Origin of the sequence: Chroococcidiopsis sp. [FACHB-1243] (genome assembly GCF_014696895.1) — a bacterium.
Taxonomy (GTDB): domain Bacteria; phylum Cyanobacteriota; class Cyanobacteriia; order Cyanobacteriales; family Chroococcidiopsidaceae; genus Chroococcidiopsis.
In genome coordinates this window covers 57672-173014 of the sequence record NZ_JACJQX010000006.1, presented here as the reverse complement: position 1 = coordinate 173014, position 115343 = coordinate 57672, and the positions used below count along the sequence as shown (strand labels likewise).

Below are 115343 nucleotides of genomic sequence, written 5' to 3'. Positions count from 1 at the left end.
ACCTTGCCCAACAACACCTACAAGCACAACTCAAGGCAAAAACCGCCCGCCGCGAGTACTTGGGTATTATTTACGGTGCGCCGCGATCGCCCAATGGCACTGTAGATTTGCCCATCGGTCGCCACCTTACCGACCGCAAGAAAATGGCGATCGTCCCTGTAGAAAAGGGAGGACGGGCAGCGATCACCCACTGGCAAGTTAAAGAACGCTTAGGAAACTATACTTTAGTTCATTTTCAATTAGAAACTGGGCGCACTCATCAAATTCGCGTCCATAGCGCCCATATCGGTCATCCCATCGTGGGCGATCCGATTTATGGGTCTGGGCGTTCTGTTGGTGTAAATCTTTCTGGGCAAGCCTTACACGCTTGGCGACTCACGCTACAACACCCAGTAACTGGAGAGGCGATCGAGGTGACAGCAGCACCTCCAGCAGAATTTAACACGCTTTTGGAAGTCTTACGGCGGAGAATGGTGGCTTCTCGTTAGGCAAAAACATAATTTATGCATTGATTGCAGGGGCGTACAGCTGTACGCCCCTACAGATATGTTTTCTCGCGATCGCCATCTCTCATGAGAGTGAAAAAACTGAAAAATATTTCTACGATTTCTTAACTTTTATTTACAAAATGCAACAATTTTGAGCTGGACACCGATAAGTATTAATACTCTCAAAGTTAAATAAGACAAGGCATTACTCTGTAAAATTGTCTAGCCAAATTACATAAAGTTTTGACAGAAACAATTAAGTTGTGTAACTTGATTTTCATTTCGGATAACTGAAAGCTATTTGAGCAAATCAATTTGTTAGCTTTCCATGCATTTTTACACAGTTTAATATTATTTAACCAATTGGCGATCGAGCGCATTGTATAAAAAACTTACGAGGAATTCATAGCAAATAAAACTTTCGCTTCTAGCGATATTTCTCAGAAAACTTTATAGCCAAGTAGCGATATTTATCGTATTAGCTTATTGTTGGCGTAGAGAAATATTGTGGCTGAGACAAAGTTTTATTTGTGCTTTCCTGCGCGATAACACCAATAGAAATAGAAGCAAGAAAATTTAGGAGAATTGAAAACATGCTTGACGCTTTTTCTCGCGTAGTCGAACAAGCCGATCGCAAGGGTTCTTACCTGAGTGGTGATGAACTGAACGGACTTCAGGCGATGGTATCTGATAGCAACAAGCGTTTAGATGTAGTTAATCGTTTGACGAGCAACGCTTCTACAATTGTGGCGAATTCCTATCGCGCATTAGTAGCCGAAAGACCAGAAGTATTTAACCCTGGTGGTGCTTGTTTCCATAATCGCAATCAAGCTGCTTGCATCCGCGATTTAGGCTTTATTTTACGCTACGTTACCTACTCCATTTTAGCTGGAGATGCTAGCGTCATGGACGATCGCTGCTTGAACGGACTGCGGGAAACCTACCAAGCTTTAGGTACTCCTGGTGATGCAGTCGCTTCGGGAATTAAAAAGATGAAAGATGCGGCAATTTCAATTGCCAATGACCCCAAAGGTATTACTCGCGGCGATTGCAGCCAATTAATGTCTGAAGTATCTGGCTACTTCGATCGCGCTGCTGGTGCAGTTGCTTAATTTATCAGGAGCCAGGAGCCAGGAGTCAGGAGTCAGAAGAAAAGAAGAATTCAGAATCTACAATTAATTCTTTTCACGACTCACGGCTCACGACTCATCACTCATTACTTACTAATTAATTTGGAGAGAATTCACAAATGAAGACACCTTTAACTGAAGCGATCGCTGCTGCTGATGCTCGTGGTTCGTATGTTAGTAATACCGAAATGCAAGCAATTTTCGGTCGTTTCAATCGCGCTCAAGCTGGTATAGAAGCAGCCAAAGCTTTTGCTAATAATGGGAAAAAATGGGCAGAAGCAGCTGCCAATCACGTTTATCAAAAGTTTCCCTACACGACTCAAATGCAGGGTTCTCAATACGCTTCCACTCCCGAAGGTAAATCAAAGTGCGTGCGCGATATCGATCACTATCTTCGCACCATTAGCTATTGCTGCGTTGTCGGTGGTACTGGTCCCCTAGATGAATATGTTGTCGCTGGATTGAAAGAATTCAACAGCGCCCTCGGTTTGTCTCCTAGTTGGTATATTGCTGCACTAGAATTCGTCCGTGACAATCATGGTTTGTCTGGCGATCCTGCTGGCGAAGCTAATACTTATCTCAACTACGCGATCAACGCTTTGAGCTAAAACAACATCAACATAAATTTTTGCCTAATTGGTAATGGGTAATAGGTAATGGGTAATGGAATGTTTCCAATTCTCAACACCAATTATCAATTACCAATTAATTGTTAGTAATCAGCAAAAGCAAGGGAATAAAAGATGAGTGGAACAGTTATAGCTCAGTTCGTCAATGATGCGATCGCCGATGGAAAAGTCGAGCTGCGGCAAAATTGGACTGAAGACGATTTACAAAGAGTCTTTCGGGCTGCTTACGAGCAAGTTTTCGGGCGACAAGGAGTCTATGCTAGCCAAAGGTTTGCTAGCGCTGAATCGCTGTTGCGCAATGGCAAAACGACAGTGCGGCAATTCGTGCGAACTTTAGCAAAATCTGAGTTTTACAGAGAATGCTTTTTCCACAATAATTCTCAGGGGCGTTTTATCGAATTAAACTACAAGCATTTATTGGGACGCGCACCCTACGACCAATCAGAAATTGCCTACCACACAGATTTGTATGCCTCAAAAGGCTTGGATGCAGATATTGATTCTTACATAGATAGTCCCGAATACGATGCAGCTTTTGGCGATTGGGTTGTACCTTTCCATCGCGGGTTTCAATCTCAACTCGGTCAAAAGACTGTAGGCTTTCCTCGGATGTTTGCTTTGTATCGCGGTGCGGCTAGTAGCGATAACTCGCAATACGGGCGGCGTAATGCTCGCTTGAGAACCCAAATATCTCGCAATCAAACTAACTGGATTACACCACCTTCATCGCCCTCTGGCTTGTCTTTTGGCTCCAGATCGGCTGGAACGTTGGGAGTTTCTCCCGCTCAAGGTGACAGTCGGATGTTTGTCATTGAAGCCATAGCAGGTACAGTTGGCAGTAGAGTACCCGTGCGCCGTAGCGTACAAGTATACAATGTACCGTTTGAACGGCTGTCAGCCACTTACCAGGAAATTCATAAAACTGGTGGCAAGATCGTCAGAATTACGCCTGTGTAGATTTGGAAAATAACAGTAGGGGCGCACGGCTGTGCGCCCCTACTATTTAAGATTTAATCCGAATGAACAAACCAATTTTGACCCCAGAAGCCGCGATCGCAGCTTTGGCAGGAGAAGATAATCAAATTCGCTACTATGCTGCTTGGTGGTTGGGAAAGCATCAAGTACAGTCGGCTTGTGCGGCGCTGTGTGAAGCACTATTTGACGATCGCTATCGGTTGGAAACAGGGGGATATCCCTTGCGTCGTCAGGCAGCTAGAGCATTAGGACAATTGAAAAATTCTCAAGCCGTGCCAGCTCTAATTGAAGCACTAAGCTGTCAGGAAGATCTACAACTGCGAGAAGCAGTCATTCAAGCTTTAGCTGCTATTGGCGATCGACGTGCAATTAACCCTTTGCTCGATTTGTTACATTCTCAACAGCAGCCAGATGAGGCTTTAATTGAAGCTTTGGGAACCTTGCAAGTATGGTCGGCTCGTCCGCAGATCGAGCCTTGTCTACAGCATCCCTCAGAACGGGTGCAGTGTGCGGCAGCGCGGTATATGTATTTATTAACCCGCAAATCGCACTACATAGAACGTATTATCAAAACTCTCAACCACGACAATGTTTATTTACGCTGGGCAGCAATTTTCGATTTGGGTGCGATCGCTCAAAGTCAAGAGGTTATCCAGGCAATTATTGCGGCTAGGGTTCCCAACAATTTGAAGCTGTTGAATTTAAAGCAGATTCTAGAAGCTAGGTTAAACGCTGATGTGGGAGATACAATCCCGTCTGATTCTGGGTTGCTGTTCAATGCGATCGATGATTTGTTAATTCAACTGTAGGGGCGGGTTTTGACCCAAAATTTTCAGCTAAAGTTGTCATTTATCGGCTAAACCCGCCCGTACAAATGTAGAAGCGGGTTTTGACCAAAGATTTGTAGCTAAAGTTGTCGATTTATTTATTAAAACCGCCCGTACACCATGTCAGAAGCGAGCAGTCAACAATAATGCATTCGTAGGGGCGGGTTCACCAAATAACTCTGACTCCGACAAAGATTTTAGGTGAACCCGCCCGTACAAAAATTAAAATGACTCAATTTGATGTTGGTCAACCCGAATGTGCTTCCGTGCAAGTCAGCGATTCATTAGAAAAGCTTATCGAACAGTTACGTACTAGCTCGACTCCAGCAGAGGCGATCGCCGCTTATCGTACCCCCGATGCGATTCCCCCTCTCATCGAGGCATTAAGCCATCATCATCCAGGTGTAAGAGCAGTTGCTACCTCTCAACTCATTCAGTTGGCTTCTCTGTCGTTAGAAGCCCTAATTTCCACCTACTACACGGCTACAGACCAAGGGGTACAAGCACACATCATTCAAGCTTTAGCTCAAATTGGTGATTGTCAAGCGATCGCTATTTTAGAAGAAGTCGTCGGGGTATCCGTAGCAAACCACTGTCAGGGAAATGTCCGGCGCATTGCTGCTAGAGGGTTGGGAAAAATTGGGAGTACGGCGATCGATGCTCAGATAATTCACCGTGCTGTAGATAAGCTGAGTTGGGCATTGGTATCACCCGAAGATTGGGCGCTGCGTTACGCTGCTGCCTTATCCTTAGCAGAAATAGGTACGCAGGAGGCGATCGCTGTCTTGCAACAAGCCTTAACTCAAGAATCAGACCGTGTAGTTCAAATCCGCATCCGCATGGCTCTGGCGGGGGGCTAGAAGAGAGCTAAGGCAGCTGAGGGAGCAATTATAAGTCACAAGCCTCTCGCCTCTTGCCTCTTTTCATGCACCACTCTCTTGTCAACTACCAACTACCCATTACCCAGATTTTCGTAATTATCGGTAATATTTATCAGCAAACTATTCATATTTATTTACATTTATTTCATAACTATAAAGATTTAAAAACTCTGTATTTGCTCTTTTTACTTACATCAAGAAAATATTAAGAAAATATAAAAACATATTTATACCAAGCAATAAGTATAAATACTACTAAGTTTTTTAAAGAAAATCACAAAAATTAACCGTGAAATCTCTTATATGTAAAGGATTTGGAGCTTTTATTGACGGAATCACGTTAAGCTTAACAATTCGTAATAAATAATGCACTTATGGCGTTGTATAAACATAACCTGGAGGGATCGATAACAGACAGAAGTTCAGCAAAACTCAGGAAAAAAACAAGTTGGATATTTTCTCATAAAAGTAGAAGTTTTTCTCATAATTCTGACGACAACATAACAATCGTTGGTAGAGGAAATAAAAACCAGCTTAACCGAGGACGCGGCTCGTGTTTGTTGTGATTCATTCCAAACTTGATAAAACACCGCCAATTTTAATCAAAAAACTGCGCTCAACTTTCGCAAGTAGGAGAAATTAGTTCATGTTAGACGCATTTGCAAAGGTTGTTGCTCAAGCTGACTCCAGAGGCGAGTTCCTGAGCACCGAGCAATTTGACGCTCTTTCCGGTCTAGTAAGAGATGGCAACAAGCGCCTGGATACCGTAAACCGCATCACCAGCAACGCTTCCACCATCGTTACAAACGCTGCTCGCGCTTTGTTTGAAGAGCAACCCCAGTTGATCGCTCCTGGTGGTAATGCTTACACCAACCGTCGCATGGCTGCTTGCTTGCGCGACATGGAAATCATTCTGCGCTACGTAACCTACGCTGTAATGGCAGGTGATGCAAGCGTACTCGACGATCGCTGCTTGAACGGACTGCGCGAAACCTACCAAGCTTTGGGAACTCCTGGTTCTTCCGTAGCTGTAGGCGTTCAAAAGATGAAGGAAGCTGCTGTCAAGATTGCTAACGATCCCAACGGTATCACCCAAGGCGATTGCAGCCAGTTGATGTCTGAAGTTGCTAGCTACTTCGATCGCGCTGCTGCTGCTGTTGCTTAGATAAGTTGTTAGCAATTAGCAATGACTAGCTAAAAGCTGACTGCTCGTACCTGACCTAAATTAACCAACTGCAATAATAGAGATTGTCAAACAATGAAAACACCGATTACTGAAGCAATTGGCGCTGCCGATACCCAAGGGCGTTTCTTAAGCAACACCGAGCTACAAGCAATCAACGGTCGTTTCGATCGCGCTGCTGCTAGCATGGAAGCTGCTCGCGCTCTGACCAGCAAAGCTCAACAACTCGTTGACGGTGCTGCTCAAGCTGTATACAGCAAGTTTCCTTACACCACCCAAATGCAAGGACCTCAGTACGCTGCTGACTCACGCGGTAAATCCAAGTGCGCTCGCGATGTCGGTCACTACCTGCGGATGGTTACATACTGCTTAGTAGCTGGTGGTACAGGTCCAATGGATGAGTACCTAATCGCTGGTTTAGACGAAATCAACCGTTCCTTTGATTTGTCTCCTAGCTGGTACGTTGAAGCTCTCAAGCACATCAAATCCAACCACGGTCTGTCTGGACAAGCTGCTAACGAAGCTAACACCTACCTCGACTACGCCATCAACGCTCTAAGCTAGAGAGCGTCAAGCTTGCCCAGAGAGGGGTGCAAGTGCTGGATCGAGAGAACTAGCAGTTGCACCTAGCTCTGGGCATTGTTTTTCGCATTTGTTCAGAAAACCAATAGTCAGCAAACCCACTTTAAGATTAGTTGCTTCGGGAGAGCGGTGTATGAGCGTTTTACCAGCAGATATTTTAGCAGCAGCAGGACGGCTGGGGATTTCTGCATTTGATGCCTCATCCAGAGTCGAACTACGACCAGATTGGACAGAGGACGAATTGCAATCGGTCATCCGAGCCGTGTATCGTCAAGTTTTAGGTAACGATTACGTGATGAAGGCAGAACGCCCGACCTCAGCTGAATCTTTACTACGGCAAGGAAACTTTACTGTCAAAGATTTTGTCCGCGCTGTTGCCAAGTCAGATTTATACAAAAACAAGTTTTTCTATCCCAATTCCAACCAACGCTTTGTCGAACTCAATTTTAAGCATTTGTTGGGTCGCCCTCCTTACGATGAGGCAGAACTAGCCTATCATACAGAGCTTTGTGAAGATGTGGGATACGATGCCGAGATCGACTCTTACTTAGATAGCGTTGAGTACGACAACAACTTTGGTAACAACGTCGTACCGTACTATCGTGGATTTTCCGTCGAACCAGGATCGAGAACAGTAGGCTTTAGCCGGATGTTCCGCCTCTATCGCGGTTACGCTACAAGCGATCGCGGTTCGATTGGAGGCAAATCCCCCCGCCTCATGGGAGAAATTGGTCGCAACCAATCTTCGACCATCGTTCAACCGTCTAGCGGTACGCGCTGGAATTTTGGTGCGGCAATTCCTAAAGATTCAGCTCCCAAAAAAGCGATCGGCGGGACGCAAGAAGCAAGCGGACGAGTCTACCGGATCGAAGTCACGGGACTATTGCAACCAGGTTATCCTAAAGTGCGCCGGAGCAGCACTGCGATTATGGTTCCCTACGAGCGGTTATCGCAGAAGCTACAGGAAATCACCAAAAAGGGTGGCAGAATCGTCAGCGTGAATCCAGCTTAGTCGTCACTGGTCATTCGTCATTCGTCATTCGTTCCAACAATCAACTAATGACAAATGACAAATGACAAACAACATATTTAATTAGCGCCTCTTAAACTATGTTTGGTCAAACCTCACTTGGCAGTGGTAGGCTCAGTAACGCCGAAAATCGCATATTTCGCTATGAAGTTGAGGGGATGCGTCAGACTTACGAATCTGACCAATTGAGCTATCCCATTCGCAGTAGTGGTAGTTTTGTGGTTACGGTTCCCTACAACCGCATGAATGAAGAAATGCAGCGGATTCACCGCATGGGGGGCAGAATCGTGAGCATTGCACCCGTAACTTTTGATGGCGACGGTAAAGCTAAAAGCGATGCTACCGCAGCTCATCAAAATGTCAAAGCCGAAGGCAAAAGCAAGGCGACAAAAGCCGATAAATAAAGATCGGAGATCTGCACTTAACTGAATAGCTTACGGTTATAGGAGATATAGAAGCAATGTTCGGTCAAACAACTGTTGGTGCAAACGGAGTTTCCTCCGCCTCTAGCCGGATGTTTCGTTATGAAGTCGTAGGCTTGCGGCAAAACAACGAAACTGACAAAAATAATTACGAGATCCGTCGTAGCGGTAGCATCTTCGTCACCGTTCCTTACAGCCGGATGAATGAAGAAATGCAGCGAATTACTCGCTTGGGTGGCAAAATCATCAAGATCGAACCACTATCGACTGTGAAGTAGGCATAGGTTTGACGCAATGGAGTCTAGGGCGGAAGAACTAGAGGTAGCAGCAACAGGATTAACGGTGGAACAAGCGATCGCCAACTTGCGATCGCCAGATCTGAGCTTGCGTTATTACGCAGCTTGGTGGTTGGGCAAATTTCGCGTTCGAGAACCAGCCGCCGTTGATGCTTTGATCGCTGCTTTAGAAGATGAAGCCGACCGGACGGAATTAGGCGGTTATCCCCTGCGCCGTAATGCAGCAAGAGCCTTGGGCAAGCTGAGCGATCGGCGAGCAGTCCCAGGGCTTATTTGCTGTTTGGACTGCGACGATTTCTACGTCAGAGAAGCCGCAGCCCAATCTTTAGCAATGTTAGGCGATCCATCTGCTATCCCCGCTTTAGTGCAACTGTTAGATGGCGGCGTTAATGCTGCCGTTGACGTACCAGGTAGACCCCATCTCACCCAGCCCTACGATAGCGTTCTCGAAGCTTTGGGAGCGCTACAAGCCAAAGCAGCCATCCCTCTGATTCAGCCATTTACAGAGCATCCGAGTCCCAAAATCCAATATGCGGCACTGCGGGCAATGTATCAGTTGACTCAAGAAGATAGCTACGGACAGCGCTTAGTAGCTGGGTTGAACAGCGACGACCTGAAATTGCGACGGGTCGTTTTATCAGATCTAGGGGCAATTGGTTACGTCGGTGCAGCCGCAGCGATCGCCTCCTGTAGGGCGGAAAATAGCTTCAAACTCCTCTCCCTCAAAGGACTCCTAGAGTCGCAACTGCAAACCCAGCCTACTCAACTTTCCGATCCAGCCATCCATTTGATGAGTCTGATGGATTCGCTGTTGTAAAGGATGAACGATGAAGGGTGAAGGATGATAAAACGTAATGTTCTTCCCTACTCCCTACTCCCTACTTCCTACTCCCTCACAATGACCAACTCGACCCAAAACCTCATTCAAGCCGTAGATCGGGCAGATTCGCCCGAAAGCTTGGTGGCGGCGGTGCGATCGCTGGCAGCAGCAAAAGATGAGGCGGGGATTGCAACTTTAATTGCCGTACTGGGTTACAACAATCCAGTTGCCGCAGTAGCAGCGGTAGAGGGGTTAACGCAATTGGGTGCGAAAGCAGTACAGCCATTAATTGATAAATTGGATGGCTATAACTACGGGGCGCGGGCTTATAGCATTCGCGCTATTGCTGCGATCGCCGACCCTCTTGCTTTAGAAGTATTGGCGACAGCAGCAGCGACAGACTTTGCTCCCAGCGTCCGCAGGGCAGCAGCCAAAGGTCTGGGCAATATGCGTTGGCAAGCGATCGCCACTCCAGCCGAGCGCACGGCAGCACAACACCAAGCCCTAGAAACCTTACTCTCAGTCTCTCAAGACTCCGACTGGTCGATTCGTTACGCGGCTGTGGTGGGCTTGCATGGTTTGCTACAACTATCAGACCTACAAGCAAAAATTCAGCCTCATTTAATGCAAATTATTGAGTCCGATCCCGATTCAGCAGTCCGCGCCCGCGCCCAACTCGCGCTCGGCGTTTCCGCAGATCGGTACGGGCGGGTTTAACCGCAGAATTATTTGTTCTAGTACAGCTTGTTCAAAAAAATCGCTCCTACGACAACCAACAACTGTCAACTGATAACTGAAAAATGTCAATACCATTACTTGAAGTCAAACCCTCCAGCCAAAATCAGCGGGTTGAGGGTTACGAAGTTCCTAGCGAAGATACGCCGATTGGCTATCGCTTAACAGATACTTCCTCGGCATCGGATATCGATGAAATTGTCTGGGCAGGTTATCGCCAAATCTTCAGCGAACACCTGATTATTGAAAGCTATCGCCAGCCTTTTCTCGAATCACAACTCCGTAACCGCGCTATCACCGCGCGGGATTTTATTCGCGGTCTGGGTAAATCGGATGTCTACCGCGAGTTAGTTGGAGAAACCAATTCTAACTATCGCTTAGTGGATATCTCCTTTAAGCGGTTTTTGGGACGCGCTACTTATAACCAAAAAGAGCAAATCGCTTGGTCAATTGTCATCGCTACCAAAGGCTTAAACGGCTTTATCGATGCGATCGTCGATAGCGAAGAGTACCGCGAAAACTTCGGCAACGATATCATTCCCTATCAACGCCGTCGTTATAAAGGTCGTCCCTTTAACTTGGTAAACCCCCGTTACAACGGCGATTGGCGCGATCGCGAAAGCATCCGCAACTTGCAAGGTCGTGGCTTCTACAGCGCCCGCAAGACTGGGGATGTTACTAAAGAAGTGGTGCGTCAGGCAATTCCCTCTAACTTCATGGCAATGGCTGGCAGTATCTTTATACCAGAAGTCAACTATCAGCGATCGCGCGATCGGGTTCTCTCTCAAATTTCAACAATGGAGATCCCCGATACAACACGCAAAGACACATTGCCCCAAACTACAATCAAACCTACCAAAGTCGCTCTACCCTACGACTACATTCCCTCCGATCCAAGGAATTAAAAAGGGTAATGGGTAATAGGTGAAAACAAATAATTACCAATTACCAATTACCAATTACCAACTACCAACTACCAAATTATCCTTTATGTCAATACCTCTCCTTGAATACAAACCCAGTTCGCAAAATCAGCGGGTGGCTGGTTACGAAGTTCCAAGTGAAGATACCCCTTGGATTTATCGCTTGGAAGATTGTATCGACCCCAGCGATAATCAAGAATTGATTTGGGCTGCGTATCGCCAAGTTTTTAGCGAACACGAAATTCTCAAGTTCTATCGCCAAAAACAGCTAGAATCTCAACTGAAGAATCGCGCTATCACCGTGCGGGACTTTATTCGCGGTTTAGCTAAGTCAGAATCGTTCCGCCGTTTGGTGGTAGAAACAAACTCGAACTATCGACTCGTAGATATTGCCCTAAAGCGGTTGCTAGGACGCGCATCTTACAACAAAGACGAAGAAATTGCTTGGTCGATTAAAATTGCTACCCTCGGTTGGGGTGGTTTTGTCGATGCACTAATTGATAGCGAAGAGTACCAGCAGAATTTTGGCGATACTACCGTACCCTACCAGCGGCGACGGTTTAAAGACAGACCGTTTAACTTGGTAACACCACGTTACGCCGACTACTGGCGCGATAAAGAGGAAACCGAACGCTATAAATCAGGTGCGATTAGCAACTTCTTTGATATGGCGCGATCGCTGAATATTAGAACCGTAACACCCCAGCCAGTCAGCACGGCTAATATAAGCATTCCTGATACGTCACGGAAGGAAAAATCAACAACGCCAGTTTCCATCAATCCTTCAGCAAGTTTTCCCGTGCGGCTGTAATTGTGAAAGTTTAATAGTAGGAAAATCTAACAGCCACAGATTGACTTACTCACGAACCAACATTCTGCCTACCCTACGTGGGATAATAAGCTAGAAAGCTCTACGTATATAGGCTTTGCTTGTTTCAAAAGCTTTCTAATTCATGGAAAGCGATCGATAAATTCAGTTTGAATTTATCTGTTTTCATATCGTGCGATTAACCTAGACGGGAGAATCCCTCATGGCACTGCCGTTACTCAATTACAAACCAACTACGCAAAATCATAGAGTCCGCAGCTTTGGCATTGCGGATCAAAACGAAGACACTCCATACATCTATCGTGTGGAAGATGCTAATTCTCCAACAGAGATTCAAGAGTTAATCTGGGCTGCTTACCGTCAGGTATTTAGCGAACACGAAACTCTTAGAATCAACCGCCAAATTCAACTAGAATCGCAGTTGAAGAATCGTGCAATTACCGTGCGCGACTTCATTCGCGGCTTAGCTAAGTCGGAAAGATTCTACGAAATGGTAGTTTCAGTTAATAATAACTATCGGCTTGTAGATATTTGCCTCAAGCGTTTCTTAGGTCGTTCCTCTTACAATAAAGAAGAACAAATTGCTTGGTCAATTGTCATCGGTACGAAAGGATTCTACGGTTTAGTAAATGCTTTGCTAGACAGCGATGAATACACCGATGCATTTGGGGATTACATCGTTCCTTTCCAGCGCAAGCGGATGGAAGGTAGACCCTTCAATCTCGTTACCCCTCGTTACGGTGACGATTTCCGCGAAACTGCTGGTACAGTCAAAACAGACTGGCGCTTTACCCTGGATCAGTTCTACAGCCGCAAGTCGAAAGAACGACAACTACGGGAAGGCGATCCTCGCAAGTATGCTGATATGGCAGCATCGATTAATAACAAAGGTAATTACGCTCAGCGCGTTTCTGCCTTTGACCTTGACTATCTAAGTCTAGTACCATCCCGTGGTAGAAAATAGAGTTGATTAAATTTCAGCTTTTATTTTTGATTTAATTCACTGGGTCTAGTTTCCACGCTGATTCTACTTATAACTAACGGTTTTGCTGTAAGTGATGAGTTGAGTCAAGTGGCGATTAGATCCAGTAATTTTTTGTCCTCGATCTTTAGTCATCTGTCATTGGTAAGATATTTCATAGTTAACTTGCATGTTTGGGCGGGCAAAGATGCTCAATTCAGAAAAGCTAAAATGGAGAACCATTTTACAATTGAAGAAAGAATTCAGTATTTAATTAGTAAGTTGCGGAGGAAAACAAAGCCGATACAGCGAGATAGTGCTTTGCAAGTGTTGGCTGATGCTTTCCAACAAGTTGAAACAATTTCTGACATTTCTACTAAAACATATTATTTGAATCAGTTAGCGATCGCGTGTCTAGAAATAAAATTAACAGATAAGTGTTTGGAAATTTTAAGTCAAGCCTTAGAAGCTACTCAAACAATCTCCAATTGCTCTACAAAAGTAACTGAACTTAGTAAGATAGGTAGTATGTATGTCAAGCTCGGCATAGAAGATCGAGGATTAGAATTATTAGATCGAGCTTTACAACTTGCCATGACATTAGATAATCTTAACGGAAGAGATGGCGCTTTTTGCAAGTTAGCTTTTGCTTGTGAAGAAATTGGATATCATGCTCTAGCAATTGAAATTGCTAAGCTAGTAGAACAGAAATAACGAGCAACAGAGTTACCTTCGCATAATTTCTAACTCTTCTCTTACAGAAAGCGGCTGATATCCCAAATGAAAAGCTTTAGAACTATTTAAAGAAACATCAGCAGGTCGAGGTGCAGCCATTTTTACATCTTGCTGACGAGACGATTTTAATCCAATCGTAGGAAGTTGAAACACTTCTACCAATAACCGACCAAAATCATAACGCGATAGCCGCTCTTTTCCACCTAAATGAATCATACCTTGAACCTGCTTTTCTAACACCATCAACAACCCTTTAGCTGCTGTTATACCACTAGCAGGGGTACGGAATTCATCCGTAAATAATGCTAACTCTTTTCCATCTTGTAGAGTTTGCATAAAAGGCTGCATAAAACTAGTAGCTGTTGGCGTTGCCATGCCAAACATTAAAGGCATTCGACAAATTGTCGCTAGGGGATAGCGTGCTAAAATTCCCCCTTCAGCTTGAACTTTTTGTTCTCCATAAGCATTTACGGGAGATACCGGATCTGTTTCCCGATAAGGCGCATTTAAACCATCAAAAACTAAGTCAGTAGAAGTAAAAACATAGGGAATGCCGTAATCTGCACACAACCCAGCAATATTCAAAGAAGTTGTAACATTGATCGCGTATGACTCTTCTGCATGAGTTTGGCAATAATTGGGACTTGACTGCGCCGCAGTATGAATTACTGCTGAGGGTTGAATTTGTTGAAATAAATGCTTGAGTGCTTGAAAATCCCGCAAATCGATTTTAAGCATCGTCACGCCTGGAATTTCTATTTCATGGGAAAAGTACGTACCATATATATCCCATTGCTGTTTTGCCAACTGACATAAGTGCCAACCTAAAAAACCACTTGCGCCTGTAACTAGAAGTTTTTTCATGCGATCGCTCTTCTATACATGTAAGTTCCTACAGATGACCGAATTTATTGACAAGCAAGAATATCTAAACGTATAATTAGGGATTGTCTGTCTAATTCCGGCTCGGATCAGGTAGACCGAACACAAAAGCTGAACTGCTCTTAAATTCGAGCAAGCAGCTACCTGTACGGCACAATCATCACAATCTCATGACCTACGCAATTATTGAAACTGGCGGGAAGCAACTGAGGGTAGAACCAGGGCGTTTTTATGATATCGAACTCCTGGCTGCCGAACCTGATGCAACAGTGACTATTGAAAAAGTTTTGTTGGTGCAGCACGATGGCAATGTTACAGTCGGGCAACCGCTGATTAACGGCGCAACCGTAGAAGGAACGGTGGTGCGCCACCTGCGGGGACGCAAAGTCTTGGTGTACAAGATGAAACCCAAGAAAAAGACGCGCAAGAAGCGGGGACATCGCCAAGAAATCACCAGACTGATGATTGACTCGATTAACCTCAACGGTTCCAAGCTGACAGCTCAAGCAGAGGATACGACTGAGACTTCAGCTAGTCAAGCACCTGCTGAAACCGCAGAGGAAACTGCATCAGAATAAGATCAGGGCGCGATCGCCATATTCTCAAACCTTGGGTAGATCGCGCTTGGCTCGCAATAATGAAGTAGAGATAGAAAAAATAGCGCAGAGGACACAATGGCTCATAAAAAAGGAACAGGTAGTACTCGCAACGGTCGCGACTCGAATGCCCAACGGTTAGGTGTTAAGCGTTTCGGCGGTCAAGTTGTGCGGGCAGGTAATATTTTAGTAAGGCAACGGGGAACGAAGTTTCACCCTGGTAACAATGTTGGCATCGGTAGCGATGATACATTGTTTGCCCTGATTGATGGCGTGGTGACTTTTGAAAGAAAGGGTAAAAGCCGCAAGAAGGTGAGCGTATATGCTCCTGCAACTGCGGCTGAACCTGTAGCAGCTATGGCGTAGATATATTAGGGGCGAATCGAATTCGCATCTACACAGGTAAAGTCCGCCTGCGCGGACTAAGAGTTATTAAGGCTACTGGCTACGTGCAGTAGCCTTATTTAGTAGCAATGTGTTTCAGCTCAATTGGTCAAAAAACTCGGTCAAATTAATTCCACCGAACAAAAAGCTGTTTTGGATACCCTTGCCGAAATGTTTGCAGAGTAAAAATGACTATCAATTGCTACCAGCAACTCGCTCAAGCATTAGAAAAAGGAGCAGTCGTACTAGCAACCGCGATCGCCATTAAAGGCTCGGTTCCCAGAGAAGTAGGAGCCAAGATGATTATCTGTGCTGACGGTCGTACCTACAATACCATCGGTGGAGGTGCGGGTGAGGCAAAAGTCATTCACCAAGCCATGACAGTGCTGGAAACAGGTGAAAAGCAACTAGTAGAGATCGATCTGACTGGTGCAATACAACGGCAAACTCAAGGAATTTGCGGCGGAATCATGCAAATTTGGTTGGAAAGGTGGTCGGGTCAAGAGGCGATCGCTCTTGTCGATCGAATTCTCAGTTTACTCCAGTCAGGGCAGACAGCTACTCTTGTCACTCCTTTTACCCTTGACAAATCGCCATATTTATTATCAGAAAATAATTTAATTGCCGCCGAAGAAGCTTTTATTGAAACTCTACAACCGCCACCAACTTTACTAATTGTCGGGGCGGGACACGTAGGAGAACAATTAGCAAAAGTCGCTCATACAATTGGATTTCAAGTTATTATTCAAGACGATCGCCCAGAGTGGGCAAATAGAGAACGCTATCCCCAAGCAACCGCGATTTATAACCAAGCGATCGCCTCAGTTGTGGCACAACTATCAACTCATACACAACTTTATGCAGCACTGGTAACGCGGGGTTTTCAGTACGATTTAGCAGCTTTAAAAGTTTTGTTAGCTCGAAATCCTGAGTGTAAATATATTGGTACGATCGGCAGTGAAAAGCGGGTACGTCAGGTGATTCAAGCACTAGAAACAGAGGGTATTGCTGCAAATAAATTGCGATCGCTCTATGCACCGATAGGTTTAGATATTGGGGCGCTGACACCAGAAGAAATTGCTGTAAGTGTCTGCGCCGAATTAATTTTAGTACGTCGAGGTGGTACGGGTCGCCCTTTATCGCAGTTAAGCTAAGCTTGGGCGAATATAATTCGCCTGATGCTAAATTTAGCGCCTTCATTATCAGATAGTGTTACTTCGACATCAGATTAAGTTTCATGTAAAATTTGCCGTTTCTAATTGCTTCACCTGCCTTACCAGCCTGCTGAATACTCATTTCATTTTTAGAGTTCGCAATCAGATTAGCACGCAGCGGAAAAGGGCGATCGAGCTGCATCATCAATCGTCCATCACCTTTGGATTCAAGCGATTTTAGAGTTACAGTAGCTCCATTTGGTATCCCTGGTAAAGTTAATTTTTGTGGGTTAGCGTGCTGCTCAAACCATAAATTTAGAGTTACTATATTATCTTTTAGATTGACTAACTCATATGTTATTGTTTGCTGAACGCTCATTCCCAAAAGAGCAGGTTTAGTTGTGACGCGCCATTTGGCTCCGATACCAATAGCTTCTTGAGGTAAAGGTGAAGACATTTGGTTGGTAGAGTTTGACATCTGTTCTGAGAATTGTTGTAAGTTTGCATCTGACTTCTGAGATGACGCAAATTTAGCAGTTTGAATTTGTCCGCGATTATCAATTATGAAAGATCCACTCGTGCCAACCATCTTTTTCATTTGCGATCGCATTGCTTCCAATACCTGCGATGGCAAGCTGCTAGAATTCATCACATTTACATTAGAGTAAGACGATTTAAAGTGAATGTTACCGTTAGGTTCGACTTTTGTTACTACTGTATCTATAGCAACTGTTATCGGTGGTAGATCGACTTTCGGCATTGTTTGACCTGCCATAGATACATCTGTATCCATTTGAAAGGTCATAGTAGATGTTTGTTTTGCATTTACCTGTGGACGAAAGCGTAGTTCTTGTCGTGGTTCATTTCCTGCTTCTAATAGTTCTACTTGAGGCTTTGCCGTAGCAGCTGCTATTTGAGTTTTTGCTTGTTGCTTAACTAGGGATAGGGTTTCTGCATTTACCGTTAATCCCGAAGCAGTAACTAGACAACAAATAGAACTGTATAATAATAGTTTTTTCATATGTTTTTGGTTAATTGATAATTGGTAATTGATGGTCGTGTGTCACGCACCACTCTCTACAAAAATATATGCTTTATGAAGATATATTTCCAACAGTGAAAATACAGATTTAAATATCTGGTATTCTCACGGAAGCAAATTTAGCGCGATCGCACGGATTATCGAAATAATTACCGTTTGCGTATCTATGGTTTTCTATTTATGAAAAAGAACTCTATTACTTGGTTTCCTGCTACAGGTGCTTGGATGAGTGCAATTCTACTAACACTGTTGATGGGAGTCGTCACGCTAATTATTAAACAAACTAGCATTCCCTTAATTCGATTTATTGGCGAACATTTATCTACTAAGATGAGTTGGTGTTTGTCCGTTTTATCTTTGCTCGCACCAATTCTAATTATTGCCTTCATCCATCATTGGCTCCACCTCTTATTAGATCGCTTTTTCCCCGATACTCAATCTGCTACATCAGAGGAGAGCGATAGCTTTTTTCCTGATTTAATGAGTTGGTGGGAAGGGCTATTTGCTTGGTTAGCGATCGCAGTATCTACAATCTTGGCTATAGCAATTATTATTGCAATATTTCCCTACGATTCTTCAGAAAATTCTCTAATTAAATACTTGTTGATGTTGTCTGCTTGGGACGATCCGAAACATTTATTTTCAGCACCAGTTATCGGGCGGACTATTATCGCCGCTTACCTATATCATTTTGAATATCTCGTTCGCTGTCGCGTCCAGGCTGAAGTCACTTCCAGCCGTTGGTAATGCTATTGTTCTAATTTCCAATTAACTCTACCGCATCTCTGCCATCCAAATCTTGCAAAAATACCTTGACTTGTTCGTCTTTTGCCGTGGGTAGCTGTTTGCCGATAAAATCTGGATGAATTGGCAATTCACGATGACCGCGATCGACAAGTACCGCTAACCAAATCGATTCTGGTCTACCATACTCGTTCACAGCATTAAGGGCGGCGCGAATCGTCCGCCCTTTGTAAATGACATCATCTACTAATAAGACTATTTTGCCAGTTAAATCTAGCGGAATGTCACTCTTAGCTGGTGTTCGTACTCCGATTTTGTCTAAATCGTCCCGATAGAAAGTAATATCTAACGCCCCCACATGAACAGAAACACCTTCTAGCATTTCAATTTGGCTGGCTAAGATTTGCGCCAAGGGAACGCCTTTAGTGTGGATGCCTAAAATAACCAACTGGGAAAGGTCGCGACATCTTTCCACAATTTGGGAAGCAAGGCGGTTAACTGTTCGCCGGAGTTCATCGGCTGAGAGTATCTCAACGACTTTTGGAGACATATTGGGGACAAGGGGAACGAGGGAAAATTCGGAATTACTGCTGACCCATGTACGGGCGGGTTTTGGGCGCAGATTTATTGTTTTAGCGATCGATTTTTTGCTAAACCCGCCCCTACGAAAATTGATAACTGATAACTGTTACTTGGGTACTCCTGCGGTTAAGATTTCGTGTCCGTTTTCGGTGACGAGGACATCATCTTCAATCCGAATGCCGATTCCTTCCCAACGCGGATCGATCGCGGGTTGTCCTTCGGCGGGTTGAGTCTGCGGTACGATGTAAAGTCCTGGTTCTACTGTCAGTACTTGTCCTGGTTGTAAAATTTGGGGGGAGTCACCATGTTGATAAACACCGACATCGTGAACGTCTAACCCTAGCCAATGTCCGGTACGGTGCATGTAGAAGAGTTTGTATTTTTCTTCTTTGATTAAATCGTCGATTTGCCCTTGCAGGATGCCGAGTTCGACTAGACCTTCGGTGAGGACGCGGACGGCGGTATCGTGAAAGGCGCTGTAGGGATTGCCTGGTTGAACTTGGGCGATCGCTTGTTTTTGTGCTTCTAGTACAATGTCGTACAAGGCTTTCTGTTCGCCTGTAAACTTGCCATTCACGGGAAAGGTACGGGTAATATCGGAGTTGTAATAACCGTAGGCGCAGGCTGCATCAATTAATAGCAAGTCGCCATCCTGCATCTGGCGCGTATTTTCGATGTAGTGCAGAATGCAAGCATTGTCTCCCGAAGCCACAATTGAAGGATAGGCTACACCCGTCCCACCCCGCAAGCGAAAGATTCGTTCCATTTCCGCTTGAATTTCGTACTCGTAACGTCCTGGGCTAGCGATTTCTTGGGCGTAATTGTGTGCCTCAACAGAAATAGCAGCAGCTTGTCGCATCAATTCTAATTCTGCTTGACTTTTTACTAGTCTCATGCTGTGTAAAATTACGCCAGCATCTTCAATTGCAATCGGTCCCGTACCGCGTTTGGGATAAGTTGCCATGAGGCGCTGCCAGTGGTACAGAACTTTTTCGTTAAAATTGCGATCGCGTCCCAGACGATAATAGATTTTGTCCGCTTTTTCTAAATACTGCGGCAGCTTTTCATCAAGTTCGGCAATCGGATAAGCTTCGTCTGCCCCATAGATTTCTTTTGCCCCTTCTACGCCGCAACGATAGCCCGTCCAGACTTCTTTTTCTCTTTCTTTGGGGCGGACAAATAAAATAAAGCGGTATTCGGCATGGTGGGGTGCTAAGACAGCCACGGCTTCTGGTTCGTCAAACCCTGTCAAATAAAAGAAGTCGCTATCTTGGCGAAAGTTATATTCTACATCGTTGTGCATGACTGCCATTGGCGCACTGCGAAAAATTGCCGTGCCGTTGCCAATCTTAGCCATTAACTGTTCGCGACGCTGGCTGTACTCTGCTTGCATAGCTGCTCGATCTGTAGGCTTTTATCAGTATTGTAGATGGAACAGCTATTTTCAGTTATCAGGGAGCAGTGACCAGTTAATTCTGACTCCTGACTTCTAATTTTTGACTTTTAACTTTTGACTTTTGACTTACTATCCAGCATATCCCTGGATGTTTTCTGGTTCAAACGATCGCAGTATCCGTGTTGCCTGTCGGGTGAGTTCTTCTGTACCTTCTATGACGATAAGATACTTGCCTGCGTTCAGGCGGTTGCGATATGGTAAGGCGTCACCACTACCTACAGATAAACCTACGCCGCCACCAACGAAATACGCGCCTAATCCGCCGGAAACTGCGCCTAAGACACCTGCAATTAGATGGTTGCCGATCGCGCCTATTGCAGGGATAATTTCAATATCCGTGAGTAAGTTGAAGAGATAGCCTGCGGCAAAGCCAAAGGGTACGAGCCAGGTTACTAGTCTACTTGCCCCTTTACGGGCTTGTTCGTTGGGGTTGATGAAGCCGAATTCGTCTGCACTTTTGTAGCCTTGACCGAGGATGCTAATTTGCTCTTTGGGTAGTCCTTCTTTTTCAAGTGCTGTATAAGCTGCTTCTGCTTGAATGCGGTTTGGTAAGACTGCTACTAGATAATTCATGGTTTTAAAGAAAATGTCGCGCAAAGACGAGCCAGTGCGTTGCGGGGGTGGCGCTATCGCGGACTTCGTCGCCCCCCGTTGTAGCAACTGGCGTGCAAAGGCGCTAAGGGTTGCCTGGGATTTTTGTAGGGATTAGGAAGGTTTTTTAAGAGAGAATATGTTAGTGAAAGTCAATAATAGGTTGGAGAAGTAGCATAATTGCACCTACAATTACAAAGGACAGAGTTGTCCAAAAAAAGATTCTCATATTGTTTTCCTAATTTATTTAGATATTATCTAGCTGAACAAATATAAATAGAGATGACATCTTTCTATAGAGCCACTTCCGAAATGTATGTGTCAGACTTTAGATAGAAGCGATCGCGCTTTGGCATAGTCATAAAAGATAATAAAAAAGATGCGAAATTTCGCATCTCTAGAAGGAATGTAATTTAACATAACTTTCAGCGATCGCAACACTAACGCTGATTCCATCACTCCCTTTTCGATCTATTGCCCCCCTTTTTAAGGGGGGTTGGGGGGATCTTCTACGCCGGAGTCTGAAAAAAATGATAACCCTTTGGCAATCTATCGACTACTATTAGGCGTTTGAACTTTGCGATTTTGGCTGCGTTCTAGAATTTGACGCGCATCAGGACTGGGATTATAGTTATATCCCATAGATGACGATCGCTCTGAATCGTCGATAATTTGAGGAGTCAACAACACGATGACTTCTTGACGCTGATTCTGTTTATTCGTGCTTCTAAACAATGCGCCAAGAATTGGAATATCTCCTAGAATTGGAACCTTATCGACGCTGGTTCGGTCTGACTCTTGAATGATACCTGACAAGATTAACGTTTGATTATCTCGGAGGCGAATTAGCCCAGAAGTCAGCGATCGCTCGTTAATTAAAGCAATCAAATTACCAGTTGGATCTTCATATTGATCTTGTACTGCTCTGACTGTAGGAGCTACAGATAGGGCAACAAAACCATTGTCATCAACTCGTTCGATCTTAATTCCAACGGTCAAACCAACTCGCTCTTTTTGAATTGTCGTGGTATCTTGACCGAGACCACCCGTACCCTGACTAATGGTTCTGGTGACATTACCCACCACTTCTTGAGTTAAGTTGACAGCAGCTTGCTGTCCCTCTTGAACGATCAGAGTAGGATCGGTCAAAACCTTAGCATTGCCACTTGTAATTTGAGCTTGCAAACGAGATAGAAATTGTCTGGCAAACCCTGGAGGAGACCCATTGAAGCTAGTTCCAGATGCAGGGTTTCTCGTGCCAAAGTTGATGATTCCACCAATACCGCGACTGTTTTGAAAGAAAGTATCGCCCAGCCCAAACGAAAAGCTGGTATTAATGTCCTCAGTTGCTAAGAGGTTAATATCAGCAATCTTGACGTTAATTGCAACCTGGCGACGGCGAGAGTCGAGTTGGATTAATTGGGCGCTAGCAACCTGAACTTGCTTGGGAGAACCAATCAGCGTGACGGAGTTAGTCCGCTCGTCACCGACGACTTCTAATCCCCGTAGTAGGGGTGTAGAATCTTGAAAATCGATCCGTTGAGTTTCAATCCGCGTCTCTGTACTCGTTTGGGTTTGGGTTGCGGGAGCTTGTCCACCACCTACAGGCACGGCTTGAACGCTGGTAATCGTGCGTTCGCGACTGACGGCACTTTCTGCACCCATCGCGACTAAAAAGTTAAGTGCTACGCCTACCGTGACTTGATTCAACCTATAGCTGCGCGTGACTAAATTACGAGCATCATTAGGCAGTCTGGGACCAACAAAAATCGTGCGTCCTTCCCGATTGGCTTGCAAGCCTGTAATCCGCAGTACGTGATTGAAAACATCCTGCACGGACTCGTCTTGAATATCTAGAGTGACTCTGGGTCCCTCAGCCCCCGCTGCTCCAGGCGCAGTCGGAGCTGGTTGACCTTGTTGCCCTTGAGGTGTGGCTGTCGTGTAAGCTAAGTTGAGACCAGCAGCACGGGCGAGTAAGGAAAGGACTTCGCGCACGGGAGCATCCCGCAAGACTAGGCGCGGGACTCTTTCTTGACTGCCAAGTTCGATCAGAGCCGGAGAAGAATCGGTGTTGGAAATTGCCATATCTCCCACGGGTGGGGCAACTGCTCTAGGCAAGAATGGCGGTTGGGCTTGATTCCCGCGCATTGCTGAGGGTGGTACTGGCTTTCCGTCAACCGTAATTTCTGGATTGGGAAAAAGGGGTTTTTGAACTGTTACTGATTGCCCTGGTTTAAATGTCGTACCAGTTGTTGGAGCGGGATTTGCTTGGGCAATTTTTTCTGGTGTAGGTGTTCCTGATGCCGATTTTTCTGGCGTAGAGCTAACGCTAAATGTTACACCTTGACCATTACGTTGCATTTGACCGTTGGGAGCATTGGTAGTACCAGTGACCATCAGCCGGATGCTATTAGAGTCGAGTCGGGTAACAACTACTGAATCAATGCCTGAAGCTGGCTTTGCTTGACGGAAATCTTGTCCTTCGGGTAAGTTCAACTGAGCGTTACTAATATCTGCAACTAGAGTTTTACCCTGCTGGCTGGTTAAGACTTGGGGACGAGCCGTAGTGGAAGTCTCCAAAACCACATTTAAGCCGTTGTTTGTTGGATCTAGCTTGACTGCTGTTACCTTTGCAGGTTTTGCCCATACTGGCGGCGCTGCGACGAGTGCGACTGCTACCCCGATAAATAGTATGTTACTACCTTGAAGCTGTTTCACAGTTCTGTTTCTACTTTGAGTAAAGTTTAGGTATTCTACGCGCATTGCAGGCGATCGCTATAAATTTGAAAGCGAGTAAACGCAAATTCGCCTGACAATTTACAGAAATAGATTGAGTTATAACAGTTATCAGTTATCAGTTATCGATTTCATTCCTTAGATGAAAGAACTATTTTTTCAGAACTGGAAAGCGCTTTTGTAGGATAAATTCCTCACTATGCACTTGATAACTGTTTGCTGAATTAAGGAGATAATTTTACCTGAGAAACTCCACAAGCAAGCTAACTTTATTTCGGCATTTTTCCCAAGCGAAATTTTACTTATAAATCTTTGACTTCATCTTGAGTATTATCTCTAATTTCAGTAAATGTACGGTAATTTTGTTACATAATGATATCTACAAAATTAGATAATTTAGATTGCGATCGTAACCCCATATCTGATATCTAATTCCAAATAGCGATCGCAATACCCGTACGGGACAGATTTAGTAGCGTTCTCGAATTTATCCCGAGATTTCACTGGAAAACCAGCCCCTATCGAAAATTCAAAATTATGAAATCTACAAATTCCGACAACTTGAATACAATATCTATAAGGGCGGGTCGATCAATTTTTTCAGTTAGGTACAGAGATTATTGATAAATCCGCCCATAAGAACTGACCGATCTTTAATTCCGAATTCCGAATTCGGAATTTATTTCTTCGCTTCAGCTGCCTTAGCCGCCGCCGCTGCTGCCGCTGCTGCTTCCTCTGGAGATACGGGAATCAGTGCCTGTAATTTAAAGGAAGTATCGATATTGGGCGCACCGCCAGCACGTTTTCCATCCTTATCGGTAGCAGCTACCATTGTTGATTGATAGTCTCTCACGATTAATAATGGTTGCAATCGTTCAATACTTCGGAAAATCTCTTGAGTTTGGTCAAATGTTCCAGAGATATTAATATCAACTATTCGACGTTTGAGTTTGCCGTTGACATCAGAGCCAAGCGAACCATCAGAGATCGTTTCGGCTGATTGATTGGCGGGAGTAAATTTTTTCAATTTAGCAGTAGCGTTTTGCTTGCCATTAACCGACTGTACGAGTCGATTGAGATCGATTAGTAGCGTATCGAGCGTACTTTCATTAGCAAATAAAGTTAAAACATCTGCTTTTTGCTGTTTTGCTTTCGCTAATTCTGTTTCTACTTGCTGCTTCTGTGCCATGCTAGCGGATTTTTGCTGCACCAAGTTTTGCTTTTCATTTTGTTTTGCTGTTAGCTCGTCATGCTTTTGCATTGCTGGCGTGACGAACGAAGTAAACAAGTACCCCCCTAAACCAAGACCAACAACTGCTAGCAGCGCTCCGCTAATCGTTGGAGTTAGAGTCACGCCAAAAACAGTAGGGTAGGACGGTGCAGCCTCAAGATCTTCTTCTACAGAAATAAATTCTTCACTAATAGTCATGGTTGAATGACTCCTTTTTGTTGCAGGGTGCGAATCCGAGTCACCAGTCCTAACGTCCCTTTACGCTCTAACTCTTGAAGCAGATCGGCGGCTGGGACATTACTTAAGTTAGATTGAATTGTATATCTCACAAGTGACGGTGGTTTTACGGCTGATTTTTCATTCGATGCCGCAGCCTCGGCTAGTTCTGCTGAAATAATTCGCGTGTCAGTCGCTTGGAAGAACGCTGACTGTTTCAGAGTTAATAGGAAATCGTTCACGTCGCTAAACGATCGCGCTTTGCCAGTAATTTCAATTCCACCCGCTGGGTTCGCAGATGGTGGTGGAGCCGCATTACCCGCTGCCGCAGGCGGTGGTGGTGCGCCAGATGAGGCGATCGCCGGAATTTGCTTGATCGATTCAATTTGCACCGATCTGGGAATGCGATCGCGCAAGTCTTGTAACATTGCCGACCAAGGGCGAATTTGGTTAAAAACAGTGGCTAATGCTTTCGTATCCGTTTGCAACACGCTAGTTTCAGCTTGAATCTTTTTCAATTCAGTCTCTTGCAAGCCCAAGCGGTTCAACTCTGCGTCTAACGCCGCTAGTTTGTTTTCCATCTGGGTGTTTTGCGTTTGTAATAACAGCCACCAAGCCCCAACTACCACTGGAATTACAGCCGCTACAGCCGCTCCGATAAATAGAGGTGTTTGACCAACCGCTGACATCCGCGTTTTGCTTCCACCAGCCGAAAACCCTGACTTTTGGGGGGTGCGGTCTTTCAGAAAATTGACATCTAAACTATACATTGCCCCATGCACCTCTAAGTCCTAAACCGATCGCCGTTCCCAATCCCGGTCTTTGCATTGGAGTAATTTTCTCCTCGTCTACATCTAAAGACAGTGCTGCTACTGGATCGATTGGCGCTGTGGGAATGTTTAACTTTTGTTGGAAAAATTCACTCAAGTTGCCCAAACCACCGCCAGGTCCGCACAAAAGCACCTGTACCATTTCCAAATTCTCACTTTGACTGAGGTAAAAATCAATCGAGCGACGCAATTCGTCTGCTAATTCGGCTAAAACCCGCATCACTGCCAAAGTGCCAGAATCTACATCTGGCATGTCTTCTGGTTCGTCATCATCATCTCCACTAGTCAGTGGCAGATTGAATGACTCCAACATTTGAGTATCCCTAGATGCAGGTAAATTCATCGATCTCAGTAGAGCGCTCTGCATTTGATACGTCCCAATCGGAATAGTACGGGAAAATTGCGGCACTCCATCAACAATAATGGCAATTTCTGTATTATCAAATTGAACATCGACCAGCGCTACGCCTTCATTCGAGCTATATGCCCGTAATTGCTCTCGAATCGTGCGAATTAAAGCAAAACTGTTAATTTCTATGACATTAACTTTTAACCCTGCATGTTGGAAGGTATCCATATAGGTATCTGTAACTTGCTTGCGAGTCGCCACCAGCAATACTTGTACCTTCTCAATTCCATCTTCATCAACGAAGTAGCCTAGCTTTTGATAGTCAACGTCAGCTTCTTCGCGCGGGTAAGGTAAGTACAAACCAGCTTCATGATTTAGTACCATTTCCCTCAGTTCTTGGTCATTTAGCTCCGCTGGCAAAGGAATTAGCCGCACGATCGACTCTCGCCCAGGCACGGCTGTCGCTACCCATTGGACTTTGATTTTAGTGTCAGTTAGTGCCTTTTGAATTAATTCTGCCAGGGCTGGAGGGTCGGCAATTTGACCATCTTGAAACAGCCCTTCTGGAACCGGGGTAGAGGAAAAAGCTGTCAGTTTGTAACCCTGTCGCTGCTTTTTCAGTTGAGCTATATTAATTCGTTCAGGAGCTAGTTCAATGCCAACTCCACATCCACGCTTTGTCAGTAAACTTTTGAGACGGTCAATCACTGTTTTACTACTTGTCTATGAAGTAAAGAATTAGTCTAGCTGAAAGACTTGATACTCATTACAGCTACTCAATTTAACCTAGAATCACCAAGCTTGTTCAATGAATACATACGATCTTAAAAATGTCAATGACCAAAAGACTTGCAAATAGGCTGCGATCGCCAAAGTTAATAATTCTTACCTTATTAGGTTTTGTTCTGAGTTGGGTAGTCAGTTGCGGTAGTGGTAACGTCGCTACTCAAGCACCTCAATCTAACTCTAACAGCCAAGAAATTGAGTTTTGGACGATGCAGTTGCAACCGGAATTCACCGATTTTTTCAACCAGAAAATTCAAGCTTTTGAAAAAGAAAATCCTGGGATAAAAGTCAACTGGGTAGACGTGCCTTGGTCGGCAATGGAGAGCAAAATTTTAACATCCGTCGCAGCAAAAACAGCTCCAGATGTCGTTAACTTAAATCCAGATTTTGCTTCTGTGTTAGCTGGTCGCAATGCTTGGCTGACATTGGATAATAAAATTTCGCCCGAGGTACGTTCCACTTATTTACCTAACATTTGGCAGGCAAGTACGCTCGACGGCAAAAGTTTCGGCATTCCCTGGTATCTCACCACGCGAGTTACGATTTATAACAGCGATTTACTCAAACAAGCAGGTGTTGCCAAGCCGCCAGCAACTTATGCGGAATTAGCGCAGGTGGCGAAGCAAATTAAAGAAAAAACAGGTAAGTATGCCTTTTTTGCCACATTTGTCCCAGAAGATTCATCGGAAGTGCTGCAATCTTTCGTTCAAATGGGGGTAACTTTGGTAGATGACCAAGCTAAAGCAGCATTTAATACACCCGCAGGTAAAGCTGCTTTTCAGTACTGGGTAGATTTGTATAAACAAGAACTCTTACCCCAAGAATCCTTAACCCAAGGACATCGCCACGGAATTGAGATGTATCAAGCAGGAGAGACGGCTTTATTAGGGACGGGAGCAGAATTTCTCAAAACAATTTCAACTAATGCGCCAGAAATTGCCAAAGTTTCTGCTGTTGCACCAGAAATTACCGGAACCACAGGTAAAAAGAATGTTGCCGTCATGAATCTCGTGATTCCCAAAGATAGCGATCGCCCCGACGCAGCAATAAAGTTTGCTTTATTTGTGACCAACAGCGATAATCAACTCGCCTTTGCCAAAGCCGCCAACGTCCTCCCTTCAGCAATTCCTGCCTTAGCTGATAGCTATTTCAAATCCGTGCCTACAGGCGATAAATCTGAAATGGATCGGGCGCGGGTGGTTAGCGCTAGCCAGTTAAAACAAGCAGAAGTGCTAATTCCCGCGATGCAAAATATCAACGTCCTCAAACGCGCCATTTACGAAAACCTTCAAGCTGCCATGCTGGGAGAAAAAACAGTCGATGTGGCGATCGCGGATGCTGCGAAAGAATGGGATGCTAAGGCTGGAAAATAACGGATTGTAGGGGCGCGCAGCTGTGCGCCCCTACCCAGCAAGGCGTAAAAAATATCCAACCAAATACAACGAACCACATAGAATCATTAAATTTGATGATTTTGTCGCCGCTTCTAATCCAGCAAAGAGATCTGGATAAGTGTGACACGTAGCTAGTTGAGGACATTCACCTGCTAGCTTTGCTAGTGTTTCAGGATCGGCAGTACTATGGTCTGGAACAGGGACGAGATGTAACTCATCCTTGGGGCGCAATAAGGCGCGAAAAATATCTGCATGGTCTTTAGTAGATAGCATCCCCATCACCCAACAAACAGGTTGTTCTAGGGTATCGACATATTGACGTAAAGCTTGCGCCGCCGCTGGATTGTGCGCCCCATCAATCAGGAGTCTACGTCCTTGCCAAGTCGTCCATTGCAAACGCCCCAACCATTTTGCTTTTCCCATCCCATTTGCGATCGCCTCAGCCGAAATTTTCCACCCTTGCTGCTGCAATATTTGTAAAGCTGCAATTGCCAAAGCTGAATTCATCAGTTGGATGTCTCCTAACAAAGGCAAAGGATATTTGATGTAGTTGGTAGTTGGTAGTTGGTGCATCTTCAATTCCGAATTCCGAATTCCGAATTCCGAATTCCGAAATTCTGCCCAACCTGGTTCAATCTGACGCGAGGGTAGGGGAAAGACAACGGGACATCCAAGTTCTTCGATCCGCGATCGCACGACGGTTTCTGCTTCTGGTGGTAATTGTCCGATGACTGCGGGACAGTTGGGTTTGAGAATTCCTGCTTTTTCTCGGGCAATATCTGCTACGGTTGGTCCTAGCTGCTGCCAGTGTTCGCGACTGATGGAAGTAATCACCGTCACTAAGGGGCGATCGCAAACGTTGGTAGCATCTAATCTTCCCCCTAAACCAACTTCTATGACTGCAATATCTACTTGGACTTGGGCAAAGTACAACCAAGCCGCAGCAGTAATAATTTCAAATTGAGTTGGGGTTTCCTCGTCTGGCGGAATTGCTTGCTGGACTTGTAGCAATATTTGCTGTAGCGTTTCTGGTGCGATCGGTTGTTCGTCTAAACAAATACGTTCCGTCCAATCTACTAAATGAGGCGAAGTATAGCGCCCGACTCGATAGCCTGCTTCTTTGAGGACGGCAGAAAGGTAAGCGCAGACAGATCCTTTGCCGTTCGTCCCTGCTACGTGAATGACTGGAACTTGCTGTTGAGGATTGCCCAAATTAGCCAGCAGTTTTTGAATTCGTTCTAAACCGAGATGTACGCCGAAGCGTTGATATGGTTTCAGAATAGAGTTAATGTTTTTGTCGGTCATTTGTCATTGGTCATTTGTCGTTAGTTAATTGCAGCCATTCTCCCTTGTCCCCCTTGTCCTCCGACTCCCGACTCCCGATTCCCGACTCCCGAATTCATCCACTTTTTGACAGATGCAGTTCCTATTTCGGTAAGTAAGGTGGTTATTAGTTACGATTTTGAATTTCGGAGGGTAAATCTATGACTGCTACTGGAAGTGAAAGAGCAATGAGCAATTTAGAATATGATTTGCTCACAGCGTTACATCATAAGGCTGAAGCTGTCAAAGCATATGAAACATACATCAATGACGCTCAGTCAATGGATTCTCAACCTTGTGTAGAGTTGTTCCAAAAATTACGCGAACAAGATAGACAGCAAGCGCAAGAGATCCGGCAACATTTGCAAGAAGTGATGCAAAAAGGCAAGATGTAGAATAGTCATTTGTCATTTGTCATTGGTCAAAAAGTTGTGTGTAAAACGCTTTTGACTTCTGACTTTTGACTTCTGACTTCGCTAGTTGCTTAATGCATCAGACAGATAATCAGCAGCAGCTTCGACTATGGCGATCGCAGTTTCGTAATCTAAGCGGGTTGGTCCTAAGACTCCCACGCTGCCCACGGGAACTGTACCGCGTCGATAGGTAGATGAAATCAGGGTACAACCACGAATAGGTTCGAGCGTATTTTCCGAGCCGATCCGAATTGTAACTCGCCGCCTGGAGTTGGAATCTAATTCTGGTTCCTCAAAAATAAAAGGTAGCAGCTGCTGCTGTTCTTCTTCTAATAAATGTAGAATTGTTTGAACTTGCTGCAATTCAGCAAACTCAGGTTGACGCAAGACTTCGGATACACCTCGGATAGTAATTTGCGTGCTAGTTGGGAGTGGCTGAGTCCGCCGACAAATATCTGCAAATACAGTTTTTAAGCGATCGCCATATTGTTGAAATTCGCAGTCTAATTGATTCCAGTCAAGTGATGCTAATTCATACAGCGATCGCCCGCGCAGTTGGCTATTGAGGAAGTTGGAGAGTATTTGTAGCTCTCTTTCTATAACTTCTGGTTCTGATTCTAAGACTATTTCCGCTTCTGAAGTTGGCAAATCTAACAAGACTGATTGGGTTTCATAAGTATCTGTCACCACGATCAACATTATCCGCCCTGACTCGATTTGAATCAGTTGAATGTGGCGTAACCGTGCCATGTTAGCGCTGGGCATGGTAATTAAAGTAATGCAACCACTTACCTTAGCTAGAATCTGCGCTGCACCTCTTAATAAAGCTTCCAAGCTCCAATCTTCCCACTTTAATTGCTCTTGGAGTAGCTGTTCTACCTGTCGTCCCCAGACATCGGAAGGAGTTATGAGGCGATCGACATAAATCCGATAGCCAGAGTCAGAGGGAATTCTTCCCGCCGAGGTGTGAGGTTGATAAAGTAAACCAGCTTTTTCTAGCACTCCCATCGCGTTACGAATGGTTGCAGAACTCACGCCGAGGTTATATTCTTCCAATAAAGCTTTGGAACCCACGGGTTCGGCAGTGGCAATGTAATGTCGTACCGTTGCCCAAAGTATATGCTGTTGGCGATCGTTTAGCTGCACTTGCATAGGTGAAATGAGAATAGTGAGATGAGAAGCGAATTTAAGAAATGTAAATGCAATCTGTAGATTTTTTTAATTTTTAGTTATTCAAGATAGCAAAAAAGATAGACCGTGTTAAATAAATACAAAGTTATATTTCGATTGTGCCTCAACTCCTACACGGTTTTAGCTATTTCTCAGGTAAAGATACCCTGAGTCTACATAAAACTTACTGTCTGTCAATATATACATGTTAAATCTTATGACCTACATCCGGCAGAGTTAAAACTACCTAGACAAATTCGACCGGAGCAATCCTCTGTGTAGCTTCGGCAACCCTAAATTTAATATAGACTGTACTTTTGCTTAAAATTAAAAATTGTTTGGTAGCAATTATTACTGAACGCTGTTGGGGATGGGGAACGGGGAACAGTGAGTCGTTAAGGGTTGTTGGTCACTGGTCACTGGTCACTGATAACTGTCCTAGTATCTAGGAATAGATGGATCGATCGCAGCAGAGTAAGCATCAATTCCCCCTGCTAAATTTCTAAGATTTGTAAAACCTTGACGGCTCAACCACTGACACATTTGAGCCGAACGAATACCGTGGTGGCACATGACTATGGTTTTTGCTTGAGGATCGAAGCGTGTGGGGATAGAATCAGCCCAATCAGCAAATTGGCTCAAGGGTAGAACTTCAAACCCGTCAATATAAGCGATCGCGACTTCATCCGGTTCGCGCACGTCGATCAATTGCAATTGCTCTCTAGCATCAGAACTTAACATCTGAGCCAGTTCTTCTACACTAATTTGGTTAAAAGGATTCATAATGAGGGGCTGTGGGTTAGGGACGGTGACCAGTGACCAGTGACCAGTGACCAATGACGATTAGCAAGACAGTTGTAAATTATCATGAAGCGAAGCTTATTTTTTTCTGCCATAGCAACTGCTGTGGTAGTGCTGCTACTAATTGGCGTTGGCGGTTTTTATTGGATTAATGCCCAAAGTCCTCTCAGCTTACTACGAGGTGGTACGACAAATACACCAGCAGCAGCGATATTTGTGCCTAAGCAAGCACCTGCAATGGTATCTTTGCTAGTCAATCCAGAAAAACTAGAGTCTTTGCGGCAATTGGCAGCGCGTCCGAGCGATCGCAGGCAGTCGCGTCAAGAACTAGAACGCTTTAAGTCTAGTTTACTAGCTAGTAGCAGTCTCGACTATCGCCAAGATATTCAACCTTGGTTGGGGGAAGAAGTTACTTTGGCTTTGACGAGTCCAGATATCGATCGTGATGCGACAAATGGCAATCAGCCAGGATATTTAATGGTATTAACTAGCAGAAATTCGGTTAAAAGTAGAGAATTTTTACAATTATTATTTTCCCAACGGGCGATCGCAGGTAGAGATTTAGTTTCAGAAACTTATCAAGGTGTTAATATTTTCTCCGATCGCAATCGGGTAAATGTAGGGGCGCACAGCCGTGCGCCCCTACAAGAACAAATCTCTCTTGTCGGCGCAGCAGTGGGCGATCGCTTTATTTTATTTGCCAATCATCCTAAAGTATTGCGAGAAGCAATTAATAACGTCCAAGCACCCGATCTGAGTTTGAATGATTCTGCTCAATATCAACACGCATTAAGTTTATTACCTACTGAGCGAATTGGCGTAATCTTTCTCAATTTGCCTCAAGTGACAACTTTGTTGGGGAAAGAACCGCAAGAACAAATTTATGACAGTCAAATTATTGCCTTAAAATTGAATCCACAAGGAATTGTCGCAGAAACCTCAATAACTGCTAATCAGACAGAACTCGCTCCTGCTGGTAAAATGCTGTCTGAACCCGTGCAAGCATTACAATATTTACCTACAACAACCAATTTAGCGATCGCGGGTTTAGATTTGAGCCATTTACAAAATACTAACTTAAATCAATTATGGAGACAAATTACAACTGTCCTATCTGGTTCTAGTAATGATGCAATTTCGCGCTCGATCGCTCAACCTTTAGCTAAATTACAAGATAGTTGGGGTATAGATATTTCGCAAGATATTTTTAGCTGGGTGCAAGGGGAATATGCTTTAGGAATGCTGCCCCAAAAAGATGCTAGTACGAGTGCTGATTGGATTTTTATTGCCGAGAAGTCTGAAGGGACAGATTTAGCGATCGATCGCTTCAATACAATTGCTGAAAATCGAGGTTTGAGCATTACACCTCTATTTTCAAACGAGCAAAAAATCTATGCTTGGATGCAGGTAAATCCAGTTCCATCTAGTCCATCCGAGCTAGGCGATCGCTCGTTACTCACTCTTAAAGCTAAAGTCCAAGGCGTTTATACTACCATAGATAAATACGAAATTTTCACTTCTTCAGTTGCAGCAATGGAGGCAGCTTTAAAAGCAGCAAAAACCAACTCTTTATTGAAAAGTTCTCAGTTTCAATCTGCCATAAAAGCTATTCCTCAGCCAAATCAGGGTTATCTATATTTGAATTTACCTAGAAGTAGAGAAATTTTAGAGCGGCAATTACCATTAGTTAAACTATTAGAAGTGGCAGCAAAACCGTTTTTTGACAAAACACAATCGATTACTGTAAGTAGTTATGGCGATCGCACTGATGTGCTTCAGGGTAGTATTGTTTTGCGCTTAGGCTCGAATTAATGTCTTATCTTGTTTGCAGCAAGGAATTATTGAGGCAAAAGAACTATGCAGATTCCTACTTGGCACTACAATGACTTACAACAAGTTGGGGTTGATTTTAAAGATTAGGCAGGGGTTGCAGCTTTCGATCGCAATCAAACTTCTTCTACAGTAGCAGCAGAGCGATCGCTTGTGGCGCAATTAGGTATTTCTCGCGGACATACAGTTATCGATTTGGGTGCGGGTTTCGTCTCAAATTTGACTTGGCGATAAAGTGCAGTTATGGGTAAAGATAAACCCACACTTGTCAAAGCGATCGTATCTTCTGTTGCGTAAGGATAAAGCACCCACAAACCTTGTTCGTTGCGCCGAAAACACTCTACACCAATTTGTTCGGAATCGATTAAAACATATTCCTGCAAAGTTTCCAACTGACGATATCGAGCAAACTTACCACCGCGATCGTATGCTTCTGTAGAAGGGGAAAGCACTTCAACAATTAAACAAGGGTGTTGAACGATTGAATTAAATTCCCGATCTCTCAGATCGCAGGTAACGACAACATCGGGATAACAATAACTATTAGCAGTAGCAACTTGTACTTTCACATCTGAAATGTACACCTCACAATCACTTTGAACTAGATGACTATCTAAAGTAGTGACTAAGTTTAAAGCAATACGATTATGGGGTTTTGTTCCCCCAGCCATGGCAAAAACTTCGCCGTCGATATACTCGTGGCGCAGTTGTTGCATAGGTTCCCATTCTAAATACTCTTGCGGTGACATCAATCGTAATTGTGGACTAGTAATCATAAGCTTTACTCCGTTAATCAGTTACCCATTACCCATTACCCATTACCGAAATGCTGTTTCACCACATCTAATCGCGAACAGTTCCAGTAATCGATATGGGAATCAATTAATCCTTGGGGATTGAGGTGTAACTCACTCCAGCCAGGAATCGCAATGCGAGGTTTCCAGGGGAGGGGAGTATTCCAACTCAACGTCCATTCTGTCTTGATAGTGTCCCCTTCCTGGCGAATGTCATGCAAATCCATCTTGACTGCAATAAACCAGGTGTTGATGAAATTAATCATCAGTTTGTATCGCTCGACACCGCGAAAACGGTTGAGGGGCTCTTGAAAAAAGACATCTGAAGCATAGATGCTATATGTCTGGTTGTCTGGGAATCTTTGGTAATCTTGCCGGAGGATTTGAATAATATCCATTATGGTTCTACTTCCAACCACAACCTTTCTAACTGATATTTCCATGCTGCCATGACTTGCTCCCGCGACTCCGCTCCTTGTTGTAAGTCGCCTAGCAATCCCTCGTCGTACATTCTGCTCAGATTTTGCAGGGTAGCTTCTAGAGATTGTCCTTGCTGCTTTTGCGCTGTGACGATTTGCCGTAGTTTCGTTTCTACCAACTGGTTAAATACATTTGTTAACCCCGCTTGATTTAAGGAAATTAAGCGCGCGATCGCCTCGGTAAAATCTGCCGTACTCAAACTTTCACGACTGTGCTGAAAGACTCCCCACACGACTCCTTGATGTAAGGCGTAGCGCACTTCCTGAGTTTCGTCAAAGTTAGCTTCGAGTAACTGTTCCAAAAACGGTTGAGCTGCCTGCGCCGATAAAATTGGTAATAATACTCGCAGCCAAGAGCGATCGTCTGATAGCAGTACTAACAGGCGAAATTCCGGTGTTTCGATTTGCCAGGAACCAGGAGCGATCGCTTGTACGGGTGCAGAATGAAATAAATCTGTTAGGGTGTTGGCAATTTCTTCGGGTGTCATGAATTGCTAATACTATCGTCCTTATACGAGTAGTTTAGCTAATCAGTTGTCAGTGTAGAGACGTTACATGTAACGTCTCTACAAAGTTGTCAGTCCATTTCCGATTTCCACTCGTTTATACAGCCTGGATCTGTGACGGTGATTTTTGAGCGATGCCAGCACGTTGACTCAGTTCTTCAGTCACAAAGCTAGGAACTTTTACTGTTGCCTGTAAAGCCATGCAGCAGTCTCGTACAGATAATAAAAATCTCTTCATCGCCACGCAATCGGGAACGGTGTCTACTCGCGCCAAAAACTTGCGCCAGTTGTTTTCATTGTCGCAGCATAATTCTACGAGATATTGGCTAGCTAGATATTCTGCTAACAGATCGTGAGTAAAGCGCACTTTATCTTGTGCCTTACCGATCGCTTGCAGCAAACCGAGATTCTGCTCTAAATGTTCTAGGTAAATTTTAGCGGTATCGTATCCTGCGATCGCCCCAATCTCACTGAGTAATTGTTCGCGTTTGACTGCGGCTGGCTGAAATGTCTGTTTGATACATTCCCAGGCGATCGCTTTGGCATATTTTTGCACGCTATTTGCTTCTAACAACGGCACATCAGTAGGTTTGCTTGCAGAATTAGATTGAGCGAGTGCCTGCTGCTGCATCTGAGGGTCGAGCGTTTGGGTAGCAAACCAAGCATTCAGCACTCTGGGATGATAGTGGAAAAAACCAACTAAAACTAACCAGTTAATTGGCAATTTCATTCTGCCAGAAAAACCTGGTAACCCAATGCTAGAGTATCGTTGTAATGCATTGTTAATACCTAAAATCCACAGCGGACGCTGCCAGAGGAGTAGCGACCAAAATGATGTCAGCGTAGCGATATATACTATGCCAATTGGTAGCCATCGATACTGTGAGAGCAATTTCAGCGCGATCTCGCTCCCGTTGGGGTAGCGATGCGATTTGAGTACTTGCGATGACTGACGTAAGAGCGCTACCTCTGCTTCTGGAAATAACTCTTGACTGGTTTCAATAATTTTCAGCGCCGTTTCCAATTCGCGAATGTCTTGTTCTAATTGGAGATGGGAAAGCGTTGTGGCTTTTTGCTGCCAGCCAGTTGCAATTTTAGCCCAAGCATAGATAGCGTTCGATCGCACCGTGCGATCGGGATCGCGGAGCGTCTGGCTCAGTGCGGGAACGGCACTTTCTGCTGCTGCTCCCATGCTACCAATTGCAGATACGACCATCGATCGCACCGATCTATCTTCATCTTGTAGTGCGACTGTGAGCGCGGGGACGGCACTTTCTGCTGCTACTCCCATACTACCAAGCGCGTATGCTGCACTAGAACGTACTACGGGACTTTTATCTGCTAAAGCTGTAACGCTCAAAGCCGGAATTGCCGAGTGCGCCGCTGCTCCCAGACTTCCCAAAGCGGCAACCGCATTAATTCTAATGCTTTCGTCCTTTTGCTGTAATTCTTGACTCAATGCTTTTACTGCGCGATCGCCACACTTTTTCAGCGCTGCTACAGTGAATATCCATTCGTTAGTGTTGCCCAGCTTGGTTATATAAGAATTAATTTCCCGATCGGAACATGCTTCTGCTCTGACTATATCGATTGAAAGGAGATTGAAACAAAAGCAAAAACTAGATACAGGTAACCACAGAATTATTAATTGCAACTTGCGGCTTTTCTTCATACATTATTTCGGTAAATCTGCTAGCACTCATCCTATAAATTGCCGATTGGCTGTTGGTTGTTGAGCTAGCTTTTACTAGTAGTGCGCGCATCAAGACTGTAACGTTTTTTCTCTGACAACTGCATATTATATAAACGATCTTGATAGCGTTGTAAATTATTATACAGCCAATTCACTTTTAGTAAAGACTTTTTTAATGGAAGAACTTCTCTGAACGCAACACTCATCAAAAAGAGGCTAGAGGCAAGTTGCCAATCGAACTGCAAATTTTGAGCAGCTATAAATGCTACACTTTCCCCTATACGGACAGAGAAGATTTGAGAGCTAGCCGCAATTATCTGGAGTATAAAACCTATCAATCGCTCTTGAGTTCTGTGGTTTTCGCTCCTTTCAACTTCTGATTTTCTTGAGAAGAATTTAAGGTTTTTTTAGCTAAGGTGCGAATTTGTGGTTTCAGAGCATCTGGAGCCGCTGCTTCTGCTTGCTCAAATAACTGAGCCGCACCTTGACTATCTTTATGAATTTGACGCAGCACGGCTTTGCGTACTAAAGCTTTAAGGTTATTGTTTTGTCTTGCCAAAATTTGGTCGTAAGTTTTTTCCGCACCAGCAGCATTACCTGTTAGCTCGTATTGCTCTGCTAAACGCAAACGCAAATCTATATTATCGGGATTGTTTTGTACTAGTTGTTCTAACGAAGCGATCGCTTTATCTAGTTTTCCAGCTTGTTGTAAAGCTTCAACATCGTACAATGCTTCACCCGTGCGAATCTGTGAAGTAGACCGTTGGTAACCGAGTAGGGAGAGTAGGGCTATTCCAACTAAACCAATGCCGAGGAACCACCCGAGTTTCGACCCCATTTTCTCTCTAACAGAGGAGTGGCGATCGCTTTGATTACTCAGTTTGCGGTTAGAATCGAATAAAGATTGCATCACTCCGTTAGGGTTCTTCGAGCGAGCGTTGGCATCGCCAGGAATAATGCGATGAATTAATCCCAAAAGCTGATTCTCTGCACTGGAGCTATGTATTTTATTTAGCTCCCATACTAACCAAAGAAAAGCGATAGCTGTTCCTTTGGGTTTGAGAGTTACTGTGTTGTTTTCTCGGACTAGAGGTATAGAGGAATGAAAAATCTCGTAGCGCGCTTTGACGGTGTTGAGATGAGCGATCAAAGGTTCTAATTTATTTTTTATGACTTTTTGAGTTGCTGCATTAGATTCTAATAGATCGTACTTAGTCAGCACTATAGCTAATGGATAATCTAATCCATTGAGATAAACCAAGCTCGTCAATGCCATGACTTGCTCGAAGATATTTTCCAATACTTGAATGTAAGCATCGCTGTGCCTGAGAGCGTAGGCATCAATAAACACGCAGCAGCCATGCGAGTTAAACACGAGTTCGCGAAAATCAGAGTTGTGAACGTCGCAGATTTCGCCAGGGATATCATTCCAGCGGAAATGGCATACTGTTTTTTCACCCCAAAAGCTTTGTCGTTTTAGGTTAAAGCTGAAGTTGACGACTTTCATCGTCGGTGGTGGATACTGATCCGTCTGGTCTATATATTTAAGAATTTTATCTACATTTTCCTTTACCTGGTTGTCTTGGCATTCAAACCATAATTTGTGCGGTTGCTTTTTGGAACTTTCAGTCTGTAGCTCCGTATAGCTACCGACGAGGAAAACCGTTTTTCCTACGCCTCTTTGCCCAATGCTTAAAAGATTAAATGTTTTATTTGTTGGTAAGTTTTGAGGTAACACGGTTAGATGCTGCTTGCGAAGTTTCACTGACATAGTTTTTTTGGCTCTATAGTTTTTGTAACATTAGCTTAAGTGCTAGGTGAGATTGATTAGCAGCAGCATACCACTAAGTTATTATTCCTGAAAGTTAAATACCATACATCACTATTCACTGCATCGCTAGCAAATAACTCCAAGGATTACACTTGATTTTGCTGCGACAACAGAATAAATATAATTGCGGTCAATATAGCTGCAATTCTGACGCTACTCCTAAAAATGCACATTTAGACTCTAAAGAGATTGCATATAGCGCGTTCTAGTTGAACGAGGCGTGCAACTCCGTGAAGTTCGCAGCCGTGTGTCTCTATAATGTCTTGCATTTGAATAAAACAGTTGTTGGCGGTTATTAGGCTGACAAACCCTCTCTTTCGAGCATAGTGGCAAGCGATCGGCCAGTCCACTGTTTTAAAGAAAAAACTTAGAGTCTTCATTGAGCATTAGAGGCAGGCTAGACAATTCGTAAAAGCCAATATATTTAGATCAAAAAAGATTATCCGGTCGAAGAAATTTCCAGATGTAAAAAAATAGATTTTTTTCACTTTTGCGAGTATTTAGAAGGTAAAATCTCAGCGTAGGCGCAAGGGGGCAAAACCGGCTTGCTCCACGAGTTGCTGTCCTTCTTCAGAAAACAATAAATTCGTGTAGGCAATCCCAGCGCGTTCGTCAACGCTGCCATCTCGCTTGACGATGATGTAAAGGCGACGAGTTAAGGGGTAAGTCCCGTTAGCAAAAGCTGTAGTATTAGCGACATTTTTGCGCTGGAGGTCGAAAGGAGAAACAAAGCCACCGTTACTTGCAGCCAGTGGCAAGGGAGAGATGGTTGCTAAAGAAATAGGATCTATGCTCTGCTGGCGAACTGCTTCTGAGGCAGTAGCGTAGCTGATTCCGCCTGGAGTTTTGGCGACGGTACGGATAGCATCGGTTGTCGTGTTAACTAATCGCACGTTGGAGCCAAAATTTTCTTCTGCCAGAACTTTTTCTTGCAGAAAATTAGCAGTACCGCTGACTTGAGGATCGCGGCTAATGGGTACGATCGGTAAATCCGAGCCACCGAGTTGTTTCCAGTTAACGATCTTCCCAGTGAAAATATCTTTAACTTGGGACAGCGTTAACCCAGAAACGGCAACTTGAGGATTGGCATATAGAGCAATGCCATCAATCGCAACGGGAATTTGTTCTAAAGTAAAACCGAGTTGTTGGGCTCGTCTTAATTCTGCCGCTCGAATCGGGCGAGAAGATTGTGCGAAGCTGAGTTTACCTATTAGCAACATTTGGATGCCTACGGTAGAGCCATGTCTATTTTTATAAGGATCGGTGTAGAGTAGTTCAAATTGTGGCTGAGCTTGGGCAATCGTTGCGACAGTTGTGGGCGATCGCAGTGGCGCAAAAGTGGTAGAGCCACCATATCGAAACGTACCCGAAGGGACGTTAGGAACTGCTGCCAAGGCTTTGTAGTTTCGATCGCGCTTGACTTGCGATGCTACGTAGACTCGCGAATCGGTATTAGACATACCCGAATGCATCAGACCGTATAGCGAAAACCCGAGCGCTACCGCACTTGCTAAAATGCCAACTTTGAGCCAAAGTTGAGAGTTTTTATAACCCCAAGTCAGGCGTTCGGCGTTATTATCAACTGTTTGTCCTAATACCAACGGCTTCAAATCGACTGGGGAGAAGTTATTTCCTGCTAATGCCAAGCGACCGGAGTTAGAATTTGCTGACATAGAGTGGCGATCGCGGCTGGCAGTCGATTTTTTTTTGTATTTAGATAATAAATTTGTCGAACCCTTCTGAATCAAACTTTCTGACTCTCGATCTTTTCCTAATGTTTGTTTGTAGAACTGATACAACGGTAACTTGGGTTTTGACTGACTCTTAGAGGCGATCGGATCGACTGCAATAGTCGCAACATCTGCTGTAAGAACATGCCCCGGTTCAAGCTCTAAGCCATCAATTGCATAACTAGTATAAATAGAGAGATGCGCCATTTGCTGCTCGTAAGTTCTTTCGGGGAAATCGACGGCACTTTCCTGTGCGTCAATCGGCACAAATAGCTCCAACAAATTTCCTTGGCGCAAGTCTGTATAGCTTTGCTGTCGCAGGTACAGAGGAGTTGACACCCCTGCTTTTGCTGGTGGGTAGTCCCACAAATTTGATAAAACCTTGGTTTTTGTATGTGCGCGAGGCTGGTGTCGATCTAAGATTGTTACTGGTCCTCGCTCCAAACAAGTAAATATATTTGCTAGTTGAAAATCAAACAGTGGTTCTGAAATGTAATAACAAATAAAATATGGTACGTTGCCGCGTCCTAGCTCGTCCACGCCATCGTTGTATAACCAGCCAAACAAAGTTTGCTCTGAGTCGATTTGATATATGTAAGCCGCACGATATTTGGGTTCTGGAGGATTGTAAGAATCCCAATGTTGGGAAACTACATGTTGCAAGAAAGCTTGCTGAATTTCTGGCGAAACCTGCGGACTGCAAACAGTTTTGAATCCTTTGCCTGCAAAGCTGGTATAAACAAGTTGACCGAGAAGTAAGTACATATGTCTAAAATTAAAAAGCTAAATGCGGCTACCTATGTTGAAAAGTATTGCAAAAATTTAAAAATGACCTCAAGATGCTAAATGTGAAAGTTTTTTCGGCGGCAGTTTTCAGAGTATTAGCCAAGCGAGCGCACAATGAGTCAAATTCCTTTCCATTTTGCCGAGCAGTATTCCACCCGTAGACGTACCACTACCTCTAGATGTATACAATTTAATAATTTTAGCAGTATAACAATTCACGACTCTAGAGATAATTATCCGCCATCTTGCCGCAATAATCCAGACCCAGGGACTAAGCTTTCCAAACATCGCCTTTGGTGGCAAAAAAGCAGTTTTAGAACCAAGCTCGTAGCGTTAATTATTGCTGTTGGGATTTTGCCAGTTTTGACTGACAAAAGCCTTGCGCAAGCTGACGATCGCCTAGTCCCACAGTTTAATGCCCAAGCTGAAGCCCGCGTGGACAATCCAGACCTGGCTGATTCTCCCACTCAGCTGCCAGTGACTCTTTTAATCGAAACTGTTGTCGCATCGCTGCTACTAATTGGTTTGTTGACTGCTTTTTTTGCGAATCGAGCTATGCGTCCAGCAAAATCTGCTGTCGATGCAGGTGAAAAGCCAAAATTAGAACCGGATGACTCTTACTCTCCGCTAGCAATTCTCAATAGTGCAGCATTGGAAAAGGTTGATGTTAGCCATCAACAAATTGCCACGATTGAGTCAGCTAAAATAGCGACCGAAATTTCGCTCAAGTTTCGACAAGCACAATATCTCAATGAGTTGTTAAAAACCGCTACAAAAGAAATACGTCGCGCTCTCAGCGCCGATCGAGTTTTTGTGTATCAATTTAATCCTGACTGGAGTGGTAATGTTGTCGCTGAATCTGTTTTACCTGGCTTACCTTCCTGCTTAAAGATTAAAATTACCGACACATATTTTTCTGAATCGAACGAGGGCGTAGAAAAGTATATCAATGGTCGAATTTGCGTAACTCACGATATTTATGGGGGAGAACTGACCGATTGCCATATTAAATTGTTAGAACAGTTTGCGATCAAAGCGCAGATGGTAGCGCCGATTACTAAAAACGGTCAACTATTTGGTTTATTGATTGTTAATCAATGTTCCGAACCTAGGCTTTGGTTGCCTCATGAAGTTGAGTTATTCTCTCATTTGGCAAAACAGGTAGGAGTAGCATCCGAACAAGTTACATTTTTAGAAAAGCAGGAAGCCGATGCCGAACGTGCCGATTTACTCACAGAAATTACTTTGCGAATTCAGCAAGCTCAATTTTTAGAAGAGTTACTGAAAACTGCTGTGAAAGAAGTCAGGCGTGCGATCAAAACCGATCGCGTAGTCGTTTACGGTCTAGATTCTAGTAATTGGGATGGCATTGTCGTGGCAGAGTCTGTTGCCCCAGGCTGGCCCCAAACTTTAAGAGTGAGAATTGACGATCCTTGCATGAGAGAAAAGTATGCCGAAATCTACAAGCAAGGTCATGTCACAGTCATTGATGATATTTACCAAGCGGGACGAGTTGAAGACTGCTATCGCCGATTATTAGAGCAGTTTGCAGTTAAAGCTAATTTGGTAGCACCAATCTTGAAAAACAATGAGTTACTGGGATTATTAATTGCCCATCACTGTTCCGAACCGAGAAATTGGCAACAGGAAGAAATTGACTTATTTGTTCAGTTAGCGACGCAAATAGGATTTGCGATCGATCGAGTCAGCCTGATGGAAGAAATGGAAACAGACGAGGAGTAGGCAGTTATCAGGGAGCAGGGAAGAAGGGACAAGGGGGACAAGGGAGCGGTCAACCATCAACCAACAACCAACAATTACCCATTACCCATTACCAACAACCATCACTAGTCTTTAATTTATCGATCGCCGCGATGAGTTCTGCTGGTTGGTGGATGAGAAAATCGGGCTGATATTGTTCCAGGGCTGCGGCGGAGTTGAAACCCCAACTAACGGCGATCGCAGTGACTTTACTTCTTTTTGCTGCTTCTATGTCTCTGGTTTCATCTCCGATATAGACGCTCTCTGACGGTGCAATCTTCTCTTGCTTCAAAATCTTTTTGATGACTCTACTTTTACTGAAGAGAGCGGCTTCTGTATAAATAAAATCAAATAAATAATCCATATCATTGAGTTCCAAAAAAGCAAAAATATTATCTTTAGAGTTAGAACTCAGGATGCCGACTTTATCAACTCGTTTTCTCAATTCCACTAAAGTTTCTTTAATCTCGGGAAAAGGTTGAATTTTAGAAATTTCTGCATTCAGCTCTGATTTGACTTTAGCAACTAACAGGGGAAATTTGAGAATTGAAATTCCTGATTGTTTGATAATTTGACGCGAACTCAGGTTTTTAATCTGAGCGATTTCTGCGGTGCTGATGGGTTTATGTCCGAATTCTACAGCTAAGCGATTAGTAATACCGACAATGGAGTAAAGTGTATCGGCAATAGTACCGTCAAAATCAAAAAATATCACCTTAATGGTCATTACAGTGAATCGGAATAAACAATCGTAGCCGACGATTCAAGATTAGCACGGGCGTTCCTTCTCAGCATTTCGGGTTTGACCCGCCGCAAGGCTGAACCTGTAAAGCGCCGATCCCACTCGCCGTCTTCTATTGTTGCTAGTTCTGTGAGTTTTGGTGCGAGATTGCGTGCATAAGGATGAAATTCGTTAATGTCTGTCGTGCGAGCAAAACGCTGGTTCCAAGGACAAACATCTTGACAAATATCGCAACCAGCTACCCAACCATCAAGACGGGAAGCGATCGCTTCAGGTAACTGTTCGGCACGATTTTCGATTGTATGATAAGCAATGCAGCGATTGGCATCGACGACAAAAGGCTGCGTAATTGCTTGTGTGGGACATGCCTCTATGCAGCGAGTACAATTACCGCAATGTTGCGTATGGGTTCTATCTGGGGTCAAAACTAAGTCAGTCAGCACTTCACCCAAAAATACCCAAGAACCATATTCTCGTGTAATCACATTACCATTTTTAGCAATCCAACCGATACCTGCCTGTTGCGCCCACGCTTTATCCTGAATTGGACCCGTATCAGCATAGAACCGCGTTTGGATATCTGCTGCTTGCGATCGCAACCACTGACTCAAGGCTTTGAGCTTTTTATGCAATACCTTGTGATAATCTCTACCCCAGCCATAACGAGAAATTTTTGCATTTGTTGGATCTGTAGAATGCTGGTGAGGAGTGTAATAGTTGAGCGCCACGCAAATTAGCGATCGCACTTCTGGCATGACTAAACGAATATCCTCCCGCTTGGGGTTTGCCATCCATGCCATATCTGCTTGATATCCCAGTTGCAACCAAGCTTGCAACCTCTGCCGCTCTGTAGTTCCTACTGCTTCCACTGCGGCAATGCCGACTTTGTGAAACCCTATTTCTAAGGCTTTTTGTTTGATTTGGTCGCTGGTTAAGTTAGTCATTTGTGATTGGCGAGTGGCTGGGGGCTAATTTGATATCCGGTTACTCGTTATATGTCATTCGGATAGTACACCCAAATGAGTGATGACGAGTTACAAATGAAAAATTCTAGAATCCTTCTATAGGGGCAGGTTTTGACCTGCTCTTATATGCGATCGTGAGCGTTAAGCGCAAGCTGTTTTTGTCGAGAGGGATGAATGAATCGCATGGAAGCATCAACGCGATCGCCGCAGGATACGGTACAACAAATAGCAGGAATTACAGAATCTACCATTATTCGTTACTTTGACACTTTAAACACAGAAAATTATCAAGCCTGTGCAAATTTATTCGCTACAGATGGAGTGATGTATCCTCCTTTTGAAGCAGGAATTTTGGGACGAGAGGCGATCGCTTCCTTCTTGCAGCGGGAAGCTCAGGGGATGAAGTTGGAGCCAGAGCGAGGAATTTCCCAGGTTGTGGAAGGCGATTTAGAGGTGCAAGTCGTGGGGAAAGTGCAAACCCCTCTGTTTGGCGTGAACGTTTCTTGGTTCTTTTTACTCAATTCTCAGCAAGAAATTGCTGCCACCAAAATCAAACTCTTAGCCTCACCGCAGGAGTTGTTGAGTTTGAAGCGATAGGAAAGGAACAGTTATCAGTGACTGCAAAGAGTCTAACCACTAATCACTAGCCACCAGCCACTCGCCACTAACCACTATCTGAAAAGATTTTGCTAGGAGTTGGCGACCCATTTCGATATCTTTAGGGCTGCATTGCCAGTCTGGATATGCAGTCATTAGCAGACTCTCTAAAGTTTCATAATCGAATAAGTGCCATATAGCAGCACCATTTACCTTTGCTGAGATGGCATAGCAGTTAGAACTGATGCAGTAAACAGTACAAGCACTGGCTGCCCGTGCTACAGACATTTGTTCCCCTACTTGCAAGGCTCTAAATTGCCGAATTGCTTGCTTGAACTCGTCAAAAGAGGAGACTGTTAGCCCTGGAATTGCGACGATCGCGCTGCGATCGCCATTAACAGCAATCCAGTAGTGACGGCTAGGATCGATTGCTTCCAACCAGGGTAGTTCATCATCAAGACAGTAGCGCGGAGACAAAGCAAATAACTGTGTCATGGGTAAATCTGGGTTCTGAATCTTACGCCCAATTTCAAGCGATCGCATAGCTTGCCGTTAGGTTAGAAACTTAGCACTTGCCTCTTTTGACCTTGCGATGCAACTCTTTACCCCACTATTAGACATTCACTACCGACTGATAAACCTAACTTAACAAAATTTATAGTAATACTTACTATAAGTTGAGCTTTTGTAAATATTTCTCTGTAGAGACGCGATATATCGCGTCTCTACAAAAACCTAGCCAACCAATCCAGATCTGAGGGCGCGGACTGCGGCTTGGGTGCGGTCATCGGCGCAGAGTTTGTTCAGGATGTTGCGGACGTGGGTTTTTACCGTACCAACGGTAATGTATAGTTTTTCCGCAATTACAGCATTACTACAACCTTCTACAATTAGTTGCAATACCTCTAATTCTCTTTCGGTGAGGGGGTAAGCAGCTAACATTTGGTCGTAGTCTTCATCAGCTGCATGGATAGCAACAGTTTTGTTGTCTTTGTCTTCTTTACTAACTTCAGCGACTACAGCAGCAGGAACTTCGGCAGGTGCGGGTTTGACTTGCTGTAAAACAATGCGGGCGATCGCGGGATCGATCCAAGCATTGCCGCTGTGGGTGACGCGCAATGCTTCTAGTAAGTTATCGAAACTAATATCCTTCATGCAATAAGAATCAGCCCCCGCCGCAAAAGCAGCTAACACTGCTTCTCGATTGTCTCGCAAAGTCAAGATCAAAACTTTGGTAGTAAATCCTTCTCCCTCGCTTGCGGCTGCCTTAATCTCCCTAGTTAGTTCAATGCCATCTTTATCAGGTAAACCGATATCCACGATCGCAATATCGGGATGGACTGTCTGCAATAACTGCAAACCCTCGCTAGCGTTGGCAGCTTCGCCTACCACTTCAAGTTCTTGCCGCTGTTGTAGTGCTGTTCTGATCCCGACGCGAGTGAGGTCGTGGTCTTCAATTAAAGCAACGCGAATTTTACTCATGTTTTTTACATTGTTCATTTGTCATTGGTCATTTGTCATTGGTCTGGTACTAAATGACAGATGATGCTTTGGCTGCATGTCCTACAACTGAAAGTCAAGTGGGATTCAAAGCGAGGTAGATCGCAGCCCTTACTCACTGCTCTAGCCATTCCATAAACTCTTGTAAGAGTGCTATATCAAGTAAGTTTTTAACTCTAGCTTTGTTCAACAATTCAATCTTAGTACTTTTATTTACATTGCCATCCTCATCAGCTTTCATGCTCCATCATTGCCTAGACAATCTTTTGCTATCCTGCAAAAACCTCTACTTATGGCTTTAATACTTTTACCCTGTTTTTTTCATCCCCCTCAAGAGAGAACTTTTGGCTTTTCTGTATGTTTTAATTTTTTTAAACTTGAGGTATTCTAGCTTAAACTTATAATAAAACTTAATTCGATAATAGTTGTAAATTTTTTGGCATAAAAGACGACAATTGTTATTAAAAACTGCCGGAAAGACTTATACAAAAAGAGTTCATGGAAATTCTAATATTTAGATTTTACCCTTCCATCCCACTCTAGTAAGTTAATAGTTTAACTGCGATACTGGTTGAATAAATTTGATGAATCGAACAGTGTCATAAAATTTTCTCTAGCATAAAAATAAAGTTGCTAATACAGTCAAAAACTAAATGAGCCAAATAGAAACAGTTCCTGGGGAACTTTGGCAGACCATCCATCCTGAAGATCGCGATCGCTATTACCAGCAACGGCAACAAGCGATCGCTCGTCAGCAGGCTTACACTGTCTCCTACAGAGTTTTGGCAGCAGATGGAAACTATTATTGGTGGCAAGAACAAGTTATCCCAGTAGCGAGTGACGTACCGGATCGGCAAGTCACTTGTATCGCTCGAACCGAAGTAAACTTGACTGAGCCGGAATCGGCAAAGACACCAGTAAAAACAGCACAACTAGAAGCCGTACAACAGAGATTTCAAGATTTAGTCAACGGGCTAGAAGACACGATTGCTTGGGAATACGATCCAGCAACCGTACGATTTACCTTCGTCAGTCAAAGTGCAGTAGGAATTTTAGGCTACCCGGTGGAACAGTGGTTAGAGCAGCCGAACTTTTGGCAGAATCTCATTCACCCTGAAGATCGGGCAAATATAGTACATTTTTACCACCAGGAAAAGCGAGAGCGCGATTGTAGTTTGGAATACCGTTGCATAGCCGCAGATGGACGTGTGGTGTGGCTGCGCGATCGCCTGCACTTTGCCCGCGATCGCGAGGGGAAATTTAAACTGCGGGGATTGATGTTGGATATCACCGCAGCCAAGCAAGCAGAAGCAGAATTGCGGGAAAGCGAAGCTCGATTTCGCACGATGGCAGACGGCGCACCCGTGATGATCTGGATGGCTGGGACTGACAGTTTGTGGGAGTTTGCCAATCAGTCTTGGTTGAATTTTACCGGACGCAGCTTAAAACAGGAATTGGGAGAAGGTTGGATTGAAGCAGTACACCCTCAAGATGTCTCTCGTTGCATGGAAACTTATTTATCAGCTTTTCACAGTCGGCAAGAGTTCGCGCAAGAATTTCGCCTGCGACGGGCGGATGGTAAGTACCGTTGGATCTTTGAAAAAGGCAGTCCTCGGTTTACCCCCGACGGGAGTTTTGCTGGATATATTGGCTGCTGTTTGGATATTAGCGATCGCAAAGTTTCGGAAGACGCACTCAAAACGCGGGCAGAGGAATTAACTTATCTCACAACCGTGCTAGCGCAAACTAACGTGACGTTAGAAAAGCGCAATCAAGAATTAGATCAGTTTGCTTACGTTGCTTCTCACGATCTCAAAGCACCATTGAGAGCGATCGCCAATTTATCAGAATGGATTGAAGAAGATCTATCAGATAAACTGACAGCAGACACGCGCCACCAAATGAACTTACTACGGGGGCGCGTCCATCGCATGGAAGCCTTAATTAACGGATTGCTGCAATATTCCCGCATCGGACGGATGGATACGCCAAAAATTGAAGTTTCTGTAGGAGATTTGTTGGCAGAGGTCGTTGACTCCCTCTCGCCACCTGAAACGTTCTCAATTGAAATTGCACCCATGCCGACAATCGTGACTGAAAAATTGCCTTTACAACAAGTCTTTACTAACTTAATTAGCAACGCCATTAAATACCACCCCAGACAGGATGGCAAAGTCAGTATTTCCGTGCAAGAGTATGCCTCAAATTATGAATTTGTCGTAGCCGATGACGGAGACGGAATTGCGCCCGAGTACCACGACAAGGTATTTGGTATCTTCCAAACTCTGTTGCCCCGTGACACAATCGAAAGCACGGGAATCGGCTTAGCGATCGTCAAAAAAATTGTCGAACAACAAGGAGGTACTATTCGGCTAAAATCACAGCCAGGACAAGGAGCAGCTTTTTATTTTACTTGGACAAGGTGATTGGTAATTGGTAATTGGTAATTACTCCCCCTCTCCCCCTCTGCTCCCTGCTCCCTCAAAAATACTACAAACGATTGAGGCATATAGGCTTCGATTTTAGTCAAGATGGAATATATAAAACTTCATAATGAAAGGCAAAATGATTCATATTCTGCTTGTCGAGGATGACGAAGTGGATGTCATGAACGTAAAAAGGGCGTTTAAGAAAAATAACATTACCAATTCACTCTATACGGCTAGTGATGGGATAGAAGCATTGTCAATTTTGCGAGGAAGTGAAGGCGCATCGCCAATCCCGCAAGAGCGGCGATTAATTTTATTAGATTTAAACATGCCCAGAATGAATGGAATTGAATTTTTACGAGAATTGCGAGGTGATGCCAATCTCAAGCAGATCCCTGTCGTTATGTTGACGACATCTAACGAAGACAGAGATAAAGTTGAGGCTTACAACCTGAATGTCGCTGGATATATTCTCAAACCAGTCACGTTTGATAACTTTGTCCAAGTCATGGCAACGCTGAATAATTATTGGACTTTAAGTGAAATGCCTTAAGTGAAGGGAGCAGGGTATATACCACTTCCGATTCCCGATTTTTATGGAAGAACCAGTCAAAATTTTAGTTGTAGATGATGATGAAGTCGATCGCATGGCAGTGAGGCGAGCGTTAGTCACTGCTGGGGTGAAGATGGATTTGTCAGAAGCAAATGGCTGTGCTGAAGCGATCGCCCAGTTGCAACAGCAGCAGTTTGACTGCGTATTTTTAGATTATCGCTTGCCTGATGGCGATGGCTTGAGTTTAGTGCAACAAATTCGCTCTTTGGGCTTTACCGTTCCTTTGGTGGTATTGACAGGGCAAGGAGATGAGCAAATCGCCGTCCAGTTAATGAAAGCGGGGGCATATGACTATTTATCGAAATCTAAACTATCGGTAGAGGGACTAAGCCAGACACTCCGCAATGCTATCCGCCTGCATAAAGTAGAAATGGCAGCTCAAGAGGCAAACAATAAATTAAGAGAGAGCGAGGAACGCTATCGATTAGTACTAGAAGCTGCTAATGATGGGGTGTGGGATTGGTACTGTACTACCGATGAAGTTTATTGCAACGATAGGTTATTAGAAATTATTGGGGTCGAGCGGGCAGAATTTACTCACACCCCCACAGCGCTATTAGATTTAATTCATCCAGAAGATTTACCCGAGATCAAAACCGTAGTTAAAAATCACCTGCTGCACGGACAAAAATGCGAAGCTGAGTTTCGGATTCTGCACTCCTCTGGGGAATATCGTCATTGCGTGGCTAGGGGAAAAGCTCAAAGAGATTCTCAAGGCTGCCCGTATCGAATGTCGGGAATCGTGAGCGACATCACGGAGAGTAGAAGGCTGGATGCTGCGCTTAAAGCTAGCGAATCTCGGTTTCAGCGCTTGGCGGAGACAAATATCGTAGGTGTGATATTAACCAAATTGAGTGGGGAAATTCTGGAGGCGAATCAAGCTTTTCTACAAATGGTGGGTTACACTCAGCAGGACTTAAAAGCGGGAAAGTTGCACTGGCAGAAAATGACACCACCAGAATATGCCGAGCAAAATCGACTTGTCATCGAACAACTGCGTACGGCTGGTAGTTTTAATTATTATGAAAAAGAGTATATCCGTAAAGACGGAACGCGAGTGCCAGTACTATTGGGTGCGGCAGTTGTAGAACAGTTACCCGACACGGCAATTTGCTTTACTGTCGATTTGAGCGATCGCAAACGCTCGGAAGCTGAAATTATCAACCTCAACCGAAATTTGGCGCGACGAGTCAACGAGTTGGAAACGCTGCTCGACGTGATTCCCCTGGGAATTGCGATCGCCCAAGATCCAAAATGCCAGTATATTCGCGTCAACACAGCGATGGCAAAGCTAATGGGGCTATCATCAACTGCTAATGCTTCTAAAAGCGCGCCATTAGAAGAACGACCGACATACAAAGTCTTCCGTCAAAGTCAAGAAATTCCTGCTTCCGAGTTACCCATGCAACAAGCGGCAAGCAGCGGTAGACCAGTGTTAGATGTAGAGTTAGACTTAGTAATAAAAGAAGGTACGCCCCCAGTCAAATTACTTGGCAACGCCGCACCTTTATTTGACGAACAAGGTCAATGCCGAGGCAGTATAGGAGCGTTTGTCGATATTACGGAGCGCAAACGGATTGAAGAACAAGAACGATTTTTAGTTGAAGCTAGCAACATTCTGGCTGCTTCTCTGGACTATCAAACTATTTTGCATAATCTAGCTCAATCGATCGTACCGCAGCTAGCAGATTGGTGTAGCATTCACATTCTCGAAGCAGACGGCTCGATCCGGCAAGTGAGCGTGGCTCATTCCGCATTATCTCAGGTACGGTGGCTAGAAGCTTTAGCTTGTCACTATCCTGTTAGTCCAAATAGCACGTTGGGCGTAGCCCAGGTTATCCATACCGGGGAGTCAGTTTTATACCCAGAGATTGACGATCGCTTACTCCAAAATCTCGCCCGCGATCGCGCTCATTTACAAAGTTTACGCCAAATTCAGATGAAATCGGCGCTGTGCGTCCCAATTCAAGCGCGCGGTAGGACGCTTGGAGCAATTAGTTTTGTGGCAGCTGAGTCACAGCGAGTCTATACTCATGCCGACTTGATATTTGCCGAGGATCTCGGTCGTCGAGCTGGGTTAGCAGTAGACAACGGGCGGCTTTACCAAGAAGCTAATGAAATTGGTGAAAATCTGCGTCAGGCGATCGTAATTTTAGGCGAACAGCAACAACAACTGCGCGTTTTGCAGCGAATTGGCAACCTGCTCAACCAACGCTTAACCGACGTATCCGAGCTACTACACGTTATCGTCGGAGCTGTCTGTGATGGAATTCCCGATGCAGATTTTGCCGCGATCGCTACTTACAATTCTGCGACTGACGAATTAGAAACTTCTGCCACAGCAGGTATTGGCAAGGAAAGATTGCTCTTAACCGAAATTTTCGATCCCGATTTGGGAGTCTTGAGGCAAGTATTTGAGACTGGGGAAGCGCAGTTGATTAGAGGGAGCAGGGAGCAGGGACGAGCTGGGAGCAGGGAAGGGGGACAAGGGGGACAAGGAGAATTTAATTCGGAATTTGGAATTCCAAATTCCGAATTCTCTTTGGCTCCTAGTTCTTTGTATGCAGTGCCGATTGCTTCTGTGAATGGAGAGCGTTTGGGTGTACTGGTGGTGGGAAATTGGCAAAATCTTGATGCCTTCGACCCCGAAGACCAAAATTTAATGGCAGCGGTAGGAGAACAGGCGGCGATCGCGATCGGGAATGCTCGCTTAATCCAGGCTTTAGAGGAACGGGAAGAACGCCTAGCTGCTCAAAATTTGACTTTAGCCCAGCAAAATCGAGAACTGGAGTTAACCAGACAACGGATCGAGCAGCAAAATCTCCAGTTGATCGAAGCAGCGCGGCTGAAATCTCAGTTTCTCGCCACCATGTCTCACGAACTACGCACGCCCTTGAATGCCGTGATTGGTTTTGCTCAAGTTTTATTACGCCAGCGTTCTGCGGCTCTGTCTGGAACTCAATCTGGCATGATCGATCGCATTTTGAGCAATGGTAAACATCTCCTTGCCTTAATCAATGATATTCTCGATCTATCTAAAATTGAATCAGGTCGGCTAGAACTACAGCTAGAATTAATTAGCTTAGATCGTTTAGTCTTATCAACTATTGATGAACTTAGACCTCTAGCAGAGCAGAAGCAGTTACCTATACATGTCGATTTGCAAACAGAAAATGTGACAATTGTTAATGATAGTAATCGTCTGCGTCAAATATTAGTCAACTTACTTTCTAATGCAATTAAATTTACTGAATCTGGTTGTATAGAAATCAAAACTTGCGAACTTTCAAATACGCAATTTAGGCTGAGTGTCAAGGATACTGGTATTGGCATTGCTGCATCGGAACTAGATCATATTTTTGAAGAATTTCGTCAAGTCGATCAAACAACAACCCGTAAACATGGTGGAACTGGCTTAGGTTTAGCAATTACCAAATCGCTAGTCCACATGATGCAAGGCAAAATTTCAGTTGAAAGTCAATTAGGTAAAGGTTCGACATTTAACGTTGAGTTACCGAAGACAGTGACTGGTGAGTAGGAAGCAGGGGACAAAATTCAAAATTCAAAATTCAAAATTCAAAATTGATTCACGCACCACGCACCACTTATTCCAGACTCCCGACTCCCAACTCTCTAAAGAATGAAGCTATTAGTTCAATATTCTGTTAGCGTGAACTTAGTTCGATCGCTCCCTTGTCCCCCTTGTCCCCCTTGTCACTCTTCCCTCTTCCCTGCTCCCTAATTAACCAATGCCTGGACACGACATAATTGTAATCGGTGCTTCTGCTGGTGGGGTAGAAGCTCTGTCTCAATTGCTGAGCCATTTACCGTCGGATATTCCAGCGGCAATTTTTGTCGTGCTGCACGTTCCCTCTGAAAGTCACAGTATTCTCCCGAAAATTCTCAATCGGGCGATCGCTAAGCGTCAGCAACAATCTTCACTCAAGGCATTACATCCTGAAGATGGCGAGCCGATCGAATATGGCAAAATTTATGTCGCACCACCCGATCGCCACTTGCTCGTCAAACGCGGCTCGATTACTGTAGCTCGCGGTTCCAAAGAAAACGGTCATCGCCCTGCGGTAGACCCGCTGTTTCGCTCGGCAGCACGGGCATACGGACAACGGGTTGTGGGTGTGGTCTTGTCGGGGACGCTAGATGACGGCACAGCAGGACTAATGGCGGTGAAGCAACGAGACGGCGTGGCGATCGTCCAAGACCCTGAAGAGGCAATGTATTCGGGAATGCCCCGCAGTGCAATTGAAAATGTAGAAGTCGATCGCATTTTACCTGTAGTAAATATAGCAGCCTCGATCGCAGAGCTAGCTCGCCAGCCTGTAGCAACAGAAACAACAGGTGTATCTGATGATATGGAAATGGAGGCTGACATGGCAGAACTAGAGTTAAATGCGATGCAGAACCCCGATCGCCCTGGCAGACCCTCCCCATATGGTTGTCCAGATTGCGGTGGCGTGCTGTGGGAACTGGATGAAGGCAAGCTCGTCCGATTCCGCTGTCGCACGGGTCACGCTTACTCTACAGATAGTTTGCTTGCCGCTCAGTCAGAGTCATTGGAAGACGCACTGTGGAACGCACTGCGGGCATTAGAAGAAAAAGCTGCCCTGACAGAGCGATTGGGAAACCGCGCCCGCGATCGCCAGCAAACTTATTCTGCTAAACGGTTTGGAGAACAAGCGCGAACCGCACATCACCAGGCGACTTTAGTGCGCCAACTGATCTTGAGAAACGGAAGTAATGGCAGCGACACATCTACAGCGAATGGACAGGTGGTAGGATCGCAGAGTAGTGCAGCCGCAGGAGGTACTCCTGAAGCAGAAATGAAACATCCTGCCGTGGAAGACTCCTCCTCTCTGCCTCAGAAAGTTGTAGCGATCTGTGCCTCTGCTGGAGGATTGAATGCTCTGAGCCAAGTTCTATCGGCATTACCAACAGAATTTCCAGCTGCTATTACTGTAGTTCAGCACGTCAGCCCTCACTACCCTAGCATGATGGCAGATATTCTCAGCCGTCGCACAAAAATGCCCGTCGTACAAGTCCAAGCGGGAGATAATTTGCGATCGGGAGCAGTTTATATTGCGCCGCCAGACCATCACCTACTGGTCAATGCAGATGGTAGCCTGTCGTTGACTCATTCAGAACTCGTACATTTTGTCCGTCCTTCAGCAGATTTACTCTTTGAATCGGTAGCCGCTAGTTTTAAACAGCAGGCGATCGCAGTTGTCTTGACGGGTACGGGTAGCGATGGTGCAATGGGAGTCAGGGCAATTGTAGAAATGGGCGGGACTGTAATTGTTCAAGACTACAAAACTGCTGAATTTGGGGGAATGCCAGAAGCAGCCATTAATACTGGCGTTGTCGATCTGGTTTTACCGCTAAACGAGATTGCCCCTACCTTGGTAAAACTAGTTGCAGTTGAGGTGAAGGGATGAGGGATGAGGAATGACGGATGAGGCTAATGCTGAGTTTGAAGCATTAATTAACTACATTAAACGCAATCGCGGATTTGATTTTACAGGTTACAAGCGTTCTAGTTTGATGCGGCGAGTGCGCAAACGAATGCAGGCACTCGACCTTGAGAACTTCAGCGATTACATGGATCGCCTAGAGGTAGCGCCAGAGGAATTCGTCCTTTTGTTCAACACAATTTTGATCAATGTCACGTCCTTTTTTCGCGATCGCGCTACCTGGGACTACGTGACGACAGAAATTGTGCCTCGAATTACTGCCCGCAAGGAACCTACAGAACCAATTCGGATTTGGAGTGCTGGCTGTGCTTCGGGACAAGAGGCTTACACTTTAGCAATGGTGATGGCTGAAGCAGTGGGAGTCGAGCAGTTGCGTCAGCGCGTCAAAATTTATGCGACAGATGTGGATGAAGAAGCGCTCAACCAAGCCCGCCACGCTACTTTCAACGAACGAGAGGTGAGTTCCGTTCCGCCGGAAATGTTAGAGCTTTACTTTGAGGGTTCCAACGGTGTTTATACTTTTCGTAAAGACCTCCGCCGTTCGGTAATTTTCGGTCGTCATGACTTGTTACAAGATGCACCTATTTCCCGCATTGACTTGTTGTTATGTCGCAACACGTTGATGTATTTCAATGCTGAAGCTCAATCGAGAATTATTGCCCGCTTTCACTTTGCTTTAAATGATGCTGGCTTCTTATTTTTAGGTAAAGCAGAAATGTTACTCAGTCACGGCGATTCTTTCACGCCAGTCGATTTGAAGCGACGAATTTTCATTAAAGTCCCTAAAGGAAATATGCGCGATCGCTTGTTGCTTATGGGTAACAATCACGTCGATGACGAAGCAAATTATTTAGCTAGCCACGTCCGCATTCGAGATACAGCATTCGACCTCAATTCCACCGCTCAGATCGCGATCGATGTCAATGGACTACTCACATTAGCTAACGAACGCGCCCGCAACTTATTTAACATTCACCCTAGAGATTTGGGTCGTCCGCTGCAAGACCTGGAAATTTCTTACCGCCCTCTAGAACTGCGTTCTCGGATCGAGCAAGCCTATGCCGAACGGCGTGCTATCAGCCAAACAGAGGTAGAGTGGATTTCTGCCTCTGGAGAGACTTTGTATTTTGACGTACAAATATCGCTCCTGCAAGACATTAACGGGAGAATGCTGGGATGCAGCATTGTCTTTATCGATGTCAGTCGCTCTCGGCGGTTGCAAGAGGAACTAGAACATTCCAATCAAGAATTGGAAATGGCTTATGAGGAATTACAGTCAACCAATGAAGAATTAGAGACAACCAACGAAGAGTTGCAATCTTCTAATGAAGAACTGGAGACAACGAACGAGGAACTGCAATCGACTAATGAAGAACTGCAATCTTCCAACGAAGAATTGCAGACAATTAATGAAGAACTGCGATTGCGCAGCGAGGAACTGAATCAAGTCAACGCCTTTCTAGAGTCGATCCTCACTAGTCTGCGCGGTGGAGTGGTAGTCGTGAATCGCGAACTGCAAGTCCAAGTTTGGAATAATAAAGCTGAAGATCTATGGGGCTTGCGCAGTAACGAAGTTGAAGGACAACATTTTTTAAACCTCGATATCGGTCTACCAGTCGGGCAGATGCGACAGCAAATTCGCTCTTGCCTAGCGGGAGAATCTCGCTCTATTGAAGTGTTTCTAGATGCAATCAATCGGCGCGGTAAGGCGATCCAATGTAAAGTCACTCTCACCCCTTTAATGGATTATCGGCAAGGAATTCACGGGGTCATCATGTTGATGGAAGAACAAGGGTCAGTGACCAGTGACTCCTCGATAACTGATAACTGACAACTGATAACTGTTTATCGCTCTTTCATCACTTCAGTGAGAATAAATTCTGGAACCCGCTCTACAGAGGGATTTCTTCTAAAATGCTCCAAATGAAGTCAGATATTAGAAAGTCAAGCCTGAAAGCCATATGGGATAAGCAATCTCAATTTAGAGTTAGATTTTTTCTTGATTAGAGTGATTGAAGAGGGTTATAGCGATTCTCGTTATGATGCGATACATTCGTAGGGGCGCACAGCTGTGCGCCCCTACAGATCTTGTATTTCATCGAATTGAAAAAGGCTATAAATAAAGCTTTTGACTGAGTTATTCTCTTCCTTTCAGTAGGTTTGAGAGAATCACTTTATTAGCTATTTTTTTAGTGAATAGCAGTATAAAAGTGAAAAGAAAATAATGTTAGCTAGCGTACATGCATTCCTTAACTTATATTAATGTTATTGCTGAAATATTGCATTTGCCTCAAAACCTTCGCGTTAAAAATAATACCTGATTTCACCAATTCAAGCCAGTCGATTAGTTAAAAATACCAAAAAACAGCAATTTTGACAGAATTTTTTTAAAAACCATGTGTATATTATTGCCCGCTGTTTTATTTCACACCACCGTTAATCTCAAGTCAAAGCACTACCTTGTTTCTACCCTTAGAGGGATAGGTTTAGCTCAAAGGTCGATCGCCATACAATATATGGTCAACCCGCTGCTGCAATCTCGATTGGTGGAGGTGTAAAATGGACGCGAGGCTATTTAATCAAAAAATAGAAACCACATATAAACAGGCAGCCCAACTATACAAGCGCACTAAAGTAGCATCGCCAGAGCAACGGGCAGAATTGCTAGAACAATCGCTAGAAGAATTAAGGATAACTCTAGAGGAATTGCACGTAGCAGAAGAAGAAATATTAGCCCAAAATCAAGAATTGGCGATCGCTCAGAATCAAATTGAGATCGAGCGCCAGCGTTATCTAGACTTATTCGAGTTTGCTCCCGATGGCTACATTGTGACAGATGCAACGGGAAAAATTCGCGAAGCTAACCGCGCTGCTGCTAAGCTACTCAACGTGCCACAGCAATTCTTAGTCGGTAAACCTCTGATTAGCTACGTTCCCTACGACCAACGGCAAGTTTTTCGCACTCAGTTGCAAAAAATGTCTCAAATGCAACAGATGCAAGAATGGGAGTTGACAATTTGTCCGCGCCATGCTGTAGCTTTTGATGCTGCCGTGACGGTATCAAGCATGTACAATGCAAGTGGTATTCCTATGGGATGGCGGTGGCTGATCCGAGATATCACTGCCCGCAAACAGGCGGAAGCAACGATTCGCACCATTCAACTGCAAAACTTGCAATTACAAGAAGCCGCAAAGCTGAGAGCGCATTTTTTGGCAATTATGTCTCACGAGCTACGCAGTCCCTTAAATGCGATCGTCGGGTTTTCTCAGTTATTACTGCGTCAGACTCAAAGTGCCTTGCCTCAAACCCAAGAAAATATGGTGTCGCGTATCCTTAGTAGTGGAAGGCATTTGTTAGTTTTAATTGAAGATATTCTCGACTTTTCCAAAGTTGAAGCTGGCAAGCTGTCTTTAAAATTAGAGCGTTTAAATCTCGTCGATCTAGTTATAGCAACGACAGAAGAAATGCGCTGTTTAGCCGAACAGAAACAGCTTGATTTCCAGAGTTCTATCGCTATAGAATCCCCCATAATTAGCAATGACAGCGTTCGCCTGCGGCAAATCTTACTCAATTTGCTCTCAAATGCCATCAAGTTTACTGAAATTGGTAAGGTGGAAATTAGAGTGTGGGAATTAGGTTCAGACCGAATTGCGATCGCGGTAGAAGATACGGGAATTGGTATTGCTCCAGAAGACTTGCAATCTATTTTTCAACCATTCCGCCAAGGGAACCAAACTCTAACTCGCCAGCATGGAGGTACGGGACTGGGATTAGCAATTACAGATTCCTTAATCAAGATGATGGGAGGCAAAATTTCGGTTGAAAGTAAATTAGGTGAAGGCGCGACATTTTACGTCGAGTTACCGCGTCAGGTTGGACAGCAATAGACATCGGTTAAAATGCACAGTTTTTGGAGATCCCCCAACCCCCTTCAAAGGGGGGCTAGGGGGGATCGAGATCTTCAACTTCAAACGCAGAACTCCTACCGACTCTTGTACGGGCGGGTTTCCAAACCCGCCCCTACGATTCCCGACTCCCTTAATTAACAGAACTCAACTCTTTACCCACAACAGCCTCCGGCGTATCAGCTTCAGAAGGTGGTACGACTTGCCAGAATTTAGGCAAATATTCCGACCAATTCGCTAGAATAGCTTGTGCTTTTGCAGAGTTTGTGCGTTCGGCGTGCGTTTTAATCAGCTGGCGTAACTGTTGTTCTCCCGCAGGCGAACTGACTTGTTGCAGCTTGACGATTTCGTGGTTGACTAACTCAGAGAAATTCCCCTCTTCGTCAAGGAAGTAAGCTAATCCACCCGTCATCCCCGCACCGACGTTTCTGCCAACTTTGCCCAAGACGACAATCGTACCACCAGTCATGTACTCGCAACAGTGATCGCCCGCACCCTCAATAACTGCAACGCCTTTGGAGTTACGGACTGCAAAACGCTCGCCTGCGATTCCGTTAGCAAAAAGCACTCCACCCGTCGCCCCATACAAGCAGGTGTTACCGACGATAACATTATCAGCCGCTGCATAGTTAGCTTCTGGAGGAGGCGTGATGACAATTTCGCCACCATGCATCCCTTTACCTACGTAGTCGTTGGCTTCCCCGACGAGTTTCAAAGTCATTCCCGATAAGTTGAATGCACCAAAACTCTGTCCGATCGCACCTGTAAAGTTGAGGTCGAGTTGTCCTTCAAAACCATCATCGCCGTAAAGAGAGGCGATCGCCCCTGCAATTCTCGCGCCTACGGTACGGTCGGTATTAACGACATTGTAGGTTTTACTCACGGCAGATTGATTTTGAATTGCGGCTTGGATTTCTGGATCGGCAAGAATCTCGTCATCCAGTACGTGTCCGTTGCTGTGGACGCTTTCGTGTGACAGCCAAGCACGATCGCTTTTCGTATCGGGTAATTTGGTAATGCAATCGAGGTTGAGAGTTTGTGTCTTCGTCAACCGCACCTCTTCCCTAACTTTTAGCAAATCGGCGCGACCGACAATTTCATCGAGAGAACGATATCCCAACCGTGCCAATAAGCTGCGCGTCTCTTCCGCGATAAATAAGAAGAAGTTGACAACGTGTTCTGGAATCCCTGGGAAACGCTGGCGCAAGTCTTCCCGTTGAGAAGCCACACCCACAGGGCAATTGTTGGTATGGCAGATTCTTGCCATGATACAACCCTCGGCAATCATAGCGATCGAACCGAAGCCGAATTCCTCTGCTCCCATCAACGCACCCATTAGCACATCCCAACCACTCTTAATTCCGCCATCAACGCGCAAGATGACGCGATCGCGCAGACTATTTTGCATCAGCGATCGATGCACCTCCGTCAGTCCCAATTCCCACGGCGTACCCGCGTGTTTGATCGAACTTAAGGGGGATGCGCCCGTACCGCCATCGTGACCGGAAATTTGAATGATATCAGCGTTAGCTTTAGCTACCCCCGCCGCGATCGTTCCAATCCCGATTTCTGCGACTAATTTCACTGAAACTTGGGCTTTGGGATTGATCTGGTGCAAGTCAAAAATTAGCTGCGCCAAATCTTCAATCGAATAGATATCGTGGTGGGGTGGCGGCGAAATTAAAGTGACTCCTGGCTTAGAACGGCGCAGCAGGGCAATGTAGGGGCTGACTTTTTTGCCTGGGAGTTGTCCGCCTTCGCCTGGTTTTGCCCCTTGAGCGATTTTAATTTCGATCTGCTTGGCGTTCATCAGGTATTCTGGTGTCACGCCAAATCGACCGGAAGCAACTTGTTTGATGGCGCTGGATGCTGTGTCGCCATTTTTCAAACCCTTGAGATGAGGTAGCAGCGAGGAACGTCCTTCGCTCACATCTTCTAGAACCTTAAACCGAACTGGATCTTCTCCGCCTTCACCAGAGTTAGATTTACCACCAATCCGGTTCATGGCGATCGCCAAGACTTCGTGCGCTTCCCTTGACAAAGCACCCAAAGACATGCCACCCGTACAGAAGCGCTTGACAATAGCGCTAGCTGGTTCCACTTCCTCAACTGAAATGGGACTGCGATCGGATTGGAAGTCGAGTAAGTCCCGCAAAGCAGTTAACGGACGGTTTTGCAGGTGTTTTTTGTAAATGTTGTAATGATCCTGATTCTCTGGACTAGCAACAGCTTTGTGCAAAGCCTTCGCCAGTTCGGGGCTATTCATGTGATATTCGCCCCCTGGACGGTACTGGACGAAACCGAAGTTTTCCAGCTTCTTCACCGTCACTTCTGGGAAAGCGCGAGTATGGAAGGATAGGACTTCGCTTGCCAATTCCTCAACGCTCAAACCGCCCAAACGCGATGTCGTGCCGTAAAATCCAATAGCGAGTAAATCGTGTCCGATGCCAATCGCCTCAAAGATTTGCGCTCCTTGGTAGCTCGATAGCAGCGAAATTCCCATCTTGGATAGAATCTTCAGAATCCCTGCTTCGACAGCTTTTTGGTAGTTAGCTAAGGCTTGCTGTAATGTCAGACTAGACATTTTACCCCGCTCCATCATCTGCTGGGTCTTTGGGTCGCCATGCCAACTTTCCACTGCGGCTAAGGTGAGATAAGGACATACAGCAGATGCACCGTAACCAATCAGACAGGCAAAGTGATGGGTACTCCAACATTGTGCCGTATCGACGACTAGCGAGGCTTTCATCCTTAGTCCAGCCTTAATCAGGTGGTGGTGTACTGCTCCTATTGCCAGCAAGGGTGGAATATAGCTAGTTTCAGCGCTAATTGGATTGGGCGTGCGATCGCTCAGAATTAAAATTTGCTTGCCAGCTTTGACAGATGCAACTGCATCAGCTTGTAACTTTTCTACAGCTTTTGCCAGTCCTGCGGGTCCTGTAGTAATGTCGTACTGCGTCGAAAGCGTGGCGCACTCAAAACCAGATTGAGTAATTGCCTCCAAATCTGCCTGCTGTAATACGGGAGAATTTAACAGCAAGCGTCGGGCATCTTCCGCTTGCGGGTCGAGCAAGTTACCACGAGCGCCCAATTCTACTTTTAACGACATTACCAAGCTTTCCCGCAACGGATCGATCGCGGGGTTAGTCACTTGGGCGAACCGCTGTTTGAAGTAATCGTACAGCAGATGCGGCTTTCCTGAGAGGATGGCTAAGGGGATATCATCACCCATACAAAATGTCGGTTCTTTCCCTTCCGCCGCCATCGGCTGAATTGTCATTTCTACATCTTCGCTGCTGAAACCGAAGGCGATTTGGTGGCGCAGGAGAGTTTGTCTATCTGAGTAGGGGCTAGAGGCTAGAGGCTGGAGGCTAGGGGAAGAACCGTTACCATTTTCCCGACTCCCGACTCCCGACTTCCGACTCCCCAATTCCACGCGATATTGTTTCAGCCACTCACCATATGGATGTGCTTTGGCGACGCGCTGTTTGATTTCCCAGTTTTTGAGGATACTACCTTCGTTTAAGTCTAGAGCAATGGTGTGTCCTGGTCCGAGTCTGCCTTTTTCAAGAATTTCGCTTTCCTTCAGGTCTACAACTCCAGCTTCAGAAGCAACCACCAGCATTCCATCTTTAGTCACGACATATCGCGCCGGACGTAAGCCGTTGCGGTCTAGTGTAGCTCCTACAGTTTTACCATCGCTGAATACGAGTAAGGCGGGACCATCCCAAGCTTCTTGGATACCGCTGAAGTATTCGTAAAAGTCTACAATTTCAGGATATTGTGCTAGTTCTGGTTGATTTTGGTAAGCTTCGGGAACCATCAACATCAAGGCTTCCGAGGGGCTGCGACCGGAACGCACCAGCAATTCAAATACGTTGTCTAAGGTAGCAGAATCGCTGTTATCGAGCTGTACGATTGGATTGAGGGCATCCAAATTACCTTGCCATACAGGGTGGTTTAAGTCAGCTTGTCTCGCCCGCATCCAGTTGATATTACCCAGCAGCGTATTAATTTCGCCGTTATGTCCCAACAAGCGCATCGGTTGGGCAAGGGGCCATTTGGGTAAGGTATTGGTGCTGAAGCGGCGGTGATAAACGCAAAAAGCACTTTGATAAGCAGGGTTAGTTAAGTCTTGGTAGAATTCACCCAATACCTCAGCGCGTACCATACCTTTATAAACGATGGTGCGGCAGGAGAAGGAACAGATATAACAGTGTTCCGACCATTGAAGTTGAGTTTGTTGCGCGATCGCCTTACCGATGCGACGGCGGGTAATATAGAGTTGACGTTCCAGTCCTTCACCTGTTAGCTCGGAACTGACAATTATTTGCTCGATTTGCGGTTGGTTTTCCCGTGCTTGAACGCCCAAAATCTCCGGCTTCACGGGGACGACTCGCCAACCCAAGACTGTTAGTCCAGCAGCAGTAGCAACTTGTTCGATGACTTCTCTAACAGTTTGGGCTTGTTGTGGTTCTTGGGGTAAAAATACCATTCCAATTCCCGTGTTTTCCTGCGGTGGAATGGCAATATTTGGCTGTTTCATCCAAGCATGAAACAGTTCCCACGGGATAGCACTTAAAATACCCGACCCATCGCCGGAGTCGTTATCGGCGCTGCACCCACCTCGATGTTCCAAGCACCCCAATGCTTTGAGTGCTGCACTCACAATACCGTGGCTGGGAATATTTTGCTGTTGAGCAATCAGTCCGACTCCACACGCATCTCTTTCTTCTACTAGCCATCTGGGTTCCACGTAGGAATTCACTGATTCAATAGTATTTGTATTATGTAGATCTCGATTCATACGGTTGCCATCCATAGACTAGTCCTAAAATGATGTTTTTATTGGTAATGGGTAATGGGTAATTGGTAGTTGGTAATGGATAATTGGTAGTTGGATGTTTTAGCCCGACTCCTGACTCACGTACGGGCGGGTTTCCAAACTCGCCCCTACAACTCGCTCATTCTCGTCCGTGCTGTTGCCAATGCTTTTCGTACTTGCTCGAATCCCGTACCTCCGTAACTATTACGGGCAGCAACGACTTGATGGGGTGCGATCGCCTGGTATATATCAGTATCAAATGCTGGATGCAATTCTTGCCATTCTACTAAAGTTAAATCCTTTAAAAGTTTGCCTGCGGCGATACAGGTTTTGACGACCTTACCTACCAAGTTATAAGCTTCCCGAAATGGTACGCCTTTTGTAGCTAAATAATCGGCGACATCTGTAGCATTAGAAAAGTCTTCTGCTACTGCTTGGGCGAGGCGTGGAGTCCGAAACTCCAATCCTTCAGCAAACAAAATTGTCATTGCTTCCAGACATGCACTAACGGTACGAACGGCATCAAATAACGCTTCTTTATCTTCTTGTAAATCCTTATTGTAAGCTAAAGGTAAACCTTTCATCAGTACCAATAATGCCTGTAAATGTCCGCAAACTCTCCCAGTTTTACCCCGGACTAATTCCGGCACGTCAGGGTTTTTCTTTTGCGGCATGATACTAGAACCAGTCGCGCAGCTATCTTTGAGTTTGACAAAACTAAATTCTTCTGATGCCCACAAAATCACTTCTTCAGATAGTCGGGACAAATGCACCATAATTATGCTTGCTGCTGCTAAGAATTCTATGGCAAAATCGCGATCGCTCACTCCATCTAAACTGTTAGCATAAACTCCATCAAATTCTAATAATTTCGCCGTGTAATGGCGATCGATAGGGAAAGTAGTTCCAGCTAACGCACCGCTACCCAAAGGAGAAATATTCACTCGCTTATAGACATCACCAAGTCTTTCTTTATCCCGTTGCAGCATCTCGAAATATGCTAGCAAATGATGGGCTAAACTTAGAGGCTGGGCGCGTTGTAAGTGCGTGTAGCCAGGAATCAGCGTTTCAATATTCTGTTCGGCTAAATCGAGCAAAACCGTTTGCAGTTGCTCAATTTGAGCTTGAATTTCTTGAATTTGGTGACGCAGGTAAAGGCGAATGTCCGTACCGACTTGATCGTTTCGCGATCGCGCTGTATGCAGTTTTTTACCGGCATCGCCAACAATTTCTGTCAAGCGTCGTTCGACGGCAAAATGCACGTCCTCTGCTTCAATTCCAGGCGTAAACTGTCCGTTACGATATTCTTGGCGAATTTGTTCTAAACCCGATACCAGTTGTTGCGCTTCCTCTGGGGTAATAATACCTGTATGCGCCAGCATTTGAGCATGAGCAATCGAACCTGTCAGGTCGTATTCAATCAGTTCGATGTCAAAGCCAATGCTAGCGTTAAAACAGGCGATCGCGGGATGCAAAGCCGTTTCAAATCGCTGACTCCAAGTTTGGTTGGTTGCTGGTGATTTCGGGAGGTGCGTATTCAACTTTCCTTGACCCTGTGTTACCTAAGTGTGAAGATATATTGCGACGTGTTGAAATTACTTTCGACTCTAAAAAAAAGCTGTGAATATTTTGTGAATAACCCTAATGTTGTAAGTTCTGGATTGTAGATTGTAGAAAGATGATTAATCAGCAATGTTCGTTGCCTCTTTTAGGACATAATTAACGCTAAAAAACAGTATTATAAAATACATTTTTCTACAAGCAAGCTGGAAAACTGAAAATTCGGTTTGTAGTTCTTCATAAATATATTTTGCAGCTAGTACCTGAAACTGTGTGCTTTATCACAGGTAACTCACAACTGTAGAGACGTTAAAGAAAATGTCTCTACAGTTGTGATTACTCGCCGATCGCTGGATACTGGTCGAACCGCTGCATTAATTCCAGTAATTCTTCTCGGCTGGGTTGTCTCCCATCCTTTGTTAATTCAGCCATTCCCTCAAAATATTGTTCTCTGGCATCGGCAGGACAGAACATAATCAATAACTTCGATCGCGTTTGTCCTGGGTTAGAAAAACCGTGTGCGGTATTTTCCGGTACGAGCATCATCGATCCTGGTGCAGCCGTCACTTTGCGTCGATCTAGTATCAGTTCGACTTCGCCTTCCACGACATAAAATATTTCGGTCAGTTGCTTGTGGATATGAGGACTTGCACCTTCGGTTCCAGGCTCCATAACAAACTCAAATAAGCCAAAGTGACCGTGGGTATCTTTACCTGTAACTTTAAAGGTACAGGTACTCGTGCGGATATTAACCGATCGCCCTTCTCCAGGCTGCAAAATAATTGGTAATGACATCTTTCAGTAAGTCAACAGTTAAAGGTCAAAATTTATGCATTTGTAGGGGCGAGTCGATCTGAAATCTCGGTCGGAGTCACAGATGTTTAGTAAACCCGCCTGTACAAAAGTCAAAAAAAGGAAAGTTAGGGCAATACTGCCACAGCATCAATTTCAAATAACATCCAATCGAGTGCTAATCTTGGGACTGGAATCAGCGTGCTAGCAGGTTTACGATCGCCTTGCCACATTGCATTGCGTTCGATTGAGATCGATCTTTGTTTTTCCGCATCATGTGCGACTGAAAGCAAGGTAATTTTTACTACTTGCTCAGGAGTTGTTCCAGCCGCAGCCAAAGCTGTACGAAGATTTGAGAATGCCTGTTTGAGCTGTGTAGCAAAATCATCCGAGACGGGATTACCATGTTCGTCCTCACCAAATTGACCTGCAATGTAAACTAAAGTTGCTCCAGCAGGTACAACTGTAATGTGAGCAAAACCGTAGCCAGATGGATCGCTCAATCTAGTTGGGTTGATACGTTGAATTTCTCTATTCATCCTTTTGACTCCGAATAACAGATGGAATACATATGGTTCGTAGGGGCGCACAGCTGTGCGCCCCTACCATCTGAATTGCGCTCGCCAGCAATCCTATTTGGCAAAATCTTTTGAAACTACGTAAATCATGCAATACGAAACCCGTACTTGCCTTCACTTTCTAAAGATATTTCGTTATAAACTAGAGTCTAAAAGACAAAGCTAACTTTGTAAAGGCTTGTCTTTATTTTCTGCCTTCTGCCCTTATTCCCATGAAAACCGAGTCATCAAATCAAAACATTCGCACAAGACGAGCGATCGTCAAGCTGCTGAAACAAGAGGGGGCAATGGATGCGGCGGCGCTTGCCTCTCATTTTGGCATCTCAGCAATGGCAGTGCGTCAACATTTATATGCATTACAAAAAGAGCAACTAGTCACCTATCAGGAAGAACAACGGGCGATGGGTCGTCCGGCGAAGTTGTGGCAACTCACACCCGCAGCAGACCGCTTCTTCCCTCATGGATATGCCGAGTTAACGTTGAGTCTAATCGATTCAGTCACAGAAGCTTTTGGATCGGAGGGATTAGAACGGTTGCTAGAAATTAGAACTCGCCAACAAATTGAAGCATATCGAGAGCAGATTCGTACCACTAGCAGTATTCAGCAGCGGCTAGAAGCCCTAGCGAGTATACGTACCGACGAGGGGTACATGGCAAACGTTGAATCTCTCTCAGATGGCTCATTTCTATTAATTGAAAACCACTGCCCGATCTGCGCCGCTGCCACAGCTTGCACGGGACTGTGCAGCCAAGAACTAGAAGTCTTTCAATCGACTCTAGGTGAAGACGTGGCGATCGCCCGTACCGAACATCTAATCGCAGGCGGACGGCGTTGTGTATATCGAGTTAGCACGTCCGCATTGTAGAGACGTTACATATAGAGACGTTACATGTAACGTCTCTACATTTTGAGCGCAAAAATCTTCTCTACCACATCAGCCACAACTTTATCGGGTGTGGAAGCACCAGAGGTAATACCTACGGTAATTTTGCCACTAGGCAACCAATTTTCTGTAGCTGTAATCTCGCCACTGAGTAAGCGATGCTCGATCTGATTCGCTGTACCGATCCGGTTGGCACTGTCGATATGATAAGAGGGAATTTGATGCTCGATCGCGATTTCTTGTAAATGAGTCGTGTTAGAAGAGTTGAAACCACCAATGACGACCATCAGATCTAACTTTTCTTCAACTAATTGAAACATCGCGTCTTGCCGTTCTTGGGTAGCATCGCAGATGGTGTTAAAGCTGATAAAGTGCTGGTTTAGCATATCGGGACCGTACTTTCGCATCATCGTGCGCTCGAATAGTTTACCGATTTGCTCGGTTTCGCTTTTGAGCATGGTGGTTTGGTTGGCAATCCCAACTTTTTCAAGATCTGTATCGGGGTTAAATCCTGCCGAACAAGCACGGCTGAATTTTGCCATAAATTCGTCGCGATTACCACCATTAAGGATGTAATCGCAGACGTATTCGGCTTGTGCCATATTCAACACGATTAAATATTTATTCGCAAAAGAACTAGTGGCAATGGTTTCTTCGTGGTTGTACTTGCCGTGAATAATCGAGGTATACTCGCTTTTCTTATGCTTTTCGACAGTATTCCAGACTTTAGAAACCCAGGGACAAGTCGTATCGACAATCGTGCAATTTTTCTCTTTGAGTAGCTGCATTTCCTGTACGCTAGCCCCAAAAGCAGGTAGAATTGCCACATCGCCTGATTCTACGACTGTAAAATCTTTAATTCCGCCGTCAACTGGAATAAAGCCCACTTGCATTTCCTGCAACCGCTGATTAACAGAGGGGTTGTGGATAATTTCGTTGGTAATCCAGATCCGCTGCGTGGGGAAATGTTGGCGCGTCTCGTATGCCATTGCTACAGCTCGTTCTACCCCCCAGCAAAAACCAAATGCCTCTGCTAAGCGAATTGTTACGTCACCTTGTTGCAGAGTATAGCCGTTATCTCGGATTTGCTGCACCAGATTGCTTTGATATTCCGACTGCAACATCCCAGAAACTTCAGCTTCATGACCGAATCCTTTACGATGGTAGTTTTCCGAGTGTTGGAGCGATCGTTTAAAAGCTTTCGTATCCATGCAGTGTTTCCCCATAAGCGTCTCTCTTCTCGATCGTAAGCTGTTTGGCTACCTTTCTCAAAGTGCGATCGCTCTAATGTACCAATCGGACTGCTACATCAACTCATCGTAATTACCGCGTTGTTTATCGTCTAATTTATCGCATCCGTGTAGAAGAGAATTTACCCACGCTCTTTGTGAAGTTTATTACTAGTTTAAAGCGGATGAAAATCTGAAGACTCCATTATAGCACCTGACATGCTAATAGATTTGGACTGTCTATACATTACTAGAAAAGTTAGTTTAGTAAAATTTGGGTATAATATGATACTGTAGGGCAAAAGTTATAGCGTTACAAAGTTGTAAAAACAAGTCCGTAATTACTACGAACTACTGGGGATTGCAGTCAAAATCTCCAAATTAGTTGGGGTAAATACTAATTCTGTTCTGAGATGAAGTTTATCGCGAGATCGCAGTGAGGAAAATTCTAGTAATTGATAATGATGCATATTCTCTACTATTAATTTCTGACTTTCTCGCCTTGAATAACTTTCAGGTTTTGACCGCAGATAATAGTCGCTCGGGCTTACAATTAGGCAGAGAACAACAGCCAAACTTAATTATTTGCGAACTGGAGCTGCCAGAACAAAATGGATACGAAATTTTAAGACAGTTGCGTGATGAACCGATTACAGCTAGTATACCTATTTGGTTTCTTTCATTTGAAGCAGATATGGCAACTCGTCGCCGTGCTTTACAACAAGGGGCTGACGGTTACTTTCATAAACCAGTAAACTTAAACGAATTGCTCCTGGCAATTAACAATTTCTTTAGTGGGTAATTGGTAGTTGGTAGTTGGTGGTTGGCTATTGCTTCCCTGCTTCTTTGCTCCCTGCTTCTTTGCTCCCTGCTTCTTTGCTCCCTGCTCCCCATGATCTGGAATCGCCATCACATTTTGTCTCTAGAAGATTTTACGCCGGAAGAATACAACACGGTGTTGCAGACCGCTGCAAGTTTTCGAGAGGTGCTGACGCGGCGGACGAAGAAAGTCCCAACCTTACAAGGACAGGTAGTCACGAATTTATTTTTTGAATCTTCGACTCGTACCCGCAGCAGTTTTGAATTAGCAGCCAAACGTTTATCGGCAGATACGCTAAACTTTACCGCCTCTACCTCTTCTTTAACGAAGGGGGAAACAATATTAGACACGGCAAAAACCTACTTGGCAATGGGAACCGATATGATGGTGATCCGCCATCGAGAAGCGGGAGTTCCTCAAGCGATCGCAGCGGAAATGGATCGCTTGGGTGTCCGCGTCGGAGTCTTAAATGCTGGGGACGGACAGCACGAACATCCTTCTCAAGCTTTACTCGATCTATTTACAATTTGCACTCTGCTCGATCCCGATCGCCCGCGCTTGGAACTGTTACAGGGGAAAAAAATTGCGATCGTCGGGGATATCCTTCATTCACGGGTAGCGCGATCGAATATCTGGAGCTTAACCGCTAGCGGGGCAGAAGTCCACCTCGCCGCACCACCGACATTATTACCGCAGCTGTTTGGGGAGTTTGTCGAGAATTTGGGAGTCGGTAGGGGCGGGTTTTCAAACCCGCCCGTACAGGAATCGGGAGTCGGTAGGGGCGGGTTTTCAAACCCGCCCGTACAGGAATCGGGAGTCGGGGACAAGGGGGACAAGGAAGCAGTCACCAATTACCAATTACCAACTCGCAAGCTATTCCTTCATTGGCAAATCGAACCTGCATTACAAGATGCAGATTTTGTGATGACGCTGCGGTTGCAAAGGGAACGCATGACGCAGCACCTCTTACCCAGTATTAGAGAGTACCATCAGTTATTTGGGATTACGCGCGATCGCCTACAATTTTGTAAACCTGATGTCAAAGTTTTACACCCAGGTCCAGTTAATCGTGGTGTAGAAATTAGTTCCGATCTGATGGACGATCCTCAATTTAGTCTCATTTCTCAACAAGTGACGAGTGGGGTAGCGGTGCGGATGGCGCTGTTGTATCTCATGGGTGGTGGTAAGGTTTAGATCCCTACAATTCTTGAGTTGCGGCGGCGAGTTTAGTTAAAGATTCTGCCATTGCCATCGATCGCTCTGAAGTCTTGCTAGCAATATTTGCTGCTTCTAAAATTGCTTGGCTGGCAGAGGTTGAAGCTTGGGTTCGATCGGCTGCAACTTGGGAAACCCGTTCAAAAAGTGAGATCATCTCGGCGCTGAAGACAGCAATTTGATTGAGTCTTTGCTGCGTTTCTTCTATGACTTGACGTTTGACGATCGCCTGTTCTGTCCCCTCAATCGCGATCGCGGCTTCCCTGGTATCTGCCTGAACGTTTGCCACCAGAAGTTTCATTTGGGTAAATTCTGTCTCTAACTGCCCAATTGAAGCAAGCAATTTCTCTGCTATAGGAGCAAACTCTGAATTGTCTCCGTTGGTAGTGCGTGAGACAGCAAATTTAATATTCATCGCTTGCAACTGAAGTTGATACATCACCTGACCAATAATCTCAATTGCTTGCGGTAATTTTTGGGTCGAGCGATCGAGTCGATCTAGCTTTTGAGCCACTTCAAAAATTGCTGTTTGGGTAGCCACAATAGTATTGATAGTTCGCTCGACGATCTGTTCGCCAGTTTCTATTATGGGTTTGGCTGGCTGAATTTGGCGTTCTGCTTCTTGGACGGTAGCAACGATTTTTTCCGTGACTTGAGCGACAGCCTGGACGCGATCGTAGGCAAGTGTAACCGAATCCATTTGGGCGATCGCTTCTTGGGAAAGAGTTTTGACAGAGGTTTGGCTACTTCGCAGCATTTCTGATATCTGACGCTGAAGTCCCTCTTTTTGCTGGCGTTCCTCTTGAGATGTCGCTGTAGCTGTTTGATAGGCTCGATCGATTTGGTTGAGCAACCTAGCATGGTCGAGGGCAAATCCGACTTGAGTAGCTAATTGGGTAAATAGATCGATTTCCCATTGTTGCCAATGGCGCGGCTTGGCACACTCATGAGCGATTAACAGACCAAACAAGCGATCGTCCTTCAAAATCGGGGCAACTAAATTCGCTCTGACGGCAAATGGTTCGAGCTGTTGCAAATAGCATTCACTCAAATCCGCAGCATAGATATCATCGATCGCGTTTACCCTTCCCTGTTGATACTTATCTACATAACCATGTGCAAAACAGGGGTCTTGAATTTGCGCCCAAATAGCCTTGGGAAATCCTGGTAAAACCGATTCGGCGATGACCGTACCGTACCAGTCAGCGTCAAAACCATACACCAGTACGCGATCTGTTTTTATCGCTTTGCGGGCTTCTTCAACGGTAGTTTTGAGAATGTCTTCTTCGTTGAGCGAGGCTCGAATTCGGCGCGTTACCTGGGCGAGTAATTGGCTGCGAGAACCCTCAGCATCGATACGTTGTAGCAACCTAGCATGGTCGAGGGCAAATCCAACTTGAGCGGCTAACTGGGTGAATAAATCGATCTCCCATTGCTGCCAATGACGGGTTCTAGCACATTCGTGGGCAATCAATAAGCCAAATAAGCGATCGTCTTTCAGTATGGGGGCGACTAAATTCGCCTTGACTGCAAATGGTTCGAGTTGCTGTAGATAGCACTCGCTTAAATTAGCAGCATAGATATCTTCGATCGCGTTTATCCTACCCTGCTGATATTTATCTACATAATCTTCAGCAAAGCACGGGTCTTGAATTTGCGCCCACAAAGCTTTGGGAAACCCTGGTACAACTGATTCAGCGATGACCGTACCGTACCAATTGAAGTCAAAGCCATAAACGATGACTCGATCTGTTTTCATCGCTTTACGGACTTCTTCGACGGTAGTTTTAAGAATATCCTCTTCGTTGAGCGAGGCTCGAATGCGGCGGGTAATATCAATCGATAGCTTGGCTTGCTTGGCTTTCGTATCTATTTGTTCGAGCAAATCAGCGTGTTTGAGGGCAAATCCGACTTGTGCCGCTATATGAGCAATTAAATCGATCTCCGAGTGCTGCCAGGAGCGTGACTGCTTACACTGATTGGCGATTAATAAGCCATATAGTTGATTGTCTTTGATAATTGGCGCGCTCAATTGTGACGCGATCGCAAATCGCTCTAGTAGTCCAATTCGAGCATCAGATAAATTCGCTTGATAGATATTATCGATCGCCTGGACGCGACCGTGACGATATAACTCAATGTTTTCCCCTTGGAAAAAGTTAGTATCGATTGTCGCCCACAGCATTTTAGGATAGCTCGATGCTACTGATTCTTCTACAAAGGTTCCATCCCAGTCGAGTGAATTCGGAATTCGGAATTCGGAATTCGGAATTCGGAGTTCGGAATTTTTTTGGTCGCGATCGAACCGAAAAATTACGATCCGATCGGCTTTGAAGGCTTTGCGGACTTCTTCTACAGTCGTTCTAAGGACATCTGCTTCCGATAGCGATTCCCCGATCTGGTGCGCGATCTTCATCAAGATTCTGGCACGTTCGGCTTCAGCTTCTTGCTGCCATAACAGTTTAGGTAATTGCTGTTCGATCGCGCTGATATTTGACTCTAAAGCAACTAATTCGTCTCGACCAGCAACGCGATCGCGAGCATTGAGATCTTCTTGACTCAATCTATTGACTAATTTATTAGAAACTGATGTAGCATCTATTACTGGACGAATGGCGCGATGTACTAAAAAAATTGCGATCGCCGCCGCCCAAGCTGCGATTAATCCAGTTTCCAGTACTTGTGATTGTAGTTGCCGTTGCAGGGCATTTTCTGTTGTAGTTAACTCAGTAGCATTTTGCTGTCTAGCTTGAGTAACTTGTTTGTGAATTGCCTGAGTTCCCAAGTAATTCGTCGTCCCAACTACCAATGCTGGAAGGGCGCTAGCAACAACAGCCGCGATCGTTGCTTTCAATTTCAAATTCCACGATCGCATCTGCTGAATTGGTCGCAGCGTGTTACTTTTCTTCAAGTCTCCTTGATGAGAGTCTGTACCTAGAGTGGTACTAGAATTTGCCTTACCGTTTTTGGACTGGGGAAAGGGATCTTGAGTCTTAGGCATATTCTTTAGGTTGTCATTTGTCATTTGTCATTTGTCCTTTGCAAAAATCTTATTTTGACTTTTGCACGGGCGGGTTTTGTCAAAAAAATCTTTGTCATTGATAGAGAAATCTGCTAAACCCGCCCCTACCAATTCTTGACTTTTGACTTTTGACTTGATTAAAAATAGCCTATCGCTTCAATCGGTCGCTGGTTATCAATATGGTTGTCGATTCTTTATTTGTTTGTTGGTAATTCTTTAGGTTAAACGACCGTCTTCCATTTCAATTATGCGATCGGCAATATCGAGAATTCGGTTATCGTGAGTCACCATCAAAATAGTACATCCTTGTTCTTTAGCTAAAGATTGCATGAGTTCGACGACATCGCGTCCCGATTGCTTGTCCAATGCGGCTGTAGGTTCGTCTGCTAGGACGATTTTTGGATGGTTTACTAAAGCACGAGCGATCGCAACTCGTTGTTTTTGTCCTCCAGAAAGATTGTCTGGATAGTAATCAATTCGATCACCTAACCCTACAGTTTGTAATATAGTTGTCGATCTAGCCTCAGCAGATGATGGAGATAGCTCGCGGTTTAATTCCACTGACATTTGTACGTTTTGCTTTGCTGTTAAAAATCCTAATAAATTGTGAGCTTGAAAGATATAACCAATCTGCCGACGAAACTTGACTAGTTGTTTTTCAGTTGTACCAAAAAGTTCTGTTCCTAAAATTTTTAAACTGCCTTCTTGCACGGAACGCAAACAACCAATTAAAGTTAGTAATGTCGTCTTACCCGATCCTGATGCTCCAGTTACAAGGGTAATTTCTCCAGTGTTAATTTCTAAATTAATATCAAATAATATCTGCTTTCTCAGCGCCCCTTTACCGTAGTAGTGATTGAGATTATGGATAGCGATCGCAGGTTCTTTTTTCATTGGGTTAGAAAATATCTGCTGGATCGGCAGAACGTAGTTTACGCACCGCAATAAAACCAGAAATAAAACACATGAGAACCGTTAATAGAAATACCATGACTGCTCGACTAGCAGTCATAAAAATTGGTAGCAAAGTTGCGTTTCTAGCTAAATTGTATTGTAAGATAGCAAAAGCGAACCCAGGTACGTAACCTAAGCTAGCTAAAATTAAAGCTTCTTGAAAAACGACTAACAATAAATAGGTTTGCGTATACCCCATTGCTTTCAAAGTAGCATATTCAGATAAATGGTCTGAAACTTCGCTGTAAAGAATTTGATAAACAATTACAGTTCCAACAATGAACCCCATAATTGTTCCGAGGGTAAAGATAAAGCCAATCGGAGTACTACGCGCCCAGTAATCTTTTTCGTAATCGACAAATTCTTGTTTAGAAAAAACTTTGACATCATCGGGTAAATATTGCCTCAATTTTTCTAAAGCTACTTCAGAGTTTGCCGCTGGCTTTAATTTAATAACACCTATATCAATTAAGCCATATTTTCGATCTTTGAATAAGCGCAGAAAATTTTGGTCGCTCGTAATTAAATTACCATCAGAACCAAAAGACGCTCCTAATTCAGCTATTCCTCCTACCTTAATCCGTCGTCCGCCTACCTCGGCTGTAATCTTTTTCCCTTGCTCGAACTCAGAAGCGATCGCGCCAAACTCCGGTCGAGAACCGCGATCGAAGAGGACGACATCGGGCAATTTAATTTTTTCTATATTTTGTTGTACCCCTGGTAAATTGAAAACTTTATCTCTGGGATTAGTTCCAATAACTAAAACCTCAGCTAGCGCTCTAGTCTCGGGGTTTTTCCATTCAGTTAAACCTAAATATATAGGATGTACGGATGCAACTTCCGAAAGTGCTAAAGTTTGATATAAGCGTCTTTGAGAGAAGCTTTCTAAAAAATTGATGGCGTTAGATTGAGGGTTGATTAAGACAATTTCGCCATCTAAACTAGAATGCAAACGCACGTTACTATCAAATAAAGCTTGCTGAAAAGCCAGTTGCATAAACATGAGAATATCAGCAAAAGCAATTCCAGCTAGGGCGACGATAAGACGAGGTTTTTCCCTAGTCAATTGCAACCAAGCTAACGGAATTTTGCGTTTAATAAAGTTTGTCATTTTTGATTGGTCATTGGTCATTGGTCATTGGTTATTTGTTAAGAGGCGAGGGGCAAGAGGCGTTTGACTTACGACTTCTCTCCCTTATCTCCCTTGTCCCCCTTGTCTCCCTTGTCTCCCTTGTCTCCCTTGTCCCCCCTACTCCCTGCTCCCTACTCCCTGCTCCCTCAAATATTAATTTTGACAATAACTTTGGCGTAGGTAAGACCGGAAACTCGTTGGCTGGCTTCTGGGGGTAGACCGACTTTGATTTCTACAACTCTGGCATCGACATCGGCGGCGGGATCGCTGTCGAGTGCGTCTTGCTTACCGATCTGCCTACCAACGTCAATGACTGTGCCTCTCAGTTCACCAGCGAAGGCGAGATTCTCGCTACTAATCGCGGCTTTTTGACCAAGGCGAATTTTGCCAATGTCTTCTTCTAAGACTTCGGCAATGGCGATCATTTGCTCGGTGCGCCCCATTTCGGCAATGCCTGCGGAACCGATTTTTTCTCCGGCGCGAGTGTGAATTTTGAGAATTTCGCCGCCAGTTGGCGCGCGCACGTAGGCGAGTGCCAAGTCTGCTTGAGCTTGTTTCATCGCCGCGATCGCCCTGTCAACTTCAGATTGCGCCAGTTGTACGTCCACTGGACGAACTTCTTGAATCTTATTTAAAGTCGCTTTTGCTGCTTCAATTTGCCTTTGCAACGTCGCCATCGTCTGTTGGCGAGTCGATTGAGTTTCGTTTAATTGTTCGGTAGCAGATTTAGCATTCAAACTGCGGCGATCGAGTTCTTGAGAGGAGATCGCACCGTTTTGGTACAACTGCTGGTAGCGTTGCAAGTCGATCGCAGCGTTGCGTTGCTCGGCTTCTAGGCGGGCGATCGCAGCTCGTAAGATTTGCTGTTGTCCGGCGAGTTCGGCTTGGAGGCGGGCGATCGTTGCTTGCTGTGCCTCAATTTCTCCGGTTTGCGCCCCGGCTTTGACTTTGGCTAAATTTGCTTGAGAGACTTTGACATCTTCCTTGGCTTTGGCTAAAGCTGCTAAAGCGCGATCGCGGCTGTCCAAAATGGCTACAACATCACCATTACGGACTCTTTCACCCTCTCTTACCATCAACTGAAGGACTCTCGCGCCTTCCAAAGCAAAGGAAGAACTAGGAGCAGATAATTGAACCACATCCCCGCGCGGCTCTAAACGTCCCAAGGCGCTAACAGCATTTATCTTTGGGGGTTTTTGAGTTACGGGTACAGGTGCGGGGGTTTGACTCTGCTGAAATTTACTCAGCGCCAAAGCTCCCGTTGCTATTCCCAAAATTAGAGCTAAGGCGATCCGCCACCAACCCTTGGGTTTCGCACCTGACTCCTCCTCGAACTGAGTTTTCTTTTCCCTAACGGTTGACATGATGGATCGATTGTTACGCTCGGATATTGTTTTCCCGCGCCACAAAGCTAAGATGAAGCAGGCTGCGATCGCTTCTGTCTTATCGTAGGGAATGTCTGACTACAGTAACTATGCAAATTTTTCTACCTTATTTGATATTTTTTTCGCTGTTGCGGATGAATGCAGATAAATCCAGAGCCAATTACCAATTACCAATTACCCGTTAAGTGATTAGAACCAGAAAACAATTTGCTCAACACTGGCTTAAGAGCGAGAAAGCTTTGGATCGGATCGTACAGGCGGCGGAGATTCAACAAAGCGATCGCATTTTAGAAATTGGTCCTGGTACAGGTGTTTTAACTCGGCGGCTTTTACCCCTCGCCTCATCTGTAGTAGCGGTAGAAATCGACCGCGATCTCTGTCAGTTGCTAACACAAAAATTAAAAAGAGTAGAGAATTTTTTACTATTGCAAGGTGACTTCCTAAATTTGGATTTAGCTACTTTATTAGCTCCACTACCAAATTTTCAAAAGCCAAATAAAGTTGTTGCTAATATTCCATATAACATTACTGGTCCAATTCTAGAAAAACTCCTGGGTACAATTGCCGAACCTAACCCAGAGCCATATGAATCAATTGTATTGTTGGTTCAAAAAGAAGTGGCAGATAGACTATATGCTAAACCTGAATCGAAAGCATTTGGGGCTTTGTCTGTCAGAGTGCAGTATTTAGCAGCCTGCGAACAGATTTGTATTGTCCCAGCAGGAGCTTTTCAACCACCACCAAAAGTAGATTCTGCCGTGGTACGGTTGCGTCCGCGAACATTGTCAACTGTAGCCAAAGATCCGAAGCAATTGGAAGCTTTAGTCAAAATCGGTTTTAGTGCCAAGCGGAAAATGTTACGAAATAATCTAAAAGCAATAGTCGATAGCGATCGCCTCAACCATTTACTGCAAGAATTGAATATAAACCCCCAAGCTCGCGCTGAGGATTTAAGCGTGACTCAATGGGTAAATTTGAGTAATGGGTTAGGTGATGGGTAATTGGTAATGGGTAATTGGTAATGGGTAATTGCTCTCCCCCAGCTCTCTTACTCTGCTCCCTGCTCCCTACTCCCTGCTCCCTAATAACTGATAAGTGAATGCGTTCCTATTCTCTGATTGCTCCGGCAAAAATAAATTTGTATCTGGAAATCTTAGGCGATCGCCCAGATGGATATCACGAATTGGTCATGATCCTACAAAGTATCGATCTGGCTGACAAAATCGATCTGCGGGCAATTAGTACCGATACAATCCGCGTTCACTGCGATAATGCCCAAGTTCCAGCAGATAAAAGCAATCTCGCTTATCGCGCCGCCGAACTGATGGCGAAACAATTTCCAGAAAGTTTTGCTCAATATGGCGGGGTAGAAATTACGATTCACAAAAAGATCCCAATTGCGGCTGGTTTAGCAGGAGGATCTAGCAATGCTGCTGCCGTTTTGGTCGGCATAGATTTATTGTGGAAACTGGGACTCACGCAATCGGAATTGCAGGAACTCGCAGCCCAAATTGGTTCTGACGTACCTTTTTGTATTGCAGGCGGAACAGCGATCGCCACAGGACGAGGAGAACAGCTTTCTCCTCTCCCCAGTCTCGATAATTTCTACGTCGTTCTCGGTAAACACCGTAGTTTGGCAGTCTCTACAGTTTGGGCGTATTCAACCTATCGCGCCACCTTCGGTCATACCTACACGAGAAATATTCAAAACTTAGAATCTCGCGCTCAAGCCGTCCACTCAGGCTCGATAGTGAAAGCGATTATTCATGAAGATGGAGCAGAAATTGCTCAAAAACTGCACAACGATTTAGAAAAAGTCGTGTTACCAGAATACCCAAAAGTTTCGCAACTGCGACAAGCATTTCAAGACAGCGGCGCTAATGGTGCGATGATGTCTGGTTCTGGTTCCACAGTATTTGCTCTATGTACTTCTTTAGATCAAGCTCAGCAGGTACACCAGCAAGTCCGCCAAACCATCCCCGATCCCGACCTAGACTTATGGATTGCCCGAATGTGTAGTGGGGGAATTCAAGTCAGTTAATAGGGAGCAGGGAGTAGGGAGCAGGGAGCAGGGAAGAAGGGGACAGGGGGGACAAGGGGGACAAGGGAGCGGTCAACCAACTACCAATTACCAATTACCAACTACCAACTACCAATGTCAGACGATCGAACCACACAAACGCCAGAACCCACTCCCTTACGCTGTCTGAGTGGGGCAGTTATTTCGGCAGGAATTGCTTTTGCAGCCTATTCTCTCACAGCCGCGATCGCTCAAACGTTTGCCCGCAAACCAATTCATTCTGATAATTTTACTGTCGTTAATATTGCTGCTGCCGTTCGTACTCTGGTTGTAGGAATCATGGCACTAGGTACGGGTATATTCGGTATTGTCGCTATAGGTCTAGTTGCACTTGCGATTCAACTTTCGATTCAAAAACTGACGAAAAAAGAAGAGTAGGGGCGCACAGATGTGCGCCCCTACAAGATGCTACTTATCTCATGTGCGTCTTTGCTCTTAGCCCCCTTTATAAGGGGGTTGGGGGATCGCAGCACTGCGCCACTCACGGAAAGATCCCCCTGGCTCCCCCCTTAAAAAGGGGTGAACAAAAGAAAGATGCCGCGTTACTTCCGAAAAAGCCGCATAGCATGATAGCAAACTTTTTCGCGCAGACGATAAACATCTTTAGTCGTTAAATTTAACTGAGAAGCGATCGCTTGCTGCGATTGTCCTTGGAGGTATAAATTTAACCACTCTACGGCTAAACGTCCTAACTTTTGCTCTAAGTATTTCGATAGCTGCTGTTTAACTTCATCTCGCTGCTGCTGTTGTTCGACTGCTTCTTGTTGCTCGCGATCTTGCTCGATTGCTTGGGCATCTAACAAGCTGAAGCTGCGATCGCTGTCTTCTGTGGGAATTTGGGCAAAGACAATCCGAATCTCTCCATTTTTTGGAACTTGGGTGACTCCTCCTGGCGAGAGGCGGCGCATGTAATTGATCAAGCGATAGACGATCAGCGGTTGATTGCGAACTGGTCGCAAGCAGTACTCTTCAATCGTCGTAAATAGTAAGGCATGTCGTAGGCAAATATTGTCCGTACATTTAGCGATCGCTGTCATTTGTTGTTGTAAGTAGCAATCGCGTTGCAGTAAATCTTGCAAAAATTCTTGTAATACTTCCGTCACCTGACGGCGGCGATCGCGGCTAAGATCTACCATCATCCGAATCTTATTTTGCAGCACGGCTAGACTACCCAAGCGTGTCACGAGACGACGATAGCCTTGTTCTGGCGCTTGTCCCAAATAACGATTCTGCAAAATCCGATAGCGGTATGCCATCCCTTGCTGGATCAGTCGGATTTGTTCTGCGTCAAGCTGGTCGAATTGCTCAAAATGGTTTCCTATTAGCCAGTAAACAATACTATCTCTAGTAGCTACACGGCGATCGGGATAGTCGAATGCCAATTGCCAGTGCCAAGCTTGCAATATATTTTCAAATGTAGCGTTTTGGCTAGCTGTAAATTTTGATTCTAAAGGTAATGTGACAACCTGCATTTGCGACTCCTTACTTTACTCAATACTGCTGGGTCAATCGTGCTTAGTTGGACGAATAGCGCGATCGCAGCAGTTGTATTCTGGTTTTTACCCCTATCGGGAGCGCAACACTTGCAGTCTTGTCGTTCCTAGCAATCCTCCCAAGGGTGGTCTGTTAACAGTGACCAGTGACCGTTTATCATTGCTTGAAACTTTTGGTAACTGCTTCAAGGTTGATGTGACCATGAATACAGATTAAAATACGGCTTCGATTTTGCCAGCATGAAAAAGTCAGAAATAGACAGCACTTCGCCAAACGACGCTAAATCGCTCCCTAGTTGACTAGTGAGGAAAGGTCTGAAAAAGTCATAATCAGTAGAGACGTTACATGTAACGTCTCTACGTAGCTCTCATTCATCCACTTGACCGAGGCGGCGCAGGTCGATAATGTCGCTCATTTTGCGGATTTGGTTGAAGATATGTTCGAGTTGATGGCGATCGCGAATATCTAAGCCTAATTCAATGATTGCTGGCTGACCGTTGGCTGTTTTGACGGAAGCGTGGCGGACGTTGATGCTTTGGTCGCTCAGGCGCGATAGTATGTCTTTTAATACACCGACGCGATCGATCGCTTCAATTTGGACGTTTACTTGGTAAGTCTGCGGACGGGGATTGCGATCGCCGTTAGCGTTCCAACTGACGGGAACGAGGCGATCGTAAGGGATATTATCGACGTTCTGACAACCTTGACGGTGGATCGAGATCCCGCGTTGAGAACGGGTGGTTACGACACCAATAATGGATTCTCCTGGAATGGGGCTGCAACACTTTGCCAGGTGATAAAGCAATCCTTCTACACCTGCGATCGGCGATTCGCTAGCGCGAGATTTGGGTGCAACTGCTGCTTCGCGGCTTGATTTTGCACTTGCAGGTGTTAAACTAAGCGGAATTTCTGGTTCGGCAGGAATGAGTTGCTGCCCTTTCACAATTTCGCGCCAGCGGTTGAGGACGAGATTTAGCGTCACTTCGCCGTAACCCAAGGCAGCGAGTAAGTCTTCGACGCTGTGATAGTTGCAGCGTTCGGCTACAGCTTGCATCGGTTCTGACTTGAGCAAGGCTTCAAAACCTGTTTTCCCTAATTCTTTTTCTAACAATTCTCGTCCACGGGCGACGTTTTCTTCCCGCCGCGATCGCTTGTACCATTGGCGAATTCGGTTTTTCGCTGCGGAAGTTCTGACAAAATTCAGCCAATCTAAGCTGGGATGGCTGTTTTTCTGGGTTAAAATGTCTACAATATCGCCATTTTTTAAGGCTGTATCCAGCGTTACCATTCTGCCGTTAACTTTCGCCCCCGCACAGTGATTTCCCACCTCTGTGTGAATCCGGTAAGCGAAATCTATTGCTGTCGAGCCAGGGGTGAGAGGCACAACATCACCCTTGGGAGTGAAGACATAAACTTCGTCTTCAAATAAATTATCTTTGATACTCTCTAAGTACTCTTGAGCATCTTTGAGGTCGTTCTGCCACTCCAAGAGTTGGCGCAACCAGGTGAATTTCTCATCTACAGGTGTCAGCTTGGTATGGCTAGAACCTCCCGTTTCCTTATACTTCCAGTGCGCGGCAATCCCATACTCGGCAATGTGGTGCATATCAATCGTGCGGATTTGCACTTCGAGAGGACGACCTGTAAATCCGACTACTGTAGTGTGTAGAGACTGGTAGCGATTGGGTTTGGGTAAGCCGATATAGTCTTTAAACCGACCGGGAATCGGTCTAAAAGCGTCGTGTACCACGGCTAAAGCGCGGTAGCATTCTTCGTTAGTTTTGACGATGATCCGAATGGCAGCTAGATCGTAGATTTCGTGGAATTCTTTTTGCTGCCGCTGCATTTTTTGGTAGATCCCATATAGATGCTTGGGACGACCGCTAATATCGATACATTGAATGTGTGACTGCGACATTCCCTGCTGCAAAACTGCAATCACCCGGGTCAGCCTTGCTTCTCGGTCTGTGCGCTTCTCCGCTACTAAGTCTTGAATTTGACGATATGCGTCTGGTTCGAGGTATTTAAAGGTTAAATCTTCTAATTCCCATTTAAATGTTCCGATACCTAGCCGATTTGCCAGTGGAGCAAAAATTTCTCTTGTTTCTAAAGCGATGCGACGGCGTTTTTCATCGGGTAAGTGTTCCAAAGTTCGCATATTGTGCAGACGATCTGCAAGTTTCACGACAATGACGCGAATATCTTGCGCCATCGCCAAAAACATGCGTCGAAAATTCTCGGCTTGCCGTTCCGTTTTACTCGAAAAAGTTTCGGAAAACTTAGATAGTTTTGTAACACCTTCTACTAAATGCTTGACTTCTGCGCCAAATTGTTGCTCTATGTCCTCTAGGGTTACATCCGTATCTTCTACTACGTCGTGAAGAAATCCGGCTGAAATCATCGCGCTACCACCTCCCAGATCTCTGAGCAAACCCGCTACAGCTACGGGGTGACAAATGTAAGGTTCTCCTGACTTGCGGTATTGCCCTTGATGCAGTTGGTAAGCAAAGTTAAAAGCACGACAAATTAGCTGATTATCTGTCGCAGTAGTTTGTGTTTCTAATTCCGAATTCTCTACAAGGCAGGTTTGCAACCAGTCAGGTATAGTACATTCGTAGGAATTACAAACAGTGGTGGCAGTAGCAGTCAGGGTGTTCATGGGGGCGGCTTCAAACACTCTTTAATTTTGGGGGATGAGTAAGCGTAGCATAAACTACAATCTTGTGGCTGAAATTATTGCCGAAGTGTATATATGGCAATAGATCTATTAAATCGTGGGATTGAGAAAATATTTTGCCAAATCGCACGTAATAAAACAAATTTCAAAGCGGTTGAATTTCAAGCTGGTTCAATCTCGAACTGGTTTAATCTCAAATTTATTCGCTCAGGTAGATTAATGGACTTTATGCTTTGAAACATAATTCTTTACACTAATAATATCTTATTAATCCGCTCCATGTTGCCAGATCTTTATTATCAGTGCTATCAAAAGCTGAGGGAACTGCTAAAGGGAATACAACAAGCAGCGATCGCACCAGAGGTGAAACCTCCCAGACTGCGCCAGGATGTATTAGCAGCACAACAATACTTTCAGCAACAGATTGCCAGTTTAGATAGTCAAGATATCGATCCAGCGGTAGAGTCGAGAGTGCGATCGCTGCAAACGGAAATTAGCAAACAATTCAACTTACTCAGTATGGATGTGACATTTTTGCAAGCCGCCAGACAACCTCAGACCTTACAAACCCGTCAGCAGCAGATTACCCAACGCCTTCAGATGCTACTGAGTTATTGCGAGGCGATTTTGGGAGTATAGATGCAAATTGGCAAATTTAAGCTCTAGGTGCGTACGCGATCGCAAATACACCAAGGAATGCGATCGCCGCCCCAACTAAATCGAATTTATTTAGGATGGGGTAGGGTAGTTTAGGGCAGCAGCAAAAACGTGAGTGGCTATAAGTTTACCTGGTTCGATCGGTTCTGCCTTTGGTATCCTCCAGGCTGGCTGATCCTATTTAACCGTCACTGGCAACACTATCACGCCGATCCTGATGGTTGGAATTGGTTGGAATATGGATTATTTCTACTTCCAGGTGGATTTTACATTGCCTTGTTACTACGGTGGTTGCGCTTAGGTTGTCGATTTCCACGTCAACAAGCGGTGCAATTCGAGCGCAACTATCAACAAGCTTTTCGCGATGAAGTCTTAGCGCCAATTGCCAAATATTACTACCGTGGCGAACTGAGACAAATCGAAAACTTGCCAGAAAAAACAGAATCGGCGATCGTGGCGATGAACCATGCTGGAATGTCTTTTCCTTGGGATTTTATCGTCCTAGCTTATCTACTAGATACGGCACGGGAATGGAACGTCAAACCTTTAGCTGGAGTTTCCTTATTCGATCATCCTTGGATGATTTGGTGGCTACCCCCTGGATGGTCGCAAGTTTTAGGCGGCGTGAGAGCAGAAAAAGAGGAATTTGAGACAGCGATCGCCCAAAAAACTGTATTATTGTACGCACCCGAAGGACTGCGGGGACCTAGTAAAGGCTGGCAGCAAAGGTATCAATTGGCAAGTTTCGATCCGAGTTTTATTCGTTTGAGCGATCGCCACCAAATCCCAATTCTGCCAGTTGTTTGTCTTGGCAATGAATTTTTACATCCATTTGCCATTAATTTGAATTTGCAGCACATTGGTAAGATATTTGGCTTACCTTTCTTACCTCTATCACCTTTAATGCCTTTATTCGCATTATTTCCCTCTATGGGAGTATGGGCAATGCGATCGCGTTTGCGTTACTTTATCCAACCTGTATATCAAGTAGATCTCAAAGATCGTACCTCTCGTCGCGAGAGAGTTGCCGTATATCAAGAAGCTCAAGCATTCAGAGATAAGTTGCAAAATGCGATTAATTGTATATTAAGCAGCAGTGATGACAAGTGAAGATTCGAGCTTTTCTACCTTTTGCCTGTTTATACTAAGTTAACTGACGGGAGAAGAGTAACTGTGTGAAACATCCCAAAACCAAAGCTCGTGATTTTACCTGGCAAACCACGTTTTCGGTACTGATGTATCTATTCATGTACCTGCCAATATTCGTTCTTGCTTTCTATAGCTTCAATACTTCTCCCTACAGTGCTGGCTGGCAAGGGTTCACGCTCAAATGGTATCAACAGTTGTTTCAAGATAGTCGCATTCTGACAGCACTTCAAAATAGTCTGATTGTGGCTTTATGCGCTGTCGTTATTTCGGCTGTTTTGGGAACTCTGATGGCAGTAGGTTTAGGACGATATCGATTTCCTGGGAAGACGATCTATCGCGGTATTTCATACTTACCAATGATTGTTCCCGATATCGCGATCGCCGTAGCTACCCTCGTCTTTCTGGCTACGTTTGCCATTCCGTTAAGCTTGTGGACGATTGTAGCCGCTCATATAGTCTTTTGCCTTGCCTACGTGGGAATTGTGGTGACAGCGCGACTGGCAAAGTTAGACCCCCATCTAGAAGAAGCCGCGCTCGACCTCGGTGCTACACCATTGCAAGCTTTTGTCAAGGTTTTGTTACCGCAGTTAATGCCTGGAATTGTTGCCGGTTGTTTGCTGGCTTTTGTTCTGAGTCTAGATGATTTTCTCATCTCCAGTTTTACAACTGGAAGCGGCATCAATACTTTACCAATGGAAATTTTTAGTCGCATTCGCACGGGAGTCAAACCCGATATTAATGCCTTGAGCGTCATCCTAATTATTGTTTCTGGATGCGTTGCTTTCTTGGCAGAATATATTCGCGATCGCGGTGAGAAAGAGAATTCGTAAGAAAGTCAAAAGTCAAAAGTCAAAATTTAGGTACAAGCTCTAGAGGAGTGATTTTTATTCAAGGTTTTCAGAGTTTCTACTCATTTCTATAATCGCAGATATTTGCGATACAGCGACGATGGGAGCGGTAACTGCGCGTAAGATCCGTTTACCCAAGGAGACGGGTTGAAATCCTGCCGCGATCGCCTTTTCGACTTCGTTTGTCGTCCAGCCGCCTTCTGCACCTGTAGCAATGACAAGAGATCCCCCCAACCCCCCTTGTAAAGGGGGGCTAGAGTTGCCTTGTAAAGGGGGGCTAGAATTTTCTTGTAAAGGGGGGTGAGAACTGTCTAATTCCCCTGGCAAAGCGGGGAGAGAATCCTGCAACCCCCCTTTTGAAGGGGGGCTAGGGGGGATCGATTGCAAACTTGTAAATAAATGAGGAGCATTCCCCCGCGCTACACAGATATACTTGCGATCGCCTGTCACCGACAACAATCCCGTACTAAACGGGACGGGATCTAAAATCGTCGGTACAATTTGTCTTTCCGATTGTTCCGCCGCCTCAATTGCAATTCGCCGCCAACGCTCTAGTTTTTGCGGGCTGGGATGGAGTAAAGTGCGATCGCTGGTTACTGGAGCAAAACAATTGACTCCTAACTCAGTACAAGCGCGTACCACTTCATCAAATCCATTTCCTTTAGGTAGCGCCACCATCAGAGTTATCTCTACAGGTAACTCAGTTTGCACCGGCATTTGTTCTAGAATTTGTGCTGTTGTCTCTGCTAATACCGCTAACCACCATTGACCTTTGCCATCCATTGCAATAAAGCGATCGCCCTGACGCAGCCGCAAGACTCGCATGAGATAATGCTGTTGCTGCGAGGTGAGGGTAATTTGCTGCTGTTGCAGTTGTGTGGGAGCAATGACGATTCGTTGCAGTTGAGACATGAATTAGCTTTACAGTTTGACAGAATACTCGATCCCATCATCCATTGGCAGCGCCACCGAGATAAAGCCATTGGCAGGGTTACGCACGTACTCTAAATATGGTGCCATTTGCTCTGGAGCAATGTCCAAATCGTCCGCTAGAATGACCGCACCCGATCGCAGGTTGTTCGATACTAGCTGTAAAACATCTAAATAAAGGTTATTCCAACCATCTAAAAAGAGTAAATCGATCGTGCCACCAGGATCGCGTAATGTTTCCAACGCATCGCCAGCTCGAATTTCTACAAACGGTAATAGTCCTGCTGCGGCAATGTTTTCAGTTGCTTGCATCACTTTACTGCTTTCCATTTCCGAACCGATAACTAACCCGCCATTGCGATCGCGCATAGCTGCTGCTAAATAAATTGTGGAAACACCATAAGATGTCCCGAATTCTACAATCCGTTGAGCGGAAATAGACCGAGCAACTCCATAGAGAAATCTACCAACATCAGGTGCAATGGGCAACAGTGCCTCGCGAAATGTGGCTGTATTCTGCGCGGGACTAGCAGATTTCCAATCGTAACCGCTACTGAGAACTTGTCGAATAATTGAATTATCGTTACGATCGGCTAGATCGTGCAATCGTTCTAGGACTGCCCGTACCTCTGGAAGCTGTAATGTAGAGCCAGCAAGAATTGATGTCATATATTCTCCTACAGACCAATGAATTACGCATCAGAACCTTATTGGTTGTTCCTCAGATTGGTAGAAAGAAGGCTAAACATTAGCTAGCTAACTTTCTTTGCCTTCTAGGAGTCACTAAACGCAGTACCATAACCCCGATTAACAAGACAACGAATGGTGAATAAATCAGTGGTAAATTGGCAATTTTGAAGCTGAATTCAACTGTAAAAGCTAGCCAGAAGAAGTGCATCCCTGTAGTATGTAAAACTTTCCATCTTCTCTGTCCCAATAAAGCAGCTGGGCGATCGAAAGATGTTATCGTCATGGCAATCAGAAAGACATAGCCTAGTATGGCGAGCGCTGTGAAAGACTCGAACTTAGGCGCAGCTCCAGCAGTGACATACCATAAACCAAAAATTGCGATCGCGTGATATGTATGGGACACTGCCATTGATACCCCGAAATAACGGCGATTTTTCAGCAGCCAGACTGAAAGAGGGGTAGAGCGCATTCGATGCAGTGCCGAAGCGACAAAAGCGCAGAGAAACAGAAGGCAAGAAGTACGAGCAGTGGCTCTAATTGCCATCCGCATCCCTTGTTCGTCTAATCCATTGACCAGCCAGATGGTAGCAACCATCGTACCAACTACCAGCGCCGACCAACCGACAATACCCCATTTTTGTAATGGGAGTTTAGTATCTGTCATAGTTTACGACTCCAACTGAGGATACCAATTGGTAGTTAATTTAGCGATCGCCTTTAGGTGCTGTCTTGTCTTTTGTTCCGAAAAATGTTCTATTCTTCCAAAAACTTTCCCCGTAATACTAATTCTTTCTGAATACGCTGCTAGAAGATCCACCCAACCCCCTTAAAAAGGGGGACTACGACGCTCAGTTGATTGCAAAGATAAACAAGGCGATGACAATCCGGGCAGGGCTTTTCACTCTCTTAAAAAGGGGGGCTACGACGCTCAGTTGATTGCAAAGATAAACAGAATTGTTATAAAGAGCTTTTTAACTTTTAACTTTTAACTTTTGACTTTTGACTTATCTCTGCTTGTCTCGATAAATTTTTGGCGTAGTCTTGACGTGTTGGCGAAATATTCTCGTGAAGTGACTTTGATTTTGGAAACCTACTTGCTGAGAGATTTCTACGATTGTGAGTTCCTGCTTGGCGAGTAAATGCTTTGCTGCCTCAATCCGGCATTTCGTAATGTATTGATGCGGCGATTGTCCGGTAGATTGTTTAAATAAAGTCGCAAAATAATGGGGACTCATGTTGACGACATTACTGAGTTCTATCAAAGTAATGTTTCGATCCAAATTTTCGTGAATGTAGGCGATCGCCCGGTCTTGCTTATACTTGGGTAATCCACCTCGGTAATCTCTAACGATCTGCTGGCGAGAAGTATAGCGCCGTAACAAGTGAGCCGAAAGCGCCGTCACCATCGACTCTGCATATAACCGACTCTCCGCACCTCCTACCGCTAACTCAGCTTTCAACGCTAACCCTATCTGCTGAATCAACGGGTCGCGTAATTGCAACTGGGGTATGAGTTCGATACAATTTCCCTCGATAGATTCATCAATAGTACGGTATAGGGTGGCGGGAGCGAGAAACAGATCTAAAATGGGGACTTCGCGATCCACTTGCGTTCTGGGAAACATTTGACTGGCTGGAAAAATGCCAATATCGCCTTGAGCGTAATCTATATGTCGCCAGCTGCCATTAAAATCGAAGCTGGCTCGAAAATTGTCTAGAGCAATAATTACGAGATGCTGACTCATGTAACTCGCAGGCATTTCATCAGCGGGTTCTAACTCATAGATGAAATGAAAGCCATCCCATCCCGCCTCTAAAAGATGTAAATGCTCGGGATGTTCGTCATGAGACATAAGTTAGTATTGGCTCTACTGGTGTCTGCTATTAATGTACCAGGGGGATGTCGTTCTAAGTGGCGTGGCTCGTCTCGTACCTACCAGGAAAGCCTAGGTTTTTCATAAAGATAGCAAGTCAGCAATTAAAGGGAAAGGGGAAAGGAGAAACAATCGTTCCCGTTTCCCAGGCAATCCCCTAAAGTGACTATCGTTGGTATAAAGGAACGCAACTGGACACAAGGTATCCTTTCCGTTGCGATCGCTCCAAGCGCATTTTTACTGAGGAATTTGTTTTATTTGTGAAGTCATGCCTAATGTCTCAGTAGTTTTACGTTAAGTTGGTCATTGGTCACTGGTAACAGGTCACTGCTCCCTGCTGCTTGATAACTGACAGCTTTGTGTCAAAAGCTACTTAATTTCTATATAAACCCAACATAGGGAGGAGTGTGAATTCAAGCTGTTTTTTGTAGAATTTTCTACAAGTCATCAAACAGACAAATACTCGTACTTACGTTCTCAGTTTTTTGCTTTTTGGAGTTTTTGTGTTGCAATTCATCTATTTTGTCATTCAAGCTATCCAACCAATTTTAGTTCCCGTTTGCTTTGTTAGTGCTTGGGCAATTGTAGCTCTAATCGCTTGGAGTCTCTATAGCGCTGTGCGAGACAGTGTAGCTACCAGTCAAAAATTGCATCAAATTCCCTGTACAAATTGTCAATTTTTTACAGGAGATTATCGCCTGAAATGTACGGTACAACCTACGATTGCTAATACCGAGGCAGCAATTACTTGCATGGATTACCAAGCGAAAACCAATCCCTTGCTGTACTAAATTAGCTCAATCTCGATCCATTTCTAACAAGACCTTCATCACACCGCGTGTTTGAGCGCGTTCAAAGGCAGCTAGTCCTTGGCTCAGCGGATAACGAGCGTGAATTAGCGGTTGAACGTCTACTTTTTGAGTGGCGAGTAAATTTAGGGCGGCGGGGAAAGGTCCGCAACGGGAACCGATGAGGGTAATTTCGTCTACAACCAAAGCGGAAGCGTCAAAGCTCAAGTTACCTGCATAGGTACTTTTGAGTACTAGCGTACCGCGAGGACGCAACGCACGACGGGCGATCGCAAATCCTTCGGGATTGCCCGTACACTCGACGGAAAGATCGAAAGATCTGTCGGTTACGGTTTCAGCTAAGCCTGTTTTAATCCCTCTTGCTTCTAAGTTAGCCAGTTTTTCCTGATGTCTGCCTACAGCTAATAAATCGCAACCAGTTAAAGCTAAGGTTTGGGCAACTAGCTGCCCTAATTTACCATCTCCTACTACTAACACGCGATCTGTTGTATGGATTTGCACCTGCTGCTGAATTTCTAGTGCTGCAGCGATAGGTTCGGTGAATGTAGCAGCTTCCGTAGAAACAGTGTCTGGGACGGGGTGTAGGTTTGTAGCTGGTAAAGTTAGATAGTCGGCAAAGGCTCCATCACGGTTGACGATTCCCAGCACGGTGCGGTTTTCGCAGTGGGTTGGCTGTCCGTTGCGACAGAACCGACATTGACCGCAGGTAGCATTGATTTCTCCTACTACCCTTTGGTTAACTAGATGAGTGGGTCCTTGTTCGACTACGCCAACAAATTCATGACCTAGAATACCCGTGTAAGGATAGTACCCCCGGATCAGTTCTAAGTCGGTATTACAAATACCTGCCCGTAGAACGCGCACTAAAGCTTCTCCTGGAGAAGGTTCGGGGGTGGGGATATTTGTACGCAGCTGTAATTGGTTGTTTTCGAGCCAGAGTCCTTTCATTTTAATAGCTGGTTGGTAAAAGCTGAGATTTATTTTAATGTCGCGTATAGACGCGCAGCGGCTTCTCGTAGAGTAGACGCTAAGACGCTAAGAAAGACCGCAAAAGGTTGTTTGCATGTTTTATAAATAGCTCAAAGAAGAAGATGAAGCAGTTAATCAAAAAATGGAAATGGCGAAGTTCGATTTATTTATTAATTTGCGTGTTAAGTATTTTTTTGATTTGCAATTGGTCTGTAAATGCTCAAAAAACAGTCAACAATTGTCTTCCAAAAATTATTATACCAGAGATCTCGAATGTAAATATCTCTAGTCAGAATCGAAATTGTAGTAGAGAGAACATGACTATTACTCGGTCGAGGGCTTTACAAGAATTAGCAAAAGCAGATGCGATCTATTTGGGAGAAACTCACGATCGCGACCGAGATCGCAAAATTCAGTTAAAAATAATTCAAGAGTTCCAAAAAAGAAATCCTCAAGTTGCAATTGCAATGGAGATGTTTCAAATACCATACCAAGATGCGATCGATAGCTATTTAGCTGGTAAGTTGACTGAAAAAGAGTTGATAGAACAAACTGAATACGAACAAAGATGGGGATATTCTTGGGAATCTTATGCGCCTATACTCAGATTCGCGAAAGAGAAACAATTGTCAGTTTTAGCTGCGAACGTTCCTTCTGAGATTACTCGTCAAGTGGCAAAATCAGGTTTAGATAGTCTCACACCTCAGCAGCGAAAAATTATTCCTCCTGCTTCAGAAATTCGGACTGATAATGCTGCTTACCGTCAGATGTTAGCCAAAACTTTTGCACAGCATCAACATTCCAGTCGAGGTAATAGTAGCGGGTTCGATCGCTTTTTTTTAGCTCAGGTTTTATGGGATGAGACTATGGCAGCAGAAGTTGCTAAGTTTGTGAAAGCTAATCCTAAGCATCAAGTTGTCGTAATTGCTGGGCAAGGACATATTATTTATGGTTATGGTATTCCTAGCCGCGTTGCTAGAAGAATGCATCAGCAATTTTCACAAGTTTCCGTGTTGTTAAGTCCTCCTAAAAATACTGCTACTAATTCTAATCAACCGATAGCAGATTATATTTGGCAGTAGTTTTTATTTGGATCGGTAAAATTCAAATTTAAGATGAGCAATACACGTCCTACCATCCTAGCTAGCCTCCCTTTTTAAGGGAATTTGGGAAATTGTCTTATCTGCATTAAACTAAGTAATAAAGTGCTAATTTAGTTTTTATGATTAGCGTAACTTAATACTTTATCTCTTAGCCAAAAAGGTATTTGTAACTTCAAGACTAAGGCTGTCGAGGCGATCGCTAGTATGCCAAACAAAATATTTGCGATTTCAAGACTCCTGCCGCTACTTGTTGCTAATATTATTTCTACGATAAGAGTCGGCAACAATATACCAACATAAAATAATGTATAACGAATAAATCGTTTCTTCGCTAAAGTAATGACAACTGCTAATAGCGCTCCTAAAGGAATAAAGGTCAAGCCGTAGTAAAGAATTCGATCTTCTTTTGGTAATATTTCTAGAAGGTTAATCTCGGAGTGTTTTTGTAAGTTATCTACATAGACATGCAACCCTGAACTAGCATATGTTATTACTAGCTTGTGAAGCTGTTTATCTGTAAAAACATTATGAACGTTTGTGTCTAAATACTGAGCATTAACGCCATTAATGGGTGTTCGCAGTCGCAGGTTTAAATTATTGCCTTGTTGTCCTAAAGTAAAATTGCGCCTACCATTACTATCTGAAATAGAAATAATTCGAGCTGGTCCTTTTTGTTGAGACTTAGCAGTTGCAATTGTTGTTATTATTGTAAACTTAGAGGTTTCTTGTAATCTTTGATTGAGTCGATTCACAGGAGTATCTGTTTGTAGCCAATGGCGATCGCTTAGAAAGACTCCTCGATCGTCTGTGATTTCTGGTAGTTGCCCTCGCCAGCTCAAATCGGGCAAGTTTTCGGTGCGATCGCTGTAATTTTGTCGATCTAACTGATAGTTTCCTATCAAAGGCGTATCTACATTATTCCACCAGTTTTGGCTAGCAAACACGCGCTCTATTTCTGCTGAAGAAAACGCTTTATCCGCAAACGCAACTTCTGAAATAAATCCTTCCCAAGGACGTTCGCCTGTACGTTCGTTGCCTAATATGAGAGGATAATTTAAATTCCAAGTACTTAAATTATTGGCGGATTGCAACGGGACTGTAAACAGGATAGATGTAGCTAAATAACCTAAAAAAGCAATTGCTACTATAGGAAAACTAAACCGATTTTTGTTTTTTTCAACTAAAATTACAATATAGCTAACAAATTTAAATTTCCAGATATAAAAACATAAAAACCCGATAAATCCACCTAAGCTATTAGTGAAGAGATCGGCAGGCGAGGTTTCTCTAGAAGGCAAGAAAATTTGGAGCGTTTCTACAACGAAAGATAGAATAAAACTAAGAAAGATAACTGAAACTAGTTTTAATAATAAACTGAACTTTCTTGCCTGCAAAAAACAGGTTAGACTAAAGCCAAATGGAATAAATAAAAATATATTCTTAATCTTATCGCCCAAATGACTAGAATGTTTGAAATTGCTAAAAAAATATCTGAGAGAGCCACCTTCATCCCTAGAGAAATTGAAAGGGAAAAGAGTGGCAATAACTACAAGAAGAATGCTAGCAATAATAATGTAGGGCGCACTTTTAACTAAGAATTGGCGCAGACTACGTATATTTGGGTTGCTGGCAGACGGATGAACGTGCATATGTTAAGTAATGTACGGCTTCTGGTACATCTTAGCGCTTCATCCGTAGTTTAACGGAGTGTTTTTTTAAAGATTTCAAGTTGTCTGTAGTGAATTAGTGCTGCTATTTTAAAGATTCTAAGAAGGGTTGAAATACAGAAATCAGTTCGCGACGACTGACGACAAGAGAGGGGAAAGAGATATTGCTGTAATCGTTCCCAGGTAATAAAGGAAAAATAGATGGCGATCGCAGCTCTACCAAAGTTCCTCCAGATGCATGTAAAATTACCCAAGCCCCCGCCAAATCCCAAATTTTCGGTGTCGCTTCTACCCCACCCAGCACAGCCCCCGCAGCAACGGTGAGAAAGTTGTAACTGGCAACCCCCAGCATCCTGATTTTGCAGGGAAAGCCAGATTGCATGACAGCAGTGCTGCGGGAACAGAGATTGAAAAAGTGATTTTTGCTAACCACATCGGTACTAGCATGGATCGGATGATGGTTGAGAAATGCCCCTGTAGGTGTTGCTAGCCCCGAATCTCCTGCCCAAAAGCCGTGAAAACTTTGTCCTAGCGGTGGTAAGTGGACGTAGCCAAAAACAGGCGTACCTCGGTACAGCAGTCCTAAAGAAATACCCCAGATGGGAAGTCCCCGCGTAAAGTTTGTGGTTCCATCAAGCGGATCGATAACCCAGCACCATTCAGCATCAGGAAAAATTGTCTCTCCTTCTTCGCTCAAAATACCATAGCCGTTGAAGTTGGAGGCGATCGCATCTTGAATTTCTCGATCTGCCCATTTATCTGCTTGGGTAACGAGGCTACCATCAGCTTTCTGAGAGGCTTGTACCTGCCCGAAATCCTGCATCAGTTGCGCCCCTACCCTCTGGGAGGTGGTAGCGGCAAAATCGAGAATTGTCGTCCAAAAGTCAGTCATGAATGAGGGTGTGGGGTGTAGGGTGTGGGGACAAGGGGGACAAGGGGGACAAGGGGGACAAGGAAGCAACTACCAATTACCCATTACCCATTACCAATTATCAATCCAATTCGTTTTCAAACACTGAGGCGATCGCTTTTTTGGCGTTGCTGCGAAATTCGACTATATCTACGCGACTGAGTAACCAAATTGCTAGCACCATTAACAACGCTTGAATGGTAAACACTAAACCGTAAGCTAGCACTGGGGCTGAAAATAGCTGTTTGCCTACGTCTAATATTGCCCCTCCACTAACTGTTGCCGTTGCCCGCGCTAACGCCTGCGCCAGCCCCCACGCGCCAATAAATGTCCCTGCTGTTTCTGCTGCCGTAAAGTCTAGCATTAAACTTAATGCACCCGTGGTAGTCACACCAGAAGCCAAGCCAAATAGAACTAATGCTCCCTGCAAAACTTGGCGATTAGCAGTAAAACCCGCTGCAATGACGAGTCCCACACTAAGGGCAACTAGGATACAACCGATTTGAGTCGTTTTTTGCTTGCCAATCCGTGGCACGATTAAAAAGCCCGTGCTACCAATTCCTAGTAACGTACCCGTACCCCAAAAAGCATTCAGCCTCGTAGTTTCCGCAACGCACATCCCGAAGACTTCTCCACCGTAGGGTTCCATCACTGCCTCTTGCATGAATAAGCTGAGTGTCATGGCGAGGAGAAAGGTGAAGAATAAACCCGTTTGACGGCTGGCAGTTAGGACTTTCAGCGCCCTAGATATGGTAATTTGGTCTTCTCTATCTGCTACGAGCGATCGCGAAGTGTAGCGAGAATACTTTTTTTCTACACCAAAGGTTGATAGTAGAGCTAACCCAGTGACAACTCCCGGCAAAATGAAAAATAAGCGGTTAATCGAGCTTTGTAGGGTAGCAAGTTGAGCGGGTTGACTGTAAAGCGATACTGTTCCTATAGCTGACTCTTGACAACTAGTTGTAGCTGGCAGAAGTTTGGAGCTGATAATTGCCCCAATCACAATTCCTACCATAAGCATCGACCAAACAACACCTACGAGTTTAGAGCGGTTGTCTTCATCGGAAACATCGACGAGCAAAGCAGCAAATGGGGTAGAACTAGAACTAAGTGCCAACCCGTACAAAGCAAAGATTCCTGCCAATAACGCTATCCAACCATAAGTAACGAAACTCCAGCCTTGGTTGTATATACTGCTGCCGAGTTGCCACATAACTTGGACTGCAAGAAAGGCAGCGATCGCAAATAATGCCGCACCAATCCAAATGTAACCCGTGCGGTGATTGCTCCACATCTTTTTGGCATCAGACATTTGCCCGAACCACAGGCGCGAGGGAGCCACAAACTGATGCATGGCGATCGTTCCTGCTGCTAGGGTAGCCGGAATTGCCAGTTCTTTAATTGCAATCCGGTTTAGGACTCCCAGGGTGAGAACGGACATCATCCCGAGTCCCATTTGAAATAAGCCTAACCGGAACATAGTCAAGATATTAATTTTAGGAGGTAACTGTTCTCGTTCGGACAAGCTACTTTTTGCCATATTTTTTATAAAAACAACTATTTATCGATACATTTCCTGCTTTCTTTAGGATAAACCTTAGCCAGAACTGCGATCGCGACTGCAACGCTACACTGAGAGAGTGTAAAGAAGTGTAAATAGGTGCGATAAAATTGGAAACTCTCAAATTAGGTCAGGATGGCGCTGCTGTTTGTCCCTTATGCATTGGAACGTGGGCGTGGGGTGACAAGCTATTTTGGAACTACGGCAGCGATGAGGAGGATGCCAAGCAGCTACAGGTAGCCTTTCAAGCCGCAATGGATGCAGGTACAACATTCTTTGACACGGCAGAAGTCTACGGGTTTGGGTTATCGGAAAAGTATTTGGGGCAATTCATCCAACAAAGCGATCGCCCCATTCAGATTGCGACGAAATTCGGTCCCGCGCCTTGGCGGTTTACAGCTCAATCCGTCTCTGATGCGCTGACAGAAAGCCTCAAGCGTCTGGGTTTAGAGCAAGTCAGCCTCTACCAAGTCCACTGGCCTTTCAGCTTTTTCATAAGTCAAGAAACACTAATGAATGCCCTTGCCGATGAAGTGCAACGGGGCAGAATCGAGGCAGTCGGAGTCAGCAACTATTCGGCAGAACAAATGCAGCAAGCATACAAAATTTTGGCAGCTCGTGGGGTCAAGCTTGCTAGCAATCAAGTCCGCTACTCGCTTTTAACGCGGCAAATTGAAACGAACGGCATTCTCGACACGGCACGACAGCTAGGCGTAACAATCTTGGCTTACAGCCCTTTAGCACAAGGCTTGTTAACTGGAAAATACACGGTTAGTAGTGCCGAGAAGCCCACAGGCGCACGCCGGATCGATCCTCGTTTTAGCAAAGAAGGTTTGCAAAAAATCGAACCAGTGATTTCGATCTTGAAAAAAATTGGCGATCGCCACGGACGCACCCCCGCTCAAGTCGCCCTCAATTGGTTAATTGCTCAAGGTAACCTAGTGGCGATCGCGGGTGCAAAAAATGCCAACCAAGTCCAGCAAAATGCTGGCGCTCTCGGCTGGCAAATGATGGACGAAGAAATAACTCAGTTAGAGCAAGTGACTCGTCCTTGGCTTTATTAGGGAGTCGGGAGTCGGGAAATTTTGGATAATGGAATTGAATTTCTCCCTTGTCCTCCTTGTCTCCCTTGTCCTCCTTGTCCCCCTCGTCTTTAAAAACCCTAGCCCCTAGTTTTCCGATCGCCCACTGCGCAGTTTGGGTTTAGCAACTGAGCGCTTGTCTGAGCTGGAAAACTCTTTTTCTCCATTGCGATCGCGTTTGGCTAAGCGAGGCTTGGGAGTGGAGCGCTTTTCGTCGGCTATGTCGTCTTCAGCGGAGTCGAGCCACGCTGGACGGGTTTTATCATAAGCCATTTGTAAAGCAGCTGCGGCGATCGCGTGTGCGTCGTATTCTTCGCTCAGTTCGCGCACGATTGGCAAGAAGGAGGCTAATCTTTCCCCAGAGAGAACTTCCCGCAGTTGTTCTTGCAGTTTTTCAATTTGCCGCGCTTCGATTTGCGCTTTGGTGGGGACGTAGGTAACTTTCAAGCTTTGGCGAACGTGACGTTCTATCTGCTGCTGTTTGCGGCGATCGAACGGTTGAATGAGGGAAATTGCCGTGCCTTCTTTTCCGGCTCTACCCGTGCGTCCGATCCGATGAACGTAAGTTTCTACGCTGTCAGGTAAATCGTAGTTAATAACGTGAGTCAAATGATCTACGTCTAAACCGCGTGCGGCGATGTCTGTTGCAATCACCCACCGTACTTGCTTGTTGCGGAACCGCGATAGCAGGCGCTCCCGTGCTTGTTGAGTTAAATCGCCGTGATATTCGTCGGCGCTATAACCCGATGCTTGCAGTTGACTGGTGAGATCTGCTGCTGTTTTGCGAGTTTTGACAAATATGATTGCAGATTCTGGGTCTTCCAATTCTAAAATTGGCTGCAATGCTCTTGCTTTTGTCCAATGACGCGGTACGAGATAAGCGACTTGACTAATTTTAGTAGGAGCAGCTTTTGGCTGGTCTACCGTAACTGTGACGGGTGAGTGTAAAAACTTCCCGACTAACATCTGAATTGCGCTTGGCATTGTTGCCGAAAACAAAGCTGTTTGCCGCTCTTTTGGTGCGGAAGCAAGAATTTTTTCCACATCATCAATGAAACCCATGCTCAGCATTTCATCGGCTTCGTCAAGTACGACAAATTTCACTTTGTCTAGCTTAAGATTGCCGCGATCGAGCAAGTCAATCACTCGCCCTGGCGTACCAACCACAATTTGCACGCCGCGATTGAGCTGCTGAATTTGGCGTTCAATTGACTGCCCGCCGTAGATAGCTAGAATGCGGCTTTCGTTTCGATCTACAAAGCTTTTCATTGCTTGGCAGACTTGGACGGCTAATTCCCTTGTAGGAGTGAGAATTAGCGCTTGTATTGCCTTATTTTGCGGATCGATTTGCTCTAGAATCGGTAAAGAAAATGCGGCTGTTTTACCCGTACCTGTTTGAGATTTGCCAACGACATCACGCCCTGCTAATAATTGGGGGATTGCCTGTACTTGTATATTTGTTGGTGTAGTGAATCCAATTTTTTCTAATTGTTGAATACGGCTTTCTGAAAGACCTAAGCTTTCAAAGGATAAATTCATTTAAGCTCCTAAACTACTCTGTTTTTTCTACTTTTGTTAGCGATTGTTATCGATCGATAGCTATGCGCTATTAGCTACTCACAACCTCACCCTTGAGATCGTATGGCTCAGCCTCGGTAATTTTGACTGGCACGATTGAACCTAACCTAGCTACACCTTTGACGTAGACTAAACCATCTACTTCTGGTGAAAACCGAGCTGAACGTCCGATATATTCTCCAGTTTCAGGATTTTCTTGCTCGATTAAAACATCCACAACTTTGCCTTCTTGCGCCTGATTTCTCTGCCAAGAAATTGGTTGCTGGAGTGCCATTAATGCATCTCGTCTTGCATCCATAATTTCTTGAGGAATTTGATTCGGCAGGCTGTAAGCTGGAGTTTCCTCTTCTGGAGAAAATGTAAACACACCCACATGGTCAAATTCGTGGCGTTCGACAAACTGCATCAGATGCTCGAAGTGCGCGTCTGTCTCGCCAGGAAATCCTACTATAAATGTTGTCCGTACAACTGCCTCTGGGATTGCCGTTTTAATCCGTTCGATAATACTGTCATTGACCTGACCTTGCCAAGGGCGGTTCATCGCACGGAGAATTTCAGGATGGGAGTGTTGTAAGGGTAGGTCTAAATACGGTAAGACATTTGGCGTGGCTCGAATTGCCTCGATGACTTTCGGTGTCAACCCTGTTGGATAAGCATAATGCATCCGAATCCAAGGAACATCGACTTTACCTAAAGCAACTAACAGTTCTGCTAACTTTGGTTCGCCGTACAAGTCTACACCATAATTAGTGGTAATTTGGGAAATCAAGATAATTTCCTGTACCCCTTGAGCGGCAAGTTGCTTTGCTTCTGCCACAATCGATTCGATCGAGCGCGATCTTTGATTTCCCCGTAAGTGAGGAATAATGCAAAAAGCGCAACGGTAATCGCATCCTTCCGCTACCCGCAGGTATGCAACTCCTTCTGTCGTCGTGCGATAGCGAGGTGTAGTTTCGTCAGCGATATATGTTGGTTCGGGCGAGACAAGCTTTACTTTTTCTCCCTTTTCTACCCGCTCAATTACGTTTACAATTTGGTGATAGTCTCCCGTACCGATCGCGGCTACCGCTTCTGGGATCTCTTCTAGCAGTTGTTCCTGAAAGTGCTGCGCCATGCAGCCCATAATGACAATTTTCTTATTTGCTTCTGCTAGCTCAACTATTGTCCGAACCGATTCTTGACGCGCTGCTTGAATAAAGCTACAAGTATTGACGACAACATAATCGGCTAGTTCTTCGTCGTTATCGATCTCGTATCCAGCTTGAACGAGGAGTCCGATCGTGTGTTCCGTATCTATTCGATTTTTCTCGCAGCCTAGATGAGAAAATGCAATTGTTGGCTTTTTGCCCATGAAATCAATTTAAGTGTAAGTAGAGACAGGGTTTTTCAGTCGTTCTATTGTAGCGATCGCTTCCAAAACGGCTTACCCGTTTGATGCTACACCCCTATGGCTCTCTGCTCACCGGATGCGGTCAATGCAATCGCTCAACCTATGCAATCTATATAGTAGCGTAATGAATGAAAATTTACAATATTTTACAAAAATTTTTGTGAGGGAGTAGGGAGTAGGGAGTAGGGAGTAGGGAGCAAGCATCAGAATCAAGCCACTAGCCAACTACCAACTACCAATTACCAATGACCGCTCTATGCAGCACTATAAGAAGTTATGATTTGTCTTAGCCTACTTCTAAATAAGTGCGTCCGAAGTATTGTAAAGACGTGGATCTGAATCAGACATTTAAAACCGATCGCCCCATCATTGGAGTCGTACATTTATTACCCCTGCCTACCTCGGCTCGCTGGGGTGGAAGTTTAGCTGGTGTCATTGACAGGGCAGAACAGGAAGCTACAGCTTTAGCTTCTGGTGGAGTAGATGGAATTATTGTCGAAAACTTTTTTGACGCACCTTTCGTTAAAGAGCGAGTCGATCCAGCAGTTGTCAGTGCCATGACACTGATCGTACAGCGGCTCAAACAACTGGTAACTTTACCAATTGGACTGAACGTATTGCGAAACGACGCTCATAGTGGATTAGCGATCGCCAGTTGCGTGCAAGCACAATTTATTCGCGTCAACGTACTAACAGGCGTGATGGCAACAGATCAAGGCATTATTGAAGGACAAGCCCACAGCCTTTTACGCTATCGGCGAGAACTTGGTAGCGATGTCAAAATCTTTGCGGACGTATTAGTAAAACACGCTCGTCCTCTCAGTTCTACCAATTTAACCAATGCTGTACAAGATACGATCGAGCGAGGACTTGCCGATGCAGTTATTCTATCCGGTTGGGCAACGGGCAACCCGCCCAACTTAGCAGACCTAGAACTAGCGACAGCAGCAGCCAACGGTACGCCAGTTTTTATTGGCAGCGGTGCGGATTGGGAAAATATTTCTACTTTAATGCCAGCCGCAGATGGAGTGATTGTTTCTAGTTCTCTCAAACGTCACGGACGACGGGAACAGCCAGTCGATCCGATTCGCGTCAGCCAGTTTGTCGAAGCCGCACGTCGCAGTCTTACGAGAGTAGATAGTTTGAAGGGAGTCGGGAGTCGGGAGTCGGGAGTCGGGAGTCGGGAATAAGTGGTGAGTGGGGAGAATTCGGAATTCGGAATTCGGAATTGGTGATTTGGTAATGGGTAATTGGTAATGGGTAATTGGTGGTTGTTGGTTGTTGCACCTGAAGCTCACCTGCACACAAAGCCCACCTGCCCCTCTGCTCCCTACTCCCTGCTCCCTACTATGTAACGGAGTTGTGATATTGTCCAAGGGTCGTAAAAAGGTTCCGTTATGATTGACAAAGCTAATAATTAGTTGTCATTTATTAATTATCATTTGTCATTTGTTTATGATGCGCCGACGTTCTACACCTTGGATTCATCGCTGGTCTCGCCCCGCGATCGCTGCGATCGCCGGAGTGGGGGCGCTGGTCACGGCATACTTAACTATAGAAAAGCTGATGGGACGCACGCCTGGATGTCTCGCTAGCGCGGGTGCTGAGGCGAGTTCTAGCTGCGCGGATGTCCTTTCAAGTCCTTGGGCAACTGTATTTGGCTTACCTTTGGCTTTATTCGGTTGTTTGGCTTATACGAGTATGGTCGTGTTTGCCCTGACTCCCCTAGCAGTTAATCCAAATCAAAATAAAGCACTCCGCTCTCAGTTGGAGAATGTGACGTGGTTGCTGCTATTAGCAGGGGCGATCGCCATGTCCGTTTTTAGCGGCTACTTAATGTACGTGTTATTTGCTAAAATCAACGCCTTTTGCTTGTACTGTATTGCCTCGGCGCTCTTCTCGGTTAGTATGCTAACCCTGACACTATTAGGTCGCTCCTGGGAAGACGTAGGGCAAATATTATTTACAGCATTGATAGTAGGAATGGTCACGCTAATTGGTACGCTTGCCGTTTATGCGGACGTAGAAAAACCAAATGATACTACTACTGCACAACAAGTCCAGCTAGAGCCTGCTGGAGATCCCATCCCAGGAGTTGGTTGGCAGATTACAACGACTTCTGGAGAATCAGAAATCGCACTGGCAAAACATCTCAAAGAGATTGGAGCTAAAGAATACATCGCTTGGTGGTGTCCCCACTGTCACGAACAAAAGCAACTATTTGGCAAAGAAGCTTACAGTTATATCAACCATATTGAGTGCGCTCCCCCTAAAGCCAAGAAGCTAGCACCCGAATGCGAAGCAGCCAAGATTCAAAGTTTTCCCACTTGGGAGATTAACGGTAAACAATATGCAGGTGTGAAGTCTTTGAAGGAATTAGCAGAAATTTCTGGCTATAAAGGACAGACGAATTTCAAGAACTTTCCGAATGCATTTCAGTAGTTAGTTATTAGTGACTAGTGACTCGTGACTAGTCACTAGAACAAAACTCAGAATTTAGCCACTCACCCCTCACTCCTTAACCCTCCTTTGCTATCTCGTAAACAGCGAGTTTGGATTACAATTTTTAGCGCTGCTATTTGCTTGTCGCTACGCTTCAGTGGCTTACTACAGCCTTTGGAGTGGGCAGCTTTAGATTGTTTTTTTCGCCTGCGTCCTTGGGAAGCACAAGACGCACGGATGGCAATTGTGGCGATCGATGAGGCAGATTTACAACAAGTCGGGCAGTGGCCCTTACCAGATAGGGTAGTTGCCGAATTGTTGCAGAAAGTGAGTGTTGGCAAGCCTCGCGCTATAGGTTTAGATATCTATCGCGACTTGCCCGTACCTCCAGGTCAGCAGGAATTGCGGCAAGCTTTGACGATCGCTGACAATGTAGTCGGTATAGAACAACTGGGCGATCGCTCTAGTGTTGCCCCATCTCCCCTTTTAGAGCGACTGGATCGCGTTGGTTTTAATAATGTTGTCTTAGATGCTGATGGTAGGGTGAGGCGAGGGTTGCTGTACTGGTCTACACCTACAAAACTACATGAAAGCTTCGATTTGAAGCTAGCTTTAACGTACCTGCAAGCAGAAGCGATCGCGTCCCCATTAATCGAGAAGAATTTTCAGGCGTTGCATTTGGGTCAAGCCGTGTTTCACCGCTTTCAGCCTCACGATGGCGGTTATGTCGGTGCTGATGCTGGTGGATATCAAATTCTCGCTAACTTCCGTCACCCCAGCACGCATTTTCTCCGAGTGTCGATGAGTGACGTACTGGCTGACCGAGTACCAGCAGAAATATTTCGCGATCGCATTGTCATTATTGGTTCTACTGCCCCTAGCTTAAAGGATTTTTTCTATACTCCCGATAGCGCTAGTCCCCTATGGGGAGCAGCTCAACCGATTGCTGGGGTAGAACTACATGCTAATTTTGTTAGCCAAATTGTCAGCGCAGTTTTAGGAGAACGCTCCTTAATCCACGTCTGGTCGGACTTTTGGGAAAGCATGTGGATAGTGGCTTGGATCGTGGTAGCAGCAAATCTCAGTTGCCGTTGGCAGATCGTCTATTCCACAATTTATGTGCTGCTGGCGGCTTTAGGCTTAATTAGCATTACTTATCTTGCTTTTCTTCAAGGTTGGTGGCTGCCTATTGTTCCACCTTTACTAGCGCTATTTGCTGTATCCGGTCTAATGACTGCTGGCAACGCTCAGTTACAAGAGGAGTTCAAGCGCTCTAAAGATTTTTTGCAGGGAATAATTGATACGATTCCCGATCCGATTTTTGTCAAGAATAAAAAGTATCGTTGGATCGTATTGAATGAAGCTTACTGTCGCCTGATTGGTTATCCGTTAGCAGAGTTAATTGATAAGTCGGAAGCCAATTTTTTTTCTCCCCAAGAAGCAGAAGTTTTTCGCCAGCAGGACGATCTAGTGTTTCGTAGTAACATGACTATGGAACACGAAGAAGAATTTAGCGATGCCAGCGGGACGACTCATTTAATTTCTACGAAGCGATCGCTCCATCGAGATGCGGCTGGCAATCTATATCTAGTGGGTGTCATTCGAGATATCACGGCACGCAAGTTGTTAGAAGAGGAACTGAAGCGGCAGACAGCAGATTTAGTCCAATATAATACCGAACTACAGCTTTCCGAACAAAGACTCCGCCATCTGGCTTTACACGACCCACTGACGGGTTTACCAAATCGACAGCTATTCCTCGAACACTTGAACCAGTCAATTGCTTGGGCGCAAAGCCATCAGTTGTTGGTAGGGCTATTATATATCGATCTAGACGGCTTTAAACAAGTCAATGATACTTTAGGACATGACTGGGGCGATCGCTTGTTAGTTGCTGTTTCCCAAAGACTATCGGGGTGTTTGCGTCACAGCGATATTGTTTCTCGTTTGGGTGGTGACGAATTTACCGTTATCTTGCCTGCCATTCCAGAAGTCAGCGTTGCCGAAAAAGTAGCAAATAAGATTTTGGCAACTCTGTCTGAGGTTTTTGTCCTTAACGAACAAGCTCTTTCAATTACAGCTAGTGTGGGAATTGGCGTTTACCCCCTGCATTGCAATACTATTGATAGTCTGATTAAGCAGGCTGATACTGCAATGTACCGAGCAAAGCAGCTAGGAAAAAACTGCTATCAAATAGCAGTTGCTATCTCTAGTCAAACTAATTTGTAAAGCTAATTTGTATTAACGATCGCAACACGTAAATCCTGCTAAAGACGGACTAGCTTCAATTGCCACAGAACTAGCATTTTATTTATCTCTGCTGCGAGATAGATGCAAAACTACGTTACCTTTAGCTGAAAGGGCTTTCTAGCTCTAAAAACTTAACTTGAACCATCAATTTTTACTTCTCTCTTTGGAGAGACTAGTTCTTCTATCTGTAGACAGAGTGAAATTTAATTTGCGGCTGAATAAAATCATGTCTGTTCCGTAAATTGTCTGATGTGATTGTAGTAACTATAAGAGATGTCTCTACATTCTGTTTATCAATGTATAAAAATTACATAAACCAAATTAAAAACTAGTAATACCACTGAGGAAATCAGATAAAATACGAGGTATCTAAATGCGTAGTAGTTCAGCAACAGCCATGTCCGACAGCCTCAAGAATACTATTGTTACAGTCGTACTTGGCTTGCAGTTGGTTGTTTTTTGGATTACTGGCAGTGTTGACACCTTAGTCAATTTTGTAACTAGTTTCTCGGATACTCCTCCGGCGATCGCACAAATCAGTCAGATCTACCAACCGCCAAGCTCAATCGGTAGTCCAAGTAGAACGATCGGATCTGGTACGAGATAAGCAAATTGGTTGTTAAGTTGCGGTCGGTTCGGATTTCCACCACTGTTCGTACTGGATGAGAGTATGAGCTTGCCAGTGAGGATCGGTATGAGGATAATCTAAGCGGTAATGTCCGCCTCGGCTTTCGGTACGAAAGGCAGCACTTTTGAGAATTAAGTAAGCAATATCGAGTAGATTGCGGGTTTCGCTCCACAGACGTAAAGACTGCTCTACCTCAAGCAAATTGGCGGGAAGATTGGCTGAAAGATCGGAAACATTGATATGGGCTGGTTGTCCAGGCGGAAGTTGGAGCAAAAACTGACTCAAGGGCAGGGTAATAAATGCTTGTTGCCACAATTGTACCTGGGCGATCGCCCGCTCTAATCCTTGCTGTTCGCGGCAGATACCCGCACTCTGCCAGATCAAACGCGGCAGTTCGTAACGGATAGCTTCAATTTTGGTTTGCTGGCTCAGCCAATCACTCTGTGACAGGCTAAACGACAAAGGGTAAAGACTAAAATCCGATCCGGTGTATTCATCCTTCTTCCCTTCTACTTCCTCTTTCAACAGAGCCATCTGCGCCCCAAAGACGACACACTCCAGCAAAGAATTACTTGCTAAACGATTCGCGCCGTGGACTCCCGTACTAGCTGTTTCTCCGACAGCATACAAACCAGGGATTGAAGTGCGGTTCGTTAAATCTGCGGCAATTCCTCCCATCCAGTAGTGGGCGGCGGGAGCAACTGGAATTGGCTCCTGAAAAACATCAATGCCCCAGTGCTGACACACTTGAACGATATTGGGAAACCGCTGACGAATTTTTGCCTCTGGGATCGATCGCAAATCTAACCAGACGCAGGCAGTAGCAGGATCGGCTGAGGTACGCTGCAAATGGCTGTATATGGCACGACTAACAACGTCTCTGGGTGCTAGCTCTCCTGCTGGGTGATAATCAAAAGCAAAGCGCTTACCCGTATCATCCATTAAATGCGCTCCTTCACCGCGTACCGCTTCGCTGATTAAGAATCGGTCTGCTCCAGGTTTGGTCAGAGCAGTCGGGTGAAACTGGACGAATTCTAAGTCTCGCAGCATGGCTCCAGCCCGCCAAGCGATCGCCACGCCATCACCCGTACTCAACTTGGGGTTGGTTGTCTGGGCAAAAACTTGACCTCCGCCACCTGTTGCTAGGACGACAGCACGAGCGCGCAACCAGAGAATGCGATTGCTATCAAAGAGACTGATACCTTCACAGTGTCCAGTTTGGGGGTTAAGCCACAGACTTAAAACTATGGTTTGGGGAATAACTTGAATATTCTGGCGTTCGAGAACCCGCGCTGTCAGGGTAGCAATGACCTGGCGACCAGTCGTATCGGCGGCGTGGAGGACGCGACGACGGGAGTGAGCAGCCTCTATGGTTAATGCTAATTCGCGATCGCGACGGTCAAAGGCAACCCCCATGTCTACCAAAGATTGAATGGATTCCGGTGCTTTGTGAGCCAGAAACTCTACAGATGCGCGATCGCACAACCCAGCCCCCGCTTGCAGCGTATCTTCTACATGCAACTGAGGAGAATCATCAGCCGCGATCGCCGCAGCAATTCCACCCTGCGCCCAGTCACTTGCCGATAGATTTATCGTTTCTTTGGCAATTAAACCGACGCGAAAGTGGCTTGGTAGACACAGTGCCGTGTAGAGTCCAGCGGCTCCGGCTCCTACGACTATGACATCAAAATGGTTGAGGTTTTGTAGCAAGGGTTGTTGGTTGATAGTTGTTGGTAATGGGTAATTGGTAATAGGTAATTGGTAATAGGTGCTTTTGTAAAAGAGAACCTAGAAGTATTGCACGCACCACTCTTTACTGATAACCAATAACTGAGTAAAAAATAACCCACTCTAGAAATAGGGTGGGCTGAGGCTAAATTGTCAATTCAAAAAGAATTTATCTGTAGATGCCGTTGTTATAGCGATCGTCACCCATTGTGTAGGCAGCTTCTACATCAGTAACGGTAAAGTTACCGAGATTAGCTTCTAGAGTTTGTTTTTGACGCTCGGATAATCCTGGCATCTCCATTACGTCCTCTACATTTTCATAGGGAGCGTTTTGAACGATTTTACGAGCTAGAGTAGGATAAAGTCCTGGATATCTCCGAAAAGCAGCAACGTTTGTGTTATTTAAATCGATTTTCTTGCCAAAGTCTGTTGCCAGCTTCGCATCTGCTCGATTGCTCGATCGAGCCGGAGACTCTACAGCTAGAATTGGTACAGTACGCAGGCTAAAATCGCTGAGATTAGCAGCGATCGCGGGTTGGGATATGCCCAGCCATCCCAGACAACCTACCAATACACTCAAAATTGTTAATAAACGGATCAATTTTTTCACAGTTTCTCTACCTCTTTGCATCCAACTGAAATCAGCACACAGCTAGTATCAGAAACTAATATATAGCTTATTGACTACCTGAGTATCAGACAAGGCGATCGTCATCTGCAAAAATTTAAGCCAGTGCCGCAGCTAGCCAGAATAAGCTATCTACTAAAATTGTACTCAACACTGCTCCACTAAATGCCCACCAGTGAGTCTGTCGAGCGCGCAAGGACAAGACTCCCCCTGCTAGCAACACCAACACTAAGACCGCTGCCCAACTCAACCCCCAAGGGGTATACACTTGCGCCAAGGCACTGCGAAGAATTGGTGCGACTAACGTTGGTTCGACCTGTACGACTTGCCTCCAGTAAGGGATTAGATCGGCGATGTAAAAGTAGAGGTCGGTGACGACTGTACCTAATAAAGAGCCTAGATAGAAAAAATTCCCGACTTTGCCCCAATTACGCCGCAAACAGACGATCGCAAACGGTAGCCCGATCGCCTCAATAGGAAGATGTAGCAGTGGTTCCCAGCGCAACCATCCCCAATAAATCGAGCCAGCTAACCAACTCCAGCTAAACCCCAAGAGAATATCGCCCCATAAATGGCTAGAAGGACGAGACATCAATACTAAACTCAGCCACACCCAAATTAGGGTTATTCCCAGACTGAGTAGTGGTAGCGATCGCACCAGTGGCGCTTCGATAAAAACTGGTACAGATACCAAAAATACAGCCGCTCCAAATGCCCACCATGCTTGCTGCTTGGCTTTTTGAGCTGAGATGGATTGTACTAGATCTAAGTTTGACGATTCTAAATTTGATGGCTGGACGATGATATCGCTCGTTTCAGTTGAGACTGAGCGAATCGTACGTGTGGGACTGGTGTAGGTAGGCAAAGTAGAATTAATCAATTGAATATTAAAATTTGTTACTTATTTTAATCTTATTCAATATATCACAATGTAAATCCCCCCCTGGGGCATATATATACTATCTCAATAATCATTGTTTGAATAGTTGTCGGTTGTCAGAGAGCAGGAGTTGTAGGGGCGGGTTTAGCAAAGGATTCATGCCTAGGAAGAAGAAATCTTGGCTCAAAACCCGCCCGTACCAGTGTAGGGGCGGGTTTAGCAAAGGATTCATGCCTGGGAAGAAGAAATCTTGGTTCAAAACCCGCCCGTACCAGTGTAGGGGCGGGTTTAGCAAAGGATTCATGCCTGGGAAGAAGAAATCTTGGTTCAAAACCCGCCCGTACCAGTGCAGGGGCGGGTTTTCTCGTGAATTGACCGATTTTGAATTGTATTGTCTCTTAGATAATTTGGTACATTTGTACTATAATAGTGATAGATGTTGTCGAGTTAGCTGAAGCAAAAAACGGCTTGATGGTAGCTCGATTTGATGCAAGATGAACTCAAAATTGCTCTATGACCAAGCACTATATTCTCAGCCTTAACCCCACTGCTAAGCATGACTGGGATCGGTGTATCCTGCGCGATCCAATTACTGCCAAGCGTCCAGAGATAGCAAAATTGATTGCTGAAGCTATTGGTGCGGAACCTGGTACGTATCTAGTGTCCGTCAATATTGAAGTCAAGGTTTTGGAACAAGTACCAGCTCCACAGGCAGAACAATTACCGCTAAGTGCCGTAGAGTACAACACGGAGCGCGCACAGTTGCAAGAATTAGCCGCCTAATCGAAAAGTTAGCAACCAAGATTTAGCGATTGGCGTATTGCCATGGAGTGATTCAGATCGATTCAAAATTTCAAAATTATAGATTTCGAGTAGCCTGGATAAGCCGTAAGATTTAAGTGAAAATACTTATTGCTTGCGGCTTTTTGCTGTTTTTTCTGTCTGAGGTGGAATAAAGGCGATCGCGGCTGCGTGTTAATATGAGAGACTAAAAAATTAAGATAGGGCTGTAAGGCAGATAGAGCGGGGTATAAAGTATGGCATCGTCTACACTAAGCGGCAAGAATACTTTAGGCGATCGCGCTGTGTTGGCAATTGAAAAGCACTTTGAAAAATTTCTCAAACACGAAGCTGACGTAATCGCAGATAGCGATCCAGAAGCATTGCATCAGATGCGCGTAGGAATGCGGCGTTTGCGTAGTGCGATCGCGGGTTTTGCTCCAGCCATCGACTTACCGAAACTAGTCCAAGAAAAAAAAATCGGTAAAATTGCCCGTATTCTGGGTAGTTTGCGAGATTTAGACGTACTGCGAGAATCTTTAGAAAACAAATACAAACCTGCTTTACCTGCTGACGAACAAGAACAATTGGATGCAGCGCTGGTTTACCTGTACAAGCGGCGGCGGAAGGCTTTTGCGAAAGTTCATGAGACTTTAACAGGGGATCGCTATCAAGAACTGAAGCAGGCTCTAGAAAAATGGCTATCTCAGCCCCAACTGCAACCAATCGCCCAGATGCCAATTCAGGCGACTCTACCAGATTTACTTCTATCTGAGGTTGGTAGGCTACTGTTACACCCAAGTTGGTTAGTAGGAACTAAATTACAAGACGAACAGGTAGTGGTACAAACAGGACAAACACCAGCACAGGCTAAACAACAACTAATCGATAACGCCCCTCTGCTCCACAGCCTGCGTAAAGAAACCAAACGCGCTCGCTATCAAATGGAAGTCTTTGCTAACTTTTATGGAGCTTCTTACGAAACTTACCTTGAAGATCTAAAAGCCATTCAGAGTATTTTAGGACAATTTCAAGATAGTGCCGTACTGTCTGAGTTTTTAGCAGAAGCCTTGGAAACAAAAATTGAAAAAACCATGCCAACTCTTGCTAGTTTATTAGCAGAGCATAACTACCAAGCTTGGCAACAATGGCAATCTCTACAACAGCGATATCTCAATTTGGAAAGTCGCAAAGGCTTGCACTTGTCAATTTTGATGCCCACCTGGGAAAACGTTAATAACGGGCAAAGTACAGAATGCGATACCGTTCTGAGTTAACAGAGTTAACAGTTATCAGTTATCGTAGGGGCGGGTTTAGCAAATAGATTGACAATTAAAACAGTAAATCTTTGGTCAAAACCCGCCTGTACAGAAGTCAGTTATCAGTCACCACGCACCAAGCACCACGCAACGACCAATGCCAGATATAATCTTTACCACGATTGGGTAAAGACGACATGGCAAAACTAGTTACAGATGATATGCGTGACTTGAAAACACCGGATGATGTCATCATTCGAGCTGAAGCACGCAAACCGGAGACAGATCCTACTCTTGGTGTTGGCGTACAAGTCAATAGGGAAGGTACGCCTCGGCATCGTCTAGTAACAATTGGTGACTCTCTGACTCAAGGCTTTCAAAGTGGCGCAATTTTTAATACTCAAATTTCTTTTCCAGCTTTAATTGCGCGGGAAATGGGTTGGACTGAGTTCCGCTATCCGACTTACAATACTCCTGGCGATGGGTTGCCGTTAAATTTAGAACGGTTGGTACGAGAACTAGAACAAAAAGTAGGCGATCGCATTGATGTTTGGAATTTTATCCCGACGCTATTGTTTTTACGCAACTATTTAGACAAGTTAGAAGATTATTGGGAACGGGGTGAAGGGGCTATACTACCCTCTCAAAAAGAGATTAACCACAATTTAGGAGTTTATGGTTGGGATTTACGAAATATCCTATCTCGTAATGCAAGTAGCTGTCAGGAATTAATGAGTCGAAAGATTCCGAGAGAAGATGTTTTTCGTCAATTGGTCGATTACCATAACGAACGAGCGGCGCTGAGGGTATTAAACTCGTCAGTGCGGAGTCAAACAGGTGAGACATTAACTCCTTTGCAAGCTGCAACGGCTCTTGGTGCGGAGGGAATGCCAGAAAATGGCGATGGTGATGGCATCGAGACGCTAATTATGATGATTGGTAGCAATAACGCTCTCGGGAGTCTCCTCACCTTCAAGATTGCTTGGAGCGATGAAGGCTACGATGATATGGAGATTAACGATCGCTATACAATCTGGCGACCGATTCATTTTAAAGCTGAGTTAGATAAAGTTGTGGCGGAAGTTAAGCAAATTCGCGCCCGTCACGTTATTTGGGCTACAGTTCCTCACGTAACGATCGCCCCGTTTGCCCGTGGAGTAGATACGAAGGTTAGAAAAGATTCTCGCTATTTCCCTTACTATACATTGCCTTGGGTCAGCGATGCAGGTTTCAATCAAGACCGACATCCAAACTTGACTGCACCAGAAGTCAGAGCAATAGACAGCGCGATCGACCAGTATAATGACTGTATTATTGATGCCGTGCGAAAAGCAAGAACAGAAGGTCGAGATTGGTATTTGTTCGATCTAGCTGGATTACTCGATCGCTTGGCACAGAGGCGCTATATTGAATCTCCCAGAGCTAGACCGAGTTGGTGGAAAGAAATTGGTGGTGAATATCAGTTACCGTCACAATTGCAAAAATTAGACCCAAAGCCAGACTCTCGCTTTTCGCTCTCTGATGCTACAGGACGCAAGCAAGGTGGTTTGTTTTCCCTTGACGGCATTCATCCCACAACCATTGGTTATGGCATTATGGCGCAAGAGCTAATTGCAATTATGCAAACAGCTGGCGTGGAGTTTTATGACGATCGAGGTAACTTGCGTCAAGGTAAAGTTGAAATTGATTTTCAGCAGTTAATCGAGCAAGATACTCTCATTTCTAACCCGCCAAAAGCGTTTGAAAATTATTTCCAGGCGATTAGTTGGATCGATCGATACTTGAGTGTTTTTGGAAATTTGCTGAAGTCAAACTATTGAATTGAGTCCGAGCGTGAATGTAGCCTAGTCTCTCAGTTTTTCGATAGAAGTATCAATAATTTCCATAATCGTCGCCATTGCAGATGCAATTCGTCCATGCAAATTTAGTTGTGCGATCGCAGTTGAAAAATCATCTTGTTTCAGGCGATCGCACAATATTACCATTTCTGCCCAGGTAGCATCGCTATTAACATACGCTAAAGTTAGAGAAATCAACAGATCGACATGTTCGTTTCCTTCTGCTTGAGTCATCATGTTATGAGGAATATCCCACACGTCATCAAAACAGACATACCAAGATTTAGGCTGTAACTGAACTGCGGTGTTAAATAACTTTTCGTGTTCTCGATTTCCCACAGCGCGATCGCTTTCACTCGATACAATTAACATTGGTGCAGCCTTTTGAGTTTGGGCTTTTTCTAATACCTCCGTTCCCATATCTAAAAAAACTCGTAAAGCTGGCATAGCAAAACCATCATAACCAAAACTAGCTGTTTGAGGGTCTTGCCACCATTCAAAATAGATATTAAAAATTCTGACAAATAGATCGACGACTTTATTACTGCCACTTAAATAGGGTGCAAATATTAAAGTCTTATTTATTCGATCGGGATATTCTAAAGCTAACCATGCAGCTAAAGTACTCCCACCAGACAAACCACCAATAATAATTTCTTTGCCTCCAGTTCGAGCAATTTCTAACCAATGACGACCAAATTCTTGATAAATTTGGGGATCTTCTGGTAGTGGTGGCGGGTTATCTCCATTCCATTCCCCTGCAATACCATGTCCTGGTAGTAAGGGAATGAGAACGTGATATCCGGCTTGATAAAATGCTTTACTTATGATAGCAAATTGTTCGGAAACTGCCGTAAATCCATGAAAGAAAAGACAAACTTTTTCACTATTCGGCTGGATTAAAAATTGCGAACCAGTCGTTTCTGCTATCAATGATAGTTTGCTCTCTGTAGCTTGAACTTCACGGGCGATCGCTAATAAATTATTGGAATATTCAGACATTTTTATGATTTAGAAAAGTTGTGACGAGTTTCAATATTGCCTGGATTTGAAAACTTGTATTCTTCGACTCGTCCGCGAATCATCGATTCTCTCGGCGATCGCTCTTGACAAAATAAGTTAACTGGGACTTGCCAGTTAAAATAATTTTGTGTCGATTTGAGGCAGAGAGCAACTTCTTCAGCCCTAGCGATAATTTTTCTGAGTTCGCCATAATCAGGAATTTCACCCGTAGTATATTTAGCTTTAGCTTTAATTTCTGCATTAGCGTTA

104 protein-coding genes (2 of these 104 cut by a window edge) are annotated in these 115343 nt (G+C 44.9%); 53 read left to right on the top strand and 51 right to left on the bottom strand.

Annotation, left to right across the window (positions count from 1 at the left end; all coding sequences use genetic code 11):
• The 17 genes from H6G17_RS06765 to H6G17_RS06685 form a co-directional block, all read left to right on the top strand.
• Nucleotides 1–488 carry the 3' portion of an RluA family pseudouridine synthase gene (locus tag H6G17_RS06765; protein ID WP_192155422.1) on the top strand. The gene continues 448 nt to the left of window position 1, outside the view, so 488 of the gene's 936 nt are visible here — the last part of the coding sequence; the start codon falls outside the window, past its left edge; it ends in the stop codon at nt 486–488.
• 593 nt (nt 489–1081) lie between these two features.
• Nucleotides 1082–1600 (top strand): phycocyanin/phycoerythrocyanin subunit beta, encoded by a 519-nt coding sequence (locus H6G17_RS06760; RefSeq protein ID WP_192155420.1) that lies wholly within the window; start codon nt 1082–1084, stop codon nt 1598–1600.
• Nucleotides 1601–1737: 137 nt separating this feature from the next.
• Nucleotides 1738–2226 (top strand): phycocyanin alpha subunit, encoded by a 489-nt coding sequence (locus H6G17_RS06755; RefSeq protein ID WP_192155418.1) that lies wholly within the window; start codon nt 1738–1740, stop codon nt 2224–2226.
• A 135-nt stretch (nt 2227–2361) separates the two neighbouring features.
• On the top strand, nt 2362–3204 hold the full coding sequence (locus tag H6G17_RS06750; protein WP_192155416.1) for a phycobilisome linker polypeptide: 843 nt from the start codon (nt 2362–2364) through the stop codon (nt 3202–3204).
• A gap of 62 nt (nt 3205–3266) precedes the next feature.
• Nucleotides 3267–4031 carry a HEAT repeat domain-containing protein gene (locus H6G17_RS06745; protein ID WP_192155414.1) on the top strand — a complete coding sequence of 255 codons (765 nt, stop codon included), beginning with the start codon at nt 3267–3269 and terminating at the stop codon, nt 4029–4031.
• 245 nt (nt 4032–4276) lie between these two features.
• A complete protein-coding gene (locus tag H6G17_RS06740; protein ID WP_192155412.1) occupies nt 4277–4909 on the top strand; it encodes a HEAT repeat domain-containing protein in 633 nt (210 codons plus the stop codon).
• Nucleotides 4910–5576: 667 nt separating this feature from the next.
• Nucleotides 5577–6095: a phycocyanin subunit beta gene (locus H6G17_RS06735; protein WP_015155410.1), complete on the top strand. Its 519-nt coding sequence runs from the start codon at nt 5577–5579 to the stop codon at nt 6093–6095.
• A gap of 93 nt (nt 6096–6188) precedes the next feature.
• Nucleotides 6189–6677, top strand: a complete 489-nt coding sequence (gene cpcA, locus H6G17_RS06730) for a phycocyanin subunit alpha (protein ID WP_192155410.1) — start codon at nt 6189–6191, stop codon at nt 6675–6677.
• A gap of 151 nt (nt 6678–6828) precedes the next feature.
• A complete protein-coding gene (locus tag H6G17_RS06725; protein ID WP_192155408.1) occupies nt 6829–7707 on the top strand; it encodes a phycobilisome linker polypeptide in 879 nt (292 codons plus the stop codon).
• A 98-nt stretch (nt 7708–7805) separates the two neighbouring features.
• On the top strand, nt 7806–8129 hold the full coding sequence (locus H6G17_RS06720; protein ID WP_106546525.1) for a phycobilisome linker polypeptide: 324 nt from the start codon (nt 7806–7808) through the stop codon (nt 8127–8129).
• A gap of 56 nt (nt 8130–8185) precedes the next feature.
• Nucleotides 8186–8425, top strand: a complete 240-nt coding sequence (locus H6G17_RS06715; RefSeq protein ID WP_192155406.1) for a phycobilisome linker polypeptide — start codon at nt 8186–8188, stop codon at nt 8423–8425.
• Between the two features lie 16 nt (nt 8426–8441).
• A complete protein-coding gene (locus tag H6G17_RS06710; RefSeq protein WP_192155404.1) occupies nt 8442–9260 on the top strand; it encodes a HEAT repeat domain-containing protein in 819 nt (272 codons plus the stop codon).
• Nucleotides 9261–9341: 81 nt separating this feature from the next.
• Nucleotides 9342–9980: a HEAT repeat domain-containing protein gene (locus H6G17_RS06705; RefSeq protein WP_192155402.1), complete on the top strand. Its 639-nt coding sequence runs from the start codon at nt 9342–9344 to the stop codon at nt 9978–9980.
• Between the two features lie 83 nt (nt 9981–10063).
• On the top strand, nt 10064–10903 hold the full coding sequence (locus H6G17_RS06700) for a phycobilisome rod-core linker polypeptide (protein ID WP_192155400.1): 840 nt from the start codon (nt 10064–10066) through the stop codon (nt 10901–10903).
• Nucleotides 10904–10988: 85 nt separating this feature from the next.
• Complete coding sequence (locus H6G17_RS06695) at nt 10989–11732, top strand: phycobilisome rod-core linker polypeptide (protein WP_192155506.1); 744 nt, start codon at nt 10989–10991, stop codon at nt 11730–11732.
• A 220-nt stretch (nt 11733–11952) separates the two neighbouring features.
• Nucleotides 11953–12714, top strand: coding sequence for a phycobilisome rod-core linker polypeptide (locus H6G17_RS06690; protein ID WP_192155398.1), 762 nt, complete (start codon nt 11953–11955; stop codon nt 12712–12714).
• Nucleotides 12715–12942: 228 nt separating this feature from the next.
• On the top strand, nt 12943–13425 hold the full coding sequence (locus H6G17_RS06685) for a hypothetical protein (protein ID WP_192155396.1): 483 nt from the start codon (nt 12943–12945) through the stop codon (nt 13423–13425).
• 12 nt (nt 13426–13437) lie between these two features.
• Here the strand turns inward: H6G17_RS06685 and H6G17_RS06680 are convergent, their stop codons facing one another.
• A complete protein-coding gene (locus tag H6G17_RS06680) occupies nt 13438–14310 on the bottom strand; it encodes an NAD(P)-dependent oxidoreductase (protein WP_192155394.1) in 873 nt (290 codons plus the stop codon).
• A gap of 188 nt (nt 14311–14498) precedes the next feature.
• Here H6G17_RS06680 and rplU point away from each other — a divergent pair, with 188 nt between their 5' ends.
• The 3 genes from rplU to H6G17_RS06665 all read left to right on the top strand — a co-directional run bounded on the left by rplU (nt 14499) and on the right by H6G17_RS06665 (nt 16462).
• The gene (gene rplU, locus H6G17_RS06675; protein ID WP_192155392.1) at nt 14499–14906 is read left to right on the top strand and encodes a 50S ribosomal protein L21; all 408 of its coding nucleotides are present in this window, start codon (nt 14499–14501) and stop codon (nt 14904–14906) included.
• A gap of 96 nt (nt 14907–15002) precedes the next feature.
• Entirely contained in the window at nt 15003–15290 is a 288-nt protein-coding gene (gene rpmA / locus H6G17_RS06670; protein WP_192155390.1) for a 50S ribosomal protein L27, read from the top strand.
• Between the two features lie 206 nt (nt 15291–15496).
• Nucleotides 15497–16462 carry an XdhC/CoxI family protein gene (locus tag H6G17_RS06665; RefSeq protein ID WP_192155388.1) on the top strand — a complete coding sequence of 322 codons (966 nt, stop codon included), beginning with the start codon at nt 15497–15499 and terminating at the stop codon, nt 16460–16462.
• A gap of 58 nt (nt 16463–16520) precedes the next feature.
• Here the strand turns inward: H6G17_RS06665 and H6G17_RS06660 are convergent, their stop codons facing one another.
• A complete protein-coding gene (locus H6G17_RS06660; RefSeq protein ID WP_192155386.1) occupies nt 16521–17483 on the bottom strand; it encodes a hypothetical protein in 963 nt (320 codons plus the stop codon).
• A gap of 201 nt (nt 17484–17684) precedes the next feature.
• Between H6G17_RS06660 and H6G17_RS06655 the strand changes: the two genes are divergently transcribed.
• Entirely contained in the window at nt 17685–18251 is a 567-nt protein-coding gene (locus tag H6G17_RS06655) for a hypothetical protein (RefSeq protein ID WP_192155384.1), read from the top strand.
• Between the two features lie 10 nt (nt 18252–18261).
• Here the strand turns inward: H6G17_RS06655 and pyrR are convergent, their stop codons facing one another.
• The 8 genes from pyrR to pilM all read right to left on the bottom strand — a co-directional run bounded on the left by pyrR (nt 18262) and on the right by pilM (nt 26947).
• Entirely contained in the window at nt 18262–18798 is a 537-nt protein-coding gene (gene pyrR / locus H6G17_RS06650; protein WP_015155429.1) for a bifunctional pyr operon transcriptional regulator/uracil phosphoribosyltransferase PyrR, read from the bottom strand.
• A gap of 138 nt (nt 18799–18936) precedes the next feature.
• A complete protein-coding gene (locus H6G17_RS06645) occupies nt 18937–20223 on the bottom strand; it encodes an aminopeptidase P N-terminal domain-containing protein (protein WP_192155382.1) in 1287 nt (428 codons plus the stop codon).
• A 132-nt stretch (nt 20224–20355) separates the two neighbouring features.
• The gene (locus H6G17_RS06640; protein WP_192155380.1) at nt 20356–20859 is read right to left on the bottom strand and encodes a hypothetical protein; all 504 of its coding nucleotides are present in this window, start codon (nt 20857–20859) and stop codon (nt 20356–20358) included.
• A 339-nt stretch (nt 20860–21198) separates the two neighbouring features.
• Entirely contained in the window at nt 21199–21333 is a 135-nt protein-coding gene (locus tag H6G17_RS33940; RefSeq protein ID WP_277875943.1) for a hypothetical protein, read from the bottom strand.
• Between the two features lie 93 nt (nt 21334–21426).
• Complete coding sequence (locus H6G17_RS06635) at nt 21427–23640, bottom strand: type IV pilus secretin family protein (protein WP_192155378.1); 2214 nt, start codon at nt 23638–23640, stop codon at nt 21427–21429.
• 652 nt (nt 23641–24292) lie between these two features.
• The gene (locus H6G17_RS06630) at nt 24293–25042 is read right to left on the bottom strand and encodes a pilus assembly protein PilO (RefSeq protein ID WP_192155376.1); all 750 of its coding nucleotides are present in this window, start codon (nt 25040–25042) and stop codon (nt 24293–24295) included.
• On the bottom strand, nt 25039–25830 hold the full coding sequence (locus H6G17_RS06625; RefSeq protein WP_192155374.1) for a PilN domain-containing protein: 792 nt from the start codon (nt 25828–25830) through the stop codon (nt 25039–25041). The genes H6G17_RS06630 and H6G17_RS06625 overlap by 4 nt, the downstream gene beginning before the upstream one ends.
• On the bottom strand, nt 25823–26947 hold the full coding sequence (gene pilM, locus H6G17_RS06620; protein WP_192155372.1) for a type IV pilus assembly protein PilM: 1125 nt from the start codon (nt 26945–26947) through the stop codon (nt 25823–25825). The genes H6G17_RS06625 and pilM overlap by 8 nt, the downstream gene beginning before the upstream one ends.
• A 128-nt stretch (nt 26948–27075) precedes the next feature.
• On the opposite strand from pilM, the gene H6G17_RS06615 reads away from it, so the two are divergent.
• Nucleotides 27076–28398, top strand: coding sequence for a sugar ABC transporter substrate-binding protein (locus H6G17_RS06615; protein WP_192155370.1), 1323 nt, complete (start codon nt 27076–27078; stop codon nt 28396–28398).
• A gap of 30 nt (nt 28399–28428) precedes the next feature.
• Here H6G17_RS06615 and H6G17_RS06610 read toward each other — a convergent pair whose 3' ends face one another.
• Nucleotides 28429–29724 carry a folylpolyglutamate synthase/dihydrofolate synthase family protein gene (locus tag H6G17_RS06610; protein ID WP_192155368.1) on the bottom strand — a complete coding sequence of 432 codons (1296 nt, stop codon included), beginning with the start codon at nt 29722–29724 and terminating at the stop codon, nt 28429–28431.
• A 179-nt stretch (nt 29725–29903) separates the two neighbouring features.
• Between H6G17_RS06610 and H6G17_RS06605 the strand changes: the two genes are divergently transcribed.
• Nucleotides 29904–30137 carry a hypothetical protein gene (locus H6G17_RS06605; RefSeq protein WP_192155366.1) on the top strand — a complete coding sequence of 78 codons (234 nt, stop codon included), beginning with the start codon at nt 29904–29906 and terminating at the stop codon, nt 30135–30137.
• A gap of 81 nt (nt 30138–30218) precedes the next feature.
• Here the strand turns inward: H6G17_RS06605 and hrcA are convergent, their stop codons facing one another.
• Together hrcA and H6G17_RS06595 are read right to left on the bottom strand one after the other, a co-directional pair.
• Entirely contained in the window at nt 30219–31307 is a 1089-nt protein-coding gene (gene hrcA, locus H6G17_RS06600; RefSeq protein ID WP_192155364.1) for a heat-inducible transcriptional repressor HrcA, read from the bottom strand.
• Nucleotides 31308–31763: 456 nt separating this feature from the next.
• Entirely contained in the window at nt 31764–32108 is a 345-nt protein-coding gene (locus H6G17_RS06595; RefSeq protein WP_192155362.1) for a rhodanese-like domain-containing protein, read from the bottom strand.
• A gap of 84 nt (nt 32109–32192) precedes the next feature.
• Here H6G17_RS06595 and H6G17_RS06590 point away from each other — a divergent pair, with 84 nt between their 5' ends.
• Nucleotides 32193–33938: a DUF3352 domain-containing protein gene (locus tag H6G17_RS06590; protein ID WP_192155360.1), complete on the top strand. Its 1746-nt coding sequence runs from the start codon at nt 32193–32195 to the stop codon at nt 33936–33938.
• A 134-nt stretch (nt 33939–34072) separates the two neighbouring features.
• Here H6G17_RS06590 and H6G17_RS06585 read toward each other — a convergent pair whose 3' ends face one another.
• The 6 genes from H6G17_RS06585 to H6G17_RS06560 form a co-directional block, all read right to left on the bottom strand.
• The gene (locus tag H6G17_RS06585) at nt 34073–34732 is read right to left on the bottom strand and encodes a Uma2 family endonuclease (protein ID WP_242038272.1); all 660 of its coding nucleotides are present in this window, start codon (nt 34730–34732) and stop codon (nt 34073–34075) included.
• Nucleotides 34733–34767: 35 nt separating this feature from the next.
• Complete coding sequence (locus tag H6G17_RS06580) at nt 34768–35148, bottom strand: DUF2358 domain-containing protein (RefSeq protein WP_192155358.1); 381 nt, start codon at nt 35146–35148, stop codon at nt 34768–34770.
• A complete protein-coding gene (locus tag H6G17_RS06575) occupies nt 35148–35717 on the bottom strand; it encodes a hypothetical protein (RefSeq protein WP_192155356.1) in 570 nt (189 codons plus the stop codon). The genes H6G17_RS06580 and H6G17_RS06575 overlap by 1 nt, the downstream gene beginning before the upstream one ends.
• 115 nt (nt 35718–35832) lie before the next feature.
• The gene (locus tag H6G17_RS06570) at nt 35833–37407 is read right to left on the bottom strand and encodes a HEAT repeat domain-containing protein (protein WP_192155354.1); all 1575 of its coding nucleotides are present in this window, start codon (nt 37405–37407) and stop codon (nt 35833–35835) included.
• 355 nt (nt 37408–37762) lie between these two features.
• Nucleotides 37763–39199: a tetratricopeptide repeat protein gene (locus H6G17_RS06565; RefSeq protein ID WP_192155352.1), complete on the bottom strand. Its 1437-nt coding sequence runs from the start codon at nt 39197–39199 to the stop codon at nt 37763–37765.
• Between the two features lie 575 nt (nt 39200–39774).
• On the bottom strand, nt 39775–41754 hold the full coding sequence (locus H6G17_RS06560) for a substrate-binding domain-containing protein (protein ID WP_192155350.1): 1980 nt from the start codon (nt 41752–41754) through the stop codon (nt 39775–39777).
• A gap of 135 nt (nt 41755–41889) precedes the next feature.
• On the opposite strand from H6G17_RS06560, the gene H6G17_RS06555 reads away from it, so the two are divergent.
• Nucleotides 41890–43518 carry a GAF domain-containing protein gene (locus H6G17_RS06555; protein ID WP_192155348.1) on the top strand — a complete coding sequence of 543 codons (1629 nt, stop codon included), beginning with the start codon at nt 41890–41892 and terminating at the stop codon, nt 43516–43518.
• 88 nt (nt 43519–43606) lie between these two features.
• Here H6G17_RS06555 and H6G17_RS06550 read toward each other — a convergent pair whose 3' ends face one another.
• Together H6G17_RS06550 and queG are read right to left on the bottom strand one after the other, a co-directional pair.
• Entirely contained in the window at nt 43607–44263 is a 657-nt protein-coding gene (locus tag H6G17_RS06550) for an HAD hydrolase-like protein (protein WP_192155346.1), read from the bottom strand.
• Nucleotides 44263–45222 (bottom strand): tRNA epoxyqueuosine(34) reductase QueG, encoded by a 960-nt coding sequence (gene queG, locus H6G17_RS06545; RefSeq protein WP_192155344.1) that lies wholly within the window; start codon nt 45220–45222, stop codon nt 44263–44265. Before queG ends, H6G17_RS06550 begins: the two co-directional genes overlap by 1 nt.
• Nucleotides 45223–45417: 195 nt before the next feature.
• Between queG and H6G17_RS06540 the strand changes: the two genes are divergently transcribed.
• Nucleotides 45418–45840 (top strand): ketosteroid isomerase family protein, encoded by a 423-nt coding sequence (locus H6G17_RS06540; RefSeq protein ID WP_192155342.1) that lies wholly within the window; start codon nt 45418–45420, stop codon nt 45838–45840.
• Nucleotides 45841–45879: 39 nt separating this feature from the next.
• On the opposite strand, the gene H6G17_RS06535 is transcribed toward H6G17_RS06540, so the two are convergent.
• The 3 genes from H6G17_RS06535 to H6G17_RS33930 form a co-directional block, all read right to left on the bottom strand.
• Entirely contained in the window at nt 45880–46335 is a 456-nt protein-coding gene (locus tag H6G17_RS06535) for a hypothetical protein (protein WP_192155504.1), read from the bottom strand.
• Nucleotides 46336–46575: 240 nt separating this feature from the next.
• A complete protein-coding gene (locus tag H6G17_RS33935) occupies nt 46576–47322 on the bottom strand; it encodes a response regulator transcription factor (protein WP_039717060.1) in 747 nt (248 codons plus the stop codon).
• 133 nt (nt 47323–47455) lie between these two features.
• The gene (locus H6G17_RS33930; protein WP_277875942.1) at nt 47456–47581 is read right to left on the bottom strand and encodes a hypothetical protein; all 126 of its coding nucleotides are present in this window, start codon (nt 47579–47581) and stop codon (nt 47456–47458) included.
• Nucleotides 47582–47993: 412 nt separating this feature from the next.
• Here H6G17_RS33930 and H6G17_RS06525 point away from each other — a divergent pair, with 412 nt between their 5' ends.
• The 6 genes from H6G17_RS06525 to H6G17_RS06500 all read left to right on the top strand — a co-directional run bounded on the left by H6G17_RS06525 (nt 47994) and on the right by H6G17_RS06500 (nt 59756).
• Nucleotides 47994–49766 (top strand): PAS domain-containing sensor histidine kinase, encoded by a 1773-nt coding sequence (locus H6G17_RS06525; protein WP_192155340.1) that lies wholly within the window; start codon nt 47994–47996, stop codon nt 49764–49766.
• 127 nt (nt 49767–49893) lie between these two features.
• Nucleotides 49894–50322 (top strand): response regulator, encoded by a 429-nt coding sequence (locus H6G17_RS06520; RefSeq protein ID WP_192155338.1) that lies wholly within the window; start codon nt 49894–49896, stop codon nt 50320–50322.
• 43 nt (nt 50323–50365) lie between these two features.
• Nucleotides 50366–53920 carry a PAS domain S-box protein gene (locus H6G17_RS06515; RefSeq protein WP_192155336.1) on the top strand — a complete coding sequence of 1185 codons (3555 nt, stop codon included), beginning with the start codon at nt 50366–50368 and terminating at the stop codon, nt 53918–53920.
• Nucleotides 53921–54131: 211 nt separating this feature from the next.
• Nucleotides 54132–55832, top strand: coding sequence for a chemotaxis protein CheB (locus tag H6G17_RS06510; protein ID WP_192155334.1), 1701 nt, complete (start codon nt 54132–54134; stop codon nt 55830–55832).
• A gap of 10 nt (nt 55833–55842) precedes the next feature.
• Nucleotides 55843–57699, top strand: coding sequence for a CheR family methyltransferase (locus tag H6G17_RS06505; protein WP_192155332.1), 1857 nt, complete (start codon nt 55843–55845; stop codon nt 57697–57699).
• A gap of 728 nt (nt 57700–58427) precedes the next feature.
• Nucleotides 58428–59756 carry an ATP-binding protein gene (locus H6G17_RS06500; RefSeq protein ID WP_192155326.1) on the top strand — a complete coding sequence of 443 codons (1329 nt, stop codon included), beginning with the start codon at nt 58428–58430 and terminating at the stop codon, nt 59754–59756.
• A gap of 151 nt (nt 59757–59907) precedes the next feature.
• On the opposite strand, the gene gltB is transcribed toward H6G17_RS06500, so the two are convergent.
• The 4 genes from gltB to H6G17_RS06480 form a co-directional block, all read right to left on the bottom strand.
• Nucleotides 59908–64596: a glutamate synthase large subunit gene (gltB, locus tag H6G17_RS06495; RefSeq protein WP_192155319.1), complete on the bottom strand. Its 4689-nt coding sequence runs from the start codon at nt 64594–64596 to the stop codon at nt 59908–59910.
• A 131-nt stretch (nt 64597–64727) separates the two neighbouring features.
• Nucleotides 64728–66140: an argininosuccinate lyase gene (argH, locus tag H6G17_RS06490; RefSeq protein WP_192155317.1), complete on the bottom strand. Its 1413-nt coding sequence runs from the start codon at nt 66138–66140 to the stop codon at nt 64728–64730.
• A 355-nt stretch (nt 66141–66495) separates the two neighbouring features.
• On the bottom strand, nt 66496–66954 hold the full coding sequence (locus H6G17_RS06485) for a cupin domain-containing protein (RefSeq protein ID WP_192155315.1): 459 nt from the start codon (nt 66952–66954) through the stop codon (nt 66496–66498).
• 125 nt (nt 66955–67079) lie between these two features.
• Complete coding sequence (locus H6G17_RS06480) at nt 67080–67490, bottom strand: RidA family protein (RefSeq protein ID WP_192155313.1); 411 nt, start codon at nt 67488–67490, stop codon at nt 67080–67082.
• Nucleotides 67491–67741: 251 nt separating this feature from the next.
• Between H6G17_RS06480 and H6G17_RS06475 the strand changes: the two genes are divergently transcribed.
• Nucleotides 67742–68395: a metalloregulator ArsR/SmtB family transcription factor gene (locus H6G17_RS06475; protein WP_192155311.1), complete on the top strand. Its 654-nt coding sequence runs from the start codon at nt 67742–67744 to the stop codon at nt 68393–68395.
• A 35-nt stretch (nt 68396–68430) separates the two neighbouring features.
• Here the strand turns inward: H6G17_RS06475 and H6G17_RS06470 are convergent, their stop codons facing one another.
• Nucleotides 68431–69624, bottom strand: a complete 1194-nt coding sequence (locus H6G17_RS06470) for a 4-hydroxy-3-methylbut-2-enyl diphosphate reductase (RefSeq protein ID WP_192155309.1) — start codon at nt 69622–69624, stop codon at nt 68431–68433.
• A gap of 454 nt (nt 69625–70078) precedes the next feature.
• On the opposite strand from H6G17_RS06470, the gene H6G17_RS06465 reads away from it, so the two are divergent.
• Both H6G17_RS06465 and H6G17_RS06460 read left to right on the top strand, forming a co-directional pair.
• Nucleotides 70079–70444, top strand: a complete 366-nt coding sequence (locus H6G17_RS06465) for a response regulator (protein WP_192155307.1) — start codon at nt 70079–70081, stop codon at nt 70442–70444.
• Between the two features lie 90 nt (nt 70445–70534).
• On the top strand, nt 70535–71656 hold the full coding sequence (locus H6G17_RS06460; RefSeq protein ID WP_192155305.1) for an aspartate carbamoyltransferase catalytic subunit: 1122 nt from the start codon (nt 70535–70537) through the stop codon (nt 71654–71656).
• Between the two features lie 4 nt (nt 71657–71660).
• Here H6G17_RS06460 and H6G17_RS06455 read toward each other — a convergent pair whose 3' ends face one another.
• From H6G17_RS06455 to H6G17_RS06440, 4 genes are all read right to left on the bottom strand, one after another.
• The gene (locus H6G17_RS06455) at nt 71661–74702 is read right to left on the bottom strand and encodes a GAF domain-containing protein (RefSeq protein ID WP_242038271.1); all 3042 of its coding nucleotides are present in this window, start codon (nt 74700–74702) and stop codon (nt 71661–71663) included.
• A 213-nt stretch (nt 74703–74915) separates the two neighbouring features.
• Complete coding sequence (locus tag H6G17_RS06450) at nt 74916–75593, bottom strand: DevA family ABC transporter ATP-binding protein (RefSeq protein ID WP_192155303.1); 678 nt, start codon at nt 75591–75593, stop codon at nt 74916–74918.
• 4 nt (nt 75594–75597) lie between these two features.
• Nucleotides 75598–76785, bottom strand: coding sequence for an ABC transporter permease DevC (gene devC / locus H6G17_RS06445; RefSeq protein ID WP_242038270.1), 1188 nt, complete (start codon nt 76783–76785; stop codon nt 75598–75600).
• A gap of 146 nt (nt 76786–76931) precedes the next feature.
• Complete coding sequence (locus H6G17_RS06440; RefSeq protein ID WP_192155301.1) at nt 76932–78149, bottom strand: HlyD family efflux transporter periplasmic adaptor subunit; 1218 nt, start codon at nt 78147–78149, stop codon at nt 76932–76934.
• A gap of 206 nt (nt 78150–78355) precedes the next feature.
• On the opposite strand from H6G17_RS06440, the gene rsmA reads away from it, so the two are divergent.
• The 4 genes from rsmA (at nt 78356) to H6G17_RS06420 (ending at nt 80628) form a co-directional block, all read left to right on the top strand.
• A complete protein-coding gene (gene rsmA, locus H6G17_RS06435; protein ID WP_192155299.1) occupies nt 78356–79171 on the top strand; it encodes a 16S rRNA (adenine(1518)-N(6)/adenine(1519)-N(6))-dimethyltransferase RsmA in 816 nt (271 codons plus the stop codon).
• 98 nt (nt 79172–79269) lie between these two features.
• Nucleotides 79270–80211, top strand: coding sequence for a 4-(cytidine 5'-diphospho)-2-C-methyl-D-erythritol kinase (ispE, locus tag H6G17_RS06430; RefSeq protein WP_192155297.1), 942 nt, complete (start codon nt 79270–79272; stop codon nt 80209–80211).
• On the top strand, nt 80189–80380 hold the full coding sequence (locus H6G17_RS06425; RefSeq protein ID WP_192155520.1) for a hypothetical protein: 192 nt from the start codon (nt 80189–80191) through the stop codon (nt 80378–80380). Before ispE ends, H6G17_RS06425 begins: the two co-directional genes overlap by 23 nt.
• Nucleotides 80326–80628 (top strand): DUF3082 domain-containing protein, encoded by a 303-nt coding sequence (locus H6G17_RS06420; RefSeq protein WP_106546421.1) that lies wholly within the window; start codon nt 80326–80328, stop codon nt 80626–80628. Before H6G17_RS06425 ends, H6G17_RS06420 begins: the two co-directional genes overlap by 55 nt.
• A gap of 164 nt (nt 80629–80792) precedes the next feature.
• Here the strand turns inward: H6G17_RS06420 and H6G17_RS06415 are convergent, their stop codons facing one another.
• Nucleotides 80793–81722 (bottom strand): hypothetical protein, encoded by a 930-nt coding sequence (locus H6G17_RS06415; RefSeq protein ID WP_192155295.1) that lies wholly within the window; start codon nt 81720–81722, stop codon nt 80793–80795.
• Here H6G17_RS06415 and H6G17_RS33925 point away from each other — a divergent pair, their 5' ends adjacent.
• Nucleotides 81723–81854 carry a hypothetical protein gene (locus tag H6G17_RS33925; protein WP_255410000.1) on the top strand — a complete coding sequence of 44 codons (132 nt, stop codon included), beginning with the start codon at nt 81723–81725 and terminating at the stop codon, nt 81852–81854. It begins immediately after the preceding gene.
• A gap of 257 nt (nt 81855–82111) precedes the next feature.
• On the opposite strand, the gene H6G17_RS06410 is transcribed toward H6G17_RS33925, so the two are convergent.
• Complete coding sequence (locus tag H6G17_RS06410; protein WP_192155496.1) at nt 82112–84403, bottom strand: bifunctional (p)ppGpp synthetase/guanosine-3',5'-bis(diphosphate) 3'-pyrophosphohydrolase; 2292 nt, start codon at nt 84401–84403, stop codon at nt 82112–82114.
• A gap of 297 nt (nt 84404–84700) precedes the next feature.
• On the opposite strand from H6G17_RS06410, the gene patD reads away from it, so the two are divergent.
• The 3 genes from patD (at nt 84701) to H6G17_RS06395 (ending at nt 87057) form a co-directional block, all read left to right on the top strand.
• Nucleotides 84701–85060 (top strand): heterocyst frequency control protein PatD, encoded by a 360-nt coding sequence (gene patD, locus H6G17_RS06405; protein WP_192155293.1) that lies wholly within the window; start codon nt 84701–84703, stop codon nt 85058–85060.
• A gap of 129 nt (nt 85061–85189) precedes the next feature.
• Entirely contained in the window at nt 85190–86188 is a 999-nt protein-coding gene (locus H6G17_RS06400; RefSeq protein WP_192155291.1) for a 1-acyl-sn-glycerol-3-phosphate acyltransferase, read from the top strand.
• A gap of 125 nt (nt 86189–86313) precedes the next feature.
• A complete protein-coding gene (locus tag H6G17_RS06395; protein ID WP_199316565.1) occupies nt 86314–87057 on the top strand; it encodes an ABC transporter permease in 744 nt (247 codons plus the stop codon).
• Between the two features lie 54 nt (nt 87058–87111).
• Here H6G17_RS06395 and H6G17_RS06390 read toward each other — a convergent pair whose 3' ends face one another.
• The 4 genes from H6G17_RS06390 to H6G17_RS06375 form a co-directional block, all read right to left on the bottom strand.
• Complete coding sequence (locus tag H6G17_RS06390; RefSeq protein WP_192155287.1) at nt 87112–87987, bottom strand: 16S rRNA (uracil(1498)-N(3))-methyltransferase; 876 nt, start codon at nt 87985–87987, stop codon at nt 87112–87114.
• 9 nt (nt 87988–87996) lie between these two features.
• Nucleotides 87997–88674: a class I SAM-dependent methyltransferase gene (locus H6G17_RS06385; RefSeq protein ID WP_192155285.1), complete on the bottom strand. Its 678-nt coding sequence runs from the start codon at nt 88672–88674 to the stop codon at nt 87997–87999.
• 79 nt (nt 88675–88753) lie between these two features.
• Nucleotides 88754–89359, bottom strand: coding sequence for a hypothetical protein (locus H6G17_RS06380; protein ID WP_192155283.1), 606 nt, complete (start codon nt 89357–89359; stop codon nt 88754–88756).
• A 340-nt stretch (nt 89360–89699) separates the two neighbouring features.
• Entirely contained in the window at nt 89700–90548 is an 849-nt protein-coding gene (locus H6G17_RS06375; RefSeq protein ID WP_192155281.1) for an AraC family transcriptional regulator, read from the bottom strand.
• A gap of 524 nt (nt 90549–91072) precedes the next feature.
• On the opposite strand from H6G17_RS06375, the gene H6G17_RS06370 reads away from it, so the two are divergent.
• The gene (locus tag H6G17_RS06370; protein ID WP_192155279.1) at nt 91073–91360 is read left to right on the top strand and encodes a hypothetical protein; all 288 of its coding nucleotides are present in this window, start codon (nt 91073–91075) and stop codon (nt 91358–91360) included.
• Nucleotides 91361–91366: 6 nt separating this feature from the next.
• Here the strand turns inward: H6G17_RS06370 and H6G17_RS06365 are convergent, their stop codons facing one another.
• Complete coding sequence (locus H6G17_RS06365) at nt 91367–92326, bottom strand: alcohol dehydrogenase catalytic domain-containing protein (RefSeq protein WP_192155277.1); 960 nt, start codon at nt 92324–92326, stop codon at nt 91367–91369.
• Nucleotides 92327–92469: 143 nt separating this feature from the next.
• Between H6G17_RS06365 and H6G17_RS06360 the strand changes: the two genes are divergently transcribed.
• Entirely contained in the window at nt 92470–93429 is a 960-nt protein-coding gene (locus H6G17_RS06360; protein ID WP_192155275.1) for a ChaN family lipoprotein, read from the top strand.
• Nucleotides 93430–93560: 131 nt separating this feature from the next.
• On the opposite strand, the gene H6G17_RS06355 is transcribed toward H6G17_RS06360, so the two are convergent.
• The 3 genes from H6G17_RS06355 to H6G17_RS06345 form a co-directional block, all read right to left on the bottom strand.
• Complete coding sequence (locus tag H6G17_RS06355) at nt 93561–95099, bottom strand: VanZ family protein (protein WP_192155273.1); 1539 nt, start codon at nt 95097–95099, stop codon at nt 93561–93563.
• Between the two features lie 103 nt (nt 95100–95202).
• Nucleotides 95203–96009: an inositol monophosphatase family protein gene (locus tag H6G17_RS06350; RefSeq protein WP_192155271.1), complete on the bottom strand. Its 807-nt coding sequence runs from the start codon at nt 96007–96009 to the stop codon at nt 95203–95205.
• A gap of 100 nt (nt 96010–96109) precedes the next feature.
• On the bottom strand, nt 96110–97567 hold the full coding sequence (locus tag H6G17_RS06345) for a BCD family MFS transporter (protein ID WP_192155269.1): 1458 nt from the start codon (nt 97565–97567) through the stop codon (nt 96110–96112).
• 131 nt (nt 97568–97698) lie between these two features.
• On the opposite strand from H6G17_RS06345, the gene H6G17_RS06340 reads away from it, so the two are divergent.
• Complete coding sequence (locus tag H6G17_RS06340) at nt 97699–98652, top strand: aldo/keto reductase (protein ID WP_192155267.1); 954 nt, start codon at nt 97699–97701, stop codon at nt 98650–98652.
• 105 nt (nt 98653–98757) lie between these two features.
• Here the strand turns inward: H6G17_RS06340 and H6G17_RS06335 are convergent, their stop codons facing one another.
• Together H6G17_RS06335 and rimO are read right to left on the bottom strand one after the other, a co-directional pair.
• On the bottom strand, nt 98758–100209 hold the full coding sequence (locus H6G17_RS06335) for a DEAD/DEAH box helicase (protein ID WP_192155265.1): 1452 nt from the start codon (nt 100207–100209) through the stop codon (nt 98758–98760).
• A 70-nt stretch (nt 100210–100279) separates the two neighbouring features.
• Complete coding sequence (gene rimO / locus H6G17_RS06330; RefSeq protein WP_192155263.1) at nt 100280–101599, bottom strand: 30S ribosomal protein S12 methylthiotransferase RimO; 1320 nt, start codon at nt 101597–101599, stop codon at nt 100280–100282.
• Nucleotides 101600–101967: 368 nt separating this feature from the next.
• Here rimO and btpA point away from each other — a divergent pair, with 368 nt between their 5' ends.
• From btpA to H6G17_RS06310, 4 genes are all read left to right on the top strand, one after another.
• A complete protein-coding gene (btpA, locus tag H6G17_RS06325; protein WP_192155494.1) occupies nt 101968–102828 on the top strand; it encodes a photosystem I biogenesis protein BtpA in 861 nt (286 codons plus the stop codon).
• A gap of 265 nt (nt 102829–103093) precedes the next feature.
• Nucleotides 103094–104080, top strand: coding sequence for a vitamin K epoxide reductase family protein (locus H6G17_RS06320; protein WP_192155261.1), 987 nt, complete (start codon nt 103094–103096; stop codon nt 104078–104080).
• Nucleotides 104081–104167: 87 nt separating this feature from the next.
• Nucleotides 104168–106309: a CHASE2 domain-containing protein gene (locus H6G17_RS06315; protein WP_192155259.1), complete on the top strand. Its 2142-nt coding sequence runs from the start codon at nt 104168–104170 to the stop codon at nt 106307–106309.
• Between the two features lie 394 nt (nt 106310–106703).
• Nucleotides 106704–106937, top strand: coding sequence for a hypothetical protein (locus H6G17_RS06310; RefSeq protein WP_192155257.1), 234 nt, complete (start codon nt 106704–106706; stop codon nt 106935–106937).
• 12 nt (nt 106938–106949) lie between these two features.
• On the opposite strand, the gene nadB is transcribed toward H6G17_RS06310, so the two are convergent.
• The 4 genes from nadB to H6G17_RS06290 form a co-directional block, all read right to left on the bottom strand.
• Entirely contained in the window at nt 106950–108668 is a 1719-nt protein-coding gene (gene nadB / locus H6G17_RS06305; RefSeq protein ID WP_242038268.1) for an L-aspartate oxidase, read from the bottom strand.
• Between the two features lie 187 nt (nt 108669–108855).
• Nucleotides 108856–109296 (bottom strand): photosystem II complex extrinsic protein PsbU, encoded by a 441-nt coding sequence (psbU, locus tag H6G17_RS06300; protein ID WP_192155255.1) that lies wholly within the window; start codon nt 109294–109296, stop codon nt 108856–108858.
• A gap of 115 nt (nt 109297–109411) precedes the next feature.
• On the bottom strand, nt 109412–110194 hold the full coding sequence (locus tag H6G17_RS06295) for a DUF3120 domain-containing protein (protein ID WP_192155253.1): 783 nt from the start codon (nt 110192–110194) through the stop codon (nt 109412–109414).
• A 91-nt stretch (nt 110195–110285) separates the two neighbouring features.
• Nucleotides 110286–110525, bottom strand: a complete 240-nt coding sequence (locus H6G17_RS06290; RefSeq protein WP_192155251.1) for a hypothetical protein — start codon at nt 110523–110525, stop codon at nt 110286–110288.
• Between the two features lie 182 nt (nt 110526–110707).
• Here H6G17_RS06290 and H6G17_RS06285 point away from each other — a divergent pair, with 182 nt between their 5' ends.
• From H6G17_RS06285 to H6G17_RS06275, 3 genes are all read left to right on the top strand, one after another.
• Nucleotides 110708–110977: a hypothetical protein gene (locus tag H6G17_RS06285; RefSeq protein WP_015155503.1), complete on the top strand. Its 270-nt coding sequence runs from the start codon at nt 110708–110710 to the stop codon at nt 110975–110977.
• Between the two features lie 254 nt (nt 110978–111231).
• A complete protein-coding gene (locus tag H6G17_RS06280; protein WP_192155249.1) occupies nt 111232–112251 on the top strand; it encodes a CHAD domain-containing protein in 1020 nt (339 codons plus the stop codon).
• A 179-nt stretch (nt 112252–112430) separates the two neighbouring features.
• Entirely contained in the window at nt 112431–114053 is a 1623-nt protein-coding gene (locus H6G17_RS06275) for a hypothetical protein (protein ID WP_192155247.1), read from the top strand.
• Between the two features lie 24 nt (nt 114054–114077).
• On the opposite strand, the gene H6G17_RS06270 is transcribed toward H6G17_RS06275, so the two are convergent.
• Together H6G17_RS06270 and H6G17_RS06265 are read right to left on the bottom strand one after the other, a co-directional pair.
• On the bottom strand, nt 114078–115073 hold the full coding sequence (locus tag H6G17_RS06270; RefSeq protein WP_199316555.1) for an alpha/beta fold hydrolase: 996 nt from the start codon (nt 115071–115073) through the stop codon (nt 114078–114080).
• Between the two features lie 2 nt (nt 115074–115075).
• On the bottom strand, nt 115076–115343 hold the end of the coding sequence (locus H6G17_RS06265; protein WP_192155245.1) for a PhnD/SsuA/transferrin family substrate-binding protein. It continues 761 nt past the right edge of the window; the window shows 268 of its 1029 coding nt (coding positions 762–1029); its start codon lies beyond the right edge, outside the window; the stop codon is at nt 115076–115078.

What these genes read in the sequence shown, in the direction of transcription:
- H6G17_RS06760 (WP_192155420.1), top strand. Translation starts at nt 1,082, where the DNA reads ATGCTTGACGCTTTTTCTCGCGTAGTCGAACAAGCCGATCGCAAGGGT.
- H6G17_RS06755 (WP_192155418.1), top strand. Translation starts at nt 1,738, where the DNA reads ATGAAGACACCTTTAACTGAAGCGATCGCTGCTGCTGATGCTCGTGGT.
- H6G17_RS06750 (WP_192155416.1), top strand. Translation starts at nt 2,362, where the DNA reads ATGAGTGGAACAGTTATAGCTCAGTTCGTCAATGATGCGATCGCCGAT.
- H6G17_RS06745 (WP_192155414.1), top strand. Translation starts at nt 3,267, where the DNA reads ATGAACAAACCAATTTTGACCCCAGAAGCCGCGATCGCAGCTTTGGCA.
- H6G17_RS06740 (WP_192155412.1), top strand. Translation starts at nt 4,277, where the DNA reads ATGACTCAATTTGATGTTGGTCAACCCGAATGTGCTTCCGTGCAAGTC.
- H6G17_RS06735 (WP_015155410.1), top strand. Translation starts at nt 5,577, where the DNA reads ATGTTAGACGCATTTGCAAAGGTTGTTGCTCAAGCTGACTCCAGAGGC.
- cpcA (WP_192155410.1), top strand. Translation starts at nt 6,189, where the DNA reads ATGAAAACACCGATTACTGAAGCAATTGGCGCTGCCGATACCCAAGGG.
- H6G17_RS06725 (WP_192155408.1), top strand. Translation starts at nt 6,829, where the DNA reads ATGAGCGTTTTACCAGCAGATATTTTAGCAGCAGCAGGACGGCTGGGG.
- H6G17_RS06720 (WP_106546525.1), top strand. Translation starts at nt 7,806, where the DNA reads ATGTTTGGTCAAACCTCACTTGGCAGTGGTAGGCTCAGTAACGCCGAA.
- H6G17_RS06715 (WP_192155406.1), top strand. Translation starts at nt 8,186, where the DNA reads ATGTTCGGTCAAACAACTGTTGGTGCAAACGGAGTTTCCTCCGCCTCT.
- H6G17_RS06710 (WP_192155404.1), top strand. Translation starts at nt 8,442, where the DNA reads ATGGAGTCTAGGGCGGAAGAACTAGAGGTAGCAGCAACAGGATTAACG.
- H6G17_RS06705 (WP_192155402.1), top strand. Translation starts at nt 9,342, where the DNA reads ATGACCAACTCGACCCAAAACCTCATTCAAGCCGTAGATCGGGCAGAT.
- H6G17_RS06700 (WP_192155400.1), top strand. Translation starts at nt 10,064, where the DNA reads ATGTCAATACCATTACTTGAAGTCAAACCCTCCAGCCAAAATCAGCGG.
- H6G17_RS06695 (WP_192155506.1), top strand. Translation starts at nt 10,989, where the DNA reads ATGTCAATACCTCTCCTTGAATACAAACCCAGTTCGCAAAATCAGCGG.
- H6G17_RS06690 (WP_192155398.1), top strand. Translation starts at nt 11,953, where the DNA reads ATGGCACTGCCGTTACTCAATTACAAACCAACTACGCAAAATCATAGA.
- H6G17_RS06685 (WP_192155396.1), top strand. Translation starts at nt 12,943, where the DNA reads ATGGAGAACCATTTTACAATTGAAGAAAGAATTCAGTATTTAATTAGT.
- H6G17_RS06680 (WP_192155394.1), bottom strand. Translation starts at nt 14,310, where the DNA reads ATGAAAAAACTTCTAGTTACAGGCGCAAGTGGTTTTTTAGGTTGGCAC.
- rplU (WP_192155392.1), top strand. Translation starts at nt 14,499, where the DNA reads ATGACCTACGCAATTATTGAAACTGGCGGGAAGCAACTGAGGGTAGAA.
- rpmA (WP_192155390.1), top strand. Translation starts at nt 15,003, where the DNA reads ATGGCTCATAAAAAAGGAACAGGTAGTACTCGCAACGGTCGCGACTCG.
- H6G17_RS06665 (WP_192155388.1), top strand. Translation starts at nt 15,497, where the DNA reads ATGACTATCAATTGCTACCAGCAACTCGCTCAAGCATTAGAAAAAGGA.
- H6G17_RS06660 (WP_192155386.1), bottom strand. Translation starts at nt 17,483, where the DNA reads ATGAAAAAACTATTATTATACAGTTCTATTTGTTGTCTAGTTACTGCT.
- H6G17_RS06655 (WP_192155384.1), top strand. Translation starts at nt 17,685, where the DNA reads ATGAAAAAGAACTCTATTACTTGGTTTCCTGCTACAGGTGCTTGGATG.
- pyrR (WP_015155429.1), bottom strand. Translation starts at nt 18,798, where the DNA reads ATGTCTCCAAAAGTCGTTGAGATACTCTCAGCCGATGAACTCCGGCGA.
- H6G17_RS06645 (WP_192155382.1), bottom strand. Translation starts at nt 20,223, where the DNA reads ATGCAAGCAGAGTACAGCCAGCGTCGCGAACAGTTAATGGCTAAGATT.
- H6G17_RS06640 (WP_192155380.1), bottom strand. Translation starts at nt 20,859, where the DNA reads ATGAATTATCTAGTAGCAGTCTTACCAAACCGCATTCAAGCAGAAGCA.
- H6G17_RS33940 (WP_277875943.1), bottom strand. Translation starts at nt 21,333, where the DNA reads ATGGAATCAGCGTTAGTGTTGCGATCGCTGAAAGTTATGTTAAATTAC.
- H6G17_RS06635 (WP_192155378.1), bottom strand. Translation starts at nt 23,640, where the DNA reads ATGCGCGTAGAATACCTAAACTTTACTCAAAGTAGAAACAGAACTGTG.
- H6G17_RS06630 (WP_192155376.1), bottom strand. Translation starts at nt 25,042, where the DNA reads ATGACTATTAGTGAAGAATTTATTTCTGTAGAAGAAGATCTTGAGGCT.
- H6G17_RS06625 (WP_192155374.1), bottom strand. Translation starts at nt 25,830, where the DNA reads ATGTATAGTTTAGATGTCAATTTTCTGAAAGACCGCACCCCCCAAAAG.
- H6G17_RS06615 (WP_192155370.1), top strand. Translation starts at nt 27,076, where the DNA reads ATGACCAAAAGACTTGCAAATAGGCTGCGATCGCCAAAGTTAATAATT.
- H6G17_RS06610 (WP_192155368.1), bottom strand. Translation starts at nt 29,724, where the DNA reads ATGACCGACAAAAACATTAACTCTATTCTGAAACCATATCAACGCTTC.
- H6G17_RS06605 (WP_192155366.1), top strand. Translation starts at nt 29,904, where the DNA reads ATGACTGCTACTGGAAGTGAAAGAGCAATGAGCAATTTAGAATATGAT.
- hrcA (WP_192155364.1), bottom strand. Translation starts at nt 31,307, where the DNA reads ATGCAAGTGCAGCTAAACGATCGCCAACAGCATATACTTTGGGCAACG.
- H6G17_RS06595 (WP_192155362.1), bottom strand. Translation starts at nt 32,108, where the DNA reads ATGAATCCTTTTAACCAAATTAGTGTAGAAGAACTGGCTCAGATGTTA.
- H6G17_RS06590 (WP_192155360.1), top strand. Translation starts at nt 32,193, where the DNA reads ATGAAGCGAAGCTTATTTTTTTCTGCCATAGCAACTGCTGTGGTAGTG.
- H6G17_RS06585 (WP_242038272.1), bottom strand. Translation starts at nt 34,732, where the DNA reads ATGATTACTAGTCCACAATTACGATTGATGTCACCGCAAGAGTATTTA.
- H6G17_RS06580 (WP_192155358.1), bottom strand. Translation starts at nt 35,148, where the DNA reads ATGGATATTATTCAAATCCTCCGGCAAGATTACCAAAGATTCCCAGAC.
- H6G17_RS06575 (WP_192155356.1), bottom strand. Translation starts at nt 35,717, where the DNA reads ATGACACCCGAAGAAATTGCCAACACCCTAACAGATTTATTTCATTCT.
- H6G17_RS06570 (WP_192155354.1), bottom strand. Translation starts at nt 37,407, where the DNA reads ATGAAGAAAAGCCGCAAGTTGCAATTAATAATTCTGTGGTTACCTGTA.
- H6G17_RS06565 (WP_192155352.1), bottom strand. Translation starts at nt 39,199, where the DNA reads ATGTCAGTGAAACTTCGCAAGCAGCATCTAACCGTGTTACCTCAAAAC.
- H6G17_RS06560 (WP_192155350.1), bottom strand. Translation starts at nt 41,754, where the DNA reads ATGTACTTACTTCTCGGTCAACTTGTTTATACCAGCTTTGCAGGCAAA.
- H6G17_RS06555 (WP_192155348.1), top strand. Translation starts at nt 41,890, where the DNA reads ATGAGTCAAATTCCTTTCCATTTTGCCGAGCAGTATTCCACCCGTAGA.
- H6G17_RS06550 (WP_192155346.1), bottom strand. Translation starts at nt 44,263, where the DNA reads ATGACCATTAAGGTGATATTTTTTGATTTTGACGGTACTATTGCCGAT.
- queG (WP_192155344.1), bottom strand. Translation starts at nt 45,222, where the DNA reads ATGACTAACTTAACCAGCGACCAAATCAAACAAAAAGCCTTAGAAATA.
- H6G17_RS06540 (WP_192155342.1), top strand. Translation starts at nt 45,418, where the DNA reads ATGAATCGCATGGAAGCATCAACGCGATCGCCGCAGGATACGGTACAA.
- H6G17_RS06535 (WP_192155504.1), bottom strand. Translation starts at nt 46,335, where the DNA reads ATGACACAGTTATTTGCTTTGTCTCCGCGCTACTGTCTTGATGATGAA.
- H6G17_RS33935 (WP_039717060.1), bottom strand. Translation starts at nt 47,322, where the DNA reads ATGAGTAAAATTCGCGTTGCTTTAATTGAAGACCACGACCTCACTCGC.
- H6G17_RS33930 (WP_277875942.1), bottom strand. Translation starts at nt 47,581, where the DNA reads ATGAAAGCTGATGAGGATGGCAATGTAAATAAAAGTACTAAGATTGAA.
- H6G17_RS06525 (WP_192155340.1), top strand. Translation starts at nt 47,994, where the DNA reads ATGAGCCAAATAGAAACAGTTCCTGGGGAACTTTGGCAGACCATCCAT.
- H6G17_RS06520 (WP_192155338.1), top strand. Translation starts at nt 49,894, where the DNA reads ATGAAAGGCAAAATGATTCATATTCTGCTTGTCGAGGATGACGAAGTG.
- H6G17_RS06515 (WP_192155336.1), top strand. Translation starts at nt 50,366, where the DNA reads ATGGAAGAACCAGTCAAAATTTTAGTTGTAGATGATGATGAAGTCGAT.
- H6G17_RS06510 (WP_192155334.1), top strand. Translation starts at nt 54,132, where the DNA reads ATGCCTGGACACGACATAATTGTAATCGGTGCTTCTGCTGGTGGGGTA.
- H6G17_RS06505 (WP_192155332.1), top strand. Translation starts at nt 55,843, where the DNA reads ATGACGGATGAGGCTAATGCTGAGTTTGAAGCATTAATTAACTACATT.
- H6G17_RS06500 (WP_192155326.1), top strand. Translation starts at nt 58,428, where the DNA reads ATGGACGCGAGGCTATTTAATCAAAAAATAGAAACCACATATAAACAG.
- gltB (WP_192155319.1), bottom strand. Translation starts at nt 64,596, where the DNA reads ATGGATGGCAACCGTATGAATCGAGATCTACATAATACAAATACTATT.
- H6G17_RS06485 (WP_192155315.1), bottom strand. Translation starts at nt 66,954, where the DNA reads ATGTCATTACCAATTATTTTGCAGCCTGGAGAAGGGCGATCGGTTAAT.
- H6G17_RS06480 (WP_192155313.1), bottom strand. Translation starts at nt 67,490, where the DNA reads ATGAATAGAGAAATTCAACGTATCAACCCAACTAGATTGAGCGATCCA.
- H6G17_RS06475 (WP_192155311.1), top strand. Translation starts at nt 67,742, where the DNA reads ATGAAAACCGAGTCATCAAATCAAAACATTCGCACAAGACGAGCGATC.
- H6G17_RS06470 (WP_192155309.1), bottom strand. Translation starts at nt 69,624, where the DNA reads ATGGATACGAAAGCTTTTAAACGATCGCTCCAACACTCGGAAAACTAC.
- H6G17_RS06460 (WP_192155305.1), top strand. Translation starts at nt 70,535, where the DNA reads ATGATCTGGAATCGCCATCACATTTTGTCTCTAGAAGATTTTACGCCG.
- H6G17_RS06455 (WP_242038271.1), bottom strand. Translation starts at nt 74,702, where the DNA reads ATGACAAATGACAACCTAAAGAATATGCCTAAGACTCAAGATCCCTTT.
- H6G17_RS06450 (WP_192155303.1), bottom strand. Translation starts at nt 75,593, where the DNA reads ATGAAAAAAGAACCTGCGATCGCTATCCATAATCTCAATCACTACTAC.
- devC (WP_242038270.1), bottom strand. Translation starts at nt 76,785, where the DNA reads ATGACCAATGACCAATCAAAAATGACAAACTTTATTAAACGCAAAATT.
- H6G17_RS06440 (WP_192155301.1), bottom strand. Translation starts at nt 78,149, where the DNA reads ATGTCAACCGTTAGGGAAAAGAAAACTCAGTTCGAGGAGGAGTCAGGT.
- ispE (WP_192155297.1), top strand. Translation starts at nt 79,270, where the DNA reads ATGCGTTCCTATTCTCTGATTGCTCCGGCAAAAATAAATTTGTATCTG.
- H6G17_RS06420 (WP_106546421.1), top strand. Translation starts at nt 80,326, where the DNA reads ATGTCAGACGATCGAACCACACAAACGCCAGAACCCACTCCCTTACGC.
- H6G17_RS06415 (WP_192155295.1), bottom strand. Translation starts at nt 81,722, where the DNA reads ATGCAGGTTGTCACATTACCTTTAGAATCAAAATTTACAGCTAGCCAA.
- H6G17_RS06410 (WP_192155496.1), bottom strand. Translation starts at nt 84,403, where the DNA reads ATGAACACCCTGACTGCTACTGCCACCACTGTTTGTAATTCCTACGAA.
- patD (WP_192155293.1), top strand. Translation starts at nt 84,701, where the DNA reads ATGTTGCCAGATCTTTATTATCAGTGCTATCAAAAGCTGAGGGAACTG.
- H6G17_RS06395 (WP_199316565.1), top strand. Translation starts at nt 86,314, where the DNA reads ATGTATCTATTCATGTACCTGCCAATATTCGTTCTTGCTTTCTATAGC.
- H6G17_RS06390 (WP_192155287.1), bottom strand. Translation starts at nt 87,987, where the DNA reads ATGTCTCAACTGCAACGAATCGTCATTGCTCCCACACAACTGCAACAG.
- H6G17_RS06385 (WP_192155285.1), bottom strand. Translation starts at nt 88,674, where the DNA reads ATGACATCAATTCTTGCTGGCTCTACATTACAGCTTCCAGAGGTACGG.
- H6G17_RS06380 (WP_192155283.1), bottom strand. Translation starts at nt 89,359, where the DNA reads ATGACAGATACTAAACTCCCATTACAAAAATGGGGTATTGTCGGTTGG.
- H6G17_RS06375 (WP_192155281.1), bottom strand. Translation starts at nt 90,548, where the DNA reads ATGTCTCATGACGAACATCCCGAGCATTTACATCTTTTAGAGGCGGGA.
- H6G17_RS06365 (WP_192155277.1), bottom strand. Translation starts at nt 92,326, where the DNA reads ATGAAAGGACTCTGGCTCGAAAACAACCAATTACAGCTGCGTACAAAT.
- H6G17_RS06360 (WP_192155275.1), top strand. Translation starts at nt 92,470, where the DNA reads ATGAAGCAGTTAATCAAAAAATGGAAATGGCGAAGTTCGATTTATTTA.
- H6G17_RS06355 (WP_192155273.1), bottom strand. Translation starts at nt 95,099, where the DNA reads ATGCACGTTCATCCGTCTGCCAGCAACCCAAATATACGTAGTCTGCGC.
- H6G17_RS06350 (WP_192155271.1), bottom strand. Translation starts at nt 96,009, where the DNA reads ATGACTGACTTTTGGACGACAATTCTCGATTTTGCCGCTACCACCTCC.
- H6G17_RS06345 (WP_192155269.1), bottom strand. Translation starts at nt 97,567, where the DNA reads ATGGCAAAAAGTAGCTTGTCCGAACGAGAACAGTTACCTCCTAAAATT.
- H6G17_RS06335 (WP_192155265.1), bottom strand. Translation starts at nt 100,209, where the DNA reads ATGAATTTATCCTTTGAAAGCTTAGGTCTTTCAGAAAGCCGTATTCAA.
- rimO (WP_192155263.1), bottom strand. Translation starts at nt 101,599, where the DNA reads ATGGGCAAAAAGCCAACAATTGCATTTTCTCATCTAGGCTGCGAGAAA.
- H6G17_RS06320 (WP_192155261.1), top strand. Translation starts at nt 103,094, where the DNA reads ATGATGCGCCGACGTTCTACACCTTGGATTCATCGCTGGTCTCGCCCC.
- H6G17_RS06310 (WP_192155257.1), top strand. Translation starts at nt 106,704, where the DNA reads ATGCGTAGTAGTTCAGCAACAGCCATGTCCGACAGCCTCAAGAATACT.
- H6G17_RS06285 (WP_015155503.1), top strand. Translation starts at nt 110,708, where the DNA reads ATGACCAAGCACTATATTCTCAGCCTTAACCCCACTGCTAAGCATGAC.
- H6G17_RS06280 (WP_192155249.1), top strand. Translation starts at nt 111,232, where the DNA reads ATGGCATCGTCTACACTAAGCGGCAAGAATACTTTAGGCGATCGCGCT.
- H6G17_RS06275 (WP_192155247.1), top strand. Translation starts at nt 112,431, where the DNA reads ATGGCAAAACTAGTTACAGATGATATGCGTGACTTGAAAACACCGGAT.
- H6G17_RS06270 (WP_199316555.1), bottom strand. Translation starts at nt 115,073, where the DNA reads ATGTCTGAATATTCCAATAATTTATTAGCGATCGCCCGTGAAGTTCAA.